Source organism: Lysinibacillus sp. NPDC096212 (genome assembly GCF_044763105.1).
Lineage (GTDB): Bacteria > Bacillota > Bacilli > Bacillales_A > Planococcaceae > Lysinibacillus.
This window is the reverse complement of record NZ_JBIWFQ010000002.1, coordinates 141,335-256,677: the sequence shown is the minus strand read 5'-3', so window position 1 is coordinate 256,677 and position 115,343 is coordinate 141,335. Positions and strand designations below refer to the sequence as shown.

The window sequence follows — 115,343 nt, the reverse complement described above, 5'->3', positions numbered from 1 at the left end:
CTACAGTACTTTCTACTTGCTTGCGAATGATTTCTTCAATCTTTCCTTCTTCCACCATTTGATTAAAAACATTGTTCATCGTTTGTTGCATATCCATTTTCTCGTCCTCCTAAAATAATTTTTGTTCACGCTCACAAACCGCGAAACTACCACTAACTTTTATAACTCGATAGTTAGGATACCTGGTCATGTATTGCAGCACCAGGCGCTTAATTTCATCGTTATTCCCTCTTGCCTGTTGGAATATCCAAGCAGGCAGAAGGACTTTGTGTGGTACGTTATTCATTTATACCGCCTGTTGTTGCATCTTTTGTTGTGCTTCTTGTTGAGCAGCTGCAACCTGCATCATTCCGATACCTTCACGAATAGCTGGATCAGTTTTTTCTCCATTTGCGAGCCACTGGATGTAAGATATGTCATCTTGCCATATTTGTTTAAGTGTTTTACCTTTGTGCTTAGTACCGAAGTTTATAACAATAGCACCAGCTTCTTTTGCATTTGAAGGCATTGGAATATTGTTTCGGTTTGATGATTGCTGTGATGAGTTACCTTGTTGTCGATTAGAGTAATCGTACGTGTTACCACTAGCACCATTCGCATCATCATCTTTCTCTGTTGCAATACCTAGCATTGCCGATAGACTATAACGCTTCATATAAGTTATTTGTCCTCCGAAATCTTGCATCCCTGTAGCAGCTGGGAATTTTAGAGGTAATGACTTTACCCATTCACCAGAACTATGCAAAAACATAGTTTCAACACACGCTAATGGTCCGCGTTCTGTTGACTCTGTGTAACTGTTTTGAATAACTGATATTCCATTTTCTTTAAAAACCTTTCGAGCAGCTTCAAAAATACCGTTCAAATCTGTGTAATCAAATGAATAACTACCACCGGATTTCAAAGAAACTTTTACAGTAGCGTTATGTTTAGGTGTCTCTAATTCACCCCAAGACTTTGCTAACGCAGTAGCTATATTTGTGTTTTCTTGTGAGAAAATCATTAGTCATCCACCTCCACTTTGAATGTTGTAGTTTGAGGCTTCACTGTTACACCTGGCACTGCTTGTCCATAAGTATCAACTACAATTTGTTCATTACCTTGTTGAACTACTTTTAATGTTTTTTTGAGTTCGCCCCACTGTAATTTTCGAATAGTGTCCACTTCCGCATAAGGTAATTGATTCGCCATAACATAATGGAGTATAGCTTCATCATCTAATCTTTCTGGTTGCGCTTCATTTGTAATAGATCTCACTCGACCATATGGAGTAACGATACTTTTTTGTTTAGGATCATTAGCAAGAACATGTGAATGATACTCAAACACTTTTTGTTCAAAGAATGTAATGTCATTTATCAATCCAGCACTTTCTTTTTTCTCCCAAGCATTAATTCGCTCTCGTTCCGCAACCGCCAGTGATTTTATTTCATTCAACTTTGCATTGGCAGCATTGATTTTTCGTAATACCCAATTCAGTCCATCCATATCTTTAATGATGAATATCTGTTTTTCTTGTGGTTGCATTGCATTAAGTTCGTGTAATTCGGTTTCCTGCAACAAATTCATTAAAATACCTCCTTCGTTTGTATTTATTAGGCCCATGCGTTATAATTTGAGAAATGATATTTGGCATGGGCCTTACTTAATCCTCTCCGGTGCAACGGACAGGATTATTTTTTTGTATGTGCATAGCCATAATTCACTTCTACATAAGCAATTACCTCTGAATCGGTCATGTCATAAGTTGATTCATCTCTATATCCAGTAGCTAAGTAATCACTGATATTATCGATGTGTACGATCGCATCACCGATTTCGAAATACACGTCACCACTAGCTATGAAACTACCAAAATCATCGTGCATTTCGAAGCTTACAACTGGCTCGTAAGGAGGCACTGGATACTCAATGCGACCAAGTACCATTGGATTTTCTAGTAAAAGATTCATATAATCACCTTCTAAAACGGCATAGCGTATGCTTCTACATATTCAGGTGCTATTGCTGGACCATTCGCCACGAACGATATGCCATGCTTTACTATGTGGTAAGAAGTCCAACTGTAATCATTTTCACCTTGTACAACCTCGCTATGAGGAATACCGATTTTACTTAATGATTCTGGATGCAATAAACAAACTCTAACGTTCACATTCTCGATAGTTGCATCATATTGAGCTGAGATTACTTCACTTGTAGGAATACCATAGTGCATTAATAAAGTTGGTAACTGACTAAGTGCTGATACAGCATGTTGTAATTTCATTACTATCAACCCTTTCGAAATTTTTGATGGTTTAACCACCAATCTACTTACAAAACTGTCATCGCATCTGGGGCCTATTGGCTGTCGCTCGCTAAAGGTCTTGGCGTACTGTGCTAGGCTTTATAAATAGATTGCTAGTCCCATCAAGCAGCTCATAATGTGTTTGGCTAACCAGACCAATTTGAGGAGGATTATGAACTGCTTGACGAGAGCGAGATAACTCGCAAACGTCTTATTTAAGGTCATGCACCGTTGTCATGGCTTGACCGTATGCTTTACGTTCCAAAATGTTTATTGCATCGATGATGCTGTGTATCGCTTGGGCTATACCGCCATCACGATCTACTGCGTATATTTCATACAAAGCTCTCGCTTCGTTTTTAAGATTGTTTATGATTTCGTCCACTTTATTACCTCCTTGTGGTATACTGGACTTGTATATGTTGTCCGCTGTTTAATCACGCCATTGATTAAGCAGCTTTTTTATTGCCAACATGTGATGATCACTGGTACTCCGATAACTAACATCGTTAACGCGGCACCGATACAAAACTTTTTGTGTGATTCAGGTACATCATCCTCAGGTAAGTAAAAATAGTTATCTAGCCATTTCCACAACCTTCTTCACCACCTCTACGTTAATTCCCTTATCTACAAACTTGAGTGCTGTTAAGTACAATTCTTTTTGTCCTTCTAATTGTTGAATACGAGATATTGAATTTTGCATATCACGACCACGTTCAGCGGCTAAACGATAACGACCATCTTGTGTGTGCATAGCTACTTCTTTCACCATGTCGTCGATACATGCTTTCTCTTTAATAATTTGGTTGTTGATTTGTTTTAAAGCATCCAACTTATAAACCCTCCTACTATTGATGGAACTGTTTGTGATAAGTGTGTAAGAGCATTCGCAACTTCCATTCCGAACATCATTGCTGTTCCGGCAAATTCCGATTCGGTAATTTTCAACCATGAAGCGAATGTGAAAATATCTATTGTCTTTCTGCCACTTTCTAATTTACTGATAGCTGATTGTGTACTATCTAATCGCTCCGCCATTTCTTCCTGAGTAATATTTGCATCGATGCGGAATTTCTTTAGCATCTTTCCGACTTTTGCAAAATCTGCAACCATATCTTTTTGCCCCTTTATTCCAATTTCGAATATATTCCTTAATCGAATACCAATTTCGACCAAGTTAACTTAATATAAAGATAAGAGGTTGTTGCCCCAACCTCTTACTAGATTGGTAGTTTGACTTGAGGCCATTTGCCCTGGCCTCTCCTATGCTCTTAATAATCTGAGGCTTTCCTCTTCACTCACATAAATACCTAATCGTGAGTTCATGTACATCACATTTTTGTCTCGCCATTCAAACACTTTATCCCTTGGATAACGAGCCGTTAGTGCATGACATTTAGGAAAACCGTCCATACGAATGATCTTTTCTACAGTCTTTAACTCACACTGGAATATTTTAGCTACATGTTCTTTTTTTAAGTTTGGAGGTAGAGAATTTTCGAATTTTGCTTTCTCTAACTCTCGTCCATCCTCAACGCCCTGTTTATAAGCTTTTTGAAGAAAGTCAACTAATTCCGCGTTGAGTAAGGCATCTTTTAGTTGGTCTATAGTTAGATTCATTTTTGAAGACCTCCTTACAACCGATTTTCTGATCGTTTAAGAGCGTTACTGGCTTCTTGTAAAATGAAGATGATTTCATCTAATTCTTTATAGTCAAGACTTAAAGTAATACCTGTGTTTTCTGTAAAACCATCAGTTTCATTACCTTCTACTGGATTAATAGAAATAACAGATAAAGCGTGATCAACGTTTGTATCAGTTTCAATTGCAAATTGATCTGTGAGTAAAGTGTTTTTTCTGATTAGTTCTAACACTAGGCTCCCAACCCTTCTACTTTAATTTTGTGTGTTATAGCCATTTCTTTCACGATAGCTAAGTAGATTTCAACTAGTTTAGGATCATCAGCAATTACATCAATCTTTTTAAACTTTTCAATTTTTGCTTTAGAAATGATTCCGTTTGATAGAGCTTCTTTCTTTCGATTTTCCAAGCGAATATTTAAACGACAATGGCCACGTCTTTCTAACAACTCATAGCTTTCATTTCTCACTAGGCGATATTGTTCACCGCCTCCACGAGCTAAAGCGATTTTGTTTAGAATGACATTAACCTTGTCCTTCCATTCATTAGGATTAAGAGAAACAATTTGTGTGATGTTTTCTTGTTGAGCTTCTAGTTGAGCTGTTCGTTTTTCTACTACATTCAAACGACGTTCTTGTTCAACACCTTGTTGAGCAATCATAGCGATAATTTCTGCTTGAGTTGGTTGCGGCATAGTGAAATTCACTTTCTGCTTCTCTTCCATTTCGTTAAACCGTTCGATGTATGCTATGGCAAATTGAGTACCCTTTTCACCAGTCATACGTGTGCCATAAAGTTCGCAACCTTTTTTTGTAAGTAAGTAACATGGTTGCTGTTTGTTTTGAGAATTTGTGTATTCACTTTCAATGAAATAGGACTCCACAAAAGTGTGGTCACCTAATTGCTCGATGATATTGCGAATGTCTCGTGTAACTTGGTCATGACGACGACCAACCATTTCTGCCACTTCCGTACTTTGGATATTTCTTGTTAATTGATTCATGATAAAACCTCCTGTGTTTTAATATTTTCCAATCTGCTAAACTATTGGTAGATTGGAGGTGATTGATTTGATAACTCATGCAGATGTAAAATGTTATAACTGTGACAATACCTTCCCGATTTACTGGCATAATTGGGAAAAGCAACTTCCTATTAGTTGTCCTTATTGCGTAGCTAAATTTACTGAGCGAGCAGAAGAAATGTTAAAAAACGCTTTAGGTGCTGCTGCTGATTTAAATAAAGAACTACGTAGTGACCATATGGATGGCACTAATCCTGATTTATTTCAAGTTAATTTCAAACATGTATACGTTCCACTCGAAAAATATCGCTTAGATGATTAAGTAACTGAAATGAATTGAACTCATTAAGTCCGTTGCGAACTAGAACTTCTCTTATTTCATTTACAACTGTTTCGTAGCGGTCTTTACCAAGTTGGATTTGTAACTCTCGCATCTCGAATTTATTTTTATTGAGTAATTTTTCAATTTCAGAACCTGTTTTCTGATTCACATTTGCACCCCCCTTTCGAGTTATATACAGATTAACTGGTGATGTGTGGACAATTAGATGACCGTCTTTTAATATTCACCCTACACAACAAAATGTTGTGTTGTTATTTAAAAAAATTTTTGATGGTTCCATATCAAATAATGCTGAAATAGCTAATGCAACCTCTAACGATGGTGTTCTTACACCTTGCTCAATCATTCCATAATAGCTTTCAGTAATCGATATACCATAATCATTTGACAGTTTTTCTACTACATCTTTTTGTAGCCAGCCTTTTTGTTTTCTTGCATTTACAAGACTAGTACGGCGGTTTGTGATTTTCAAAATCGCACCTCCCAACTTTTTGTTGTTTTTATCTTACCCAACAAAAAGTTGTTTGTCAACACAAAACTAGACTTTTTGTTGTTTTTGTTTTTTATTTAACTATTTACCCAACAAATAGTTGTATAATGATATTACATTTTTAAATGAGGTGTGATTATGTCTAATGTACCGCAAAGGCTAAGAGAATTAAGGAAAGAAGCTAAGTTAACACAATCAGATGTTGCAAAGTTTTTAAATATTTCCGAAAGTGCATATGGGTACTACGAACAAGGACGTAACGAAATATCTATAGGTAGCGTTCAGAAGTTAGCAGAAAAATATAACGTAAGTGTCGGTTATATTCTTTGTGAAACAGATGAAAAACAACCTTATGATAGCGAAGCTGCATTTCTAGCATTTGCTAATGATCCTGAGTTACAGGTCTTTTATAAAGAACTTCCTGAGTCGGATGAAGAAGCAGTTCGTCGATTACGTGATATTTGGGAAATTATAAAACATGAAAAGAAGTAAAAATTTACTAAAGCCCTTCTTCCCAGAAGTGGGGTTTTATTGTAAACTAAAATAGAACATATGTTCTAATAGATTTAGTTTGGGGCTGATTTGAATTTCTTATAAAACGCATACAGAAGATTTTATTGAAAATCTATACACTCGATTAGGTATCTTTTCACCATATCAATTAGATTTTAGAGAGATAGCCTATAGATTAGACATTCAATTATATTATTGGAAAAATCCTAGTCAGGCTTTATTCCTTAAAGGCAAAGTTTATATTTTTTTAAATGAGGATTTGAATGAGCAGGAAATGTGGCAAGATTTTTGTCATGAACTTTGTCATGCGCTCTGGCATAGTGGAAGTCAAAAAAAGATGCCGTATTCATGGATAGAGTATCAAGAGTGGAAGGCAGATAATTTCATGCTACATGCATGTGTTCCTACTTTTATGCTAAATAAGTTGGAGCTGCCTTTTAATGAAGAAAAAGCAATTCATCTTATATGCGAACAATTTAAAGTAGAAGAAGATGTAGCTTATAAGAGATTGCACCATTATTCTTATAATCATTTTTATAATAGAGACTTTCGTGAAGAAAGGAGTAATTTTAGTGGGATATGTTAAAAATATAGGAAAAAATAAATTCAAACTTATAGCTGATTTAGGATATCGAGGTAATCGACGCATTCGGAAAACTAAAAATGTAGAAGCTAAGAATGAAAAAGAAGCGATCCGCCTATTAGTTTTATTTGAAGAAGAGATGAAACAGAATAAAGATGTTTATTTTAGTGATATTGATTCGATAACATTAAACAATCTTTATCCTCGTTGGAAAGAAAACTATGCAAAACAACATTATAGCGCTAGATCTTTTAAAGATAACTGCACACATTTAGAAAAACGCATTCTCCCTATTTTTGGTGATATGAAATTAAAAGATATTAAAAAAGTTGATGTGGTGTTCTTTGTTGGAGATTTACAGAAGAAAAAACGTAGGTTAGATGAACAAGAAGGTGAATTGGCACCTTCGACTGTCCATAATATTTATAAAGCATTCGCGAGTATTATGAACGTAGCTGTCCAATGGAACTTGATTGAAGAAAGTCCATGTAAAAATGTAAAGCTACCGAAACTTAAATACGAAGAAGGCACAGCGTATAACGCTGAACAAGTTAAATTGTTGTTTGAACGACTAAACAATCGTGAAACTGCCGAAAAAAGATTATTGGTTGAACTTGCTGTTGTAAGTGCTGCACGCCAGGGTGAATTAGTAGCGATAGAAGGAAAACACTTAAACACTGAAAACAATACTCTTTTAATAGAACAAGCTTTAGTTAATTTAACTGGAGATGGGATCATTGTAAAAGAGACAAAAGGTAAAAGAAAACGTGTAGTAACTATTCCATCGAATATAATGAATGATTTAGTTACACTTGCTGCAGTTAAAAAATATCAATTAGAAGAGGCTGGCACCGAGCGAGAATGGAATGAACACTTTTTTCTTTTCTCAAATGAATTCGGTAAACCATATCGCCCAGATTCAATAAGTCAATGGTGGGACCGATTTATGAAAAGGAATCCTGATTTACCTAGAATACGTTTCCACGATCTACGTCACACTTCGGCTACTTTATTAATTCATGCCGGAGAACACCCAAAAGTTATTCAATCAAGATTAGGTCATTCTAATATTACAACAACAATGAATACTTATGGACATCTTTTACAAGAAACCGATCAACGAGCTAGTTCTCATTTTGATAAACTTTTTGATGAAAAAGATTGATTTGGGCACCTCTTGGGCACCAAATAATAAAATATACATTTATGCATAAATATAAAAAGCCTTACAACCGTTATGGCTGTAAGGCTTAAGTTAGCGTCCCAGGAGGGATTCGAACCCCCGACCGACGGCTTAGAAGGCCGTTGCTCTATCCTGCTGAGCTACTGAGACATGATGTTATTTTTTTATGTAGTCCATATCAAGGACAATATTTATTATATGTGCTTTATATCAAAATGTCAACATTAATTTTACTATGAAGGCAAGGTTTGCCTCATATTAATATTATATGATTTCCTGTACCCCATTATGCCCTCCTCATCTCTACTTTTGCTAAAATAATGAAAAGCAAAAAAACTGAAGGTCGGACGAATGGAACGATATGATCCAAACTAATTTGACGAGTGTCTTTTTGTGTTCGAGAGAGGCTGCAAAAGTTATGCTAGCTAATGTCCAATGGTGGCTCAATCGTTTCTATAGCCTCTACACGTGCTGAGATGTCTGAGCCCCACACCGAAGCCTATGCAGCAACAAAAGGCGGTATCGTTGCATTTACACATGCTTTAGCGCGTTCTTTAGGTCCAGATCATATTACGGTTAATTGTATTTCACCTGGTTGGATTGAAACAGGTGATTATAAACAGCTCCGTATGATTGATCACGAGCAGCATTTATCGGGGCGTGTAGGCGTACCTGAAGACATTGCACAGGCTTGCTTATATTTAACTAGCCCCACAAATAATTTCGTCACAGGCATTAATCTAACTGTTGATGGTGGGATGACAAAGAAAATGATGTATGAAGAATAAGTCAAACTACTACTAATCAACAAACAAAAGCAAACCAGATTCACTAAGCATTTTTGAATCCGGATTCTATTTTTGGTGAATAAATTCTAGCTTGCTTACTCTTCGAATAATGAGCAATCGGTTGAATGCCTTGGACAGATTCCCTCACAAATGGAGCTAGTGTGTTGCTCTCAATGTTGATATGGACTCGTTGTAGCTGCCATGGCATATGATCTATATCTATGCGAAATAGGGAATTCTTCCACTTTGACCAAGAATGATAACGTTCTACTAACCATTTATCAAAGGTAGAACTACTTGTTTCACTGGCAATCGGTTGATATGAAATTTCCAACCTTTCATCGAGTGCACCTTGATATAAACTTGTAAAAGAGAAATTGTTCCCTATTTGTTTTAAAGCTATTTTTGAATGGCGATATGATAAACTGCCCTTTGTAGCTATTTGTACAATAAAACGATTCGTAACATCTAAGTTAAAGAAATAGATACCCTTCATGCCGTTATATGTAACATATGTCCGCACATTAAGCTGCAAATGAGTACCTACTCCTGGGAATGGTGGTAGAAATCTCAGTCGTTGTCCTTTTACTTTAAAAAGGACAGCACTAAGCCAAGCGTTATTTTCATAGAGATCCAGCTGCAACTCTTGCGGAATGTACTGTTCTAAATCCTTAGGTGATACTGGCCAATGTAGAAACAACACATCTTGCCATATTTGCGTTAAAATCCACGGTTTACTCCACATAAAATAACTCCTTTCTGTAGTTAGATTCTTTCCTACAAAGGAGTTATTCAAACGAAAATGATTATTTTTGTTCTGAATCTAATGTTTCTGTTTCAACATATCGGTAATATAAGTTGCGCAGTTCGGATTCTTTATAACTGCCTAAATGACTTTTATATTGTGGATGCACCAAAATACCATGATCTCGAAGTTGCTTCACAAACCAACCTTTTGAATACTTATGCACTTTACACATTCCCTTCACTACTATTCATAACATAGCGTATGCTCAGGAATTTATGTAGTGACATTTTTTCAAAATAAAAAAACAAAATGGGTCAAGGTAATTTTGGTGAATGTTGTTGCTATTTAAATAAGGATGATTCCGTTCCAGGCCACTCGCTTTCATACATAAGATACATACTATGTGAGTTGGTTGATTGGAGTGGAGACTGGGCGACTCCTTGGGGATTAGCAAATTGAGGAACGAAGGCTAAAACCATCACGTCCTGTAATAACGCCTTCGTGACCAACATCATGTTGGCCCGAGACCCCGGAGCCAGCAAATAGAGGAACGAAGGCTAAGAGCATCACGTCCTGTGATAACGCCTTCGTGACCAACATCGTGTTGGCCCAAGCGGCTCATCGGACGCCCCCAGGAAGCTTTGCTCTGTGCGAAAGCAAAGCGACAGCAACAAATGTTTTCTGTAGCGAAAGCAAAGCGGCAGCTACAAAGCGCCCAGTCGGAACGGAAATCAACCCCTCTTTTTGCCAAGAGGCATACTTTATTTAATATGGCTCTATTCCCTCGTTTTTCAACTTATGTGCCACAAAACGTTCGATATGGTTGGTTAGATGGCGTTGGTAATGTCGCATATTCCTGCTGCTCCACACAATGTGCAAAAGGTTGAGCAAGCGCATCCAATAATCGCTCCATAACGCTATAGTCACCCTGCTCAACAGCAGCCTCTAATGCTTCTTCTACACGGTGATTTCGTGGAATAACTGCTGGATTATAATCGCGCATTAATTGTTGAGACATATCTTTAGTTTCTTGCTGTCTTTCTATCCTTGCGAGCCAATTCTTATGCCATTCTTTAAATTCATTTGTATTAAATAACGGTGAGTCATCAAATTTATCGAAGGTTAATGCGATAAATGTATTCGTATAGTCAGCTTGATGTTGCTGCATTAACTTTAGAAACTCTTCAATGAGTGCCCCGTCCTGATCTTCTTCGTTAAATATCCCAAGCTTTGCCCGCATACCTGTTAGCCAGTTTGCATAATACAGCTGAGGATATTGCTTTAAAGTCTCTTGAGCTAAGTGTATAGCCTCTTCCTGATTTTCATGGATTAACGGTATTAATGATTCTGCCAGTCGTGTTAAATTCCATCCACCGATATTAGGCTGGTTCCCGTAAGCATAACGTCCCTGTCGATCAATAGAGCTAAATACTGTCGCTGGATCATACGTATCCATGAAAGCACAAGGACCATAATCAATCGTCTCTCCACTAATGGTCATATTATCTGTGTTCATGACGCCATGAATAAAACCAACTAGCTGCCATTTTGCAATGAGAGATGCTTGTTTCTTGATAACTTCCTGTAGTAGTGTTAAATAACGATTTTTAGTTTCATCAGCATTAGGAAAGTGACGTTCCAAAGCATAATCCGCCAAAGCTTTTAGCTCATCCTCAGTTCCAAAGTTCGCTGCATATTGGAAAGTTCCTACTCGCAAATGACTGCTTGCAATACGGGTTAAAACTGCACCTGGAAGTTCTGTTTCACGGATGATCGATTCTCCAGTAGTCACGACAGCTAAACTTCGAGTAGTTGGAATACCAAGTGCATGCATGGCTTCACTAATAATATATTCACGTAGCATTGGACCAAGTGCTGCTCTACCATCTCCGCCACGGGAATAAGGAGTTCTTCCTGAGCCTTTTAATGCGATATCAAAGCGTTCATGAGCTGGTGTTAGTTGTTCCCCTAATAACAGTGCTCTTCCGTCTCCGAGCATATTAAAGTGACCAAATTGATGACCTGCATAAGCTTGTGCAATGGGCATGCCACCAGTTGGATTGTTGTTACCTACAAAAACCGCTACTGCTTCCTCGCTTTGCAAAGCATCGACGTTTAATCCAAGTGAATTGGCAACTGATTCATTTACCATTATTAACTTTGGTGAACGAACTGGATTTAAATTAATTAATGAATAAAAAATGCTTGGTAGGCGAGTATAGCTATTATCAAAATTCCATCCTATTGTATTTTCCATGTTTTCTCCTTCGTTACGTTTATCTTTATTTTTTCTACTTCGTCATAAACAATTCATAGCCATTTTTACCATTTTGTCTTACCAATCGGGCCGAGATAAAACAAAAAACGCTTAGAGTTTCTAAAACTTAAGCGTTTTTGTTACATCATTTTCGCATAAACTTGTGGCTGGAAATACAGCTATTATCATCCGTAAAGAACTTTACTTCAAAATACGTAGCTTCAACCTCTACAAGAGCAAAGCTTTTTTCTTTACGACCACGTGGTTTTAATAAGCTCCCAGGATTTAAAAATAACACATCATCAATCATTTCCGCCCCAAGAATATGAGAGTGACCAAAGCACGCAATTTGTGCATCTACCTCTTTGGCACGATATGATAACGATAAGATTGAAGTTTTAACATTGAATAAATGTCCATGTGCTACAAAGACTGTGACGTCCTCTAAACCGAATACTTCCTCATTAGGGAAGGCTTGATCGATGTCACAATTTCCGCGTACTTTCTTCATGCCATCCAATGCTTTATGAGAGAAAGGAAGCTCACTATCTCCACAATGAATGAAAGCATCAGCATTTGGGTAAAAGCTACGCACTTTTTCAATCACATTACTATCACCATGTGTATCACTCATGACCAGTATTTGCATGGATATCACCTCTTATTTTATAAGATTAGGTAATTGTTCCTTCAACTTTCGAATAGCATTCCCACGGTGGGAAATTGCTCCTTTTTCATCGGCTGTTAGCTCTGCCATCATACGGTTTAAGCTTGGGACAAAGAAGACTGGATCGTAACCAAATCCGTTTGTACCACGTTTTTCGTGTGCAATGATACCTTCACAAGTACCAAAAACTGTTGTCGTTTCAAAATCAGGTCCTGCAATAGCGATGCAACAGCAGAAGCGTGCTGTACGCTTTTCATCTTCGACATTTTTTAGGTTTTCTAACAACTTAACCATGTTTGCTTCATCATCATGATCACCCGCATAGCGTGCAGAATAAACACCAGGTTCACCATTTAATGCATCCACAGCTAAGCCACTATCATCAGCAATAACAATTGTGTTTAGCTCTTTTGCCAATGCTTCTGCCTTTAAGATTGCATTTTCCTCAAAAGTAGTGCCTGTTTCTTCTATTTCCATCTCTGGGGCAACATCAAACATCGTTACTACTTCATAGCCAAGTGGACCAAATAACGCTTCGAAATCTTTTGCTTTTCCTTTATTTTTAGTTGCAATGACTACTTGTTTCATGTTATTCATTTCCTCCCACTTTGTTAGCCAATTCACCTAGTGTCTCTTTTTGAAGTGCAATCAATTGTTGAATGCCTGCTTCACCTAACGCCAGCAGTTCATTTAACTCTTCACGTGAAAAGGTTGCTTCTTCACCTGTCCCTTGAAGCTCAACAAAGCGTCCTGCACCTGTCATGACGATATTCATATCTACAGCAGCAGCAACATCTTCAACGTAGTTTAAGTCTAAAATTGCTCCGTGATCCTCTACAATACCAACACTTGTTGCAGCTAAATAGTCTGTGATTGGGAATTTTGCTAATTGTTTTTCTTCTACAAACTTAGCAATTGCTTGTGTCATCGCTACAAATGCTCCTGTAATTGAAGCTGTACGCGTCCCTCCATCTGCTTGAATCACGTCACAGTCAATCCACACCGTACGCTCACCAAGTGCTTCTAAATCAACGACCGCACGTAATGAACGACCGATTAATCGTTGAATCTCCATTGTGCGGCCATTGACTTTGCCGCGAGATGATTCACGTGCTGTACGCTGTGCTGTTGCACGAGGTAGCATCGAGTATTCTGCAGTAATCCACCCTTTGCCTTGTCCACGTAAAAATCCAGGAACCTTATCCTCAATCGTTGCTGTGCAAATTACTTTTGTATTGCCTACTTGAATTAACACTGAGCCTTCTGGGTGCAATAAATACTCACTATCTATTTTCACAGGACGCAGCGCATCTACATTTCTTCCATCAAATCTTGTCATAATTTTCGTTCCTCCTAAAATCTTTCGCGCACTCATCTTAACATAATTTTCACCTTCAAAAAAGTGCTCGGTCCCCTTATGTACAATGCTAAAAACGGCAAAAATCAGCCTAGCCCCTAGCTAAGCTGATTTTTTATTTTAATGTCATACGTTTTATACGGAGAGTACCTTGCTCAAGCCAGCTTTCAGCAATTGAACGGAAAATCGGTACTGAACCAGTTGCATAAAATTTATGGGCAGGCACAGCGTCTGGATCAGCCAAAGTGCCATTATATTCAAGCATTTCTTGAACATCCTTTGCTGTTTCCTCAGCAGAAGAAAGCACAAAAACTTCTTCTCCTACAACAGCTTCAATTTGTTTTTGCAGAATTGGATAGTGCGTGCATCCTAGTATGACCGTATCAAATTGTTCATTTTTCAACGGCTTTAAGCCTTCCGCAATTAAATTATTTGCAAATTCGCCTTTATATTCGCCACTTTCTACAAGTGGTACGAATGTTGGACAAGCAAGCGGAATAATATGAGTCGACGTATTCAGTGATAATAAGGCTTCCTCATACGCCCCGCTTTTAATTGTTCCTTCTGTTGCAAGCACAACGACTTCATGTCGCTTCGTTTTCTTTACAGCTGCACGTGCGCCAGCATTAATAACGCCTAGTACCGGAAAAGGCATATTTCTTTGTAAACTTTCGAGTGCTACTGCAGTCGCTGTATTACAAGCAATGACGAGCATTTTGATATTCATTTTTTCTAGTGCTTTTGCCATTTGCCAAGTGAAGTTTCGTACTTCCTGACGACTTCTTGGACCATACGGACATCTTGCTGTATCACCAATATAATAGATCGTTTCGTTTGGTAACAGCTTCATTATTTCTTTTGCTACGGTTAAACCGCCTACTCCTGAGTCAATAACGCCTATCGGGGCATTCATACTTTCCGCCTCAATCCTGTTTCATGTGTACATGTAGTTTTTCTAAATAGCTTGATAATTGCGCGACTTCTTGTTCATTAAAACCAACAAGTTTCTCTTGCAAATATTGCTGTCTTTTTTCAATAACCTCTTGAATAATACGTTCGCCCTTCTCGAGAAGATGAACAACAACGACACGACGATCATTTTCGTCACGCATTCGCTTGACTAATTCATTTTTCTCCATTCGGTCCACTAGATCTGTTGTTGTACTAAAAGCTAAGTATAATCGATTTGACAGGTCGCCAATTGTTATATCTCCAAGCTCTTCTAACCACTGTAATGCAACAAATTGTGGCGGCGTAATCGCATATTGTGAAACAATCTCTCTTCCTTTTTGCTTCACAATCGCCGCTATATAGCGTAATTCCTTTTCAACCGTTGCAACGGTTTCAGGTGAGTGCTTTGTTACTTCATCCGACATATAACTATTTCACTCCTAAAAATACGTTGAATAGTTCTATTTTGTCGTTTTTTTTCTGAAATAGCAAGTGTCCAATTAGTCTAATTTAAATTCTTCTAAGCGTAACAGCTCAATTAACGCCTGAGATCGATTCGTTACACCTAACTTTTGAATTGTATTGGAAATGTGATTTCGCACTGTTTTTTCACTAATACCAAGTTGCTCTGCAATATCCCTCGTTGTTTTTTCAGCTAATAAAAGCGCAAATATTTCACGTTCTCGGTTCGTTAAAAGAGAACGATGATGAGAGCCATTCATTTTCAGTTACACCCTCCTCCCCCGCACGTATTGTAACTTATGTTAAGGAATGAGGAGCGGTGACGGCTATTTTCATTAATATCTCGTGTTTCCTAAAAAAAATCGGAAATTACTTCCACCGATTAATGAATTTATTTAAAAATGGATCATCACCATAACAAGTGGTTGTTTTCCGTTCCGACTGGGCGCTTTCACGGGGCGTATAATGAGCCGCTGATTCTCAAGGAGTCGCCCAGTCTTTACTTCAATCAACTTATATATATGGTGTCATCCACAACTTTTTGTAATGAGTCGTAAAAGTGCAATTTCAATCGTCGAAATCATTATTTATACTTATTTCCTCGAGAAAACTTTTTGCAATGTTGAAAAATATAACTCTCACTATTTTTGTCTATGGACAATTAACTTTCGTAATCCGTTTCCAATACTATAGGAACACCAAGCTTGCTAAGTGAGTTTTTTCTTCCTCAGATAGTGGTACACTCTTACCAGTTCGAGGGTTCATTTGCACTACCGTACCACGACCCGTAAAGCAAACTTCATCATGCTGGTTTTTCGCTAAGTAATGAATATCCAATGATGAGTTCCCTACTGTCGCTACCTTCGTATAAATTCTTAGCACATCATCAAAGAAAACTTGCTTCACGTAATCACACTGTAAGTCGGCTACAATCGGAATACCCTCTACATGTTCATCAATTGCTGATGGCATTAGAACACCTAAATGACGGAAATAATCGATTCGTGCTTGTTCAAAATATGTAAAGCTAACTGTATTGTTCATATGACCGTACATATCCGTTTCTGAAAAACGTACACGAACCTCAATAAAAAATGCAAAATCCTTTGTCCATTCCTGAAAATCTCCGATATAATTTGCTTTCATCTTAGCCATCCCCCTAATTTTTATTCGCTTCTTCCAAAACAACAAATGGAATTCGCAAGTCATAAATGAATATACATTCATTATAAAGGAAAACACTATATTATCATAGAAAATTCACATTTTTACTCGGTAAAACTCATTTTCTGTACACCCCAATGATACCTATCCTATTTTTGCGTAATTCGATCTTTTTATGCTGTAATGAAGACATCATATTTAGTTTATTACTCTTTCTTGAAAATGCCCCTATCTGAACTCCCTATAGTACGAAACTTTAATGGTGAGTAGGATCAATCAAGCATTTACGAGTTTTATTCTACAAAATTATTTAATATTTTTCATAGAAAAAAACTCCCTTACACATTTAGTGTAAGGGAGTTTGGGAGTAAAGCTTGTACTATTAGTCAACGTAGTGGTCAGAACCGAAGAAGTTACGGAACATTTGCACTGTAGTTGCACGGTTTAATGATGCGATAGATGTTGTTAAAGGAATACCTTTTGGACAAGCAGCTACACAGTTTTGTGAGTTACCGCAGTTTGCAAGGCCTCCATCACCCATGATTGCATTTAAACGTTCGTCTTTAATCATTGCACCAGTTGGGTGAGTGTTGAATAGACGTACTTGTGATAATGGTGCTGGTCCGATGAATGAAGCTTTTTCAGACACGTTTGGACACGCTTCCATACATACACCACAAGTCATACATTTAGATAATTCATAAGCCCATTGACGTTTACCTTCTGGCATACGTGGACCTTCACCTAAATCATAAGTACCATCAATTGGAACCCATGCTTTAACTTTTTTAAGTGCATTGAACATGCGTTCACGGTCAACTTGTAAGTCACGAATAACTGGAAAAGTTTTCATAGGCTCAAGTTTAATTGGCTCAGTCAATTGGTCAACAAGAGTTGAACAAGATTGACGTGGGCGGCCATTGATAACCATTGAACATGCACCACAAACTTCTTCAAGACAGTTCATATCCCATGCAACTGGTGTAGTTTTTTCACCATTTGACAAAACTGGATTCTTTTGAATTTCCATTAATACAGAAATGACGTTCATACCATGGCGATAAGGAACTTCGAATTTCTGCCAGTAGCCATTGCCACCTTTTGTATCTTGACGTAAAATTTCAACTTTTACCATTCTTCCAGTATTAGCTGCGATATTCATAATTCTTAGTCTCCTTTCGCAGAGTAATCACGTTTACGTGGTGGAATTAATGAAACGTCGACTTCTTGGTAAGTAATGATTGGGTTACCAGTAGTTGGATCAAACTTCGCCATTGTTGTTTTTAAGAAGTTCTCATCATCACGGTTCGGGAAGTCTGGCTTATAATGTGCACCACGAGATTCATTACGTAATAATGCACCTTTTGTCATTACTTTCGCAAGGTAAATCATATTTTTTAACTGACGCGTAAAGTGAGCACCTTGGTTACTCCACTTTTGTGTATCGTTGATGTTAATGTTTTCCCAACGTTTTTGGAATTCATCAAGTTTATTCAATGTATCTTGAAGTTGGTCATTGTAACGTACTACTGTCATAGTAGCTGTCATCATTTCACCAAGCTCTTTATGAAGCAAGTAAGCGTTTTCTGTGCCGTCCATTTTCATGACAGCATCCCACTTAGCTTGTTCTTCTTTAACGCGAGCATCGAATACTTCTTGTGGAATATCTTCAGCATGCTTTTTAAGATGTTTAACATAATCTACTGCGTTTGGTCCAGCAACCATACCGCCATAGATAGCAGATAATAATGAGTTCGCACCAAGACGGTTTGCACCATGTTGAGAATAATCACATTCACCTGCTGCAAATAGACCAGGAATTTCAGTCATTTGGTTGTAGTCAACCCATAATCCACCCATTGAGTAGTGAACTGCTGGGAAAATTTTCATTGGTAATTTACGTGGATCATCACCTACGAATTTTTCGTAGATTTCAATAATACCACCTAGTTTTACATCTAATTCATGTGGATCTTTATGAGAAAGATCTAGGTATACCATGTTTTCGCCGTTGATACCAAGTTTTTGGTTTACACAAACGTCGAAAATTTCACGTGTTGCAATATCACGTGGTACTAAGTTACCATATGCAGGATATTTTTCTTCCAGGAAGTACCAAGGTTTACCGTCTTTATAAGTCCAAATACGGCCACCTTCTCCACGAGCTGACTCTGACATTAGACGGTTTTTGTCATCTCCAGGAATCGCTGTTGGGTGAATTTGGATGAACTCACCATTCGCGTATGAAGCACCTTGTTGGTAAACGATAGAAGCAGCAGAACCTGTATTAATAACAGAGTTTGTTGTTTTACCGAAGATAATACCAGGGCCACCAGTCGCCATAATAACAGCGTCTGCACGGAATGATTTGATTTCTTCTGTACGCATATCTTGCGCTACGATACCACGACAAACGCCGTCAGGATCGACTACTGCACCAAGGAATTCCCAATGCTCATATTTGTTCACTAAACCAGCTACTTCGTGAGAGCGAACTTGCTCGTCTAGTGCGTATAGTAATTGCTGACCAGTTGTTGCACCAGAGAAGGCTGTACGGTGCATTAAAGTACCACCGAAACGACGGAAGTCAAGAAGACCTTCTGGTGTACGGTTGAACATTACACCCATACGGTCCATTAAGTGAATAATACCAGGGGCTGCATCACACATACCCTTAACAGGTGGTTGGTTCGCTAAGAAGTCCCCACCATAAACTGTATCATCAAAGTGGATCCAAGGAGAATCCCCTTCACCTTTTGTATTTACCGCACCATTAATTCCGCCCTGCGCACATACAGAGTGTGAGCGTTTTACAGGAACTAATGAGAATAAATCAACTTCAGTACCAACTTCAGCTGCTTTAATCGTTGCCATCAGACCAGCTAGACCGCCGCCGACAACAATTATTTTGCTTTTCGCCATGATTATTTCTCACTCCTCTTAAAAAATTGCAATGATTGCATGTACTCTATAGTAGCTTCTATTAAATTAAACAAAAGCTAAAATAGCAGCCACACCAACTACACTTAGAATTACGAAAATAATGTTTGTTACATAAGTAGCAATCTTTTGAGACTGAGGAGATTGTACAATACCCCAGCTAACTAGGAATGCCCATAAACCGTTAGATAAGTGGAAAGTTGCTGATATAATACCAACGATGTAGAATCCAAGCATGAATGGATTAGAAACGATATCCGCCATCATGTCGTAATCAACTTCTGTACCAAGTGCTTTTTGAATACGAGTTTGGAAAATATGCCATGCAATGAAGATCACTAAGAATACACCAGTGAAACGTTGTAATGAGTACATCCAGTTACGGTATGTGCTGAAACGTCCTGTATTTGGTGTAGCAGTGAATGCAATGTAGACACCATAGAATGCGTGGAACATTAATGGAATATAAATGACAATCCATTCAACTAGGATAAGGAATGGAATCTTTTCCATTACTGCGGTAGCATCGTTGTAACTTTCTGCTCCGCCTGTTGCTGTAAAGTTAATGAACAGGTGCATCGTTAAAAACAGACCTACTGGAATGATACCAAGTAGAGAATGTAAGCGACGCCATAAAAACTCTCGATCTTTCGACAAGACTGTTACCCCCCTTAGTACTTAAAATAGCACAACTAAAGAAGTCATCATTTTGTAACTGATACTTCATTGACTGTGTATTTCATCATGGTACAATATTATGACATGTTTATTGTACTCTCAAGAGCTACGAGCGTCAAGGCAACTTAAAGTTTTTCATATTCCTTATTAAATAAGTAATCTAGTACATGATGCATCGTTTTTTCTCGAAAAATCTATCTTTACTTTATCAGTGTCGAATTTTAAGAAAATTCTAAGAAAGAAGGCTTTCAATGTTAAACACTTCATCTCCTACAATCTCAGCATTTGGCTATGAGATAATTCGCGATTATATTTTATCTTCCATTCTTGGTAAACACGAAGATGATGTCCTTTACTGGGCAGGAAAAGATCTAGCTCGGAAGTTCCCATGTACAAGTCAAGATGAACTTATCGCATTTTTCGCAGATGCCTGTTGGGGTAATTTAGAGCTTGTCAAAGAATCGAAAGATGGACGTATATTCCAGTTGACAAATGATCCAGAACTGTTACAAATCGGTCTTCGAAGCTTTAGACTTGAAGCAGGATTTATAGCTGAGCAAATCCAGCAAGTAAAAGGTTATTTAACAGAATGCTATGATGAAAAACGTGAAAAGCAACAAAATGTAACGTTCACAGTAAAATGGGACGTTAAAGAAAGAATCATGAATACCGTTCCTACAGAATAAAACGAAAAGGATTGCCATCCCACATTTATGGATGACAATCCTTTTTATGTATACAATAGAAGTTAATTGTAGCGAAGATTGGGCAACTCCTTGGAGTAGCGTCATAAATGGACAAGCGAAGTAGCTCCATTGGACGCCCCCAGTAAAGCGTCGTGATGGAACAGAAATCACCCCCTCGTTATGATGATGAGTTTAGGGATGACATGTTGCTAAAGCGTATGTCATGTGAATTGGCTGATTGGAGTGGAGGCTGGGCGACTCCTTGGGGATCAGCAATAGAGGAACGAAGGCTAAGAACATCACGTCCTGTGATAACGCCTTCGTAACCAACATCGTGTTGGCCCGAGACCCTGGAGCGAGCATAGCAAGTGAAGCGGCTCATCGGACGCCCCCAGGAAGCTCTGCTCTGCGCGAAAGCGAAGCGTCAGCAACAAATGTTTTATCTGTGCGAAAGCGAAGCGTCAGCAACAAATGTTTTCTGTAGCGAAAAGCAAAGCGACAGCTACAAAGCGCCTAGCCAGAACGGAAATCACCCCCTCGTTTATGTTTACGAATCATTTTTCTAATTTATAGTTGTGCACGTCTTTCTTTTAAAAGTACATCTATTAACCCAATAAATGCCTCCAAAATATTAAGTGAGTGTTGAATCATTTCTTCTATGTTATTAATTGACAGTTCATTCACTAATTTTTGTGCGGCCATATGTACTAATTCATGTGGTTGTTCAATATGACGATATTCTGGTAAGTTCTGATATTCCTCAAAATGTCCGTAATACCATTTTCCAAACATACATTGATGATACGTTTTTATCGTTTCTTTCTGACCAGCCTTTTGAATAGCATTTCGTAAAAAGCTAGCATGATCCATTAACCTTGCTGCCAATTGGCTAACTACCGTTTGCTCTGATGGTTTTCTGATTGTCGGTGCAATAGCTTTTAACATTTCAGATACTTGATTTTGTATTATATCCGAGAAGTCACTAGAATGTGATAATTCCGTCGTCGTTTCCGCTAAACGACCTACAGCTATTACATTTTCTTCTGATGCAACTGTTATTTGATGAATACCATGTGCTGCTTCTTCAATATTTCTACTTGTTACAGTCAGATTAGCAATTTTGTCCTTCATGACACTTATAAAGTCAGTTAAATAATGTTCGACTTCTTTAATATTTGTTATTGTATTATGTAATTTCTTATCAATGACTGAGCGAATCTTTGTCATTTCTTGCAATGAACCTTTCGAGCTGTTGGCTAAATTCCCTACCTCCATCGCGACAACATTAAAGCCTTTTCCATGCTCACCAGCACGTGCGGCTTCAATAGAGGCATTTAAAGATAGTAGTTGCGTTTAATCGGCAATCCCGGTTACACCTTTACTGATATCATCCATTTTAGTCATTTCATCATTCAGTTGCTCTGTTGAATTTGCTCCTTTGGTCAACAGCTCCTGAACCATTTCACCTTTTGAAATGGATGATTCCATTTCTTCTACAAGTAGTAATGAATGCTGTTTTATTTCTTGAATGTTTGCATTAACATTTTGCTCAACCGCAAGCACCTCCTCTGTATTTGACGACATTTCTTCACTCATTGCTGAAATATCCCCTACACTCGTAGAGACATTTTGAACCTTTAAAGCCGTTTGAAAATTAATTAACTCCATATGCGCTAGTACAAAGTCTAAAATCGCATTTTTCACATCAATACTTTCCTGCTCAAGTTCCAATTCCAAAATTCGCTTTTTTAATATTTGTATTTCTAAATCGTTGTGCTTCTCAACGCTTTCATCCATTGACTTTTGAAATAAACCAAATAACCCCATACAAACTTCCACCTTCCCTTTGGTAAAAAATGTCATATTTTATTATATAACAATAGAATTAGATAAAGTATTAAATTGATGTGAACAAAAAAGGATGTGCCTTTTACTGACACATCCTCTTCAACATTATATGAAAAGCGCTTGTTCTAAAATCAATTATGCCCTTCTTTCCGTCGCTTTGGCTGTTCTATCCACGATTTTGGTGGCTCTATCCACGAATTTGACTTTGGGTGCTCTATCCATCTTTGACTCTTTTAAATTGCGTCCGAAGGCATTAGGCCAACAAATGTTTTTTGCGCGAAAGCGTAGCGTCAGCGGCACGAAGTTGATCACTCAGTTGTCGCTACGCTTTCTGTACAAAAGACATTTCCTGAAATAAATTAAATTCATCATGTAATGCATTTGCTGCACGAATCATTTCGTCCTGAGGTACAACGACAGACACTTTTATTTCAGAAGTACTTACCATTTTTACAGGGATATCTTCACGGCGTAGACGATCAAACATTCGGGCAGCCACCCCTGGATTAGATGCCATACCAGATCCAATAATGGAAACTTTCGCTAAACCAATTTCAAAATCAGCAAAACTAAATCCTAGTGATACTTTACTATCTTCTAGTACACGTAATGCTTCAGCGAACTCCTCTTTTAAAATGGTAAATGATACAGTCGGCTTTAAGCCATCAATTATTGCTTGTACGATTATATCGACGTTTATACGATTTTCCGCAAGTATTGTGAACATATCTGCTAACGAAGCATTAGAATAAGCATCATAACCAATCGTTAAGCGAATAACGTCTGACTCATAGGCAACACCTCGTACAATTAAATTTTTTTCCATTTCAACTTCCTCCTTCAATAAAGTACCTACTGTATCTATTTCGCTCGACCTAATGATAACCGGGATTTGAAACTTCTTTGCTAACTCTACAGCTCGCGGGTGTAAAATTTGTGACCCTAAGTTTGATAGCTCTAGCATCTCATCATAGGAAATTTCTTTTAGCTTTTGTGCCCCAGCAACATGACTTGGATCAGCTGTATAGACTCCATCCACATTCGTGTAAATATCTACCCGCTTCGCCTTCAATTTTGCTGCAATGGCTATAGCCGTCGTTTCCGCCCCACCTTTACCTAACGTCGTAATATTCCGTAAATTATCGATACCCTGTTCCCCAGCAACGACTACGATTTTCCCCTGTACAAAATGCTCTTCTATTCGTCTAGCATCCATCCCATCAATACGGGCATTGCTATACATAGCATCAGTTTCAATGCCTGCCTGCCAGCCCGTTAATGACACAGCATCATATCCTTCCTCCTGTAAAGCAATTGCCACTAATGTACTAGTAAGTTGTGAGCTTGTTGAAAGTAATGCGTCTAGTTCACGCTTAGATGCATTGTCTGATAAATCACGAACCATCTTTGTTAATTCTTTAGATATACTCCTCATAGCTGTAGTGACAACGACAACATCAAAACCTCTTTCCTTTTCTGCAATCGCCTTTTGCGCAACATTTTGAATGTGCTCTGTTGATGCTAATGCAGCACCACCAAATTTCATCACAACTCTCGCCATCTTTATCATTCTCCTTCGTATTCAATCATTTTACTGATTATAAAGTAGCTATGCTTTTGCAGCTTTTCACAAAATAACACCACAAAAGCAAATAGCACCCCTTCACCTCTTAGGTAAAAGTAACAGACTTGAAAAAATGTTGTTTCGGAAAACTAAAAAGGCAGCTCCTCACATAACGTGAAAGCTGCCTATAACATGTACAATAAAGTAACTTGCGCATGTGTGATAGCTCTCCGAAACGTTTAGAATCGACAGTCTTACATCTCTTAAATGTAAAACCAGCACAGCATCGGAAACAACGATGCTCCACTTCGGCAAGTTCCCCTTTCATACATTTTCACTGGACTTGTTCGTCCTCGCATGTACTACTCTTGAACCTTGCACCTCTATCATCACTAAATAGTGATCGTATTTAATTGAACCTTAGTGAAGAAATTTCCAATTCAATAAGTAGAAACTACTAAAAAAACTAAGGCGCCGTATATAACATCGCTTTATTGAAGAGCAATGTTATATACAACCTTAGCATACGTCTAATCCTTTGACAATGTGTCTTGTCGAAAATCAATTTCGCCTTGGCGTAATTGCCGCTGACGCTTCGCTTTCGCGCAGAAGACATTTGCCGCTGACGCTTCGCTTTCGCACAGATAAACAATGCGTCCGAAGGCTTTATTTTCATTCAGTAGGTGTTTGTACACCCACTGAAAAGGAATTCCATCTGCATTCATCTCACTACCTTTAGAGGTGAGAGTCTTCTGCTGAATGAAAATAAGCATGAATATTGCTAGCAAGATTAGCAGGCATCCCTGCTTCTTGTAATGCCTGCATACTTGCCTCACGAATTTTTTTGACAGAACCAAAATGCTTGAGTAATTGTTGTTTTCGCTTTGGACCAATTCCCTCTATATTATCGAGGACAGATTGTATAGCGTGTTTCTCATGCTGCTGTCGTAAGAAGGTTATAGCAAAGCGGTGTACTTCATCCTGAATTCGTTGTAATAAGTAGAATCCATCACTTGTACGTTTTAACGCAATAACTTCTGGTGGATCACCAAATAGAAGCTGTGAAGTATTATGCTTTTCATCTTTTGCTAATCCGGCAATTGGAATGACAAGGCCGAGCTCATCCTCTAATACTTCACGCGCGACTTCCATTTGTCCCTTCCCACCATCTATTAGTACTAAATCCGGTAAAGGTAGACCATCTTTTAATACACGTGTGTATCGACGACGTATTACTTCCTGCATTGCCCCGTAATCATCGTGCTTGGCGGCGGTACGTGTTTTGTATTTTCGATACTCCTTCTTCGCAGGTTTTCCATCGATAAATACAACCATTGCAGATACAGCATCTGTCCCATGCATATGACTATTATCGAAGGCTTCAATCCGTAACGGCGTAGAAATGCCCATCGCTTCACCGAGCGCCTCACATGCTCCTATTGTGCGCTCTTCCTGACGTTCAATAAGCTGGAACTTCGCTGCTACAGCAATTTCAGCATTTTTCGTCGCTAATTCAACTAGCTCTTTTTTTTGCCCACGTTTTGGTGTCAGTACCTTAACTTCTAGTAATTCCGTTAAAATATCTGCATCAATAGATTGTGGGATAAAAATCTCCTTAGGTTTAATGTGCTCTAGCTTCTCGTAAAATCGTCCAACAAACGTTAAAAATTCCTCTTCTGCCTCTTGATAAACCGGGAAAATCGAGACATCTCGCTCTATAAGCTTTCCTTGACGAACAAAGAAAACTTGAACACACATCCAACCCTTCTCGACGGCATAGCCAAATACATCACGATTCGTTGTATCACTTGATACGATTTTTTGCTTTTGCATGACTGTATCGATATGTGCAATTTGATCGCGAAATTCCTTTGCACGCTCAAACTCTAAATTTTCTGCGGCCGCTAGCATTTTTACTTCTAGCTCCTTTTTGACTTCCTCAACCCCACCATTTAAAAATTTTGTCATATCCTCAATCATATCGTGGTAAGTTTCAGCTTCAATATCCTTCACGCAAGGGGCTAGACATTGCCCCATGTGATAATACAAGCAAACCTTGGTAGGGAGTTGTACACATTTTCGCAGAGGATACAAACGATCTAGCAGCTTTTTTGTCTCACTTGCTGCATACGCATTCGGATATGGCCCAAAATATTTCGCCTTATCCTTTTTCACTTTTCGTGTTGTAATAAGACGTGGATGTTTCTCATTTGTAATTTTTAAATACGGATACGTTTTATCATCCGTTAGCATAATATTGTACTTCGGATCATGTAGTTTTATAAGATTAAGCTCTAAAATTAAAGCTTCAATATTGGAGGATGTCACAATGTACTCGAAGTCTTCTATTTCGCTTACAAGTCTCTGTGTTTTCCCTTCATGCGTACCAGTAAAATACGAGCGTACTCGATTTTTCAGCACTTTTGCTTTCCCGACATAAATAATAGTTCCTTGTCGATCTTTCATCAAATAGCAGCCAGGCTGATCTGGTAAAATTTCAAGCTTTCGTTTAATTAAATCATTCATCGCCTACCTGCCCCCTTTTTCTAAAAAAGCAAATAAAGATTTGTCTATTCTCAAATATAACGTTCGCTTTTCCTCTATATTATATAACGAAAAAAAGCCAAGCACATCATATTGATGGCTTGACTCTTTTTTTCTTACAAATTAAGCATGTTTTGCGATAAATGCTTCTAACGCTTCTTTTGGTTGGAAACCAACAGTTTTATCTACTAATTCACCGTCTTTGAATAAAAGTAATGATGGGATAGACATAATTTGGTATTGCGCTGCAGTACCTTGGTTGTTATCTACATCTACTTTTACAATTTTAGCCGCACTACCTGCAGCATCCATTTCTTCAAGAACTGGTCCAATCATTTTACATGGTCCGCACCAAGCAGCCCAAAAGTCTACTAGTACTAAACCTTCTTTAATATCGTCTTGGAAAGTTGCATCTGTTGCATGTACAATTGCCATTTGAAATCCTCCTTAAACTTACTATGTTTGTAGTATAGCATGGATAAATTCTCTTGAGCGAACAATCTGCCTAGTATGCAAAATTTATGAAAAATAAGATCGAAAAAGGCATTAGTTGATTTTGTTATTAAGCCTCATTCTCTTGAAAACGACCTTTAAAGACATACGTTAGCGTAATAAAGAGATAAATAGCTAATGTAATACCTGTTACGATAATAGATGTTGTGAAAATAATACCAATCAGAATTGCACTTAACGCAATAATAGCGATCCAAGTTGTATAAGGGAACAATTTTACTGCATAGGTACTTGTTTTTTCCGGCTGTTTTTTACGCGATTTCAGATGTGCAATCGCAATAATTAACCAAATAAATAACACGGTATATCCAAGCGAACCCATTAGGAAATCAAAAGTTTTGCTTCCCGCAAATAAAGAAAATATTACAGCCATATATAAAGCTAACGTACACGCTAATATGGCATATACCGGAACTTTTCTTTTTGATAAATGGGCAAAGATTTTAGGTACACGCCCGTCCACAGCTTGTGTATACAGAACACGTGATGAACCATAAAGTCCCGAGTTCATTGATGAAATAATAGCAAGTAGAACAACAGCGTTCATAATATGGTCAGCACCAGGAATCCCAATCATTTTAAAAACCATTACAAACGGACTTTCTGGCACCCCGTTTACTTCATTCCAAGGAATCAAACTAACGATAATAAAGAAAGGAATTAAATAAAAAGTCACGATACGTACTAATGTACTGCGAACAGCTTTTGGCACTACTTTCTCTGGATTTTTCGTTTCCGCTAATGTAATACCAATAATTTCAGTACCACCATAAGAGTAAATAACTACAAGCATTGCAGCAATCAACCCCATTGATCCGTTCGGGAAGAAACCACCATGCTCCGTTAAATTTGAAAAACCAACAGCTGTATGATTACCAAAAGTAACAAGCAATAAAATTAGTCCCGCTATGATGAACACCACAATAACGGTAATTTTTATTAACGCCAGCCAATATTCAGTTTCAGCAAAAACTTTCACCGATAACAAGTTAATGGCTGTAACTAACACCGAAACAGATAATGCAAGTATCCAAATTGGATAATCTGGCAACCAATACTGAATAAAAATGGCCGCCACTATAGATTCCGCCGCAATATTTAACACCCACATTTTCCAATAAATCCAATCTAGGAAATAAGCTGGATACTTTCCTAAAACGACTTGCACTAAATCTCTAAATGTTCTCGCTTCGCTATTGCGGACTGCCATTTCTGCTAAACCTTGCATAACAAATAGCAGAATAATCCCACCAATTAAGTACGCAATAAGTACTGATGGTCCTGCCATATCAATGGCTGTACTACTTCCCTTAAACAACCCTGCACCAATGGCACCACCTAAAGCCATCATCGTAATATGCCGTGAGGTCATCGTTCTCTGTAATTTCTGATTATCATTTTCCATTTCCTTACCTCCTAAAATCAACAAATGCGCTAAAGTGCTCGTTTACATCCGACAAGCGCTGGAGAGCCCGAAGCAAAAGTAAGTGCTCCTCCACTTTTGCCCGGGGATCGAAGCGACCTCGAGGATGTAGCACTTTAGCCTAGACGCAAAAAAGGCATATCGTCTGATCCTTCATTATCAAATGAAAGAAGAGACGATATGCCATAAGCAAACCGCGGTACCACTCTAATTGGTTCTATTAGAACCCAGCTTTAAAACCTAATAACGAAGGTTAACCGTCCAGCAAATAGAATATTCTGCGAATTCCATTTATCTTACCGCTCCTAGGCAAGTTCAAAGTCTTATTGGACTGCGTCGCACCAACCCGCAGCTCTCTTCACCAAATAATGAGCTTTTACTACTCCTAATCTTTGCGTTTCTTTATAAAAATCAATTATGCCTCGGCATAATTGCGTCTGGAATCGGCTTTGCGCTTGCACAAAGAACTCCTTCCCGATTCCATGACATCCGCCGGAGGCTTTAATTTCTTTCAGCGGATGTTTTTTGTACCGAAAGCGTAGCGACAGGTACAGATGTTTGATCCGCTGAAAGAAGTTAAATTAATATTCATCACTATACGTTCTAAAATTAATTATGTCAACATTTTATTTTGCAATAACTTTAAAAAATCAAAAAATTCGAACGCAAAAAAGCGGGGAAGACACATCCTCCCCGCTACAAAACAAATATTAATTTCGCCTTGGCGTAATTGTGTCCGGATTTCGAATTGTGCCTGCACAATTCAAAATCCGTGACATCCGCCGGAGGCTTTATCTTCATTCAGTAAATTTGCTGAATGAAGATAATTTAATTAGGCATTCACTTTTAACGCTTTAAATTCTTCGATTAAAAGAGGCACTACCTCAAATAAATCACCTACGATACCGTAGTCCGCAACTTTGAAAATATTTGCTTCTGGATCTTTATTAATCGCAACGATTACTTTTGAGTTTGACATACCAGCTAAGTGTTGAATCGCTCCAGAAATACCCGCTGCAATGTAAAGGTCTGGTGTTACTACCTTACCTGTTTGACCGATTTGAAGTGAGTAGTCACAATATTCAGCATCACATGCACCACGTGAAGCACCAACTGCACCACCAAGTAAATCTGCTAGCGCTTTTAATGGTTCAAAGCCTTCCTCAGATTTTACGCCACGACCACCTGCTACAACTACTTTTGCCTCAGAAAGATCAACACCCTCTGAAGATTTACGTACTACCTCTTTAATGATTGTACGAAGGTTTGTAATATCTACAGTAATAGAAGTGATGTCACCTGATTTACCGCTTACTTTTTCTAATGGTGCAATATTATTTGGACGAACTGAAGCTAAAACCAAACCGTCTTTTACTTTAACTTTTTCAAAAGCCTTACCAGAGTAAATTGGACGGATGAATGCAACATCATCGCCAGCACCCTCAATTGACGTTACATCAGATACAAGACCTGCTTGTAATTTACTTGCAATTTTCGGTGATAAATCTTTACCGTTTGCAGTATGACCAAATACGATACCAGTTGGCTTTTCTTCCTCAATTACTGCTAATAAAGCTTGACCATAGCCATCAGATGTATATTGTTTTAAATGTGGATGCTCCACTGTTACAACACGGTCTGCACCATATTCAAATAATGGACCAGTTAAGTTTGCTACGGCATCCCCTAAAAGAACACCAACAACCTCACCACCGTCTGCGATTTGCTTTGCAGCTGCGATTGCTTCGAAAGAAACATTACGTAAGCTTCCTTCACGAACTTCACCTAATACTAATACTTTTTTTGTCATAGTATATTCCCTCCGTTACCCTTTAAGATTCGATTTGTGTCATCAGATGACTTAAACTACTTTCGCCTCTGTATGAAGTAGGTTTACTAGCTCTTTTACTTGTGCAGAAAGTTCGCCTTCTAGAATACGGCCTGCTGCCTTTTGAGCCGGTAAGAAAATATCAACTGTTTCTACCTTAACCTCTACATCATCTTCATCAATATCTAAATCATCTAACTCAAGTTCTGCAAGCGGTTTCTTCTTCGCTTTCATGATCCCTGGTAAAGATGGGTAACGTGGCTCGTTTAAACCTTGTTGAGCTGTTATTAAAAGTGGTAAAGATGTCTCGATAACTTCTGAGTCACCTTCAATATCGCGTACAATTTTCGCAGATGTTCCGTCAATCTCAAGCTTTGTAATTGTTGTTACATAGTTAATACCTAGTAAATCTGCAACACGAGGTCCTACTTGGCCAGAGCCTCCGTCAATTGCAACGTTTCCTGTTAAAATTAAATCAGCATCTTTATCTTTTAAATATTCAGCTAAAATATATGCTGCTGCATTTTGATCCAGTTCATCTAGATCGTCTTCTGTATTAATAAGAACTGCTTCATCTGCTCCCATCGCAAGAGCTGTACGCAATTGCTTCTCTGTATCTTCGCCACCAATTGATACAACTGTTACTTTACCGCCAGCAGCGTCACGTACTTGGATTGCCTCTTCAATGGCATATTCATCGTAAGGATTGATGATGAACTCTGCGCCATCCTCTTGGATTTTACCACCCGACACAACAATTTTTTCTTCTGTATCAAACGTACGTTTAATTAATGCAAAAATATTCATATATCCATACCTCCTGCAACGTTTTTTATTTCTAAGTAAACTTATAAATATTATATATTTTCAGTGTCGATAACGTCGATATCACTCTTTCAAGTCGCTATCGACACTGATGGAATATTATTTACCAGTAAACACAGGCTCGCGTTTTTCAATAAATGCTTGAATTCCCTCTTTTGCATCTTCCGAAACGAATACTGTGCCAAAGGATTTTGCTTCTGCCTCAATACCTTCATAAAACGAAGCATGCTTAGCATATTGCAATGTTTGAATAGCTGCTTTTAAAGCAACTGGGCTCTTCTTCGCAATTTTCTTCGCTACCTTTAGCGTTTCTTCCAATAATGCTTCATCTGTAAATGCACGATTCGCTAAACCCCATTGTACAGCTTCTGTACCAGAAATCGGCTCACTTGTAAACATCATTTCTGCAGCTTTTGCAACCCCTACATATCGAGGTAGTCGTTGTGTACCCCCAAAACCTGGAATAAGACCTAATTGTAATTCAGGTAGTCCTAATTTCGCAGATTCTGTCACAAAGCGCAGATGACAGCTCATCGCTAGTTCAAGGCCCCCACCTAGTGCAGCACCATGAATTGCAGCAATAATAGGTTTAGAGAACGATTCAACTCGCTCAAAAACTTGTTGCCCATTGTTCGCTAGTTTTGAAAATTCATCACCAGATCCAACCTCTGTAAATTCTTTAATGTCTGCACCAGCTGAGAAGAAACGACCTTCGCCATGAAGTACAAGGACACGTACAGTGTCATCATTTTCTACTTCATCTAGCACAGCATTTACTTCGGTAATGATCCCACGAGATAATGCATTTGCTGGTGGGCGTGCAATTGTAATAATCGCTACTCCATCCTCTGCTTTCCAACTTAGAAATTCCATTTCTCCACATCCTTTTAAGCTTTAATGCCGTTCAAGATTAATGCCTGAACTTTTGGAACCTGTTCTATCAAATCATATCGATATTCATTCATAACCCACGATGTAATGGTTTCGTCAATTGTTCCAAATACCATTTGACGTGCCAAGCGTACATCCATCGTTTGATTGAACTCACCTGACAGCATACCTTCGATTAAAATTTGATCAAGTAATTGTAAATACTCTCTTAACACCGAATTGATCTTCAGTCGTAAATCTTTATTCGATTGTCGTAGTTCCAATTGTGTGACGGTTGCTAGGTATCGATCTGTCGCTAGAACATTAAAATGATTTTCAATCATTCGTGAAAGTTTGTCCTTAGACGTACTTCCATTTTCTATTATATCTTGTAATGACTCTACAAAAACAGCCATTTTTTCATTAAAGACAGAAATTAATATATCTTCTTTATTTTTAAAATATAAATAGATTGTTCCGTCGGCCACCCCTGCCTGTTTAGCAATCTTCGATACCTGTGCTTGGTGATACCCATTTTCTGCAATAACGATGACAGCTGCATCAATAATTTGCTTATATTTTGGCTTATCACGTTTCACTTTTATATCACCACCTAAAAAAACTTGCACACGTCTAAATTCATGCTCAATACATGATGTCATCCTTCAATGACCAGCCATCTCAAACTGATAGATTGTTAAGGATATGACGTGGCAACCTAAAAAAATATGAAAATATGAATGGTCATTCATTCATATTTTCATATTATAATTTACATCTTTGCTTGTCAATACTTTATCACGTATTTATTTTGCTTCTTTATTCACCAATTTCGTTTTTTCTTCATCAACTAATGCGCGCCGCAAAATTTTTCCAACTGCTGTTTTCGGTAGCTCATCTCTAAACTCATAATAGCGAGGAACTTTGAAAGCAGCTAAGTTTTGACGGCAATATTTATTTAATTCGTCTTCCGTAATCGAATATCCTTCTTTTAAAACAATATAAGCTTTTACGGTTTCTCCACGATACGGGTCAGGTATACCAGCAACAACACATTCTTGGATTTCTTCGCGCTCATATAGTACTTCCTCTACCTCACGAGGGTAAATATTAAAACCACCTGCAATAATTATATCTTTTTTACGATCAACTACATAGAAATAGCCTTCCTCGTCCATATAGCCAAGATCGCCTGTTAAAAACCAGCCATCTACGAACGCCGCTGCAGTATCCTCAGGGCGATTCCAATAGCCTTTCATAACCTGAGGGCCCTTTACAGCTATTTCACCAACCTCACCGACTGGAAGCACCTCAGCATCCCCTGCACGTAAAATTATTGAATCCGTATTTGGCCAAGGTAAACCAATCGAGCCCATGACACGCTTACCCCAAATAGGTGTTGAATGTGTGACAGGAGAAGTTTCTGTTAATCCATATCCTTCGACAAGTTTTCCCCCTGTTGCCGCTTCAAATTTCTCCTGCACCTCTACAGGCAATGAAGCGGATCCACTTATGCATGCTTTGATAGACGACAAGTCGTACTTTGCAATATCCGGATGATTTAATAAACCAATATATAAAGTCGGTGCACCTGGGAATAGTGTTGGTTTTTGCTTATCAATTGTTTTTAACGCTGTCTCTGCATCAAACTTTGGTAATAACACCATCTTATTTTGCGTGAATACGGATAATAAAATAACAGCCGTCATACCATAAACATGAAAGAATGGCAGTATGCCCATAATGGTTTCCTCGCCATGTACACATTTATACATCCACGCATCACACATTGTTGTATTAGCAATTAAGTTTTTATGGGTCAACATTACACCTTTAGGGAAGCCAGTCGTTCCACCTGTATATTGAAGCAGTGCTACGTCCTCTTCAAAATCAAATGGAATATCAATCATTTTGATGGGCGCTGAGCGCATAATTTCTGTAAATAAATGATTTTGACCACTATGTTCAACCTTTACACTAAAACCGTACTGCTTTTTTTGAATATAGGGATAAACCAAATTTTTTGGAAATGGTAAATAATCTTTAATAGCCGTGACAATTACATTTTCAAGTGCAGTTTCTTTTATGATTTTCATAACACGTGGATACAAAATATCCATCAATAAAATAACTTTCGCACCTGAATCAGCCATTTGATATTGAAGTTCACGCTCAGTATAAAGTGGATTTGTTTGTACGACAATCGCTCCAGCATACATTGCCCCGTAGTAAGCGATTACACTTTGCGGTGAGTTTGGTAGCATAATAGCTACTCGATCTCCCTTCTCTACTCCAAGGGCTTGTAAATAGTTTGCGAACCTTAGCGCTGAATCATATAGCTCAGTGTACGTCAAATCCTTTCCCATAAAATGAATCGCAACTTTGGATGGATTCTTTTTATAGGCACGTGTCAAAAACTCTTGCACAGGAATTTCCTCAAACGTTAAAGACGATGGTACTTCTTCAGGATAATTTTTTAGCCATGGTTTTGTTGTCATACGTCCTCTCCCCTTTGCCCCAAATTTGTAAACTCTTATTTTAATTATAATGAAAAAGAAATACTCTTTCAAACACAAAATAGAAAATAAGTGCATTTTCGATTAATTATTATGCATTTAACAACATTTATATAACTGTATTTCTTAGGATTTTTGATCGACAGAGCGTATGAATACTCATTCATTCTTTCTTTTTTCATGCACAAAACTGAGTTAATATTTCTATATTCCAAAAATATTTTTTTAATGATAACTTTTTAGATAGATGAAGGAATATTAATAGGTTCTAGTATTATTTTTAGATAGGGTTGATATGAGGATGATGTAACTTATGATTTTTTTTGAGGGTATAGTAGTTTTTTATTTATTGGGGCGGTTACACACTCAACCTGAGGGGGGCTCTCTTCGGGCCAGAGTAGTTCTTTACACTTTTCCGTCACTTCGGCTATTCTTTCCGTCGCTTTGACCTTTCGTTCCGTCGCTCTGGCTATTCTTTCCGTCGCTTTGACTCTTCTTTCCGTCGCCCTGCCTTCTTTCCGTCGCTTTGACCTTTCGTTCCGTCGCTCTGGCTATTCTTTCCGTCGCTTTGACTCTTCTTTCCGTCGCTCTGGCTCTTCTTTCCGTCGCCCTGCCTTCTTTCCGTCGCTTTGACCTTTCGTTCCGTCGCCCTGACTCTTCTTTCCGTCGCTCTGGCTCTTCTTTCCGTCGCCCTGGCTATTCTTTCCGTCGCCCTGACTCTTCTTTCCGTCGCCCTGACTCTTCTTTCCGTCGCTCTGGCTCTTCTTTCCGTCGCTTTGACTCTTCTTTCCGCCACCCTGCCTTCTTTCCGTCGCTTTGACCTTTCGTTCCGTCGCCCTGGCTATTCTTTCCGTCGCCCTGACTCTTCTTTCCGTCGCTCTGGCTATTCTTTCCGTCGCCCTGACTCTTCTTTCCGTCGCTTTGACCTTTCGTTCCGTCGCTCTGGCTATTCTTTCCGTCGCTCTGGCTATTCTTTCCGTCGCCCTGCCTTCTTTCCGTCGCTTTGACCTTTCGTTCCGTCGCTCTGGCTCTTCTTTCCGTCGCCCTGACTCTTCTTTCCGTCGCCCTGGCTCTTCTTTCCGTCGCCCTGACTCTTCTTTCCGTCGCTTTGACTTCTTTCCGTCGCTAGACACTCGAGCAATTCTTCTCTTTACCCATAAAAAAACGCATCCTCATAAAAGGATGCGTTTTTTTGCTTAAAGGGTCATCATATAATAGACACCGACTGCCAAAAATGCGATGCAGACAACGATTAGTACTTTTGCTAATTTTTCCATGTCATTACACTCCTATGCAATACTTGCCCCAATAACAAACGATAGACCGAGTGAAATGGTAAAGGAAATGAAACCGACTGAGCGATTATCGTTTGCGATTTCTTGATCAACATTAAAACGTGGGGTCATAAATTCAAATAAGAAATACGCCACAATCAGTAATGTAAAACCAAAGAGGCCCCAGCCAATCATTTCACTTAAAGTACTATGGCGCGCAATGGAAAAGCGAAAAATATTACAGATCCCCAGTATTTTCCCGCCGGTTGCAAGTGCCACAGCGATATTACCATTTTTAATTTCTTCCCAGTTTTTATATTTCGTAACGACTTCGAACAATGCCATCGAGACGACTAAACATAATACAACAACACTAAAATATCCCGCCGTTTCGATAATTGGATATCGCCAAAAGCTAGAATTCAGCATTTTTCTCCGTCCCCTTTACTGCTTATTTCAATTCCACAACCGTGACACCTAATCCTCCCTCGCCCGCTTCACCAAAACGGAAGGATTTTACACGCTTATGCTTTTTCAAATAGCTTTGAATTCCCTGACGTAATGCACCTGTACCGACACCATGAATAATTGATACACGCCCATAGTTAGCAAGCAAGGCATCATCAATATATTTTTCCGTACGTATGATGGCATCTTCATACCGTTCGCCGCGTAAATCTAATTCTAATTTCACTTGGCTATTGCGATTTTTCACACCAGCCATACGTTGAACAGGTTCTTTTTCGGGTTTAATGTACTCTAGATCACTATCCGAGATTTTCATTTTCAAAATACCCATTTGGACAACCCATTCGATATCTGATACTTTTTCGAGCAATGTACCCCGTTGTCCATAGCTTAACACCTTTACCTCGTCTCCGACAACTAAGTTTTGTGAACGAGCCTTTACTTGTGCCGCTTTTTTTAGCACTTTATTGTTTTCAAGTGGTGTAGCTTCTTCCAATCGTTTACGTGCTTCGATGAGTTCATGCTCTTTGACAACTTGGTCTGCATTTTTGCGCATTTCTCGAAGCTCAGTAATAATTGATTCTGCTTCTCTTTTTGCTTCATCAACAATTTTACGAGCCTTCTCTTTCGCTTTTTTATCGAGTGCTTCTTTGCGGTCATCGTAAGCTTGTAGTTTTTCTTGTAGCTCTTTTCGTAGGGCTTCAGACTCTATCATTAATTCATGAGAGCGTTCTGCATCATCTTCGGATTGGCGACGAGTCTCTTCAAGTGAAGCAATCATTGACTCTACTTCATGGCGATCTGTACCTGTAAAGCTTTTCGCACGGTCAATAATCGATTCTGGTAAGCCCAGGCGACTTGAAATTTCAAATGCATTAGAGCGGCCTGGTACACCAATAAGTAGACGGTATGTTGGACTCAATGTCTCAATATCAAACTCTACACTTGCATTGGCAACTCCTGGACGATTATAGCCATATGCTTTTAGCTCAGGATAGTGCGTTGTTGCCATAACGCGGGCGCCACGACCATGTACTTCATCTAAAATGGAGATGGCCAGAGCTGCCCCTTCCTGAGGGTCTGTCCCGGCACCTAATTCATCAAATAGAACGAGTGATTCGTCATCAAACTTTTGTAAGATATCTACTATGTTGACCATATGAGAGGAGAATGTTGACAATGATTGCTCAATTGACTGTTCATCTCCAATATCTGCAAAAAGCTGCTTGAAAACAGCAAGCTCTGAACCATCAAGTGCAGGAACTGGTAACCCAGCCTGTGCCATTAATGTACATAGTCCAACTGTTTTTAAAGTGACGGTTTTACCACCCGTGTTTGGTCCTGTAATCACAATTGCCGTGATGTCTTTCCCAAATTCAATATCGTTAGCAACCGCCGTTTCAATTGGTAAAAGTGGATGACGTGCACGAACAAGTCGAATATAGCCGTCGTTATTCATTTTAGGCATTGTACATTTGTTCGCTTGACCGTACTTGCCTTTCGCTAAAATAACGTCAATCTCACCTAGTACTTTTACTAAGTTAAATAAATCTGGAGCTACTTCCTCTACCATTGCACTTAAGGCAAGTAAGATACGTTCAATTTCAGCTTGCTCTTTCATTTTTAAGCGATGAATTTCATTATTCGCTTGTACAATCGAATCTGGCTCGATAAATAATGTTTGGCCAGAAGATGATTGGTCATGCACAATTCCACCATAATGATGACGATACTCTTGCTTAACGGGAATAACAAAGCGATCATTACGAATCGTTACAAGTGTATCTGAGAGCATTTTTGAAGCATTACTCCCACGTATAAGGCTTTCTAGCTTAGAACGTACTTTAGCCTCCTCTGCGCGCAAAGACTGGCGAATTGAACGCAAAGTTTGGCTTGCAGAGTCAAGCACTGAGCCATTGTCATCAATACAGTTATTAATTTCATGTTGCAAGCCTGTCAAAACAGGCATTGCTTCCTTTTTGGCGATGAAATGAGGAATCTCAATCACTTCTTCTGATTCTATATCTTCGATAAAATTACGAAGAATTCTACTAGCTCGAATTGTACTTGAAACTTCCATTAGTTCCATCGCTGACAGCATGCCACCGATTTGTGCACGCCTTGCAGCTGGTCGCACATCAAAAATTCCACCCATCGGCACATTGCCTTTAACACGTAAAATGGATAGTCCTTCATCCATTTCTTCTAATAATTGTACAACTTTTTCATAGTCTGTCTGTGGTACAAGTTCATCAACCGCTGATTTACCGATTGAAGAAGTACAGTATGTAGCCACTTGCTGACGTACTTTATCATATTCTAGTGTTTTCAATGCGCGTTCTGCGATCACCGAGAACACCTCCTCAACCTATTTATTTCGTCGAATAAACGCTTCAAACTGTTCTCGCGTCCATGTATTCACAATCATATCCTTTTTCAACCATGCTCTGTTTGCGTAGCGCACCCCAATATCCATAAAGCGTAAATGAGCAATATCATGGGCATCCGTATTGATTGCTACGGGCACACCAGCTGCCAAAGCCATTTCTAAATGATCAACACATAAATCAAGACGATATGGATTCGCATTTAACTCTAAAATTTTACCATATTCCTTTGCCCACGAAATTAATTGCTCCATATCAGGATTATAGCCATTACGATCCTCAATAATGCGACCAGTTGGATGTGCAATCATATGAACGTACGGATTTTGCATCGCCGTCAGTAAACGTGCCATAATTTTGTCCTGCGATTGTGTAAAGCTAGAGTGAATAGAGGCAATTACGAAATCTAATTCTCTTAGCACCTCATCTTCAAAATCTAGGGAACCATCCGGCAAAATATCCATTTCTGTCCCCGCATATAAATGGAAATCTGGATGTGCTTCATTAAATGTCTCAATTTCAGCACGTTGCTTTGTTAAGCGCTCCGGCGTTAGACCATTCGCTACTTTTAAAAATTGTGAATGGTCAGTAATAACACTATATTGATAGCCACGCGCTATTAATGCCTTGCCCATTTCAGCTACAGAGTATGCACCATCAGACCAAGTCGTATGCATATGCAAATCTGCTTTCATATCTTCTATTTTCACTAGACTTTTAATGTCATCTGTTTTGTCAAATTCCGTTGTTCCTGTACGCAAACTCGGCGGGATAAATGGTAAATCAAAATGCGCAAAAAATTCTTCTTCATCCTTAAACGTTAATACGGTGCCATCAGCCTGCTCTACACCATATTCACTAATTTTTTCACCACGGGCTTTAGCAATTTGACGCATGCGTACATTGTGATCTTTTGAGCCTGTGAAATGATGCAAGGCCGTTGCATATTCAACATCTCTTACTAATCGGAAATCTACACTTACAGGCTCATCTAGATCTAAAATAACTGAAATTTTTGTATCACCAGCTGCTACGACTTCTTGTACAGAAAGCTCATTCAGTAGCTTTTCACGTACAGTTTCAACTGCTTCGGTTACAACAATAAAATCAATATCTTTACTTGTTTCAGCTGCACGACGGAAGCTTCCCGCAACAGAAAAACGTTCCACTTCTTCCATACTACCTAGAAGAGCTTCAATTTGTAAAACAACTGGATCCAGCTGCCAAATCGGTAAACGTTCTGATCGATTTGCTAAATTTGCAAGTTCCTTTAAAATTTTTTCTTCGGTCTTAGCCGCAAAGCCTGCCAGCTCACGAACTTTACCTTCCTCACAAGCAGTCTTTAAACTTTCCGCACAATCGACCCCTAACTCTTGATGAAGCTTAGCAATTTTTTTACCACCTAAGCCTGGAAGTTTTAATAGCGGGAGCAATCCTTTTGGTACAATTTCTTCTAATTCCTTTAATAAGCTTGATTCACCATTTGTCATTAAATCCTCAATAACAGCCGCTGTACCTTTACCTATACCTTTAAGCTTTGTTACATCCTCCATCTCACTTAATGAGCGCTCGTCCCCCTCAAGTGCGGCAGCAGCTTTTCGAAAGGCAGACACTTTGAATGGATTTTCCCCTTGTAATTCCATATACAATGCAATTTTTTCAAATGTGCGAATAATTGTTTTTTTGTTCATTGGGAATTCCTCCTATCGTAAAAACACTTCCCTCAAAACCGAGAGAAGTGCACAGTTTGCTATTGCATATAAATATACCACCAATTTTGGAACATACTTGTAATAATTGGGGTGTGTTCCAAAATGAGACCACTTAACAACGACTTCGACATTAAACTTTGAATAGAAGCAACTGGCAATAAAGCAAGAATGTACAGCAAAATAAACATAATTAAATAGTTTTCAATCATGCCAAACAATGCTCCAAGCCAGCGATTTACTGTACCTAACACAGGTAAATACGCTATAAAATCAAAAATCGATGCCACAATTTGCATTGTAATTTTCACCGCAAAGAAAATAACTGCAAATGCAATGACACGGTAAAAAGTGCGGTCTAAATCCAGGCTATCAATAACTACTCCAAGACTACCTGAATCCGTTACACCTGGATACGGAACCCAAAACACAAATTTTTGTGCTAATGGTTTATAATAGATATACGCAACTATTAGGGCAACTATAAAGCTAACGATATGCATCATCTGAACAATGAAACCACGTTTTGCACCAACGATGAGCCCGGCTAATAGCACCGCTAATATGATTAAATCTAACATTCACTTCAACCCTTTAATTTTTTCAATTCTTCTTCTAATTGTTCCATTTGTTCTTTTAATAGTAAATAATCGTGAACGGTATTTACTGCTGTAAGAACGGCAAGCTTTGTGCTATCAAGAGAGGGATTATGTACATTCATTTCGCGCATACGGTCATCAACAATCGAAGCGACAAGTCGCATATGTCCCATGGATTCAGAGCCGACCATTTTATATGTATGACCGTAGATTTCCACAGAAATTTTATTCTTTTCTTGATTTTCCATAGTCGCACCCTCCTTTAAAATTTTTGTGCTCACGAATTTTTTTATTGTGAGCAGCTTACACAAAAAAGCTATTTATTATCATAACATGAAAGGTATAAAATTGTGAACAACGAGGACAGAAAGGAACGAGTAAATGTCAAATATTGTACTTTCCATATCAACAAATATACAAAAAGAGGTGATGTCTTACTATGCAAACCATTTTGTAGAGCGTAAAGCTCCAGGTGTAATCTTTGCCGCAAAGCTCCCAGATACAGCAATTACGATGTACAAATCAGGTAAATTAATGTTCCAAGGGGGAGGAGCTGAACGAGAAGCTGCACGCTGGGGAAACATAGAAGTAAAAAACACACAAAAATCATCGTCGATAGGAGCAAAGGGCGATGTTCTTCCAGAAGGTTTTGCTACGATGTCGGTGCTAGGCTCAGACGAAACTGGTACTGGTGATTATTTCGGCCCAATAACAGTTGCAGCCGTATATGTCCCATCATCAAAAATTGCGCTTATAAACGAACTTGGTGTCAAAGACTCAAAAATGCTAACGGATGATTACATGCGTAAAATAGCACCTGATCTACGTGCAGCTTGCGTCCATAGTGTACTTGTACTACGCAATGAAAAATATAACGAATTACAAGCACGAGGTTACTCTCAAGGTAAGATGAAAGCTATGATGCACAATCGGGCACTTAAAAATGCACTGGCAAAAATGGCGCCAGAAAAACCAGAGCATATTTTGATAGATCAGTTTGCGGAACGCGGCGTTTATTACAATTACTTAAAAAATGAACGCGATATTGTTCGAGAGGATGTGCTATTTTCTACCAAGGCCGAGCAATTACATCTTTCCGTAGCAACCGCGTCGATATTAGCTCGTGCTTCATTTTTAAAAGAAATGGACCGACTGAGCGAGATTGCTGGAATAGAGTTGTTGAAGGGAGCTTCAGCGAAAGTAGATGCGTTAGCAGCACGCATTTGGCGGAAACAAGGTGAGGAATTTTTACGCTCCATTACGAAATGGCATTTTGCGAATACTGAGAAAGCTAAAAAGATGAAATAAAATTGGTCTATTAGACAAAAAAATTTCGCTATACTCCAGCAGATTACAAGTTATACACAACTTGTTCTCTATTGAAGTTAGCGAAATTCTTTATATCAAAAACTTATTATGACCAGATTTTTGTTTAGCTTAATATTTAAACTGTCTAATTGTTTGTTGTAGATTTTCAGACATTTTAGCAAGGGCTTCAGCCGATGCAGCGATTTCTTCCATAGAAGCAAGCTGTTCCTCTGTTGCGGCGGAAATATTTTGTGCACTTGCTGTATTTTCATTTGTTCGCTGAAGTACACTTTCAATACCCATTGCCACTTGATTGGAGTGTTCAGAAATAACTTTTGCTGTCTCTGAAATTTGTCCTATTTCATAGGTTACGCTTTGTACATTATCACTAATTTCTTTGAATGACTTTCCTGCCATATTTGTTACATCAATTCCCTTTAATACCTCAGCTGAACCAGCAGACATTGATTCAACCGCTAGTTTTGTATCGGCTTGAATATAATCAATGATATCTTTTATTTGCATTGTTGATTGTGCGGATTGCTCAGCAAGCTTTCGCACCTCATCAGCAACAACTGCAAAACCTTTTCCATGCTCACCTGCACGAGCAGCTTCAATTGCAGCATTTAAAGCTAAAAGATTTGTTTGATCAGCAATTTGCGTAATGGCCTCTACAATACGTCCGATTTCATTAGAACGTTCACTTAGTGTTTGTACTGTGTTTTCAAGTGCTTGGACAGTACTTTGAATCATTTTCATTTGGCCAATTGCTGTTTGAATAGTTTTGTCTCCTATCACAACAGCCTCCATTGCTTTATTCGACATCTCATTAACGGTATCGGACTTTACTGCAATTTGCTGAATGGATGAAGACATTTCAAGTACAGCGTTAGTGCTATCATTAATTGTTTCGGCTTGCAAATCAACCGTTTCAGCAAATGTTTGAATGGAATCAACAATTTGCGATGTAGCTCGTTTATTTTCTGATGTACTGGCTGTAAGTTCCTCCGATGATGCAGCTAACTGATTTGATTCCTCACCAATGTTACCAACTACACCACGTAAAGATAGAATCATTTTATTGAATATATCCGCCAATTTACCTATCTCATCATGTCTTTTAATTTCAATTAAATTACGTAAATCACCGTCTCCTACCTGCTCAGCTACTGTTGACAACTTTTGTAATGGGTGAATGATTGATCTTATAATGAAGGCACCAATGATTCCAAATATGATAAGAGCAATAACAATGACTGTCATAGTGTTTGTTAAAATTGGTTTTGTGACAGTTGCTACATCTGCTAAATCCATAGTACCAACAATTTTCCAACCTGTTAGTTTATTGGTAGTAAAAAACACTTGATACTCTTTTCCATCTTCCTTAATGGTAAAACTACCATCTTCTTTTCCTTGCATCTTTTCTATATATGACTTTTTAAGCTCCGATCCTGCCTCTAACTCCGGATCAGCAATAATAAGATTATTGGCATTTACTAATGTAGCATAGCCATTATCACCTATTTCCACTGAATTCACTAGCTCGGAAATTCCGTCTAAATTTAGACCAATAGAAATAACTCCTGAACGATCCTGTAAACCAGCTGATACTGCTAATATTAATTCACCTGTAATCGTTGATTTATATGGATCAATCATAACGTTTTTGCCAGGTGATTCAATAGCCGTTAAGTACCATGGTCGCGTAAATGGATCATAATCAGTTGAGGATTCAGCTTGTGGTTCACGCATAAATTTGTGCCCCTCAATTGCCAAATTGACAACAGAGACATTGCTATGTAAAGCATTATATTTTTCTAATTCCTTTAAAGCATCTGCATCTTGCACATTCTTATTAAAAGAAGCAGCTAAATACTCCACATCACTTTGAATAGGTGATATCTCATTTGAAATTAGTGTATTTAATAAATCGACATTTTCGCGTGAGCTTTTACTTAATTCCTTATAATATTGATCAGAAGCCTTCAAATATGAAAACGTACCAATAGCAATGCTGGGGATTAAAAGTGTCAAAGTAAACGCCCATATTAATCGGGCTCGTACGGAAAAGCCTCTTCTTTTTCGATGATTTTTCATAATAACTACCACCCCATAGTAAATTTTTCTATCCAAAACTTACTATACACATAATATAGATAAAAATTTTATTTTTTGTTATTTCTAAATATTGATGAAAAACTTAAATTGAGAATTAGCTTAGAGTATCTTCTCTCCCGTGCCTTACTTTTCTCACACTTTCTGCAAAAACTACTTGTAGCAGTTGTATGAGGTTAACAAAACAAAAAGCTGCCTCACTACGAGACAGCTTACAAAATTATTATTAAATTAGCGTACTTCTGTACCTTCAATTGTTGCAATAGCTTTTAACACTTTGTTATGTGCTGCAACAACTTCTTCATCTGTTAAAGTACGTTCTGGATCGAAGTATGTTAGAGAGAATGCAACTGATTTTTTACCAGCCTCCATTTTTTCACCTTCATATACGTCGAATACACGAACGTCTTTCAATAATTTCACGTTTGCTGAGCGAATCGCAGCAATAACTTCTCCAGCTGTTGTTGTACGGTCCATGATAAGTGCAATATCACGAGACATTGCTGGGAAGCGAGGCACAGGTGTATAACCAAGAGGTGCTTCTTTTGCATTAGCATTTAATAATGTTACTAGATTCATTTCCATTACATATGTGTCTTTTACACCCCATGTTTTTTGCTCTGCTGGATGTAATCCACCGATAATGCCCACTTGTTCACCGTCTAAAAGAATGCTAGCAGTACGTCCTGGGTGTAATCCATCTACTTCAGCTTTCACAAATGAAATACGATCCTCTAAACCAAGCTTACCGATAACACCTTCTACAATACCTTTTAAGACGAAGAAATCTACTGCTTTTTTCTCCCCTTGCCAAGCATGGTCAAGCCATTTTCCTGTTACTACTGCCGCCACATGCTCTTCCTCATATGGTAGCCCCTCTTCTGATTGCCCAAGGAAAACTGAACCGATTTCATACAATGCCACATTGTCAGCTTTACGCGCAACATTATACGCAGCAGCTTCAATTAAATGTGGGATAAGACTTTGACGTAGTGTTGAACGGTCCTCGCTCATCGGCATTAGTAAACGTGTTACTGGCTCAGCTTTCAATGCAAAGCGTTGTGACAATGCATCTGAAGTTAATGAGTAAGTGACAGCTTGGTAAAGGCCTGCTCCTTCCATGTAGTTACGAACTACACGACGATTTGCTTGATATGGAGTTAGACGCCCTACTTGGTTTGCTCCCTCTGGTAAAGTCATTGGGATTTCATCATAGCCGTATAAACGAGCAATTTCTTCTACAATATCTTCTTCAATTTTAATATCTTGACGACGTGTTGGTGCATCAACGATTAGCAAACCATTTGCTGCTTCTACGCCAAATTTAAGTCGCTCCAAAATAGTCAACATTTCTTCTAATGAAATTTTCATGCCTAAACGTTCATTAATAAAATCTGGAGAAACGACAACACGTGCTGGTGATTTATCTAGTTCATCCACGATGCATGTTCCCTCTAACACTTCACCGCCAGCTAATTCAGCTAGTAGTGCTGCAGCACGTTCTGCAGCAGATAACACACGGTTAGGGTCAACACCCTTTTCAAAACGAGCAGAAGCATCTGAACGAAGTCCAAGATGACGTGATGTTTGACGTACAGTTAAACCGTCGAAGTAAGCAGATTCGATGACAACCGTTGTTGTAGAATCATTTACCTCAGAGTTTGCACCACCCATTACACCTGCGATAGCTACTGGCTCTTTGCCATTTGTAATGACTAAATCTGTTGCTTTTAATGTACGCTCTTGGTCATCTAAAGTAGTAATTTTTTCGCCTTCTGTTGCTTTACGCACTACGATTTCACCTGTTGCAAGACTATCGTAGTCAAAGGCATGAAGCGGTTGACCGTATTCCATTAAAATGTAGTTCGTTACATCGACAACATTATTGTGTGGGCGTACGCCTGCTGCCATCAAACGATTTTGTAGCCACATTGGTGATTCCGCTATTTTTACGTTTTTCACAACTTTTGCTACATACATTGGGTTTGCTTGTAAATCTTCTACGCGAAGCTTAAACAAATCTTCAGCTTTTTCAGAAGATGTGCTGTAGGCGATTTCTGGATACTTCACTTCTTCTGAAAGAATTGCGCCAACTTCATACGCCACACCTAGCATTGACAGTGCGTCTGAGCGGTTTGGTGTTAAACCAAGCTCTAACACTGTGTCACGTAAACCTAAAATAGCAAGGGCATCCGAACCTACCTCAGCACCCTCTGGAAGCACATAAATACCTTCAGAATATGCTTTAGGAACAAGTTTCCCTTCGATTCCTAATTCTTGTAATGAACAAATCATACCGTTTGATTCATGTCCACGAAGTTTTGCTTTTTTTATTTTAATGCCGCCTGGTAAATGTGCACCTGGACGAGCGACAATAACTTTTTGACCAGCATCAACGTTTGGAGCACCACAAATAATTTGTTGTGGTTCAGCTTCACCAACATCCACTTGGCAAATATTTAATTTATCTGCTTCAGGATGTTTCTCTTTTGATACGATATAGCCGACAACAACTTTATCCATGCCGTTAGCACGGTCAATTACTGCATCTACTTCAATTCCAGAACGCGTAATTTTTTCAGCTAACTCTTCAGTCGCTAAATCTTGTGTATTTACATAATCTTTTAACCATTCTAATGATACTAACATCTTTTATCCCCCTTACGCCTCTGTTCGCTCGAATTGTGATAAGAAACGTGAGTCATTTGTATAGAAATGACGAATATCGTCGACACCATATTTCAACATTGCGATACGCTCAGCACCAATACCGAATGCAAAGCCTGACACTTTCTTCGGATCATAGCCAGACATTTCTAGTACTCTTGGATGTACCATACCAGCGCCTAAAATTTCAATCCAGCCTGTTCCTTTACAAATGTTACAGCCTGAACCACCACATTTGAAGCATGAAATATCCATTTCAACAGATGGCTCTGTGAATGGGAAGAAGCTTGGACGAAGTCGAATTTCGCGGTCTGCACCGAACATTTTTTTCGCTAATGTATCAAGCGTACCTTTAAGGTCACTCATGCGAATATTTTCACCAATTACTAACCCTTCAATTTGCATGAATTGGTGCGAGTGTGTAGCATCATCGTTGTCTCGACGGAATACTTTCCCTGGGCAAATAATGCGAATTGATTCACCTTTTTTTGCCTCCATCGTGCGAGCTTGAACAGGTGATGTTTGTGTACGTAGTAATATTTCCTCGGAAATATAGAACGAATCTTGCATATCACGAGCAGGATGTCCCTTCGGTAAGTTCAGTGCCTCGAAGTTATAATAATCCTTTTCCACTTCTGGACCTTCTGCAATTTCATAGCCCATACCGATAAATAAATCTTCAATTTCTTCAATAACGCGTGTTAATGGATGACGATTGCCAACTTTAATTTCACGACCAGGTAAAGTGACATCAATCGACTCACTTGCTAATTTTTCAGCAATTGCTGCTTCCTCTAGCACAGTTACCTTTTCCTCTAATACAGCCGTTACATTTTCACGAACCGTATTGACTAAGGCACCCATTTTTGGGCGTTCCTCAGCTGATAATTTCCCCATCCCTTTTAATAAATCCGTGATAGGTCCTTTTTTCCCTAGATATGCTACTCGCACATCATTTAATTCCTTTAAATTTGCTGCCGCTTCAATTTTAGCAAGTGCTTCTTGCTCTAATTGCTTTAATTGCTCTTCCATGTAATAAACCCTCCTTGTTCAAATCCATGCCAGTTTTGTTGATGGCATAAAAAAACTCGCCCCTAAAAAAGGGACGAGGACATATTCGCGGTACCACCCTAGTTATTGCAAGGCAAATTCCTAGCAATCACTTCATTGACATAACGACTAGATTAAAGCCGGCGTACCTTTACAGCATTTCGCTGGTCCCGGTAGCTGCTCGCGGGATGAATTCAAAACTGCATTGGTACGGCGCTAGCTCTCAATCTCCGGCCTGCGCTCCCTGTCGTCCATTCACAATCTTTACTACTTCCCGGTCAATGCATTTAAGTTTACATTTTAACTGTGATTATACAATACTATACCAATTCAAATCAAGAGCTAAGTGCCTATTACCTTCGATATTGATGGTTCTATTGGCAATTTTAGGCTCATCACCATAACGTGTGGTTGATTTCCGTTCCGGCTGGGCGCTTTCCCGGGGGAGTCCGATGAGCCGCTTCGCTTCGCTGCAGGGTCTCGGGCCAACATGATATTGGTCACGAAGGCGTTATCACAGGATGTGATGGTTTTAGCCTTTGTTCCTCTATCGCTGATCCCCAAGGAGTCGCCCAGCCTCCACTCCAATCAACTAATATACAGTGCAAATATTTAAATATATTATCTATAACTTTTTAGTGATGAGCTCAATTTTAATATATCCTTATTATTCCATATTTAATTACTTTTATTCCCTACTTAACAAATCCATATAAAACGATTCCTGTTGCTACTGCTACGTTTAGAGACTCCGCTTGTCCCAAAATTGGAATGATAATATTTTGATCTGTCATCGAAAGTAGTTGTGGATGAATACCACTACCTTCATTCCCCATCATTATCGCGAATGCACCAGTATGCTCAATATCACTATAGACAACTGCATCCTCATCTAAAGCTGTTCCAAATACTGGTACATCATTATCCTGTAGCTGCTCAATCCATTCCTCTAAATCGCCACGCTGGACGGGAATATGGAAATGAGAGCCTTGTGCAGAGCGAAGCGTTTTAGGATTATATAAATCCGCACAGCCCTTACCGAGTATGACTGCATCCAAACCAGCTGCATCCGCAGTACGAATCATCGTTCCAATATTTCCTGGATCTTGCACAGCATCAATTAGTAGCACCTTGCGCCATGAAGCCATTCCATCTTCTTCTAACAAAGGTTGCTTACAAACTGCAAATACACCTTGAGATGTTTCCGTTTCAGCAAACTCTTTGGCAACAGCTGCTGTTACTTCAACTACGGCTACATTATCAATCGGCCAAAGCATTGGTAAATCTACACCTTCACGTACAATTAGCTGTAGCACCTGCTCGTTATTTTTTAATGCTTCCTCTACCAAGTGGAATCCCTCTACTAGGAATTCTCCAGATCTTTCACGCTCTTTACGTGTTGTCGCAAGCTTCTTCCAATATTTCACTAACGCATTTTGCGTAGATTCAATTCTTTTCATCGTACCTCGTACCGCCTTTTTCCTATATATTGTTCATTATTATACAGTAGAAAACGATAAATTACATAGTCATGCAAAAAACAGTTTAATTGTTATTTCTCCATTTACCAATCATTGGAAAATAATGCCCTCTGACGGAACGGAAATCAACTCCACGCTATTACGATGAGCCATACACGCTAAGATATTTTGCCATCATCTGTATTTTGGGATGACATTTTGTTAAAACGTATACCATGTGAAAAAGTTGATTGGAGTGGAGGCTGGGCGACTCCTTGGGGATTAGCGTCACAGATGAGACCCTGGAGCGCAGCGAAGCGGCTCATCGGACGCCCCCAGGAAAGCGCCCAGCCGGAACGGAAATCAACCCCACGCTATGGAAATGAGCAAAATTATTCCCTACTAGATAATAGGGGAATTCAGTGATATATGTTATAATTTTCAATATTTTAAGAATGCACAACGGGGATGAAAATAAATGAAAAAAAATGTACATGTAGTAGGTGCAATTATCGAAAATGATAAGCACGAAATTTTTTGTGCGTTAAGAAATCCTAATATGGTACTAGCAAATTATTGGGAATTCCCTGGTGGTAAAATCGAAGAGGGCGAATCGCCGGAACAAGCTTTAACTCGTGAAATATTAGAGGAGTTTAATTGCTCTATACAAGTTGAGGAAAAGGTTGAGGATACCATTTATGAATATGAAAAATTTATCGTACGCTTAGAAACATTTAAAGCGTCGATTATAAAGGGAGAGCCGGTCATGTTAGAACATGCTGAAATTAGATGGGTTTCTCGAAATGAACTTCTCAATCTTAATTTTGCTCCTGCTGATATTCCAGCGATCAATAAAATACTTGCAGAAAAATAGTCTATGGGCAGTTAATGTAGAAAAAAAGAGCAGATTCCCATCTTCAGTCTGCTCTTTCATTTTTCATTGACTCTCACTTAAAGCCATTTTCTATTTGGCGGAATACTTTGAGGAAAATGAAATACATTAAACGGATCGTATTTTCCCTTTACCGCTCTAAGCATTCTAAGGTTACGACCATAATAGGCAGTTGGCCAATCTTTTATAAAACGATCTGGGAAATTCACATAATCACCAGCAGTGTAAGGTGACAAAGTTCTTCTTAAATTCTCCACCCACTGAATATTTTTTTCTTCTTCTTTAGCTTTTTTCCATGAAGTATTATACTCCTGAGCAAGCAAAGCATTCCTATAATAATAAGCTGTTCGGTTTGACGCAATTTGGCTTACCGCACCTCTAAGAGATTGCTGCCAAATGGTCGTATCTCTATTTGGAGCGTTCGATAAAAATTCTTTCATTTGTACAATGGCAGCATGAGGGAATGGCCTTTCAATAAAGGATCCTGACCTTTTACGAAGGGCTGGTTTGTTGCCGCTCGGTAAGTCGAAAAATTCTACAGCTTTAATATACGGTACTTCCTTTATCCATATATTCGTTGGTGAACCTGTTTTCCTTAAAGGACGGAGTAGTTTCTTTAACTCAGAAGCCGTACCTATAAACTCACCTTGAGCAACAATTTCGCCCACTTCCTTAGATTTCAGCTCAATCTGTGAGGTCAAGCGTTCATCTGTATACGGTGCCCATTTTTGCCATGCGTCAAAGGCTCGTTCAAAATCTTCCCATTCCCATGTAATGGAGAAAATCGATACGTTAGAAATAGGATGCAGTTTAAATGTAAGAGCTGTAACGATGCCAAAATTCCCACCGCCCCCGCCACAACTTGCCCAAAATAAATCACTATTTCTCTGCTTATCAGCTTCGATTACTTCAGCCCCTTCATGACCACTTGCAACAACTATTTCCAGTTCTAGTAGATTGTCACATGTTAGCCCAAATGGACGCGATAGCATGCCAATTCCGCCACCAAGTGTTAAACCAACAACCCCTACACTACCTTCAGTTCCTGCCGGGATTGTAAAACCATTTTCCCATAATACCCGATACACTTTTCCTATATTAGCGCCCGCTTCAATTGTCGCTGTCATATCTTGCCGATTAATTGTTATGTCATTCATATCACTAACATCTATAACAAGACCTTCATTTAATAATGAATAATTTTCATAGTTATGTCTTCCACTTCTGATTCGAAACGATTCATTATTTTCTCTCGCCCATCTTAATGCGTTGATAACATCTTTCGTACGTCGACAAAATACAATGATACCGGGAAATTTGGGATCATTTAAGTTATTATTTGTTCTTGCTTGCTCATAGTCCGGATCTTTAGGGGTAACAATTCTTCCTGTGAGCTTTACTTTCTTCAAAATACAGCCCCTCTCTCAAATGATGCAATACATATGTTTTATCCTATGCTTATCACTTGGAAAGAATATGAAAATCGGAATTTTTATCGCTTAAAAATGAAAGATAAATGCTCATTCTCTTTATTCATACATATGATGCTATATTGAAACCACTAAGGAGGTGTCCTAATGATTATTCATGTTGTGAGCGCTGGTGAAACACTTTGGCAAATTGCAAACAGCTATTCTGTACCTATAAATTCCATTATCCAATTAAACGCTTTATCTAATCCAGATCAATTAGTAATCGGGCAAGCACTTGTTATCCCTTCTCCCTACACAACTCATATAGTAAAAAGGGGTGACACCTTATGGTCGATTTCCCAACATTATGGGGTGGCTATGCAATCGATTATCACAGAAAATCATTTAACAAATCCAGATGTTTTAACACCTGGAACTAGACTAATTATTCCACCCACTACACATATTGTGCTGCCAGGGGAAACTCTATCGCAAATTGCTACACAATACGGAACGACTGTTCAAGCAATTGTTTTAGAAAATGGAATTTCAGATCCAAACATGATTTATGCTGGTGCGCATTTGATTATTCCGAGAGCAAAGCCTTCCATTGAAGTAAATGCTTATACGTATGAAGAGCCTAAAGAAGCCGTACAGTCGATTAACGCAATCGGTCATTTACTAACTTATTTTAGTCCCTTTGCTTATATGGTGAAGGAGGATGGAACATTACAGCCTATAAAGGATAAAGAAATGATCGATGCAGCTATTGCCAAAAACATTACACCTATGTTGACCCTTACGAATTTCTCTTCCACAGAGGCCGGTTCCAACTTATCACATGTTATTTTATCTAATGCAGATTTACGGGAAAAGGTTATTAACAATACTTTGCAAGTGATGCAGGAAAAGGGCTATAAAGTTCTAAACGTTGATTTTGAAAACGTTCTTCCAGCAGATCGAGAGAATTACAACACTTTCCTTCAATTAGCTGTTGATCGTCTTCACCCAAAAGGATTCCTAGTATCAACGGCACTTGCGCCAAAAACAAGCGCAACGCAGGCAGGAACATTATATGAAGCACATGATTATGAAGCACATGGAAGAATTGCAGACTTTGTCATTTTGATGACATATGAGTGGGGATACCGACTTGGTCCACCACAAGCCATTTCACCCATTAACGAAATGAGAAAAGTTGTGGAATATGCTTTATCAGTTATGCCTGCTAACAAAATATTTTTAGGCTTTGAAATTTATGCTCGTGATTGGCTTCTACCTCATGTTAAAGGTCAGGAGGCAGAAACATTCAGCTCTCAAGAAGCACTTAACAGAGCAATAAAACATGGCGCAACCATTCAATACGATAGGACCGCACAGTCGCCGTTTTTCCGTTATGTTGATGAACAAGGTAAAAATCATGAGGTATGGTTTGAAGATGCTAGAAGCGCACAAGCTAAGTTTGACATGACGAAGGAATATAATCTTCGAGGTATTAGCTATTGGGCATTAGGTTTCCCTTTCCCACAAAACTGGGCGTTATTAAATAATGATTTTTCTATCAAAAAGGTTTCCTTATAAATTAAGACTCATCGTGAGGGTGATTTCGGTTCCAAAGGATGTCCAATGAGCCACTTTGGCCAAAAGGATGTTGATCATGAGGGCGTTAAAAAACCTTGGAATTCAGGCCTTTTTAAGCTTATTATGCTCATTTAAGGCTGATCTATTAACACAAAAAGTACTACAATAAATTCTTACCTTTCCCTAGTTTTTCCCATGATAAAATAATCAATTCAAAGCCATATTAAGAAATATCAAATCGAAAGGAGAAACTGAACATGGGAAGAGACAATAAGCAAGGTAAAAGCGCCAACAAAGGGTCATTGCCTCAAACGCCAAAAAACCAAAAAATAGCGCCAGACAAAGTGAGTGAAAAAGCTAGTGAAGAGTTTTCTCAAGAGTTTATGAACATGATTAATTCAGTCACTAAAGAAGGCAAAACAAAAAAATAAGGGGGCCTTCAAGTGGATTATACACGTGCACAAGAAATTGTCGCCTCACCAAAAGAATATGAAGTAAGCTATAATGGTGTATCTATTTGGATTGACAAACTTCATGATGATGGTAAAACTGCAACTGTCCATTTACGTCGTTCTTTAGAGGAACGATCTGAAGTGGACATAGGAGAATTAAAAGAAGAGTACCTCGTACATTAAACTTTATCCTCAAATAAAAAACTGCTTACTTCCTGTGGCGAAGTAGGCAGTTTTCATGTTGTTGAAAACTATTACGGCAATGACATTAATGGGGTCATATTAAATAAAGTTTAGCTCTCGGCAAATCGAGGGGGTGGTTTCCATTCTAGGCTACTCGCTTTGTCGCTGACGCTTCGCTTTCGCGCAGAGCAGAGCTTCCTGTGGGCGAGCGCCGAGCCGCTTCCTCCGCTTACGTTGCTGTCGCTTCGCTTTCCCATGGGAGTCGAGTAGCCTCCCACTCCAATCAACAACAACATAGAACTTTTATAAAATTAATGCATCCCAAAAGTGAAAAGTACTTTAATAACCCCAGAATATTGCCAATGCGAAGATCCATGAAATAACAGTAGACCATAAAAACAATTGTTTAGAATCACTAGCAAATTTTCTTAATAATAAACCTAACATCACTGAAATGGCTATTATTAACAGTAAACTTAGAAAAAATGGAGCATTCGGAAAAGACTCACTCATCGTAGAAAAAATCAATGTTTTTAATGATAAAAATAAAAAGGTTGTTAAAAATATACTATACCCTACTACCATTATTATTTTTTTCAATTTTTTTCACCTCTGATATTTAAATGACGTAATCCTCTTCATATTTAAACTCTGTTAAAATATCCCTTGCTCGATTGTTTAACTCTGTGAAGGTGTTGGAAATCTGTTCAGCAGAAATCGGTTTACTAAATAAATAGCCCTGAATATAATCACAACCACCGTTAATAAGGAAAGCAAGCTGCTCCACTTCTTCAATTCCTTCAGCAACAACCTTTAATCTCAAATGCTTCGCCATTGATAAAATCATGGAAACGAGCGCCTCATCATTTGGGTTATGCTGAATATTTCGAACGAACGCCCGATCAATTTTTAAACAATCGATTGGAAAATCTTTTAAATATGAAAGTGACGAATACCCTGTCCCAAAGTCATCAACAGCAATTTGGATACCAATTGCCTTTAACTCATGAAGTAGCTGAGTTATTTGATCAATGTTCATCGTCATACTTTCTGTAATTTCTAATTGTAAATATTTCGGTTCTAAATTTGTACGTTGTAAGATTTCTTGTACCATTTGCACTAAATCTTGCTGGAATAACTGTCCAATGGATAAATTCACAGCAACCTTCACCGGAGGCAAACCTTGCTCCTTCCATGTCTTCGCTTGACTGCACGCCATTTCTAAAATCCATTTTCCTAAAGGAATAATTAGACCAGATTCTTCTGCAATTGGGATAAACAACTCAGGTGAAACAAATCCACGGGTTGGATGACGCCAACGTACTAGTGCTTCTACCGATTCAATTTTACCCGTTTTTAAATTTACTTGAGGCTGAAAATCCAAGTAGAATTCTTCATTAGCTAATGCTTTATGGAGCTCTTGCTCAATCAATATACGATCAGCAATGCCATTTGACATATATGGCTTATAAAAAAGAACTCTTTGAGGTATTTGACCAGCTTCCCTCATCGCTAACTGGGCGTGCATTAAAAGCTCTTCCCCTGAGCAATCTTCTTCATGCAAGGCAATGCCAATATTAAGATTTCCGTTGAGCGGAAATAGTTGTACTTGTAATGGTTTTTTCATAGCACTCTTCAAGTTCAAGCAAAATTGTAGCAACTCTTCTCTTGTCTTCACCTGATTAATATAAATAATAAACTGTCCCTCACGAAGCTTTGTAGCAAAATAATGAGGCGGTAATATAGCTTGAATTCTCTCACCTACGAGCTTCATCATTGTATTAGAATAGCTTATACCTATAGATGAGCGAATAGCAGCAAGGCGGTCAATCTCAATAGCAATGATTGCTTTTTGATGACTATTATCGTGTAAATCCTCTTTTAATGTTTTCAATAATAAATGTTCATTTGGAAGCTTAGTAATATCATCATGATAAGCTTGAAAATGAAGCTCCTGTTGCGAATGCTCAAGATCTCGCTTTATTTTTAAAAGTTGCGTATATGGTTTTTCAACAGTTGTATAATAAATGGCTTTTAGGAAAAAGTAGAATGCGAAAAATTGATAAATTAATGCTGAAAAGCCCCAAATTGATTTCAAATCTTTGATGAACGCAAAGAAAATATCACTAATAATCAAATAAATTGCTGCGGTAATAAGCCACATAACTCGTTTAGGCAACTTTTTTTTATACTTACTTAAAATCACTATCGTTACACCTTGTAAGACAGCAGACATTAAATGAACAATAGCGCTTGCTTTCAGCAACAATTGTTCTTCAAGTAAAAAATATTTTGAAGAGAGATACACTAGAAAAAGGCTCAGTAGTACAAATAATAAGGAACTGCTATATGTATAATTACGATCATTCATCGTTAAGCGTTTTTTTGGCTTTAAAATAATAAAAAGAAAACCGATTGATAAGCATAAACGCATTATTAAATCCAACCATATTTCCAAATATAGTGTATCAGCCATTGGATATTGAGCGGTAACCAAGCTCACTAATTCAAACAAGGCGATGATAAAAAATAAATTACCTATGTATAATGTTTGGCTCGATAATAAGTGTGAAAAAACGAGCCAAGATTGAATAGCGATTGCCATTGTAAAAACAATAATTAGTATTTGTATAATCAAATTCAAACAAATGTAACTTTCTTCCTTAAAAGAACCAAATACCTGATTACTTAAACCTAATAGTGGCAACACTAGCAATAGTGGCAATACTACATACCAAATCTCTTTCTTTTCTATCTCTAATTGTTTCAACCAATTCTCCAACAGAAACCCTCCATACCAATATATATAAAATTAGATAGGTAATATGATCTACCTAAAGGAAATATAAAATTAAAAATTGTATTTTTCTTTGACTTCTTACAAATCATAGCATTTTTATTGGAATTTGTATGCAACTAAAAGTATGCCAATATTCAGTTTTGATATTAGCATACCTTTGATACTTATCGCACTATTCGTCTTTTGAATATAATAACTCGCGAAGCTTAATCATTATTCTTGTGCGTCTTTTTTTTACTGCGTCCACAGATAAACCTAGTTCTTTAGCTATTTCCAAGTAACTAAAACCTTCTACATAAAAAAGTAGTAGTATTTTTCTTTCTTCAAATTTTAAATGAGACATAATGCATTCTATAAGAACTGGACTGCTTTCACTCATTTTATGATCTCGAATATAATTTATCGTGTCATTATCCATAGGTGTATGAATATTTCCAAAACTCTTTTCCTTTGAAAGCTCTTTTAAAATTTCTCCTTTAACGGTTGTATAAATATAAGCAGAAAACAACCCTTTTGATTGATCCGCTTTACGCCAAGCCTCCCACACGGCTATGGATGCTATATGACGATAATACTCAAAATCTTTATAAATGCGGCACCTTAACAAAATCGACGTTATCATCGGTTGGACTAATTCTAATACTTCCTCAAACGGTTGCTCAGGCGATAACTGTTTATTATGCTGTGTTGTCATCCTATTGTCCTGTCGACTGTGCACAGTCCATTATTCCTAGGTGCCTTCATCTTAATTACTATATAAGGAGGTGTCGAACCGCTCTTTTGTCAATATGATCAGAAAGTTTTTATAAGTCCTTTTTAATATTTATACATAAAAACAGTATGATTTTTAAAAAATCATATCTTTTAACTGTCATACTATACATATTTCTTAAAAGGTTGGACAAAATTACTACTAAGGAGGCGAAATAGATGAATTTTCAAATAAGAGATGCGATTACGACAAACGTACATGGTCAATCAGCGGCTGAATTTAAGGATATTGTCGAAGATGCAATTAACCGTGGTGAAGAGCATTTACTTCCAGGGCTTGGTGTGTTTTTTGAAAAATGGTGGCAGCAATCTAGTCCTACTGAGCAGGATGCATTTGTTCAAAAACTTGAAAAAGCCTTTGCTCACTAATTTTTTATAGACAGTTCATTCCATTTCCAATAAATGCATGATAAAGTTTAACTTATCAGAAAATTAGGAGGGATTGGAATGACTGTTGCTGTAGAATTAATAGTAAATCAACTAAAAAAAGTTTTATCTGAAGAACAGGTGTCAACAAACGAAACGGTGCGACAGCTACATGGAAGGGACGAATCTCATCATACAATGAGCTTACCAGATATCGTTGTCTTTCCTCGTTCCACGGCCGATGTCAGTGCCATCTTAAAAATTGCGCATGCGGAACGTGTACCAGTCGTACCTTTTGGTGTTGGCTCAAGCTTGGAAGGAAATGCAATTCCCATTGCAAATGGCATTTCTATCGATTTCTCTGAAATGAATGCTATTTTAGAAATTCGACCAGATGACCTGCTTGTGAAAGTACAACCGGGTGTAACACGTGCTCAATTGAATAAAGAATTAAAAAAACATGGACTTCAATTCACAGTTGACCCTGGTGCTGATGCTACACTTGGTGGAATGGCAGCAACTAATGCCAGCGGGACAACAGCAGTGCGGTATGGTGTTATGCGCGATCAAGTACGAAATTTAGAGGTTGTACTCGCAGACGGTTCAGTCATTCATACCGGGAGCTTAGCAGCAAAATCCTCTTCTGGGTATCACTTGAATGGCCTTTTCATTGGCTCTGAAGGTACGCTAGGTTGCTTTACAGAATTAACTTTACAAGTCTATGGTATACCCGAATTTGTAACGGCGGGACGTGTAGTTTTTACGACAGTTGGCGATGCTGTCAGTGCAGTAACCGCATTGTTGCAAGCGGGTATTTCAATTGGCCGTGTTGAACTGGTCGATGAAGCCTCTATCAAACAAGCAAATATTTATAATGAAACATCCTATGATGAAAAACCAACACTGTTTTTAGAATTTCACGGAAATGAAGCAGGTATGCATGCCGATATAGAATTTGCTAAAGAAATTTTCGAGGACTTCGGCTGTCTTTCTGTTGAATTTGAACAAGACAATGCGGCACGTAATAAGCTCTGGGAGGCGCGCCATTCATTGGCCTATGCATATATCCATGCCTATCCAGGGAAAAAGCTTATGTCGACTGATGTTTGTGTGCCAATATCTATGCTTGCTGAATCCGTTTTATATGCTCGTGAACAGCTTGAGGATGTTGGTCTTGCAGGAGGAATTGTAGGTCATGTTGGAGACGGTAACTTCCATGCCTTGTTAATGTTAGATCCAAATGATGCTGAGGAGCAGGCAAAAGCAGACCGCTTCAATGAACATATTGTGCACTTTGCTTTACTGCGTGGTGGCACTTGTACCGGTGAACATGGTGTTGGTATTGGAAAAATGAAATATCAATCTACAGAGCACGGTACATCTCTATTAGTGATGAAGAGCATAAAGGCAGCGCTTGATCCACATAACATTATGAATCCAGGGAAAATTTTCAACATGTCATGAAAATACTTAAAAATAACACGATCTCGCCACCTACGGAGAGACCGTGTTTATTATTGTAGATTATCATAACGACTGTTACGCTCCGTACCAAGAGCACTTGGTATCATCGTTTCAACCAGATAATCGCCTTCTTCAAAGATAATTTTTTTCAATTCAATATTAAAAAATTCCTTCATCTTTGCTTCTGTCATCACTTCCTGTACGTTACCGTAAATGACCCCTTTTTCTTTTGCTGTCATTAAGACTCGATCTGCTAGATAAAATGCATGATTGGGATAATGGGTATTTATGATGCACGATATACCCCGTTCCTTTGATAAACGCTTAATAGTTTGTAAAATAACTATTTGTTTTTGAATATCCAAATGCGACTCTGGTTCATCTAAAATCAAAACTTCTGGCTCAGAAACAAGAGTTCTTGCAATTAAAGCTAACTGCAACTCACCACCGCTAATTTCATTGCATGATTTTTTAGCAAGATGTAAAATATCAATCGTCTTCAGTGCTTGATGAGCGGCTTCCAAATCCTTCGCAGATGGCTGAGCTAGCGTGCTAATATACGGAGCCCTTCCCATTACGACAAGCTCTTCTACTGAAAATCCAAATACCATTTTATGCGCTTGTGGTACATAACCAACACGTTTCCATAGTTCTTTACGATTTAATGTTGCAAGAGGTTTGTCGTCGATTAAAGTCTTTCCTTTTTTCCATTCAAGCAACCCTGTTATACATTTTAACATCGTCGTTTTCCCTGCTCCGTTCGGACCTAGAATCGCCATTATTTCACCAGGCTCCAATGAGAAATTGATGTCTTGTGCATATAAATCAGGTAATTTTTTTCTTCTTCTTTCATAATGATAATTACCGTTTACAACTTCAATTTTCATGCCCAGCCACCTCCTGAACGGCGTAATAAATAAGCAAAGAAAGGCGCTCCAATAATTGCTGTTAAAATAGATAAAGGTATTTCCGTTGCTGTTAATGAACGAGCTAAATCATCAATTATTAATAGATAAACACTACCAATAGCCACAGATACCGGTAATACTAATTGATTATTATTTCCGACAAGCATACGTGCAACATGTGGAATAATTAAACCAACCCAGCCAACAATACCAGCAACAGCTACGGATGCAGCTGTAATTAAAGTTGCACCGAAAATGACTAACCATTTTAAACGTGCAACTGGAATTCCCATTGACTTTGCTTCATCCTCAGGCAATGTTAAAATATTTAATCTCCAACGTAGTAAATACAGTAATATGATTCCAATTAAAATTAGCGGACCACCAATAAATAAATCCTTGTAGGTTGCCGTGCTAAGACTCCCCATTAACCAGTAAGTAATTGCCGGTAATTTTTCCTCCGGATCGGCCACAAATTTTGTTAACGAAATTAATGCATTAAAAAGTGCGGATGTCACAACACCAGCTAACACAAACATAAAAATAGGGGCATTCTTTTTTGCACCAGCAATTAAATACGTAAAACCAATCGCTCCTAATCCAAAGATAAGTGCCAATATTTGCGCATACATATTTTGACCAAATAATAATATCCCTAGTGAAGCTCCGAATCCCGCACCTGCAGAAACCCCTAAAATATCAGGGGATACTAATGGGTTTCCAAACATCCCTTGGAATCCCGCACCTGCAATAGATAAACCACCACCAATTAGTAAAGCTAGTAAAATTCTTGGCAAACGAATATTCAGAACTACAGTTTCTTCCATCTGCGTCCATGTCTGCTCGACAGTAATTACTTTAGAAGCCAGTATTTTAATGATCTGCTCTAAACCTACTTCAAATCGACCAATCCCAAGAGAAACGATTGCTACCAAAATCGGTAGCAACCATAAAAGCGCAATTTTCCATTTCTTCATAATTACAATCACCCTTAATATTTTGCTGCATCTGAAGAAGGATTTAAGATAGAATGGATTTCATCATCCGAAATATCAAATTCGTAGAAGTCCTTGTAATACGCTTTAATCTCATCTTCTATTTTATAATCAAATAATGTTGGATGATTTTTTTGTGCCATCCATTTTAGCATTAATGGCGCATCGCCACTTGGTGGGAACCAGCGATAAATACCTAATGGAATTTTATAAACTTTACCCTCTTGAACAGCCTTCACCTGACTCCAATCCTGCCCACTCACCTTATTTTCAAGTAAGTCCTCTGGCTGCGTTTCAGTAAAATTGGTGATATAAATGATATCTGGATTCCAAGCATAGATTTGCTCCATATTTACTTCTTTTCTTCCGTCCACATCATTTTCAGCTACATCTATAGCTCCAGTTGCATTAAGCCATTGGTTACCAAAGAAATTTCTACCACCGACAGTAATTGATTTATCATTATGCATATGTAAAATCATTGCTCGTGGCTTGTCCTGTGTGGCAACATCTTTCAATTTAGCATTTAGTTCTGACTGTACTTTTTCCCCTTCATCTAAGAAGCGGTCAGCACGATCAGTTGTTCCTGTTATTTGACTCGTTAAAGTCAACCAACTATTGAAAGTTGCTAGAGGTTCAGCAGCTGCTGCATCAATAGCTTTTACAGCAACAACAGGAATTCCTGCTTCAGAGATTTTGTTAATTGAATTCTCATCTGTTGCAATTTCTACGTAGAGCTGAGGATTTATTTTCATTAATTCTTCTACATTTACTTCTCCGTTTTGTACAAAGGATGTTTCTGCTTTTAAAACATCTGGTGAGATTTTTGCTAAAATTGAATTTTTCGCGGCATTATACGAATTCGGGTGCATGCCAACAATTTCTTTCGTTGAGTTTGTAGCGACATACCATGTAGAGAAATAAGGTAAAATCCCCCCTGTCACGACACGCTCAATTGTGCTTGGTACTGTTACTTCACGCCCAAGCTGATCCGTCACAATTTTTCCCTCTGCTGTAGTCTGAACCTCCGATTTTGAAGTTTCAGCAGATTGATTAGATGCTGATCCTCCATCTTGATTGCCACAAGCTGCAAGCATTGCGGTTAATGCTAGCGTTGCTAAATAACCATATTTTTTCATTTATTTTCTTCCTCTCTTAACCATTTCGCTATTCCATGTAAAAAGGGCTTCGACTGATCGATAAAACCAAGCCCAATATGAAACATTGGATCAAACGTTATGACAACTAATTCTCCGTTCCTTTCTATTCTTGTTCAATTGATAATGATTATCATTTTCATCTAAATACATATTACAGTATAGTGATAATGATTATCATTGTCAAACTAGTTTTATGTACTCCCTTTTGTTTCCAAGATATTAGTGGAATAATATCGCCGTTGAACATTACTCAAAGAGCATAAAATATTTTTTCAATATAATTTAGTACTTTACTTTTATTTTTGGAGGAATCAATATGAGTGTCCCAATTTCGATACTAAAACTAGACCCTGGACATGCTTTCGGTGTGAATGGTCGTATGCAAAAAGATACAGGTAATGAAGCAAAATTAATTGATCAATATGATTTTGCATACGCAAATCTAGAAGAAGTGGATGTTATTCTAATACCAAATTTTATTGATCAAGAATTTTTGTACAGTCAACGTGAGAAGATTGCTGCCTTTTTGGAAGAAAAGAAAATCGTAGTGTATTGTGGCCATCTATTTGGCGAATGGCTACCAGGTTGCGGTCCATTCATGCCACAGCTTATTCGTAATTATAAAGACTATGAGGTTTTTCCAACTGCAAATTCAGCTATTTTTCAGGATGTAACTACTGAAGATATGACATTTAAAAAAGGTGTTGCTGGCTTTTTTGCACGTGGTTTTCATCACGCACCAGACGATGCAGAATTATTACTTACTTTTTCAAACGGTAGAGCCGTTACATATGTAGACCGCACTACAACAAAAGGTACTATTTTAGTCCATGCAGGACGGGATTTACTAGGCTATGCTAATGAAAATAAATCAACTGACCGTATTCGCCCACAATTTTTAACATGGCTCGAAGCAGAGGTACAATCATTAAAGGAGGGCACAGAACAATGAGAAGAATCGGTGTTATATATAGTGGTAATGAGTCACATTATCGTACATTTCATGAACCAAAATTCAATCAATATATTAAAAAATTAATTTATCACCCTGATTTCCTAGAAACGGACATCGACGACTTAGATGTGCTTATTGTTCCCTCTCAATTAAACAACAAACTTTTACTCGCTAGCGTTTCAAAAATACATTCGTTTGCTGAAAAAGGTGGAATTGTAGTTGCATTTGGACCACAGCCATGGAATTGGCTACCTGCACAACAGTGGGAAGAGCGACTAACAAATTTTTGGTGGTGGCTTGAAAAAGATGCTTCAAGTGGTCTAGTATTACAAAAATCAGAACACCCTCTGTTTAACGGATATTTAACACTTGCTGACTGCACATGGCATCAACATGGAGTTTTTTGGCCTCCTGAGAATGCAGATATTTTAGTAACAACGGAAGATGGTGGTGCAGTTTTGTATATTGATACTGACTCTACCGCCGGAACTTGGATCATTACGACATTAGATCCTGATTTCCATTTCGGCTCTTACTTTATGCCAGCAACTGAGCGATTCCTTGAAGGTTTTTTCCCATACTTAGCCTTCGGAAAAATTTCATAAGCTCTGATTTAAAGACAAATGCCATAGAAAGGGCGGAAAAACCCTTTTCCTATGGCATTAAAAATTTAACGGGAAATTATGCTTAATAGACCCCATACTATTCTTTATTTAAAAATCATAGCGGAAGCTTTTTACTAGCTTATCTCCTTTATAAAATTCCTTTGATTCATCTCTTACAAAGCCTAGAGATAAGTAAAGATTAATAGCAGCCTGCATAATATCACCTGAGTGCAAATATAATGCTTGATCCTGACGATTGCGTGCAAAGGCGAAGCTTTCGTGCAATAATTTTTTAGCAACACCTAGCCCTCTTCCTTTAGGATGCACGCCAAGCAAGCGCACAATGGTAGACTGTATGTTAAGCTCTGGCAAACCGTATGCTTTTTCAGCATCAGTAAATAATTGCAGTCCTCCTAAAATTTCATCGCCACGCTTTGCCACTAAAATTGTTTCTGCATTAGGATTACCAACAGATGCCCGAATATCACTTAAGTATGAAGCCCAGTTCTCTGGGTTTTCATATTCTTTTTCATATTGTGCATAACTTTCTACTAGGACTTCTAAATACCTTGCATAGTCTTCCTCTTTCAAATGTTCAATCACTATTTCAGCTACTGTCATCGTTCTATCCCCTTTCTATATAAACAACTCTATTTAAATGCCGCCCCTACTATAGGCAGTTACTCTTTTTTCGATACGATGTGCCAGCCATTCAACGATAGCTGAAACACCCCAATAAATTAGCCCGACAGCGATAAATGCCTCCAAAAACTTTAAATTAATAGAAGCAACGATATTCGCAACTCCTGTTAACTCTTTAACGGATAGGAAAAAAGCTAGTGACGTAGCATGTAAGAAACCGATAAAGACATTTGTGAAGTTAGGAATGGATTTACTAAATGCTTGCGGTAAAATATAGCGTCGCATCGCCTGTGAAAATGTTAAACCGACTGCATAAGCTGCCTCTAGCTGTCCCTTAGGCACACTTAAAATACCGGACCGAATTATTTCGGAGGCATATGCTCCTGCACTTAGCGTCAAAGCCAAAATAACAAAAAATAAAATAGGGATAGAGCTTGATTGATACTCTATCTTGAAAGCTTTTGCAATGACATCAACAACAATTGGTATTCCAAAATAAATAAGCATAATATGCATAATGATTGGTGTTCCTCTAAAAAAAGATACGTAAAAATTCAGCAATGGTGCGAGAATTTTTGTTTGTTGTATCCGCACAAAAGCAACAATTATGCCGATTAATATGCCCAATAAGACAGGCGTAACTGCCATGAACAAAGTTAACGGCAATACTTTACTAATTTCTATTAAAGCTTCAAAAATAAAAGCAAAATCTATCGTCATAGCATATCCCCCTAGCTAGATGTAGCTTCCTTTGGCATATATCGATTAAGATATCGTTCATTGCGTTTTAAACCCTTTTCTACCAGCATAACAATGACATAATAAACGATGGACAACGCCAAATAAATCTCCAGCGCCCTTGTCGTTGAAGCGATAAGAGTTTCTCCACGTCCCACCATATCCATGACACCAATTGAAAATGCTAAAGAGGTATCCTTTAATGAACTAATCATCGTATTTGTCATATTTGGAAAGGCGACACGAATCGCCTGAGGGAGAACAATACGTAGAAAGGACTGTATTCCATTTAATCCAACTGAATAAGCTGCCTCCATTTGTCCACGATCAACCGTTAAAATAGCTGCTCTAAAAATCTCAGCAAACGATGCAGCATTGCTCAACGTATAAGTAATAATTACAAAATACATAGCATCCATTCTTGTTACATCAATATGCACAAGCTTTAATAACGCTGGTATACCATAAAACACTAAAAACAATTGCACTAAAATCGGCGTACCTCGAATAAACGAAATATAAATCGTTATGATTTGCTTCAAAACTGGTATGTGTAGCAGCTTTGGTATAGCAATCACTATACCAAGCAGCATACCAAAAAAGATTGCGAACACTAAAATTTCGAGTGTTACTGGTAAATACTGAAGCAATATTGGAAGTACTTTTGCGATTAGCGTGAAGTCAAAGTCATTAGCCATACTTCCTTCTCCCTCTCCTATTTCGTTTAGAAATCTACCGTATAATCGCCACCAAGCCATTTCTTACTTAGCTTACTAATGACGCCTTCTGCCCTTAATTCTCGAATAGCATCATCAAGTCGCTCCTGTAAGACAACCTCGTCTTTATTTAATAAGAAGTAAACTTTTGAATTTAATAAAGCATCTCCTACAACCTTCTCCTGTGCTTTATTGCTTTCGTTATAGTACTTCACTGCAAATGGTGTTGTAATGATTGCCTCGATTCGCCCTGTCGCAAGTTGATTGTGAACATCAACTGAGCCGGACGAATAGATAATATTAGCGCCTAATTTGTGTTCCTTATTGTATTTCTCTATATAGACAGCAGAGTTACTAGTTGGTGAAACACTAACGTTTTTCCCCTTCAAATCATCAATGGATTGAATAGAATCGTTTTTTGCATTGACTGTTACTTTTAATGGGAATACATTATAAGGCTCCTTATTAAAGAGGAATTTCTCCTCTCGTTCACTATTGACTTCCATTTGATGGGCAACAAAATCAATCTTCCTTGTCTCTAAACTTAGTAATAAATTTGAAAATTCCATTGTTTTAAATTCAAACTCATATTCTGGTAGCTTCTCATCGATAGCGCGAACAAGCTCCACATCATAACCGGTTAAATTCCCCTTGTCATCAATGAAGCAGATATTTGGAAATTGAGTACCGGTACCGACAACAATTTTTTGAACTCCCTTTCCACCTAGTGCTGCATTATTCTCACTAGCATCCCCTTCGGACTTTTCAGAACTACAAGCTGTTAAAAGTAAAGCTAACAGCAATAGTAAATAACATGATAATTTTTTCATAGAAATTCCCTCTCTTCTTATGCGTGCGACGGTATATCAACGGCAAGTGCTGTTTTTAAATGCTCCAGTCCAATTTCTGTTACTGCTTTAAAGATGCCATTTGATCCAATTTCGACAACCGGAACATAGCGGACACCATATTTTGTTTCAAGGATGTCACGGAACGCGTCATTATGTGTTACATCCACTGTTTTGTAAGAAAAACCTTGTTGTTGTAAATATGTTTTCACTTCATCACAATAACTACAGCCTTGCTTTGACCAAACAATTACATCTATATTTTTTGCCATGTTTATTTCCTCCTTAGCTAACCGCTTCTTTTTGTTGTAAATGTAAATTCAATGGACTTAATAGCTCAAATGATCGTTCCCGTTCAAATTCCTTCAACACAGGCGTATGCAAAATAAACTCATCAATTTGATAACGTATATGGTAATCATCTAATATCGTTTTAATATCATCCGGAGTCCCATATAAAATATCTGCATCATATTGCTTCACCACATATGACTCTCCAGATTCCTGACCAAATTTCTCTGCTAGCTCTACCGATTGTAATGTTAGGCTTCTGCCACTCGCTAAATGCACCTTCGTAATTTTTTGATCACCAATAAGCTCTTTTGCCTCCTCTTTTGTAGGGGCTGCAAGGGCTGCGATGGAGACGGCAAAATGACCGTTTGGATGATGCTTGCGATAAGCTGTAGCTGCTTGTGCTAATACATCATTATCACTATTAATAAATCGCGCAAAGACGAACGCAATGCCTAGTGTGCCTGCAAGAGCGGCACTTTGTGGACTTGCCCCAAGTAAAAATAACGCTGGCTTTATCTTTGGAATCGGCGTTGCCTGTACTCCATATAACTCGTGCTCTGCTGGTATTGTTTGCTTAATTAATTGCTGTAAAAATGTTAATCTTTCCTCAAAATCTTCGCCTTGATTGAGCGTGCCATATTGCAACGCCTTCGTAGAAAGAGGTAAACCGCCCGGTGCTTTTCCTATGCCTAAATCAACTCGTCCTGGTTCCAACGATGCGAGAACGTGGAAATTTTCTGCTACCTTGTAAGGGCTGTAATGTTGTAGCATCACTCCACCCGATCCAATATTGATAGATTTAGTTTTAGCAAGTAGATAAGATACTAATACTTCTGGAGATGACCCCGCTAATGTATCTGTATTATGGTGCTCTGACACCCAAAAACGTGAGTAGCCCAATTGCTCTGCTTTTTGTGCTAGAGCCACTGTTTTTTGTAAGGTCTTCTCATTCGTTGCGTCCTCAATAATAGGACTTTGATCTAATATACCTAATGAATAGCTCATACATTGCCTCCTTAAATACATTTATTCATATACATTTACTAGGTTTTCAGACAGACTGTTTGACATAACGGCTTTCTTTAAATGGTAAACCTAAGTTACCACGTAATGTGTCAGCCTCATATTCTTCACGGTATAACCCTCTTGCTTGTAAAATCGGCACAACCTTGTCTACAAAATCATCCAGTGCTCCAGGTACAGTAACGCCTATAATAAAGCCATCAGCCGCCTCTTGCTCAAACCATTCCTGCACGAGGTCAGCAACATGCTCTGCTGTACCAAAGAATGCTGTTTTTGGGGTTGCCTCACGTAACGCTACTTGTCGCAATGTTAGCCCTTCTTGTTTGGCATATTTTTTAATATAATCAGTCGTACTTCTAAAGCTGTTTGCTCCAATATCACCAAGCTCTGGGAACGGAGCATCTACATCATATTGTGAAAAATCATGATGATCGAAATATCGACCTAGATAAGCAAGTGCGCGCTCTATCGAAACAAGCTCAACGATTTCCTGATACTTCGCTTCCGCTTCCTCGAGCGTATCGCCAATAATCGGAGAGATTCCTGGAAAAATTTTAACTTCATCTGGATTGCGTCCAAATGTCGCAACCTCAGTCTTCACCCTTTTATAAAATTTCTGTGACTCTTCTAACGATGCACCATGTGTAAAAATTGCATCTGCATCCTTTGCCGCTAATCGAATACCTGGATCTGAAGAACCTGCTTGGAAAATAACAGGCTGCCCCTGCTTAGAACGTGCAATATTTAGCGGACCTTGTACTGAAAAATAATTGCCCTTATGATTTAGTGTGTGCAGCTTATCAGGATCGAAAAATACATCATTTTCTACATCGGCAATGAAAGCATCATCTTCCCATGAATCCCACAAGCCCTTTGCCACTTCTAAATATTCTTCAGCAATTTGATAGCGCTCTGCGTGGCTAGGATGCTGTTCAATTGTTTTATTATAGTTCAAGGCAGTGCTTTCTAATGGTGTCGTGACGACATTCCATCCTGCACGGCCCCCGCTAATATGATCTAAAGAGGCAAATTGGCGTGCAACTGTAAATGGTTCGCTATAAGAGGTTGATACAGTACCTACTAACCCGATGTTTTTAGTTGCTACTGCTAGCGCCGAAAGAATTGTAATTGGCTCAAAACGATTTAAAAAATGAGGAATAGATTTTTCATTGATGAATAAACCATCTGCAATAAAAGCAACATCAAATTTCCCCTGCTCAGCCTTTTGTGCTTGCTGAATATAAAAAGGCAAACTTACACTTTGATTGCTAGCCACCTTAGGATGACGCCAACCTGAAATATTGCCACCTACACCATGAATAATAGCCCCGAATCGAATTTTGTCCTGTCTCACCATATTTGTTCCTCCTCAAATCTTATTTTTACTAAACATAGTGGTTAAGTATGTTTTATGATTAAAAAAATATTTTATTTATGGTTGCGCATAGATAAAATAGGATTGAGGAAGATAATACAGTTCATTTATACAATTTGCAATAGGCTACATAATAGAAAAAAATTTACTGTCTTATAAAATATTTTATCAATTCGAATTTTCTTGAATACTTTCATATTGTATAGCAGTTTCTTGTAATGTTTTCCAAAAGGCTGGCGCCAGCGTCGCTTTATTTTTATACGTTAAAAAAATGTGTTGATTCATATCAAGTAAATACTTCACATCAATCTCAACAAATTCCCCACTTTCAAGCTCCTTTTTTACACAGAGATGTGGTAAGAAGCTCATATATTCTCTCGTACGAATAAATTCTTTCGCTACCTCTAAATGATCCGTTCGCACTTCAATATTTGCAGATACGCCCTCTACCTCAAACATTTTATGCACATAATTCCAATCAAAAGCCCCACATTCAAAAAACACCATTTTCTGCTGTGCCAGATCCTTTGCTTTCATTAGATTTTGTTGTATAAATGGGTGCTCACGATGCATCACAAGCTTAACAGCATTACTTAATAATAGCTCATTGCAAATTCCTTCCTTATGCACGTATTGAACAAGACCAAGATGGATTTGATGACTTTGCAATTTCTCTAAAATCACTGCTGTTGAACCTGTGATAATCTGAAAGCGCAAATGAGGAAACTTCTTCTTCCATTTAGGCAATGCGTAAGCTAAAAAATATTGTGCTGTGACTCCATTTGTACCAATGCACACCTCATCAGACTCCTTCGTTTCCTCTAATTGTTTCTTTCCTTGTTCGAAGGTTTGCACAATCTGTGTCGCAAACGGTACAAAATCCTTGCCTTTATCCGATAATATTACACTTCGTCCATCACGATGAAATAACTCTACATTCAACTCTCGCTCCAATGATTTAATACGTGCCGTCACAGTTGGTTGAGATAAAAACAATGCATTTGCTGCCTTATGAATACTTTTATAATGCACTACATATAAAAACGCTTCGATATGGTCAATGTTCATCTGAAGCCCTCCACAAATTACTTATTTATCCTATTATATAGATAATTGTTTTAATTCTCTATATAAGATTGGAAAACTAGGTATTATATTTTCAAAAAAAAGCAACCTAGCGCCTCCCAGGTTACTTTATTATGTAGCGATGTGGTCATCCATCTTGATAACATACATCACGTCGTGGCTTACATCCCTCTGTCTGCAACCACTGTTATATTATTCATATTGGCACCCTCTGTTGCCAATTTGAACTCTCTCTATATAGTATTTCTCAACTGAGAAGCACAATACTTCAAAACATTTGTAGCTGACGCTTTGCTTTCGCTACAGAAAACACTTTTGCTGAAAGAAGTTAAGCTAGAATTGAGGCTAGCACCGCTTTTTGTGCATGAAGTCTATTTTCTGCTTGCTCAAAGATGTAGGAATTTGGACCATCAATAACAGATGATGCTACTTCTTCTTCACGATGAGCTGGTAAACAATGCAGGAACATATAATTCGGTTTTGCATATGCGACAAGTTCATCATTAATTTGATAACCTGCAAAATCTTCTAGGCGTTTTGCAGTTTCTTCTTCTTGCCCCATCGACGTCCATACATCTGCATACACTACATCCGCGTTTATAACCGCATCTATAGGATCGTTTGTAATAATAATTGTACTACCATTTGCTGCTGCGATAGCCTGTGCTTTTGCGATCACCTCTGCATCACATTCATAGCCAACTGGTGTTGCCACCGCCACATTCATTCCTACATGAGCAGAAGCGACTACTAATGAGTTCGCCACGTTGTTGCCATCTCCAACATATGCAATTTTTAATCCTTTTAGATGACCTTTATTTTCAGCGATTGTTTCTAAATCCGCTAAAGCTTGACATGGGTGATAAATATCCGTTAAGCCATTGATTACCGGTATAGATGCATGCTCTGCAAGCTCCTTTACCATTGCATGTGAGTTCGCGCGAATCATAATACCATCTAAATAACCTGATAACACATGTGCTGTATCATAAATCGATTCACCACGACCAATCTGCAAATCACGTGCATGCATAAACATACCTTTTCCACCTAATTGGTTCATACCTACTTCAAACGAAATACGAGTACGAGTTGAATGTTTCTCAAAAATCATGCCGAGTGTCTTACCTTCTAGTAGCTTCGGACATTTCCCTTCTTTAGTAATCATTTTCAACTGTATCGCTAATTCAACTAACTGTTGAACCTCTTCACTTGTGTAGTCTAGTAAGGTTAATAGGTCCTTACCTTTTAAACTAGACACTAACTTTAACTGTACTTCCTCGAGTAATTTCATAGCCTTCTCTCCTTGTTTAGTTGCTGTTGGGCTTAGTATAACAAATGCATAAATATAAAATCAACTGAATTTTTATGTTTATTTTAAAAAGTTAGAATTTTATCTTTAAATATGACAAAAATACGAATTATCTAATATTTATGCATATTTTCAATAATTCAACTCCAATCGCACATTTAAGAGAATTGCATTATTGGTAATAATTAATATATATTAGTTATTTAGATGGCCAAATACACAAATAAGGACTTGTTGCATCTTGTTAAAGAAATGAAACAAGTTGGATCGAAACGAATTTAACTTCTAAACAAGCAATATTTTTAAATCTTCTCAGACGAACAGCCGAATTAGCAAAGTTAATTGGGACATCCACGGGCGCTGTTGGCCAATTAGTAAATTAGAACAATGCATAAAAAGGATCGTAAAGAGGTTATTATAGAGCTAGATGAACGAGGACATCTTATTTAAGCAGGAGGAAATTGAGCTTGTCATTATACAAAGCTCAATAGAGAGGACTTGTTACAATTAAAATACATACTTTTGAAATTACATTCTATTATTTCAGAGGAGCAGGAAAAAAATAAGCGTTCTTAATGGAGGTATTATTGTGGATTTACACGATTTAAAAAAGGACATATTTAAAATTGCTTTTCCCTATATAAAAACCCGTCCAAATGTTGCTTTATCCATTGGTATCATTTCTCAAGACCAAGAAGCTACTTTTACTTTCGGTGGATCGAATTTTATGCTGGAAGAAAAGCCTTATATATATGAAGTTGGGTCAATTTCTAAAGTTTTTACTACATCCATATTAGGGGAAATGATTCAGGAGGGAAAAGTACATGTAGAAGATTCTATTGGCAAATACTTTTCTGAAATTCCCGACAATCACCCTGTCACACTCAAACGTTTAGCAAACCATACTTCTGGACTACCGGGATTAGGTGTGCTGAAGAACATTTCCAATCTTTTTGACGCACAAACACCCCGCGATCCTTTTTGTCAATATTCACTGGACGAGACTATTCATTATTTTAAAACGCACACATACGAGCCAAAAGTTAAATTCAGATATTCTAATGTAGGAATGGGGCTTTTAGGATACATTTTAGCCGATACACTGCACACTGATTTTGAAACAGCTATTAAACAAAGATTAACAGATCCTTTAGATATGCCAAATACATTTATCTCTATCCCTTCTGATCAGGCAGAGGCAGTATTGCAAGGCTACACGATTCTTGGACATAAGAAGCCTCCGCTCCAAATGAATGACTTTATGGCGGCAGGGGCAGTCCGTTCAACTGTCAATGATCTTTTGAAATTTATGAAAGTACATTTAAGTGATGAAAATTTAGGTTATTCATTATCACATCAAGCTACTGAAACCTTTTCGGAACATATGGGTATTGGTCTAGGATGGCTTCTTGAGGACAATATCATTTGGCATAACGGTTCGACGAAAGCTTTCTCTTGTTATCTAGGATTTGATAAAACACAACAAACAGGCGTCGTTGTTTTATCTAATTACCGCTCTCCTATATTGGCGACAAACCCTGGGCAAATCGGTAAAGAGATATTACAGCTTTTACAAAATAAATAGATTTTATTTTTATCGAGGGATAATGTGAATTTACCGCTAAAAGTTTTGGACTTATCACCTAACTTTTTAAATTTATCGACATAAAGCCCCCAAACATTTAGTTTGAGGGCTATTTTTATAATCATTGTATAGAAATTTTTCTGCATAGAGCTGTGTTTTTTTGTTGGATAGACTTCTAAGGCATTTTAGGGGTTTCTCTGTAACAATCATTCTTTCTAGTTATCCATACACATTTCAATATTTGCAAATATGTTACACTTTATCAAACACTGATATTCAGTTATTTAACTAACAAAACAAGTTATTTTTTAAAATTATTTTATTATTGAGGAGGGGGATGAAGCTTGTTTTTTGTTCAAATGTCAGGTTTTCCTGGTTCCGGCAAGTCTACTCTTTCACGTGAAATTGCTAAAAGAACAGGGAGTATTATCATTGATCACGATATAGTAAAATCAGCACTATTAAATTCTATTGATGAAGGTTCAATCGATGGAAAGCTCGCAGGTAAGATTTCATATAATATTGATTGGAGCTTAGTTGACTTTCATTTATCACAAGGACAAAATGTAATACTTGATAGTCCATGTCTATATGAGGAATTGGTTGATAAAGGAACAAAACTGTCAGCTAAATATAATATTAAGTATAAGTATATTGAGTGTTATCTTGATGACTTCGAGAAGATAAATTATAGATTGAAAAATCGTGAAAGAATGGTTAGTCAAATAGGAGAAATAAAATCAGAAGCCGTTTTTATACATACGCTTCAAAGTAGCAAAAAGCCCTCAAACTATAAGTGTATTACTGTGAATACAGGGCAACCATTGGAAAACTATTTACAAGAAGTAATGGATTATATAAATAACTGATTCCTCTTATGCACATCTTTGAGACTCCCACCCCTAAAGGGACAAGCTGACTAATGTCAGTGGGATTCCTGAGTAACTATGCGTTCGCAGTCCATTTCTGTTTTGAACAGTTCTCAAGATTGGGGTATCCCATTACCCCTCCCTATCCAGTGCATATAGCAGATAGGGCTACACCCTGCATAGGCTTTCTCGTTCGGAAAATCTGTAATTTATACGGCCTATGTATTGAATCTAATGATTATCCTTACTTCCTTCGCCAATTCATGATTTTCTATGTTACAATTTACCATAAATAGAATTTTCAATTAGTTGAAGGAAGGCGGATGAAAAGGCATTGAAAAAATTATTATTTTTAATGTTTTTGACAGTATTTATTTTAACAGCATGTAACTCATCAACGCTAAGTATTAGTGAAATTGAGAGTGTTCCAGAAAAAGTGCAAAAGGTAATCGAAGAAAAAAATACACTTCAATTAATCAACGATGTAGATAAGAATATTTCTTATCTCGTTTTTCAGTCAAAAGGAACAGTTACAACAGGCCTTGAAACACAAGGTGATACATTAATAATAAAATTAGATGTTAAGAATCAACAAGATAATGCAATAAAACAACATGTCTATAAATTAACGTTAGACTCTAACCAGGATACGATTGATATTCACATCAATGGAAAATCTACAACTATTGATAATGTAACAGGTATATGAGGAGCAATTATCCTCTTTTCTACAATCGAAATATTGACCTACCACACATCAATTTAGGGACTTATGCGTAAAACAAGTCCCTTTTGTTATGCTTTCTCAATCGCTCCTATTTGAATCGCTAATTGATATATTTCTTTAGTCTAACCAACGCAAAAAGCCTCCTAACATTTTTGTTAGAAGGCAAAACTATTCAGCAATATTAGTCAAAAATAATTTTATTGACTGCATCACGGTCTAATTTTTTAATTACTTCCACCATTAATTTTACAGCATGATCATAATCATCACGATGTAAAATACCTGCATGTGAGTGGATGTAGCGTGTAGCAATACCGATAGATAGGGCAGGTATACCATTTGCAGTTACGTGGATAGAACCAGCGTCTGTACCGCCGCCAGCCATCGCCTCGAATTGATATGGAATATTGTGCTCATCAGCTACATCTAATACGAATTCACGTAAACCGCGGTGTGATACCATTGATGCATCGTAAACAACAATTTGTGGACCAGCGCCCATTTTACTAGTTGATTCTTTTGCAGTTACCCCTGGTGTGTCTCCTGCTACACCTACATCGACAGCAAAGCCGATATCTGGTTGGATTTTATGCGTAGCAGTTTTCGCACCACGAAGCCCTACTTCCTCTTGGACATTCCCTACAGAATAAAGGATGTTTGGATGCTTTTCATTTTGCAATGCTTTCATCACATCAATTGCAATTGCACAACCAATGCGGTTATCCCATGCTTTTGCTAATAAGTATTTTTCATTTTTCATCACATTAAATTCGAAATATGGTGTTACCATATCGCCAGGACGTACGCCCCATTCAAGTACTTCATCTTTTGAAGCCGCACCAACATCGATAAACATATCTTTAATGTCTACCACTTTGTTACGTACATCTGCTGGTAAAATATGAGGTGGCTTTGAACCAATAACCCCAATAATTTCATCGCCTTTACGTGTTGTAATTGTTACACGCTGTGCAAGCATAACCTGACTCCACCAGCCACCTACTGTTTGGAATTTGATGAACCCTTTGTCATCGATTTGAGTAACCATGAAGCCTACTTCATCTAAGTGACCTGCAACCATAATTTTCGGGCCATTTTCATCCCCAACTTTTTTAGCAATAACGCTACCTAAATTATCTGTTTCAACTAAGTCTGCATATGGTCCAATGTATTTTTTCATGACCTCGCGTGGTGCACGTTCATTACCTGCAATACCATTCGCATCTGTTAAATCTTTAAACATTTGTAATGTTGAATCTAGCTGTGTCATCCTTTTGCCTCCTGACTCTTATATCTTCTCTATTATACTTCGTTTACCGAAATATTCCTAGCTTAATCGTCAGAAAATTGGTGTATTTCTTACACTTTAATATCCTGTGCGCTGACGATTATAATTTTCTTCATTTTTCTCAATATATGCCACAACAACATCCTCAAATGAAAAGCCCAGATTAAATGCAAGCAATCCATAGCATTGCCAGATCGCTAAGTATCTATCCTCTGTTGGTTGACTAATAAAACTTAAAATATAGTCTTGTGTCATTAAAAATGTCTCTGTTAAATCTCTCTTCTCTTCAATCACCGGCCATTTTTCAATCGCTGTATAACCTTTTAATAAGCCAAGTGATAATATAAAATGAATCGAATCCACATATTCCTCTAAAATCACATCACGTTCTGAAGCTCCCTTTGTGCTCCAAAACTTAAAGCAACGTGTCTCATTTGCTAGTTCAGCTAGCTCTACCATTAAGGCTAAACCTTTTTCTTTAAATACATCACGTTCTATATTTTGTGTTTTCTCGATGAAATCATCAAGCCCTTTTTGCATTTTAAACAATTGTTGTAAATTCATTTTTTTCTCCTAAATTTCTTAAAAATATTTATAAAAAGTGAAACTAATTGTCCTTCACAATCGTATAGGAAGGAATAACCTTTCTTCAAGGGGGAAATTAAAAATGTTGCCGTTACTTATTCGTCTTGCTGTTATTGCGCTTATTATCTATGTATTTTATAAAGCGATTCGTTATATAACCGATCCTAAGCGAAAACTTGATGAAGCCTATGAAAAAGGCCAATATTATTTTTATGATGACGTCAAAAATGTCCGAAAAAATTTCTTTATCTCTTATAAGGGTGCTCTTTTCGAAGGTGAAAAATACCTCGGCACGACTGAAAATGCCTTCGAGGTTGTGACGATTTTTGTTGGCGCCCGTGATGCCGCTACACTGCAAGGTTTTACAAAAAGAGACTTTGAATACCTACAGCAAGAAATTCTCTTGAACTATCCGAGCGCAAAAATAAATTGGAAGCAGCCCATTGAAAAGCTTATGCGTAACACATCCTCATAATGAGGATGTGTTTTATTTATCGGAATATTTTCATGATTTATCGGAACATTACCGTGTTTTATCGGAATGTTTTCGAGATTTATCACCATATTTGTACTATGATAAAAATTTGAATAGCTGCTAGCAGCGGGAAGCCAAATGCAAAGCTGTTATGGCGTGTTTTATGACGGAATAAATACATTCCTAGCACCCCACCTACTGCACCACCAGCGATTGCTAATGTAAATAATGTGCGTTCTGCAATACGCCATTCATGCTTTTTTGCTTTCGATTTATCCATGCCGATACGAAAAACATATACATTTCTTAAAAAATGTAGACATCTCCACTGTGACACAACTTATATCTTCCGACTTCCGTATTTGTCTTCCTTATTCTCCGAGTCTGGTTTCGCCAAAGCTACTACCATTTAGTATGACTCTCCAAAGGCTTAAATTCCGCAGTATCGTTGCGTACACATCTAAGGTTTAGTGTCAGTTAAATTCCTTAGATTGAGTAATTTGCTAAGTTAATGCTTGCGTTCAAATCTCTATCCAGCTTTAATCCGCAAGAGCAGATAAATAATCTGTCTTTCAGTTTCATATCGGTTTTGATTTGTCCACAATTAGAACAAGTTTTTGATGATGGAAACCATCTGTCAGCTTCAACAAATTCAATTCCGTATTTTTGACATTTGTCTTGAATTTGCCGTTTGAATTCATATATCTTTTCCTCGGCTACCGCCTTCGCCAGATGTTTATTTTTCATCAACCCTTTTACATTTAAATGTTCCATTACAATACGAGATGGCTTGGTTTTCACAATCTCATTAGAACATTGATGTAAATGATTTGTTCGAATCGCCTTTCGCTTCCATTCTTCTTAGCGTTTCACATTTACACCAACACGTTTAGCAAATTTCCCAATGGACATTCATTCCATGCGTACCACCTCTCTTTCAATATGATAAAATCACTTTACCCTATTTAGAGAGGTTGCTAACATTTTTATAGTTGTATATATTTTTCTTGTTCACACGAAGGCGCAACCCTTCATGCAGTCTTTCTCCCACGAGTAGACCTCTTATGCTTTCACATAAGTGCAGACTATATCTTCATCTTATCTTCTAATAAGAGCCACATTTTTCTTCCGCCATTCGCTTGCGGTTTTACTCTCCCTCAAGGAGATAGTCGTTGAACGTCTTCCTTATCTCATTAGAGATTTAGGAGTTTCGCTGCTAAACATCCATTGCCAAAGCACTTAGCGCTACCGTTTTCCGTTGTCACGATGATCCTTTACGGACACTGAGTAATTTTTTTCAGCTTATGCCATCCTTGTTGTTTTTTCTGCTTTCGCACCGTTACGTCTGCCGTTTCCAGCTCCGCTTTGGTCACAAGGCTTTAGGAGTTAAAAGCAATTAACGTGGAGTTCGCACCAATCGCTTGATACGAAGGGTATTCTGTTATAAATCTATGTTTCTATACAGGTTTGTATAGTTTGGTTTAAATTTGTTGTAACAGTTTAGTTACCCATCATCACGAGCAGAACTATAGAAACAACTGCCATATAGGCCAATAATACTTGCCCCATTGTTAAGTACTCCTTTATTTTTACTATTTACTACTACTCTAACACAAAAAAGACTGACGAATAAATCCATCAGTCTTGTGAAAGCATTATATCACTAATTATTTAGCAACAGCTTTTTTAGCAGATTCAGCTAATAGAGTGAATGCTGCTGCATCAGTTACAGCTAGGTCAGCTAACATTTTACGGTTAACTTCGATACCAGCAACTTTTAAACCGTGCATTAAGCGGCTGTATGAAAGACCGTTCATGCGAGCAGCTGCGTTAATACGAGTGATCCATAATTTACGGAAATCACGTTTTTTCTGACGACGGTCACGGTATGCATATTGACCTGACTTCATCACTGCTTGGTTAGCAACTTTGTATAATGTATGTTTTGAACCATAGTAACCTTTAGCTAATTTCAATACTTTTTTACGACGTTTGCGCGTCACTGTTCCGCCTTTTACGCGTGGCATATGAATTACCTCCTGCTTTTCATTTAAAAATGAATGTTAGTATTTTGTTTGTGTAGTCAAATTATTTCATGTAAACAAGTAATGATTTGATGCGTTTGAAGTCACCAGATGAAACGATGTTTGCTTTACGTAGGTGACGTTTTTGTTTTGTAGATTTGTTTGCGAATAAGTGGCTTCCATAAGCACGGTCATATTTTAATTTACCTGAACCCGTTTTTTTGAAACGCTTCGCAGCTCCACGGTGAGTTTTCATTTTTGGCATGTCGAATTCCTCCTAAACTGTTCGTCTAATATTATTTCTCGTTCTTTGGTTGAAGAACTAAGAACATGCTTCGGCCTTCCATCTTCGGTTTTTGTTCAACCGTCGATACTTCAGCACAAGCTTCAGCAAAACGATCTAATACACGTTGACCAATGTCTTTGTGTGTAATCGCACGACCTTTGAAACGTAGGCTACATTTTACTTTATCGCCTTTTTCAAGGAATTTAATCGCATTACGTAGCTTCGTTTGGAAATCATGCTCATCGATTGATGGGCTCAGACGAACCTCTTTCATTACGATGACCTTTTGATTTTTACGAATTTCACGGTCTTTCTTTTGCTGTTCAAACTTAAATTTACCATAGTCCATGATACGAGCGACTGGCGGCTTGGCTTGAGGGGCCACAAGGACAAGATCCAAGTTTACACGAGTGGCGATTTCTAGCGCTTCATTACGTGTCTTTACACCAAGCTGGTCACCATTGTGATCGATTAATCGAAGTTCACGTGCGCGAATGCCTTCGTTTACATACATGTCTTTGCTAATAGTAATCCACCTCCAAGTAGTTGTCGCGAATACATGGTTTGGGCAAAGCCTTGCCCGGTTGAACGGTACATCCTCTTGTCATGTCCATAAAAAAAGGACGGACACTAAGATGTCCGCCCGCTATATGTGCATGCGCAAGTCTGCGCAAAACAATTCAACGTGTAATACCTGTTCACAGCCTAAGAGCGTTGTATCAGGTGAGAAGCGGGCAGCCTCTACTTCAACCACAAACTTTGTATTCATTAACCTTAACTATAATAGCATGTACTTTATAAGCTGTCAAATATTTTTTAGCTTATTATTAATAAAGTAACCTAAAAATTTATAATCTAAACTATTATAATGATTCATCTTCATAACGTGAGGTTGATTTCCGTTCCGGCTGGGCGCTTTGTTGCTGCCGCTTCGCTTTCGCACAGATAAAACATTTGCCGCTGACGCTTCGCTTTCGCGCAGAGCAGAGCTTCCTGGGGGCGTCCGATGAGCCGCTTCACTCGCTTTGCTCGCTCCAGAGTCTCGGGCCAACACGATGTTGGTCACGAAGGCGTTATCACAGGACGTGATGGTTTTAGCCTTCGTTCCTCTTAATCGCTGATCCCCGAGGAGTCGCCAGCCTCCACTCCAATCAACTTATATAAATGGCATTTGTTTTAACAAGTGTCACCCCAACATTTGGTAATAAAATCAATAATATTGTTTTGATAAAATTAAGATTACCCTTCAAAAATTGCCGGCGAATTCTAATTAATCGCATCAACGGCAAAATCATTAAAATTATTTTGTAATTTCTGCTTTAATGTTAGCTAAGAAGTCTTGGAAGCTAATTGTTTCTGAGTCTTTTGAGCCGTAACGACGTACATTTACGCCACCAGCCTCTACTTCTTTGTCTCCGATAACAAGCATATACGGGATTTTTTTCATTTGTGCTTCACGGATTTTGTAGCCTAGTTTTTCTTCACGGTCATCCATTTCAACACGTAAGCCCGCTGCAGTTAATTGCTCTTCAATTTGTTTTGCATAATCAAAGTGTGCTTCGTTTGAAACTGGAATAACTTCAACTTGTACTGGTGCTAACCATGTTGGGAATGCACCTTTATATTCTTCGATTAAGAAGGCAACGAAGCGTTCCATTGTTGATACAACACCACGGTGAATAACAACTGGACGATGTGGTTTACCATCTTCCCCAACGTAAGTTAAGTCAAAGCGCTCTGGTAATAAGAAGTCAAGCTGAACTGTTGATAAAGTTTCTTCTTTACCAATGGCAGTTTTCACTTGTACGTCAAGTTTAGGACCGTAGAATGCAGCTTCACCTTCAGCTTCGAAGTAATCTAAGCCAAGCTCATCCATTGCCTCTTTTAACATACTTTGTGCTTTTTCCCACATTGCATCGTCATCGAAGTATTTCTCAGTATCTGCTGGATCACGATAAGATAAACGGAATGAGTAATCTTTTAAATCGAAGTCTTTGTATACTTCTAAAATTAACTGTACTACTTTTTGGAACTCCGCTTTAATTTGGTCTGGACGAACGAAGATATGCGCATCGTTTAAAGTCATCCCACGTACACGTTGTAAGCCTGAAACAGCGCCTGACATTTCGTAACGGTGCATTGTACCAAGCTCCGCAATACGTAATGGTAGGTTACGATAAGAATGCATGCTGTTTTTGTACACCATCATATGGTGAGGACAGTTCATCGGACGCATAATTAATGTTTCATTGTCCATTTCCATTGGTGGGAAAATAGAATCTTGGTAGTGATCCCAGTGACCAGAAGTTTGGTACAGCTCTTTAGAACCAAGTACTGGCGTATAAACATGTTTATAACCAAGAGATAATTCTTTATCCACGATATAGCGCTCAATAACACGACGGATTGTTGCACCGTTTGGTAGCCATAGCGGTAAGCCTTGACCAACTTTTTGAGAAGTTGTAAATAACTCTAATTCTTTACCGATTTTACGGTGATCACGCTCTTTGGCTTCTTCAAGCATTTGCAGGTGATGTTTTAATTCTTCTTTTTTAAAGAATGCTGTACCATAAATACGTTGTAGCATTTTGTTATCTGAGTTACCTCTCCAGTAAGCACCTGCTAATGAAAGAAGTTTGAACTCACGAAGTTTGCCAGTCGATGGTGCGTGAATACCACGGCAAAGGTCGAAAAATTCACCTTGATAATAAATAGAAACTTGTTCATCTTCTGGAATTGCTTCAAGTAATTCTAATTTGTACTCATCGCCAATTTCTTCATAAATCGCTTGTGCATCTGCACGGCTAACATTTTTACGCTCGATTTCTAGGTTTTCAGCGATAATTTTTTTCATTTCTTTTTCGATTGCTGGTAGGTCTTCAGCAGTGATTGGCGTTGGTGCATCGATATCGTAGTAGAAGCCACCTTCAATAACCGGACCAATACCAAGTTTAACTTCTGGGAATAAACGTTTAATCGCTTGTGCTGTTAAGTGTGCAGTAGAATGACGTAGGATTTCCAGTGCTTCCTCATCATCCTGTGTAATAATTGAGATTGTTGCATCCTCTTCAATTGGTGTTTTTAAATCGACTAAGACACCATTTACTTTACCAGCATATGCTTTTTTACGAAGTCCTGGACTAATTGATAATGCTACGTCATCAGTAGATGTACCTTTTGCAAATTCCTTTACAGCGCCATCTGGGAAAGTTAATTTAATTATATCTGACATTTTTTTGCACTCCTTCTAGTTTTGTTGTGATGCATGATTGAAGTCCAAGAATCCCCGGAATTTATCCTTATTCTGCAGGTGTTTGGACACCCACTGAAAAGGAACTACATCCGCATTCATCTCACCACTATTTTCCATTGAACGGAAATAAAAAAAGCTCCGTCCCTACGAAAGGGACGAAGCGTATGCTCGTGGTTCCACCCTTCTTCCTTCCGACTTTTTATAGTCAGACGAAGCTCAAGGCTAGCTAACGGGCTAGGGACCGGCGAAAGATTATCCCTTTCGCTGCTCAGTTGGTAGTAAATAGTGTGCTCGAACTAGGAAGCTTACAGCCAATGACTTCCCTCTCTAAAAGCCGCTACACAAAATTCATGTCCTCATCAATGCATTTTGTAATTTATTATATGTGACAGTATACGCTCGATTGTCGCAAAATGCAACAGTCAATGTTACATACGGCGATTTTTGCCACGCATTTCAATTGGCTCTGTCAAGGCTTTAACACGTTCCATAATACGTCCAGCCTTCACGACTTCAATGTCACCCTTTTGCGACTGTGCTAAATGATGCTCCAACTCATCATAATTAAAATTAGATGTAATGAATGTTGGCAGTTGCTCCGCCATGCGGTAATGGAAAATAGTCCCTAGAATTTCGTCTCGCGTCCAAGCAGTCAGTGTCTCGGCTCCTAAATCATCGAGCATTAGCACTGGTGCCTTTTTTACATAATCTATTTTTTCATTCAACGTATTATCGCCAATTGCATTTTTCATTTCTCGTAAAAATTCAGGCACGAAAACGACTACAGAACGAATTTTGATAGAGGCTAATTCATTCGCAAGTGCGCCCAGTACAAAGGACTTCCCTACACCAAATTTACCGTATAAATAATAACCCTTTGCAGGAAGCTTTCCTGTTTCCAATGTTGCCTTTACAAATTGTGCCGCTTTTTGAGCAATCATGACACGAGATTCATCGTCAATGAGTAAATCTTGAATGGTTGCTTGTAGCACATCCTTCGGCATATGCATACTCGCAATCATATTGGCTACATCACGACGTTCCTCCTCACGCATCTTTTGTTCACATCGTACATAATCAATTTCAACGGTACCCCGGACTACTCGTAAAGATGGTAAAAAACCTTTTAAGTAGTTTGTACAACTTTCCGTATTATCGCAGCCACAGCATACTGTAGATTGACTAATAAACTCGTGGAGCTTCGGTAAATTACGTTCAATTGATTCATAGCTTAACTCATCTGCATGCTCTGCTAAAAATTCTTGCACACGAGGGTTTTCTAAAATTTCTCGACGCATCGCTTCGTAACGTTCTTGAAATGATGGTACATTAATTGCTCTTTTTAATGGTCCATTAATTGGTTCGATTGTCGTTCACCCTCCTTACTTATCACTTTTCCCAAGCATCTCTAATATCTTTTGACGCTCTCGCTCAAAATCTATCGTGCTTGAAGTGTTTTCTTCTTGTTGCTCGTTACGTTTGTAAAACCATTCAGGTACCTTCTCTTCACGTTGATTTCCTGAACGCCCTCTAGCACTTTGATTACTTTTCCTCGGTGTCTGCGGCTTATTTTTCCACGTAGTGTATTTATCATGCTCTTGGCGTGCTAGTTCCATTGCTTCTTTTGCTGTTTGGATATTTTTACGTACCCAATGATCCGCAATCGTTTCCACATATTTTTTAGGTAACTTCATATCAGTTGTTAGCATGACATATTCCAAAAGAGCATTAACAACACCTACTGGCATTCCATGCTGGACAATTAAACTCTCAGCAAGCTGCACGGAGGTCTGCAAAGGTTCTTTGCCATTATTGATATCTCGCAGTACTTGCACTGGAGGAGTCGTTTCTAAATATTGCTGAAGCTCCTGATCCTTTGTTTTTTGGCTTGATTCCTCTATGGATGACGGCTGTTTACTCACTCTAGCAAGTTTTGGTGGTTCTTTTGATACCGTTAGCTTATAAAAATCCGCAGCGGCCTTACGTAAACGTTCCAATGAAATCCCTAAATCATCATCTAATGCAAGAATCACTACTTTTTGCATATCAAGTGCCGTTAAGTGATATAAAAACGCTAATTTTGCGATTGATTCACGTACCTCAAATGTTAGTAGGCTTGCCGGCACTAGTTGCTCCGATAAGCCCGTTTGCAGTAGTTCAAAGTCAAACTGATCAAAATAAAACGGATATACCTTTTGCTGTTTATCCTTATGACTAGTATCAACTTGTAAATCATCTGGAATCTTTGTACTTACAGGCTTAAAAACATCTATGAAGGCACGCGATACATCTTTAAATTCTGCATCTCTTGTAGATGGAATAAAACGCTGACGTAACTTCCGATAAGCTTGCTCCCCTATTTTACTAAATAAAAACATCGAGAGCAGTGGGTCTTTCATAAAGCTATCTGCATCAAGTGGACGTATCAACTCATATAAAAAGCTTCGCTGGCCAGCATCTTCTTTTTTCCATGTGCGTAACAGACCAATTGCTTCGAGCGCAATACGTGCCTCAAATACTTTACCAATAGGAAGCCCTAGCACATTCATTAAATAATAATGTGTCATTTGCTGCTTAGACATTTGTTCAGCTTCTGCCCATAGTGTTAAATAAAGGCTGATTGGCTCCGCTCCAATTAAAGGCTGATAAAAAAGCGTTACTAATTGACGTTCCTGCGTAGAAAGTGCATGAGGTAGACGAATGTCAAAAGAATCAGCTGGCTGCAATTCCTTATACAAATGGTTCAACGTCATTCACCCTCTCTGTTTACCTTATAATTTCTGTTCTGTCTGACGTTGGATAATTTCTTTAATTTCTTCAATAAAGACATTGATATCCTTAAATTGACGATAAACCGATGCAAAGCGCACATATGCAACCTCATCGATTTTCGCTAAGCGATCCATTACCATTTCTCCAACATCCTCAGATTGGACTTCGGAATTCCCAATGCGGCGAAGATCTTTTTCAATGGACATTACTAGGCCCTCAAGTACTTCAAGAGAAACAGGACGTTTTTCGCAAGCACGAATAAGTCCACGAAGTACCTTTTCACGGCTAAATTCTTCTCGCGAACCTTCTTTTTTCACGACAACTAAAGGTGTCTCTTCAATTTTTTCAAACGTTGTAAAGCGGAAGCCACATGACTCACATTCACGACGTCTACGAATTTCTTTATTATCATCAACTGGCCTCGAATCTACAACACGCGTTCCGTTAAATTGGCAAGATGGACATCTCATATAATTACTCTCCTGATTTCACAACAATTTAATATCTTTATTATAACAAATTTCCTATGTATAAGAAAAGCGCATTGACGCTAGTGTGCTCATGATAAACCTTGAAAGGAGAAAGTACAAGCATAGATTCTGTTGTCTAACAAAAAAAGCACATTGAAATCACTTGGATTTCAATGTGCTTCAGCCTAACTTCTTTCAGCTGGTGTCCAAACATCCGCTGAAAGAAGTTAGAGCCTCTGATGAATGTCACTGAATCGGAAAAAGGAGTTCTTTGTGCAAGCACAAAGCCGATTTCGAACGCAATTATGCCGAGGCATAATTGATTTATTATGCATTAACTGTTTCTAAAGCTTTTGCCACTTTTTTAACAAGATCAACTACACGTGCAGAATAGCCCCACTCATTGTCGTACCAAGCAAGCACTTTCACTTTGCGGTTACCCATTACCATTGTAGAAAGTCCATCTACTGTAGAAGAGTAAGTTGTTGTATTGTAATCAGAAGATACTAGAGGCTCAACTGAGAAGTTTAAGATACCTTTCATTGGACCTTCAGTAGCAGCCTTCACAAATGCAGCATTGATAGAATCTACTGTTACGTCAGTATTTAAATCAACTACTAGGTCAACTAATGATACGTTTGGTGTTGGAACACGAAGTGCCATACCATGAATTTTGCCTTCTAATTCTGGTAACACTAATTTTAATGCTTTTGCAGCACCTGTAGATGTTGGAATGATTGATTGTGCGCAACCACGTGCACGACGTAAATCTTTATGTGGATTATCTAAATTCTTTTGGTCATTTGTATAAGCGTGAACTGTTGTCATTAATCCGCTTTCAATTCCAAATGTGTCATTTAATACTTTGGCAACTGGTGCTAAGCAGTTTGTTGTACAAGAAGCATTTGAAATAACATCATGTTTTGCGATATCAAGTTTCTCATCATTTACACCTAAAACAATTGTTACGTCCTCGTTTTTACCAGGTGCTGTTAAGATAACTTTCTTTGCTCCTGCTTCTAAGTGCATTGCTGCTTTTTCACGATCATTAAATTTACCAGTTGCTTCAATAACGATATCCACACCCATTGTTGCCCATGGTAATTTTAATGGGTCACGTTCGCTAATAATTTGAACACGTTTACCATTTACAATTAAAGCATCGCCTGCTGGCTCAATTGTACCCTCGAATGTTCCGTGATTTGTGTCATACTTAATCAAATGTGCTAAAGTTTCAGCTGGATAGCTAGCGTTAATCGCAACGATATTTAAACTTTCTTGCACGATCGCTTGGCGGAAAACCATACGTCCGATACGTCCGAAACCATTAATAGCAACTGATACTGTCATTTATAAAATCCTCCTGTGAGTCATACTCAAATTAATTATATACTTTATGCGAATAGTATAACACAATTTCAAAAAAGATGAACATTATATATTCATAATATTAAAGTTCTTATTTTCTGAAAAATAAAATCGCTTAAATTAATCCTTATTATGGTATAAATCCACAAAAAAATGCATAGCAAAGTGTTCTTGCTACGCATTCGTGTTGTTAAAAAAACAAAATTGGCAAGGAAATCTCGGTGAATGGCATGCCTCTTTAATGTGATTTCCGTTCCAGGCTACTCGCTTTGTCGCTGACGCTTCGCTTTCGCGCAGAGCAGAGCTTCCTGTAGGCGAGCGTCGAGCCGCTTCCTCCGCTAGCGTTGCTACTGCCGCTTCATTAACACTCCGCTTTCACACAGACAAAACCTTTTTGCTATAAAACGACGTGTCAGAGGATACATGCTATGTGAATTAGGTGATTTCCGTTCCGACTGCCGACATAATAAAGTAAAAGGATTCACACACAGTTTTGTGTATGAATCCTTTTTTTGCTCTTTGGCGGGTGGATGTCGATAAAATTCAGAAGTTTGGTGATAAAACGTGAAAGTTAGTCGATAAAGTTTAAAAGTTGGGCGATAAAACGTAAATGTTAGTCGATAAAACTCAAAAGTTTGGTGATAAAACTCAAAAGTTTGGTGATAAAACGTAAAAGTGTTCCGATAAAACTCAAAAGTTGGATGACATTTTGTTAAAACGTATGTCATGTGGAATGGAAATCAACTACTCGTTTTGCCGAAGAGCCATACTATTTTTAATGTGACACCTTAATTTCATTAACACAATAGTTTTTCAAAAAATATGAAATGCGTAGCAATACGTCATTGCTACGCATCAAATGATTTTACAAATTTTTAATTAATTACGTTCCAATATGTCAGGATTTTTGTTAATTGGTGCTCTGTTTGTTCTAGATTTTCATTATTATATATAACCGCATGGGCACCTTTTTCTTTGACTGACATAGGTAACTGAGAACGCATTCGAGCTAGTGCATCTTCTTTCGATAAGTTGTTACGCTCCATTAATCGACGAAGCTGTACCTCTTCACTGACCGATACCACGATAATACGCTCGACAAAATGCTGTAACTGACTTTCAAATAAAAGCGGAATATCCATCACAACATGCTTTTCGCCAGCCTCTAAATAAGCATCGCGTTGGCGTAGCATTTCCTGACGAATAGCAGGATGCATAATATCATTTAACATTTTACGCTTGGCAGGTTCGTGAAAAATGATATCGCCAAGCTTGGCACGATTTAAACTACCGTCTTCTAGCAATATATCTTGTCCAAAATTTTCAGCTATTAACTTTAAAGTCTCCGTTCCTGGTTCTACAACATCACGTGCAACAATATCTGCATCGACAATCGGTAAACCAAGTGCTGTCATCATTTTTACTACTGTACTTTTTCCGCTTGCAATACTTCCTGTTAATCCGATAATCATAGTTAAATCCCCTTTAATGTTGACAATTTGGGCAAAAGACTGATGTGCGCCCACCTATCGTCATTTGGCTTGTTGCAGTACCACACGTAGAACATATCTTCTTTCCGTACATTTGCAGTCGATTCTGCATACTTCCAGCCTCACCATTAATATTACGATAATCTGAAATTGTTGAACCCCCAGCTTCAATGCTTTGACGTAAAATCGCGACAATTGCCTCGAATAATGCACGCTTACCCTTTTCACTGATGCGGTTCATCGTGCGTGCCGGATGAATTTTTTGAGCAAATAATGCTTCGGTAGCATAAATATTGCCACAGCCCGAAATAACCTGCCCATCCATAATGACATCCTTAACGGCCTTTTTCTCATATTTCGGTAACTTTGATTTCGCAATAAAATAATCACACGCTATTTCATCGAATGGCTCTGGCGCCATTTTGGTTAATGGTACATGATCTTCAATTTTTGTTAAAAAACGTAGTTCACCAAAGCGGCGTATATCCGAATAAATTAAATAGCCACCATCTGCCATTTGAAATGTAGCATGAATATGCTTTTTAAATTTTGCCTCAAGGATTTCCTCAGGCGAGTTCACCACAAACCATGCACCTGTCATCCCTAAATGACTAACAAGCACATAAGGGACATCCGCTTTTAGCAAATGAAAAAAGATGTATTTCGCACGTCGTTCGACTTTTGTAATCGTCATTTGAGACAAGGATATTTCAAATGCATCAGGCTCAGCTTGCTTCACGATACATTGCTTTCCCTCTCCAAAGGAAAAACGAATAATTTCAGATAGTTGAACCTGTTGAATTGTACGCCCTTCAATTTTAGGTTTTAATGCCTGGACGACACCTTCAACCTCTGGTAATTCAGGCATTTTAACCCCTCCTTATTTTGCTTCGTACCAAGTCGCACCGTAGTTAAAATCTACTTTTAATGGTACTGAAAGCTCGATTGCGTTCTCCATAACCTCTGGTACTATTTTTTCAAGCAATGCAATCTCCTCTTTAGGTGCTTCAAAAATTAATTCATCATGCACTTGTAAGAGGATTTTTGCCTGCATATTTTCTTTTTTCAAACGAGCATCCATATCAATCATTGCTTTTTTAATAATATCTGCTGCACTTCCCTGAATTGGCGTATTCATCGCAGTACGCTCTGCAAAGCTTCGCAGATTGAAATTCGAGCTCGTAATGTCAGGTAAATATCGACGTCTATTTAAAATCGTTGTCACATAACCATTAAACTTCGCATCTTGGACGATATCATCCATATATTGTTTTACACCCGGGAAACTCGCAAAATATTTCTCGATAAATGTAGAAGCTTCCTTACGGGTAATATCCAAGTTTTGCGATAAGCCGTAATCACTAATACCATAGACAATACCAAAGTTTACTGCTTTTGCAGCACGGCGCATATTACTGTCGACCTCATCTTCTGAGACATGGAATACATCCATAGCAGTACGTGTATGAACATCCATACCTTCACGGAAAGCGTCGACTAAGTTTTCATCCTTTGACATATGGGCCAATACACGCAATTCGATTTGCGAATAATCGGCAGAAAATAATATCCAATCTTCGTTCGATGGCACAAATGCTTGACGAATTTTTCGACCTTCTTCTAAACGAATCGGGATGTTTTGCAAATTCGGATCCGTCGAGCTTAAACGTCCTGTAGCAGTTAGTGCTTGTTGGAAACGAGTATGCACCTTTCCATCCTCTTCATGGATTTCCTTTAACAGGCCTTCGATGTAAGTTGACTGTAATTTCCCAAGCTGACGATATAAAAGAATATGCTCAATAATGGCATGCTCTGGTTTTAATTTTTCCAATACATCTGCTGCAGTGGAATAACCAGTCTTTGTCTTTTTAATAACAGGAAGACCAAGTTTATCAAAGAGGATGACACCTAATTGCTTTGGTGAATTAATATTGAAGGCTTCTCCTGCTTCAGCATAAATTGCTTGTTCGATAACAATTAGCTTGTCATTTAATTCCTGACCCATCTTCTCTAATGTGGCACGATTGACCGTGATTCCCTCACTTTCCATTTCCCCTAAAATAGAAGCAAGCGGAAGCTCTAAATTTTTATAGAGTTCAAACTGTTCGTTTTCCTTTAACAATGCCTCAAGCTTCGGCTGTAAAGACCACACAGCAAAGGCTTTGCGGCTGGCATGCTCAGAAAGTGCGTCAATGGCAGGTATAGCTCGTTTCGCGCCTTTACCATAAACAGTCTCATTTGCCTGCACGTTACGATAACCTAGTTCTTTCGCAAGTGTTGCCACATCATCTCCACTTAGCGCAGGATTATTAATATAAGAAGCAAGTAATAAGTCAAATTCCACACCAGCCAAACGAATTCCCGCACGTTTTAACGCAGCCTGAGATGCTTTTGAATCAGACATATACTTTATTTTAGTAGCATCTTCTAACCAAAGACGAAGGACATCTGATTTAGCCGCAATATCAAACGGCACATACATTGTTTTCGCTCCATCTGTTAGTGCAATGCCTAGTTGCTGACATGTATGATAATGCTCATCCTCTAGCTCCAAATGCACTGCCATTACATCTTTTAAATGCTCTTGTTTTACTTCTTGTACAATTTTATAGTCAAAAGGTGCTTGTTCCTCTTCTTGGACAGTAAAATCACTTTTCTCTAGCAATGATTTAAAGCCAAGCTCTTGCCACACGCTAATTAATTCTTCTTCATTCGGACCATTATAAATAAGATCCGAAAGCGTTATTTCAATCGGTGCCTCTGTAAAAATGGTAGCTAGCTTTTTACTCATTAGTGCCTGTTCTTCATTGGCAACTAATTTTTCTTTCATTTTAGAAGCCTTCACTGTATCCATTGCCGCATAAAGGGACTCCACTGAACCATGCTCTTTAAGTAATTTAACAGCCGTTTTTTCACCGACACCTGGTACACCAGGGATATTATCTGAAGAATCCCCCATTAAACCTTTCATATCAATAATTTGTTGGGGAGTTAATCCGTATTTTTCTGCAATAAATTCTGGTGTATTTCTTTCAATTTCAGTAATGCCTTTTTTAGTAATATATACTGTTACTTGCTCAGTCGCGAGCTGTGTTAAGTCACGATCTCCTGATACGACGATGACGTCCATATCATGTGATGAAGCTTCTTTGGCAAGTGTCCCTATAATATCGTCCGCTTCGTACAGTTCAAGCTCATATCGCTTAATACCATAAGCATCGATAAGCTTACGTATATAAGGGAACTGCTCAGATAATTCTGGTGGAGTCTTTTGTCGACCACCCTTATATTCCGTAAATGTTTCATGTCGGAAGGTTGTCTTACCCGCATCAAAGGCAACCAAAATTTTCGTTGGCTGCTCTTCCTCTAATATTCTTTGTAGCATTGTTGTAAAGCCGTACACTGCATTCGTATGAATTCCACTATCATTCGTCAATAATGGCAACGCAAAAAACGCGCGATATGCTAAACTATTGCCGTCCAATAATAGCAATTTTTCCTTTGTCATGATTTTATCCTCCTGCGTTTTCGTCTTCTTAATTGTAAAACGAAAACGTATGTTTGAAAATGCCTCTTCCTTTTACTTTATCGAGAAAACGGGTATTTTACCAATCATAACGTTGAAAAACGCCAAATTTTCTACATCAATAGCTTAGGATTGACTGCACAAAAAAAGCCAATCACGCGTTGTAATTGACTTCATCTATGTTATTCACTGGCTTTATTAGTTTTTTCTTTACGATAAAAAATCTCTTCATATAGGACTGTCAAAATAAAGGCATTCATAAAGGCAAATACTAAAAATAATGGCATACCACCAAGCTGTGGATGTGTAAGCTCTGTATTAAACACCATGACAGTGCCGATTTGCGCTAAGAAGAAAATAAAGCCAATCCCTACTTGCCATATAGGACGTTTAACCTTGCGTTTCTCGTACAAAAATATTCTTTTAAATATCTTGCGTACATCCTCAGCAATAACTAAACCTAATAAAAACAAAATGACAAAAAATACTGGTATATGATAAACACTTTTTGTGATCCATGCAAAATCTGATAGACGGAAGAAAAGTGTAAATAACGATGCAATACTACAGGCTATTCCCAAATTTTGGAGCCACTTGCTAATTTGCAACTTCACAACTATTACCCCCATTTTTTATTTCTCGAACAATATCATTCTATCAGATAATAGTCATAAACGAAACACAAAATTATATATTTCTATCATTTTCATAACATAACATCTATAATTGAAAGATATTTATAAAAACATGATTAAAAATCCCTAAAACCAGACTAGAAAAATTAAATAGTATATAAGATTGCAATTATAACTAGATCACTCTTAAAAAGCAGCTTCACTTTTCTTATTTTGAAGAATTTTTTATCAACGAAAGTACCGATACCTTCTAAATATCATGAAAACTGAGATATATTATCGGATTCATTAAACATTTCTTCTATAAACTGCTCATTAGAGATTATATTTATTGTAAACGTATGCCATGCATAAGTTGATTGAAGTGGAGACTGGGCGACTCCTTGGGGATCAGCAATAGAGGAACGAAGGCTAAAACCATCACATCCTGTGATAACGCCTTCGTGACCAACATCGGTGCTGTTGCTGTCACTTTGTTGCACTACGTTTTCGCACAGAATGAAACCCTTTTGCTGCCGCTACGTTAGCACTACGCTTTCGCGCAAAAAACATCTGTTGGCCCGAGACCCTGGAGCGAGCAAAGCGAGTGAAGCGGCTCATCAGACGCCCCCCAGGAAGCTCTGCTCTGCGCGAAAGCGAAGCGTCAGCGGCAAATGTTTTATCTGTGCGAAAGCGAAGCGTCAGCAACAAAGCGCCCAGTCGGAACGGAAATCAACCCCACGTTATGGTTAATGAGTCTTAAACCAGTAACTAATATGTAGAAATATATCGCCAGTTTCATAAATGTAAAAAAGCCGTCTCAAAAAGTTTGAGACGACTTCATATGCTTATCCCTGCAAGAATAATAGTGTTATTTTATATAGCCTGATAATATTTTTGCATATGGTGAAGTGGATGGTAAAATAATGACCGTATCTTCCCCTACAGTTTTCTTATATGATTCTAATGTACGGTACAATGAGTAGAATTCAGGGTCTTGAGAGAATGATTTATTGTAAATCTTAGCCGCTTCTGCTTCACCTTCCGCTTGAATCAATGCTGCATCCTTTTTCGCTGTTGCGAGCATTTCTTGAACTTCCTTATCTGTTTGAGCTTCGATACGGCGTTTCTCCGCATCACCTTCTGATAGGTATTTTTGCGACATTGATTCACGATCCGAAATCATATTTGTAAAAACGGATTGCTCATTTACAGTTGGCAAGTCGATACGACGAATACGAACATCTATTACTTCGATTCCATACTTATCATTCGAAAGCAACTCATTGACACGTGCAGTTACCTGATCGTTGATACTCCCACGTGAAGAATCTTCATCATTAATAATCGCCTTATATTCTATTCGACCAAGCTCTGAACGAATAACTGAATAAATAAACTCTTCCATACGTGATTCAACTTTTTCTATTGTTCCTGCGTTTGAAATTAGTTGCTTTGGATCTGTTATATGCCAAACTGCATAATTATCAATAATAATTCGTTTTTTATCCTTTGTATTAATTTCTTCTTCAGAAACTTCATACGTCATTTGATTTTTTGGTAGCTTCGTTACGCTTTGAATAAATGGAACCTTTATCTTCAAGCCAGGCTCACTCTGAAATTTCACTACTTCTCCAAACTGTCTAACAACTGCGTATTCGGATTCTTTAACTATATAAACATTAGTAAATAATATTAAAGCAATAGCAAAAACCGCTGTAAATGTTACGGCAAGAGAAATATATTTTTTCGGATTCAACGGGCCTTTTTTCGACATTTTGACCACATTATCCACTGTACCCTCTTCTTTTGGAGCAGTATTTTTGGATTTACCTGATAAAAAATTGAGGAATTTTTCAAGATCCTTATTTTTTTGGTCCATTAGTTACCGCCCCCTTCTTTTTTCTCCTCTTTTGGTGTTTCCTGTGCAGCAGGTGTCTCCTGTTTCCCAGGTTGCAAAGCTTGAAGAGGCAAGTATTTCATTGTACTGCCATCATCATTCATAATATAAATTTGTGCTTTCGGTAAAACATTTTCAAGCGTTTCTAAAATTAAACGCTCGCGTGTAATTTGTTTATTTCCCTTATATTGCTCATACATTTTATTAAAGACAGCTACATCCCCTTGAGCCTGCTCAATACGGGCTGTTTTTTCACCTTGAGCCTTCGAGATAATAGCATCCTTTTCACCTTCAGCCTCATTAGTACGCTGATTATTATATTTTTTTGCTTGATTAATTTTTGTATTTTTCATTTCACGTGCGTCTGTAACAGCTGTAAAGGCTGCTCGCACATCTGCGTTCGGTAACTCAACATCCTGTAGTTTTACCCCTAAAACACTAATACCAATATCGTATTTTTCAATAAGAGAAACGAGTAAATCTCGTGATTTTGCTTCTATGTCCGCTTTTCCCTCTGTTAACGCAGCGTCGATTTTTGAACTCCCAATAATTGATCGAATTGCACTCGACGTAGCGCTATGTAATATTTTTTCTGGATCTTGTGAGCTGAATAAATACTTTTTCGGTTCTGTAATCTTCCATTGAACGACAAGGTCTGTTAAAACAATATGCTCATCCCCTGTAATCATTTTCGTTTCAGCATCATAAGCTTCCAATTCTCCATTTTTATCTTGCTTATAGCCAAACTTTAAACTAAATGTTTCCTTCGATAATACCTCAACCGATTGTACAGGCCAAGGTAATTTAAAATGTAAACCTGGTTCTGTTACTGTATTATCGGCACGACCGAACGTAATGACAACTGCTTGTTCTGATTCATCTACCGTGTACCATGATGTAAATACCGAAATAAGTGCAACAATCCCGAAAATGCCAAGTCCCACCATCATTAGTGACCTTTTCACACTCATGTCTTATCCTCCCTTAAGCTTAGTACTAATGTATACGGGGCACCTCTTAAAAAGTTTCAAAATATTTTAATAAACCAATTTTTTATTTTAGGCAGTTTGACATAAGGAGCAAGTTCACCAAACGTTCCTGCACTGACCATCCAAATAAAATAGAACTGAAAAAAATCCTGCTACCATTTAAGGCAACAGGATATTGACAACTAGATGTTCAAATGCTGGGAAAAATGTTGTTGATAAAACAATGCTAATTAATGCAGCTACAATCATAGCAAGACTTGCAAAAGTACCTTCTAGCTCACCAAATTCAAATGCTTTAGAGGTACCCGTACCATGTGCTCCCATTCCTAACAGTAGACCTCTAGAGGATGGTCGATGGAAACGACATACTTTAATAACTAATGGTGCTATTAGACTCCCTAAAATACCAGTTACCATAACGAAAACTGCAGTAAGAGTAGGAGAGCCACCAATCATATTGGAAATGTCCATCGCTATTGGTGTAGTAACTGAGCGTGGAACTATGCTATGCACAAGCTCATTATTTAATCCAACTAATACAGCAAAGATAAATGATGATGTAATAGCAACAGCTGAGCCAACTGCAATACTTAGAACAATTTCAAAAGCATGTTTCTTTAATAGGTCAAAATTTTTATAAATTGGTACCGCAAATGCAACTGTTGCTGGCCCTAGTAAATTTGATAAAATACCGGCCCCAGCAGTATAGGATTTATAGGATGTACCCGTTAGTAGCAAGATGATAATTGCCACTAATGGTGTGATTAGTATAGGTGTTAACCATTCCTTCTGATACTTTTTATAAAACATTTTACTAGTATAAAAAACTGCGATAGTACCTAGTAAACTTACTATAGCTATTAACAAGCTCATGCAGTATCACCTTTCTTTCGTTGCCCTAGCAATTGTGCTGTGAAACCTGTTGCAAACATTACAACTATGGCACTCAATACAATAACAAGCACAGCTTTCACACCTTGCACACCGAATAATGCAGTATAATCGATTACTCCGATAGCAGATGGAATGAAAAATAGTAATAATTCACTAAGTAATAAACCTGCACCTAGCTCAATCCATTCAAGCTTAATAATATGAAACTGCAAAAGTAAAAACAATAAGACTAGTCCAATTATGCTCCCTGGAATCGGCAAGTGAAGTAGACGTGCAATACTATTCCCAATAAATAAAATTACATAAAGATAGCCGATTTGCACGATACTATTGACGATTTTCATGGTCATCCTTCTTTCAATTTTTTATCCCGCTTAACGGTCAGAATATAGATCACTTCTGATAAGTGCAGACCGTAAAAGCCCGATTGGTTCAACTAACAAGTACATTGTTTATTAGTTGAATATTATGCTACTATACTTTACACCTATTTACGTTACGTGTAAAACAGAAAAAGAATCTACCACCAAAAAGTTTGGTAATAGATTCTTCCTATTGGCGATAACTAAGCAACACAAATAAGTTATGCATCGGCATAATTGCGTCTGGAAGATTTGACTTCTTTCAGCGGATGTTTCGACAGCCACTGAAAGAAGTTAAAAATTCCTCATATATAAAGATTTTTTTGGCTATTTTAAAGTCTTAACAATTATATAGGGGTTTCTACTGACAAGTATAAGGCCCCATTGTGAATCTAAAATTGTGCTATTGTAAAGAATTCGTTAATTTTTCGGAATCATGACAATCATTTTTGTCCCGACGCCAACTTCACTTTCTACCTGAATGCGACCGTGATGCGCCTCTACTAAGTGCTTCACAATAGCAAGCCCTAAACCTGTACCCCCAGAATTCCTGCTTCGTGCACGATCCACACGGTAAAACCGTTCAAAGACACGGGCAATTTCATTCTTTTCAATTCCTATACCTTGGTCTTCAATTTCAAGAATACCGTACGTTTCATTTTCCTTTAATCGAATCGTAACGATTGTATTTTCCGGAGAGTACGTAATAGCATTAGTAATTAAATTAGTGACAATTTGAATGATACGATTCGCATCACCCATTACCTGAACATCACGTTCTATATCAACATGAAAGCTCATATTTTTCTCATCCAGACGAGGTCCAGTCAGCTCTGCTCCACGTATAAGTACATCTTGCAAGCCCATCGGCATAATATTAACGGTAAAACCATGCTGTTCAATTTTCGATAATTCTAGTAAATCCTGGATAAGCATCTGCAGACGGTTACTTTCCTTATAAATGATCTCTAAAAAAGATAGCAGCATTTTTTCATCCTTATATGCACCATCCAGTAAAGTTTCAGAAAAGCCTTTAATAGATGTAATAGGTGTACGCAATTCATGGGATACATTTGCTACAAAATCCTTACGAATCTGCTCTAAACGAACAAGCTCTGTAATATCGTGCATAACGATAACAACACCAAGCCATCGACCATGATCCCCTATAACAGGTGCTCCATACACTTCCTTATTGTACAGCTCCTGTTGGACCTCCATTTTAATTTGTTGTCGATAAGGCATTTCAGTTAGAAACACATGGTCGATAAATTGCTCCAGGGATTTAGGTAAGCCAATTGTACGAAAAACTTTCCCTTGTACATCGTCAATTTGCATACCGAAACGCTCTAAAAATACACGGTTCACGATAGATATATTCCCCTCACGTCCAATCATCATGAGGGAGCTTCCCATGTTTTCAATTAACGTTTTAAGCCTTTCCTCTTCTACCTCGCGAATCGCCGTAATATCCTGTAAGTTACGCGCTAAAATATTGATGGAGTGACTAAGTGGCATCATGCGTTCATGCTCATTTTCATGGGCACGAGCACGGTAATTTCCCTTCGCCAGTTCAAGTGCTGTATCTGTCACGTTATCAATAGGAGCAGTGAAATTTCGAATCATATAGCGACTTACAATAGCCATTAAAATAAGCGCTATTAAAAAAAGAATCGCTAGCACAACATAAAGTCGCGCATGAACAGTCGATATTAGAGAATCTGTTGCCTCAATGTTTTGAGCAGTATACAGTGCCTCTCTATCTTCTTTTGATAGTTCAATCTTTCGTTCATCTAATACTTGGTTAACGGATTCTTGCACCTGTGAACTAGCTTGCTCATTGTACTGTTCTATATAAACAGGAAAAAGCTGACCTATAACAATCATTAGGACAGCTAATATCGATCCAAGCAATAGCATGAATGTCAAGAATAAGCGGTTGCTCATTGATTTCATGTCGTCTTCGGCTCCTCGAATTTATAGCCAAGGCCACGAATTGTCTTGATGAACATCGGCTTACGGCTATTTTCTTCGATTTTATCGCGAAGGTGGCTAATGTGTACATCTACAATTCGAGTATCACCAGCAAAGTCATACTTCCATACAGCACTTAATAGCTGATCACGTGTTAAAACCCGGTTTTTATTTTCAAGTAAATAAATGAGTAGCTCAAATTCCTTTGGTGTAAATTCCAGTGCCTCATCCTGTAAAAATACTTCAAAACGCTCTGGAAAAACACGCAATTGTCCAAATTCAAACATTTTCTCTTGTGGCCCATTCTTCTCTTCTGGCACTACATTTTGTGTAAAACGTCTTAAAACCGCCTTTACCCGTGCTAACACTTCGCGCGGACTAAAGGGCTTTGTCATATAATCATCTGCTCCTAGCTCTAGACCAAGTACTTTATCGAACTCATCATCCTTTGCTGTTAGCATAATAATAGGTGTATTCATACGTTGTTGACGGATCTGTTTACAAACCTCCATACCATCAAGCCTTGGAAGCATCAAATCTAATAAAATTAAATCTGGTTGTAAGTCGATTGCCTTATCTAGACCCTCTTGACCGTCTGCGGCTGTTTCTACAAGATATCCAGCCTGTTCTAAATTATATTTCAATAATGTCGCAATCGAAAATTCATCTTCTACAACTAAAATCGTTTTTGTCATGTTTAAAGCCTCCGTTAGTGATTTGAAACCCCCATTTCAAATCTCAAGACGTCTATAAAGTAAGCGGTGGTGTCACCAGCAAAGTACCCTCAATCATAAGCTGCTTCTGCTCATTATAAGAGTGTACCGATACAGTAATTGTATTTTGCAATTTATTTACTTCTGTTACCTCTAAAAGAGTATCAAATAATTCGTAATGATAGAGCGGTTCTAAATATTTTATATGTTGCTCAATAATTCGTGCACCTGGTCCAGGGATATACTTTGACACAGCTGAAGTAATAATGCCATTTAACATGATTGTTGGTACGATTGGCTTTTGAAAAGGTGTCATCGCTGCATAATCATGTTGAATATAAAGCGGATTATTATCATTCGTAAGTCCTAAATAAAGCAGTAAATCCTTATCTTCTATCTTTTCGGTAATATGAATCTTCTCGCCAACTGTAATTTCATCAATAGTGAGACCAAGCTTACTGTTTTTTTGAAGCAAAAATACGCCAACCCCTTTTCTATCATATACCTTCATAGTATCAATTTTATTCCAAAAGTACAACGAAAAGCAGAAGAACCATTTTATCTTCATTTAGCATTTTTTATTTGTAACAAATAGAACGCGACAGCTACCATTACACCAAAGCGAAATTGATAAAAGTTTACTACCAAAACGTGGGGTTGATTTCCGTTCCAGGCTACTCGCTTTCCTGCGGGCGAGCGCCGAGCCGCTTCCTACGCTTCGCTCCGTGCAGGGTCTCGCCTGTCTCGCTTTCCCACGGGAGTCGAGTAGCCTTCCACTACAATCAGCGATAGCGTAGAATTTCTTATAAATTTATATATTTCAACGCTATAAATGTTCGCATCGAAATGTACATTTTTGTTTGTCTTAGTATGTACACTTTCTCTCAAATATTCATGTGTATGAATATTTACAACTTGACATTGAAACCTCTACTCTCATAAATATCAGCCAAAACCAGCGACTACATAGCCGAACAAGGCTATCATGCTAGCCAATCCAAGTAAAGTTGTAATATACATTGGTGAGCAAAAATGTACATTGTTATACGAGCATACTTACAAGCGCATTTATTATCGCCATGGCTACTCACCAAAATCGAACAGACATATAACAGTGACGCAATTGTAAATCTATTGCTATAGCTTCGTTAGCACTTTACTTTTACACAGACAGAACATTGCAAAGGTTTCGTTTTATCGCTTAATAGATATGTCAGAAAATACATGCTATATGAAGTGGTTGATTGGAGTGGAGGCTGGGCGACTCCTCGGGGATCAGCAATAGAGGAATGAAGGCTAAAACCATCACGTCCTGTGATAACGCCTTCGTGACCAACATCGTGTTGGCCCGAGACCCTGGAGCGAGCAACGCGAGTGAAGCGGCTCATCGGACGCCCCCAGGAAGCTTTGCTCTGTGCGAAAGCGAAGCGGCAGCAATTGTTTTATCTGTGCGTAAGCGTAGCGACAGCAACAACAAAGCGCCCAGTCGGAACGGAAATCAACCACTCGCTTTGCAAAAGAGTCATACTTTAATTAATATGACTTTAATTTCATTGACATAATAGTTTTTCAACAACATGAAATCGAGTAGGAATGAATCCTACTCGATTTCATAAACTCTTATTAAGCTAAAACTTTCATAACGTCGCGGACAGCCTCTGCCGATTTATCTAAAGCTGCTTTTTCATTGTCTGTTAAATCAAGCTCAAAGATTTTTTCTATACCATTTGCACCTAATAATGTCGGAACACCTAGATATAAATCATTGTAGCCATATTCGCCTTCTAAGTATGCAATAGATGGAAGTATACGTTTTTGGTCTTTAATGATAGCTTCCGCCATTTCAATAAGCGCCGCTGAAGGAGCATAATATGCAGAACCATTACCAAGGAGGTTAACGATTTCAGCGCCACCTTTACGTGTACGGTCTACAATCTCTTCAAGACGATCTGCTGGAATTAATGATTCTAATGGAATACCACCAGCGAATGAGTAGCGAGTAAGTGGCACCATTGTATCACCATGACCGCCTAACACAAAACCTGTGATGTCTTTTACTGAGATATTCAGTTCTTCAGCTACAAACGCACAGAAACGAGCTGTATCAAGTACACCTGATTGACCTATTACACGATTTTTAGGGAAACCAGTTTCTTTGAATACTGTGTAAGTCATTGCATCAACTGGGTTTGTAAGAACGAGGATTGTTGCATTTGGTGAGTACTTAGCAATTTCCTTAGAAACAGCTTTCATTACATCTTGGTTAATTTGAACAAGATCGTCACGGCTCATACCTGGTTTACGAGCAACGCCAGCAGTGATAATTACTACATCAGAATCTGCAGTATCTGCATAATTAGAAGTACCTTTAACATAAGAATCATAGCCTTGCACTGGTGCAGCTTCCCACATATCTAGAGCTTTACCTTTAGTTGGATTTTCAGCTTGAGGAATATCCACTAACACTACATCACCAAGTTCTTTTTGAGCCGCTAAAAATGCTGCAGTAGCGCCAGTAAAACCGCTACCGATTACTGAGATTTTTTTTCGTTTCAGAGACATTCGAATACGCTCCTTTAAAATTAGGTTATATACTTTAAAAAAGGGAGGAGAATAAATTCTCCTCCCTCGATTAAACAAGTTCATCGTAAATATTTTATTAAGCTAAGGTCAATAGAAATTTACATTTCACCCTAATTATATCGGCAGAATATACTTCCGCTTTAACTATAATTTCTATTTTAGAATAAAAAATTATAGGTTTTTGATTAATTCAGTAGCGAATTCTGAACATTTTACTTCTTTAGCGCCGTCCATTAAACGAGCGAAGTCGTAAGTTACAACTTTAGAAGAGATTGTTTTCTCTACAGATTTAGTAACCATGTCAGCTGCTTCTTGCCATCCTAAGTGTTCAAGCATTAATACACCTGAAAGTAATACTGAAGATGGGTTTACTTTATCTTGACCAGCATATTTTGGAGCTGTACCGTGAGTAGCTTCGAAGATCGCGTGTCCAGTTACATAGTTAATATTTGCGCCTGGAGCGATACCGATACCACCAACTTGTGCAGCTAATGCGTCAGAGATATAGTCACCGTTTAAGTTCATTGTAGCAACTACGTCGAACTCAGTTGGACGAGTTAAGATTTGTTGTAAGAAGATATCAGCGATAGAATCTTTAACTAAGATTTTACCAGCTGCTAAAGCGTCAGTTTGTGCTTTGTTTGCTGCTTCTTCACCTTGTTCAGCTTTAATAGCATCATATTGGTTCCAAGTGAATGTTTGATCAGCAAATTCTTTTTCAGCTAATTCATAACCCCATTTTTTGAATCCACCTTCAGTGAATTTCATGATGTTACCTTTGTGTACTAAAGTAACAGATGGGCGTTTATGTTTAATAGCGTATTCGATAGCAGAACGTACTAAACGCTCAGTACCTTCTTTAGATACAGGTTTTACACCGATACCAGAAGTTTCTGGGAAGCGGATTTGGTTAACACCAAATTCAGTTTGTAGGAAGTTGATGATTTTTTGTGCTTGTTCAGAGCCAGATTCGAATTCAATACCAGCATAGATGTCTTCTGTGTTTTCGCGGAAGATAACCATTTCAACGTCTTCTGGGCGTTTAACTGGAGAAGGTACTCCATCAAAGTGACGTACTGGACGTAAGCATACATATAGGTCAAGCTGTTGACGTAATGCTACGTTTAGAGAGCGGATACCACCACCGATTGGAGTAGTAAGAGGACCTTTGATTGCGATTAGGTATTCGTTAATTTTGTCTAAAGTTTCTTGTGGTAACCATTCACCAGTTTGGTTGAATGCTTTTTCACCAGCTAGAACTTCTAACCATTCAATTTTCTTTTCACCATTGTAAGCTTTTTCTACTGCTGCGTCGATTACGCGTGATGCTGCAGCCCAAATATCTGGACCAATTCCGTCACCTTCGATGAAAGGAATTACTGGATTGTTTGGTACATTAAGTACGCCATTTTCAACTACAATTTTGTTTGACATTGATGTTGCCTCCTAAATTCATAATCATAGGACTGTGTTTTCAGTAACACAGTCCCAAATATTCTAGCATATTTTCCGAATTAGCGCTCGCTGACTGGAACATATTTTTGCATGCCTGGTCCAACATACTCTGCACGTGGACGGATTAGGCGGTTGTTAGCATATTGCTCTAAAATATGAGCTACCCAACCAGAAGTACGTGATACTGCGAAAATTGGTGTGAATAGGTCATGATCAATACCTAAAGAATCATACACTGACGCAGAGAAGAAGTCTACGTTTGCAGGTAATTTCTTTTGTTCTACGATCATGTCATGGATTTTAACTGACATTTCATAAAGCTCTGGTTTACCAGTTAGCTCAGTTAATTTTTGTGACATTACACGTAAGTGTGGTGCACGTGGGTCGCCTTTGCGGTATACGCGGTGACCGAAGCCCATGATTTTTTCTTTGTTATCTAATTTATTTTGAATATAAGATTCAACGTTTTCAAGTGAGCCGATTTCAGTTAACATTTTCATAACTTGCTCATTTGCACCACCATGAAGTGGTCCTTTTAATGCACCGATAGCTGCAGTTACACCAGAATAAACATCTGATAATGTAGCTACACATACACGTGCTGTGAATGTAGATGCATTTAATTCGTGGTCAGCATGTAATACTAATGCTTTGTCGAATGCTTCAACTTCGATTGCTGCTGGTTCTTCACCTTTAAGCATGTATAAGAAGTTTGCTGCATATCCTAATTCTGGTTTTGGTGCAACTGGCTCTAAACCTTTACGAACACGCGCAAATGCAGTAACTACTGTTGCAATTTTAGCTTGTAAACGGATTGCTTTACGGTAGTTAGCTTCTGTATCCATAACATCCGCTTCTTCATCGAATACACCAAGTAAAGATACTGCAGTACGTAGTGCAGCCATTGGATGTACAGTTGAAAGTGGGTATGTTTTGAATTGATCTACGATTGCTTGTGGAATAGACATGTTGTCTGCCAATTGTTGTTTTAATTCAGCTAGCTCGTCCGCTTTTGGTAAACGAGTATGCCATAATAAATAAATTACCTCTTCGAATGACGCATTCTCTGCTAAATCATCAATGTTGTAACCAACATATGTAAGTGTGTCATCGATAATTGAACTGATTTTAGATTCCGCTGCTACGATACCTTCTAAACCTTTAGTTGCTGACATAAATTATCGCTCCCTCATAATATATTTTTTTGTGGTAAATGCAATTATTAGCTCGCATTTACGTTTTTTGCTCATATGAACCATTAAGTTAATCGCTTACATTGCTATTATAATCATTTTTGACAGCTTTGTGAATGAAAAACCTCCGAATAAAGAAAAAGGTGCACGAGCGATTATAAATGGGCTTCAAAGAGATTCTTTTGCATATTTCAATATTGATTTATCAATTGAAACGGGGTGAATTTGTAAAAATGAGGAATATTAAATATTTTTCATACGAAAGAACTACAAGTGCTTTGTTTTTTATATTCTATTTAGTGATATTGTGGTTCGTATTACCTGTATCACTTGCGATATTTTTGTCTTTTTCTACTTATCCTATCATAAAATTCCTTCACTCTTATTGTAAAATCACCTATTGGCTTGCAGCAATTATTGTGGAAGCACTTATACTAGCTTGCGTTTTTCTTCTCGTTATCATATCGATAAACAGTATTATTCTTGTCTTCCCTGAAATCAGAGATACATTGCAAAATTTCCCACTTTTCAATGAATATGAATCAATGTTCATTCAAGTTTTAAAGGAAAAATCGCTTTCCATTTTCGATTCAATCTTTTTATATACAGCTAATATTTTCCAACTATTCATGAAGCATGTAATTGAAGTATTTATATTCCTTGTTGCTTACTATTTCGCCCTATTGGAAACTCGCAAATCCCGATATTGGTTTTTTCAATATGTGCCAAAAAAATTCCGCAATGAATGGCAGAAGCATTTCTCTAAAATAATGCAGCTATTTCATTACTTTTTGTACGTGGAGTTTCAGCTATTCACGATTACACTGCTCATCCTTTGTGCGGGATTTATGATTCTCCAATTTGAACAAGCCATCATTAAAGCTTTTATAGTTGCATTTGCAGATGTACTTCCGTTCTTTGGGATTGGGGTATTTCTTGTACCTATGAGCATTTATTTTTACTTAAAAGGCAATACCTTTTTATGTGTAGCTATTTTACTTTTGTATCTCTTCGTTCAATTAACAAGGCAGCTAGCTGAATCCATGCTTTGGTCAAATACATTACAATTACGTACATTCCATACTTTTTTCATCAGTGCTGCCTCTATTTTATTATTTGGTTTTTACGGCATCTTACTGAGCCCTATATTTTTATTTTTGGCGGTTAAACTAAAGGATAATGCTATTTTTGAACGATGATAAATTGACCTTTTTTCATTTTTTTCCGCATCCAATAATAAAAGATTGGCTGGAACATTTTGCGAGAAAAAGGCATGAGCAGTAATAAACCAACAAGATCTGTTATAAAACCTGGTAATGCTAGAAGTACACCACCACTGAAATTTAATACTGTGTCAACTAATACTGGTCCCGGAGCTTCTCCGCGTGCTATCGTATTTTTTACCTTTTGTACAGAATTCATACCTTTATTTTTCACTATATAAATACCTATAATACTCGTAGCGACTATAAGCAATAATGTATTTAGAACACCAATATTTTGACCAATTACTATTAATAACGCCAACTCGGCTAATGCATAGACAATGAAACCAAGAAAAACTTTTCTCATATTTTTCTCCTTTCTAGCTAAAAAAAGCTATACCTTATATACGTTATTATAGCCCAATAAGTTTCATTAAAAAAACAATGGGTCCTATTTAAGAGATGACGACGCTATTCTTTTTATAGTAAATCTCGTTCCATGAGAGAAAGGGAATAATTTTTATTTAGTAAAGTAAGTTTAAACTAGGCAAAATTAGCTCATCACCATAACGCGGGGTTGATTTCCGTTCCGGCTGGGCGCTTTCCTGAGGGCGTCCAGCCTCCACTCAAATCAACTTATACACACGACATACTTTTTAACAAAATGTCATCCCTAGATTTCGTTGAAAGACCGCAATTACTTCTTTACTATAAGAAAAGCTCTAGTGCAAATAAGTTGCACTAGAGCTTTTTATTATAGATTAAAGAACACTTGCATGCCCTTTGTAAATAACTCCTGTTTCAGCATCCATTGTAATTTCTTGACCGTGGCGAATCAATGTAGTGGCTTCTTTTACCCCGACGATAACAGGGATACCAAGGCTTAGTCCTACAACCGCTGCATGACTTGTTAGCCCGCCCTCTTCTGTAATCAAACCAATACAATTTTCAAGTGCTGGCATCATATCACGATCGGAACCAACCGTTACTATAATGCATCCGTCTGTGTCATAAGCTAGTGCCTCTGCTGCATTTTTAGCAACAACTGTTTTACCTACTACAGAAGCTTTACCGATTCCTTGACCACGAGCTAATAAATCGCCGATGATGTGTACCTTCATTAAGTTAGTAGTACCTGCTTCACCTACTGGTACACCTGCTGTAATGACAACTGCATCACCATGCGTTACAAATCCATGTTTCAAGCTTTCATCAACAGCTAGCTCTAAAATTTCATCTGTTGTCGTAACTCGTTGACAAACAACTGGGTTCACACCCCAAACTAGTGTTAATGCGTGAGCTGTATTAGCTGAACCTGTTACAGCGACAATCGGTACACCAGGACGATATTTTGCAATCATTCTAGCTGTGTTACCACTTTCTGTTGGTGCAAGTACTGCCTTTACGCCTAAGTTAATCGAAGTGTATGCTACTGCCTGAGAAATCGCCTCAGTCATATTTGCCTCTTTTTCACGACTACGTGTAGAGACGATTGCCTTATAGTCTAATGAATTTTCTGTACGCAGTGCGATTTTATTCATTGTTTGTACGGACTCTACTGGATAAAGCCCTGCTGCAGTTTCACCAGAAAGCATAATTGCATCTGTACCATCAATAATTGCGTTTGCTACGTCACTAGCCTCTGCTCGTGTCGGACGTGGATTACGCTGCATCGAATCTAGCATTTGTGTAGCTGTAATAACTGGTTTACCTACTTGATTACATTTTAAAATTAATTTCTTTTGTACAAGTGGTACTTCTTCTGCTGGGATTTCTACACCGAGGTCACCACGTGCTACCATTAATCCATCTGAAACTAAGATGATTTCATCGATATTATCGACACCCTCTTGGTTTTCGATTTTCGGGATAATTTGAATGTGGCTACCGCCATTTTGTTCAAGTAATTCTCGAATTTCTAGTACATCCTTTGCTCGACGAACGAACGAGGCTGCAATAAAGTCAACACCTTGCTTACTACCGAATAGAATGTCCTGTGCATCTTTTTCTGTAATTCCAGGAAGTTGTACAGAAACACCTGGAACGTTAACACCCTTTTTATTTTTTAAGACACCTGAATTTTCTACAATCGTATGAATAAGACCTTTTTCCATATCTTTTGCTAATACGCGTAGTTGAATTAGTCCATCATCTAATAAAATAATGGAGTTTTGTTCAACGTCTTCGATTAAACGATCATACGTTACAGAGAAGCTTGACTCCGTTCCTTCCACTTCAGTCATTGAAATATCAATGACTTGCCCTGCTGCTAAATGCAATTCTCCGTTTTTCATATTGTGTGTACGAATTTCAGGGCCTTTTGTGTCGAGTAAAATCCCAACTGGTTTCCCTAATTTTTGTGCTACTTCGCGAATTAAATTAATACGTACTTCATGCTCCTCATGGGAACCATGCGAAAAGTTTAAGCGGGCAACATTCATACCTGCTTCAATTAGTTTCTCTAAAATTTCTGGTGACTCACTTGCTGGACCAATTGTACATACGATTTTTGTTTTTCTCATTTTCTGCCCACTCCGTTTTTATAACAAATTATATTGATAGTTCTTTCATTAAAGTATATAAGCTTACATCTGCCTCATGATTTTTTTCGAAAGCCTCAGGCATATCATAGTCAATCACTTGATGATTACGGATACCTACCGCCCTGCCAGACTTTCCTTCCATTAGCAATTCAACTGCATGTGCACCAAATTGACTCGCTAGAACACGATCACGCGCAGTAGGTGAACCACCACGTTGGATATGTCCAAGAACAGAAACACGCGTTTCTTTTCCTGTTTTTTCATATAATAGCTTTGCCAATTCGTTACCAGACATGACACCCTCAGCGACGATAATAATGCTATGCTTTTTCCCGCGAGCTGCACCACGGTCTAAGCGTGCCACAATATCATCCAAATTATAATCTTCTTCTGGAATTAAAACTGTTTCAGCTCCAGCTGCAAGACCTGCCCATAAAGCAATGTCCCCTGCATCTCGCCCCATCACCTCAACGATAAAGGAATTTTCATGGGAAGTTGCTGTATCGCGGATTTTATCAATAGATTCCACAACCGTATTTAGTGCAGTATCGAATCCTATCGTATACTCGGTTCCTGGTACGTCGTTATCAATTGTTCCTGGTACGCCAACAACAGGAAAGCCTTTTTTCACTAAATCCATAGCTCCACGGTAAGAACCATCACCGCCAATAACGACTAGTCCTTCAATGCCAGCTTCACGCATATTGTCAATGCCTCGCTGCTGAACAGCGTCTTCTTTAAATTCGGGACATCTTGCAGAATTTAAATGTGTACCACCACGTTGAATAATGCCACCTACCGAACCTAAATCAAGATTTTCCATACTTCCTTTTATTAAGCCATCATAGCCGTGCTTAATTCCGACAACATCAATTCCATGATATGCTGCCTTACGAACGACTGCACGAATAGCTGCATTCATTCCTGGCGCATCTCCACCACTTGTTAATACCGCAATTTTTTTCATTGTCGAACCTCCTGCAGATACTATTATTATTCACATTAACATGAAAAAACAAACTATGTAAGGGTTCTGAGGCTAGAAAAACATAACTTTTACATAAAAAATAAAAAGAATGCGCTTTCACACACTCTTTCTAGTCAAAAACATCCTAAATTTAACATTTATTCCTTATTTCTCGTGCTATTCACTCTATTTTTTTTTATTAATACGAATCACAATTTTTAACTATTTTCGAGCAAATTTACATATCCAAAAACCTAAAACTGTAATTTAAGCTTCTGTATATTGTCCAATCTTTCTGAATTTCTCATAACGGTCCTCAATTAATTGTTCGCCATTTAAAGAGCTCAATACTTTTAGTGTGTCACTTATACATTCTTTTATATAAAGTGCTTGCTTCGCTACATTGCGATGAGCTCCACCTGTTATCTCAGGGATAATTCCATCGATAACGCCAAGCTCTTTTAAGTCAGGTGCTGTTATACGCATTGCTTCTGCTGCTTGCTTTCCTAGGCTACCATCACGCCATAAAATCGATGCAGCCCCTTCCGGCGAGATAACCGAATACGTTGAGTTTTCTAACATAAAGACACGATTCGCTACACCTAATGCAATCGCACCTCCACTACCGCCTTCTCCAATAACAATACTAATAACTGGCACTGTTAAGCCCGCCATTTCAACTAGATTTCTGGCAATCGCTTCACTTTGACCTCGTTCCTCAGCAGCCTTACCGGGATAAGCACCTTTCGTATCAATAAAACAAATAATTGGGCGCTTAAATTTTTCGGCCTGTTTCATTAAACGCAATGCCTTACGATATCCTTCTGGATGTGGCATACCAAAATTCCGACGAATGTTTTCTTTCGTTGATTTTCCGCGTTGATGTCCAACAATTGTTACTGGCTGACCTTCAAAAAGAGCAATTCCTCCAAGAATAGCCGCATCATCACCAAACGTGCGATCACCATGTAACTCAATAAAGTTTTCACACATAGCCTCTATATATTGTAATGTCGTTGGTCGTTCTGGATGTCTAGCAACCTGTACACGATCCCACGGCTTCATATTGGCATAAATGGATTGTTCTAACTGTGTTAGACGTGTTTCTAAAGTTTCGATTTCGCCTGTCATATCTACATCTGCATCGGCAGCAATCGTTTTTAACTCATCAATTTTTTCACGTAATTGTACTACTGGTTCTTCAAAAGCTAAATTTTTAGACATGTTGCACGCCGCCTTTCGTATGCATTTTCACAAGCACTGCTACTTGGTTTCGTAAATCTTTTCGATGGAAGATGGCATCAAGCTGACCATGAGCTAATAAAAATTCTGCCGTTTGGAAATCACTTGGCAGTTTTTCTCTTACTGTTTCTTCAATGACACGGCGACCAGCAAAGCCAATCAATGCTTGTGGTTCAGCAATATTAATATCTCCAACAGAGGCAAAGCTTGCAGAAACGCCACCTGTTGTAGGATGCGTTAAGATAGAAATAAACAATAGTCCTTCATCGCTATGGCGTTTTAATGCCACACTCGTTTTTGCCATTTGCATTAATGATAGAATACCTTCTTGCATGCGCGCTCCACCACTAGCAGTAAAGATAATAAATGGTAGACGTAATTCAGTAGCTTTTTCAACTGCGAGTGTGATTTTTTCTCCGACAACTGAGCCCATTGAACCCATACGGAAATGAGAATCCATAATTGCTACAACAATTTCTTCTCCGTCCAGGGTACCTAAACCAGTCATCACAGCTTCGCTTAATCCCGTTTTTTGTTGATCCGCTGAAATTTTTTCTACATAAGCAGGGAAATTAAGAGGGTTACTTGTTTGTAAATGATCGTCCATTGAAACAAATGAACCTTCATCTAAAAAATCCGCTACGCGCTCCTGCGCTGTCATTTTGAAGTGATGGTCACATTTTGAACATACTTTATGATTTTTTTCTAATTCCTTCGTTAATTGAATATGACGGCATCCTGGACATTTTGTCATAAGTCCTTCTGGAAATCCCTTTTCTTGTCCATCCTCTTTCTTTTTAGTAAATAGGCTGCGAATTGCCATGTTTGACTCCCCCTTTGTTGTCTAATTACTTCGTACAGTCTTCATCCACTGCTCGTAAGCTTGTAATGCTTCTTTTTCATAGCCAAGCTGCATCGATTTCAACATAGTTTGAATGATTAATTTTTCTTCTTCTGTTGAGTTTCGATTTAAACGGTCACCGTCATAAACTGCTAACTGAAACCATACTTTTAGTGAAAGACGATTTCCTGACGTGATTATTATTTCCCGTAAAACGTCTCGACAATTAATCGCGCTTTCTATCTCAAGCTTTACAAAAAAACTTTCCCACACAGGCAGTGTTCTCAGAGTCTCTGTACAACTTATTACGCGAATGGCTTCCTTTTCATGAATTTCTCGCGTTAATTCGACATCCTTTTTTGATTTTTCATCTTCTAATATAAACATCGACAATATTTCTACGAGCTGATGCTTTTGTGTGGAAGCTAGGAAGGTACCTCCCCCATGTCTCGTTTCAATAAGACCTAACAACTCTAAGCTTCGCAATGCCTCTCTCACGGAGGATCGCCCGACACCTAGACGTTCTGAAAGGACTCGTTCGGAAGGTAGCTTTTCACCAGCCTGTATTTTTTCCATTTTAATAAGTTGTCGTAATTGTTGGACGATATCTAAAAAAACTTTCTTTTGTTCGGTTTTTTTATCCATACGATCAACTCCTCGTTCTATCAATTTCGCCTTGGCCTAATTGTTGCTGCCGCTTCGCTTTCGCACAGAAACCATTTGTTGCTGTCGCTTATCCTTCGCTCAGATAATCAATGCGTCCAAAGGCTTGGGCCAACATGATGTTGGTCACTCAGTCGTTGCCACAGGACGTGGCGTTCTTAGACTAAGTTCCTCTATTTCAGTAAGTGTTTGGATACCTAACTAAATCCACCACCTTCAGAAGATGGCATCTCCTACCGAATGAAGGCAAAAGTGGTCTGACCACTTTTTAACATTGACTCTAGCTTACAAAATAATTATTAAAAAGTAAAGAAAAAACTGCATAAAAATTTATGCAGTTTCTATAATTTTCTTCAATTTCATATTCTTTTCGTCGTCTGTGCATGATTTACTTTCACTTGAGGTTTACCAAAGCGTCTTTCAAGCGTTCCTTCAATGTAAAGCAATTCATCTTCGAGTAACAGCTCTTGAACAAGATGAAAGACTTGCGGGAATAAGGTTACAGATACCGTTCCAAACTCATCCTGAAGCTGAACAAAAGCCATTTGCTCGCCTTTTTTTGTGCGTATTTTTTTTATTTCTTCTATTATGCCAATCATTTTTACATACGTTCCCTCACGAGCATGCTTCAACTCTCGGCATGTACTATTTACTTCATTCCAAAAAGCTCTTTCCTCTGAGACCGGATGTGCAGAAATATAAAAACCAAGACTTTCCTTTTCATGAAGTAATTTTTCCTTTTGTGGCATCGCTTCCGCTTCCATATACTTCGGCTTACCGAAGCTAAAGGCAGTAGCCGATTCTATATCAATATCCTCAGTTGGTCTTAGCAGCTCAGCTTGCTTTAAGGCTGCCTCCAATGTTGCTATTAGTACAGCACGATCTTTCCCTATATAATCGAGAGCTCCGGCGAAAATTAAAGCTTCCATTACTTTTGGTTTAAATTGCTGTGCACTTAAGGCAACTGCCATGTCAAATAAATTATCAAATGCTTCTACATTCGTTTGGCGTAAGGCATTCACTGTCTCTATAAATGTATGAGGTACACCCTTTATTCCGGATAAACTATAGCGAATTCCATCCTTTTCAACAGTAAAAAATTTTGTACTCTGTTTCAATGACGGTGGATAAAATGGAATCCCCTTCTCTTTCGCCTCACTCACAACCTGTAGGATTTTCTCCACATTTCCTGTTGCGTTTGATAAAAGTGCTGTATAAAAGCTTTGTGGGAAATGTACTTTTAAATAAGCCATTTGGTAGGAAATAACGCTATATGCGACAGCATGGCTTTTAGGGAAACCATAGTCTGCAAAGCGCACAATTAATGCATACACTTCTTCTGCCACATGAACGTCAAAGCCTTGCTTCATTGCTCCCTTTACAAATGCGGCACGTTGCTCCTCTAATACTTGACGATTTTTCTTACTTACCGCCCGACGCAGTAAGTCCGCTTGTCCCATCGTAAAACCAGCCATCACCGAAGCAATTTGCATGATTTGTTCTTGATAAACTATGACACCAAACGTCTCTCGTAAAATGGGCTCTAAAGCTGGATGTGGCATAGTAACCGATTCCCTTCCTGCTTTTCGTCTTGCATATACAGGAATAAAATCCATCGGACCAGGGCGATATAACGCGTTGACTGCCACTATATCTAAAAAATGATTTGGATGAATATCACGTAAAGCTTGCTTCATACCTTCCGATTCTAATTGAAAAATCCCTAGTGTATCTCCCTTTTGAAGAAGTTCAAATGTCTTTTCATCTTGCATTGGAATAAGCTCAAACTCTATCCAAGGACCACCAGCTTTATAAATCGACCAACGTATCTGCTCTAAAATTGTCAGGTTGCGCAATCCTAAAAAATCCATTTTGACAAGTCCACTAGCTTCTACATCTCCCATCGGCCATTGCGTACAATATATTCCATCATGTCCTTCTTCAATCGGTATCGTATTGACTAATGGTGCAGGTGACAGCACAATCCCAGCCGCATGAGTAGAAGAATTTCTTGGCAACCCTTCTAGTTTTAACGCCACTTCAAACCAGCGACGATGTTTTTCATCCTCGGCTAGCCAGCCTTGTAAACTTTGTGATTCAGCCAGTGCTTTTTGCAATGTTATCCCAGGTTTATTCGGAATCATTTTTGAGATTTTCTCCAATGTTTCAGCGT

Annotated in this window: 119 protein-coding genes, 1 tRNA gene, 3 pseudogenes, 1 riboswitch and 1 other annotated feature (2 of these 125 running past the window's edge); of the genes and pseudogenes, 20 read left to right on the top strand and 103 right to left on the bottom strand. The window is 38.2% G+C overall.

Annotation, left to right across the window (positions count from 1 at the left end):
- The 12 genes from ACIQ7T_RS02980 to ACIQ7T_RS02925 form a co-directional block, all read right to left on the bottom strand.
- A protein-coding gene (locus ACIQ7T_RS02980) for a hypothetical protein (RefSeq protein ID WP_402868503.1) crosses the window boundary here: on the bottom strand, window positions 1–97 show its start. Its footprint begins 584 nt before the window's first position; only the first 97 of its 681 coding nucleotides appear in the window; the start codon lies at window positions 95–97; the stop codon falls past the left edge of the window.
- 189 nt (window positions 98–286) lie between these two features.
- Entirely contained in the window at window positions 287–1,003 is a 717-nt protein-coding gene (locus ACIQ7T_RS02975; RefSeq protein ID WP_402868501.1) for an ERF family protein, read from the bottom strand.
- A complete protein-coding gene (locus ACIQ7T_RS02970; protein ID WP_402868499.1) occupies window positions 1,003–1,569 on the bottom strand; it encodes a host-nuclease inhibitor Gam family protein in 567 nt (188 codons plus the stop codon). Before ACIQ7T_RS02970 ends, ACIQ7T_RS02975 begins: the two co-directional genes overlap by 1 nt.
- A 104-nt stretch (window positions 1,570–1,673) precedes the next feature.
- Window positions 1,674–1,952: a hypothetical protein gene (locus ACIQ7T_RS02965; RefSeq protein WP_402868497.1), complete on the bottom strand. Its 279-nt coding sequence runs from the start codon at window positions 1,950–1,952 to the stop codon at window positions 1,674–1,676.
- An 11-nt stretch (window positions 1,953–1,963) separates the two neighbouring features.
- Window positions 1,964–2,269: a hypothetical protein gene (locus tag ACIQ7T_RS02960; RefSeq protein ID WP_402868495.1), complete on the bottom strand. Its 306-nt coding sequence runs from the start codon at window positions 2,267–2,269 to the stop codon at window positions 1,964–1,966.
- 232 nt (window positions 2,270–2,501) lie between these two features.
- Window positions 2,502–2,675: a hypothetical protein gene (locus tag ACIQ7T_RS02955; RefSeq protein WP_402868493.1), complete on the bottom strand. Its 174-nt coding sequence runs from the start codon at window positions 2,673–2,675 to the stop codon at window positions 2,502–2,504.
- 77 nt (window positions 2,676–2,752) lie between these two features.
- Window positions 2,753–2,887, bottom strand: coding sequence for a hypothetical protein (locus ACIQ7T_RS02950; RefSeq protein WP_402868491.1), 135 nt, complete (start codon window positions 2,885–2,887; stop codon window positions 2,753–2,755).
- Window positions 2,868–3,125, bottom strand: a complete 258-nt coding sequence (locus ACIQ7T_RS02945; RefSeq protein ID WP_402868489.1) for a hypothetical protein — start codon at window positions 3,123–3,125, stop codon at window positions 2,868–2,870. Before ACIQ7T_RS02945 ends, ACIQ7T_RS02950 begins: the two co-directional genes overlap by 20 nt.
- Window positions 3,113–3,406 carry a helix-turn-helix domain-containing protein gene (locus ACIQ7T_RS02940; RefSeq protein ID WP_402868487.1) on the bottom strand — a complete coding sequence of 98 codons (294 nt, stop codon included), beginning with the start codon at window positions 3,404–3,406 and terminating at the stop codon, window positions 3,113–3,115. The genes ACIQ7T_RS02945 and ACIQ7T_RS02940 overlap by 13 nt, the downstream gene beginning before the upstream one ends.
- A 150-nt stretch (window positions 3,407–3,556) precedes the next feature.
- Window positions 3,557–3,913 (bottom strand): hypothetical protein, encoded by a 357-nt coding sequence (locus ACIQ7T_RS02935; protein WP_402868485.1) that lies wholly within the window; start codon window positions 3,911–3,913, stop codon window positions 3,557–3,559.
- A 14-nt stretch (window positions 3,914–3,927) separates the two neighbouring features.
- Window positions 3,928–4,167: a hypothetical protein gene (locus tag ACIQ7T_RS02930; RefSeq protein WP_402868483.1), complete on the bottom strand. Its 240-nt coding sequence runs from the start codon at window positions 4,165–4,167 to the stop codon at window positions 3,928–3,930.
- On the bottom strand, window positions 4,167–4,937 hold the full coding sequence (locus ACIQ7T_RS02925) for a Rha family transcriptional regulator (RefSeq protein ID WP_402868481.1): 771 nt from the start codon (window positions 4,935–4,937) through the stop codon (window positions 4,167–4,169). Before ACIQ7T_RS02925 ends, ACIQ7T_RS02930 begins: the two co-directional genes overlap by 1 nt.
- A 67-nt stretch (window positions 4,938–5,004) precedes the next feature.
- Here ACIQ7T_RS02925 and ACIQ7T_RS02920 point away from each other — a divergent pair, with 67 nt between their 5' ends.
- Window positions 5,005–5,280, top strand: coding sequence for a hypothetical protein (locus ACIQ7T_RS02920; protein WP_402868479.1), 276 nt, complete (start codon window positions 5,005–5,007; stop codon window positions 5,278–5,280).
- Window positions 5,281–5,524: 244 nt separating this feature from the next.
- Here ACIQ7T_RS02920 and ACIQ7T_RS02915 read toward each other — a convergent pair whose 3' ends face one another.
- Complete coding sequence (locus ACIQ7T_RS02915; RefSeq protein ID WP_402868477.1) at window positions 5,525–5,773, bottom strand: helix-turn-helix transcriptional regulator; 249 nt, start codon at window positions 5,771–5,773, stop codon at window positions 5,525–5,527.
- A 156-nt stretch (window positions 5,774–5,929) separates the two neighbouring features.
- On the opposite strand from ACIQ7T_RS02915, the gene ACIQ7T_RS02910 reads away from it, so the two are divergent.
- The 3 genes from ACIQ7T_RS02910 (at window position 5,930) to ACIQ7T_RS02900 (ending at window position 8,052) form a co-directional block, all read left to right on the top strand.
- The gene (locus ACIQ7T_RS02910; RefSeq protein ID WP_402868475.1) at window positions 5,930–6,283 is read left to right on the top strand and encodes a helix-turn-helix domain-containing protein; all 354 of its coding nucleotides are present in this window, start codon (window positions 5,930–5,932) and stop codon (window positions 6,281–6,283) included.
- Window positions 6,284–6,377: 94 nt separating this feature from the next.
- Window positions 6,378–6,890: an ImmA/IrrE family metallo-endopeptidase gene (locus ACIQ7T_RS02905; protein ID WP_402868642.1), complete on the top strand. Its 513-nt coding sequence runs from the start codon at window positions 6,378–6,380 to the stop codon at window positions 6,888–6,890.
- Window positions 6,877–8,052, top strand: coding sequence for a tyrosine-type recombinase/integrase (locus ACIQ7T_RS02900; RefSeq protein ID WP_402868473.1), 1,176 nt, complete (start codon window positions 6,877–6,879; stop codon window positions 8,050–8,052). The genes ACIQ7T_RS02905 and ACIQ7T_RS02900 overlap by 14 nt, the downstream gene beginning before the upstream one ends.
- A 94-nt stretch (window positions 8,053–8,146) precedes the next feature.
- Here the strand turns inward: ACIQ7T_RS02900 and ACIQ7T_RS02895 are convergent.
- Window positions 8,147–8,220, bottom strand: a tRNA-Arg gene (locus ACIQ7T_RS02895).
- Between the two features lie 196 nt (window positions 8,221–8,416).
- Here ACIQ7T_RS02895 and ACIQ7T_RS02890 point away from each other — a divergent pair.
- Window positions 8,417–8,858 (top strand): annotated as a pseudogene (locus ACIQ7T_RS02890) (SDR family oxidoreductase); the annotation flags it as partial.
- A gap of 43 nt (window positions 8,859–8,901) precedes the next feature.
- Here the strand turns inward: ACIQ7T_RS02890 and ACIQ7T_RS02885 are convergent.
- From ACIQ7T_RS02885 to ACIQ7T_RS02825, 13 genes are all read right to left on the bottom strand, one after another.
- On the bottom strand, window positions 8,902–9,603 hold the full coding sequence (locus ACIQ7T_RS02885) for a YqjF family protein (RefSeq protein WP_402868471.1): 702 nt from the start codon (window positions 9,601–9,603) through the stop codon (window positions 8,902–8,904).
- A 61-nt stretch (window positions 9,604–9,664) separates the two neighbouring features.
- On the bottom strand, window positions 9,665–9,838 hold the full coding sequence (locus ACIQ7T_RS02880) for a DUF2639 domain-containing protein (RefSeq protein ID WP_370075542.1): 174 nt from the start codon (window positions 9,836–9,838) through the stop codon (window positions 9,665–9,667).
- A 564-nt stretch (window positions 9,839–10,402) separates the two neighbouring features.
- On the bottom strand, window positions 10,403–11,863 hold the full coding sequence (locus ACIQ7T_RS02875; RefSeq protein ID WP_402868469.1) for a protein adenylyltransferase SelO: 1,461 nt from the start codon (window positions 11,861–11,863) through the stop codon (window positions 10,403–10,405).
- Between the two features lie 145 nt (window positions 11,864–12,008).
- Window positions 12,009–12,512, bottom strand: coding sequence for a metallophosphoesterase (locus tag ACIQ7T_RS02870; RefSeq protein ID WP_370075546.1), 504 nt, complete (start codon window positions 12,510–12,512; stop codon window positions 12,009–12,011).
- Between the two features lie 12 nt (window positions 12,513–12,524).
- Window positions 12,525–13,118, bottom strand: coding sequence for an XTP/dITP diphosphatase (locus ACIQ7T_RS02865; RefSeq protein ID WP_402868467.1), 594 nt, complete (start codon window positions 13,116–13,118; stop codon window positions 12,525–12,527).
- A gap of 1 nt (window position 13,119) precedes the next feature.
- Window positions 13,120–13,869: a ribonuclease PH gene (gene rph, locus ACIQ7T_RS02860; RefSeq protein WP_370075550.1), complete on the bottom strand. Its 750-nt coding sequence runs from the start codon at window positions 13,867–13,869 to the stop codon at window positions 13,120–13,122.
- Between the two features lie 133 nt (window positions 13,870–14,002).
- On the bottom strand, window positions 14,003–14,800 hold the full coding sequence (gene racE / locus ACIQ7T_RS02855) for a glutamate racemase (protein ID WP_370075552.1): 798 nt from the start codon (window positions 14,798–14,800) through the stop codon (window positions 14,003–14,005).
- 10 nt (window positions 14,801–14,810) lie between these two features.
- Window positions 14,811–15,263, bottom strand: a complete 453-nt coding sequence (locus ACIQ7T_RS02850) for a MarR family winged helix-turn-helix transcriptional regulator (RefSeq protein WP_323653188.1) — start codon at window positions 15,261–15,263, stop codon at window positions 14,811–14,813.
- Between the two features lie 75 nt (window positions 15,264–15,338).
- Entirely contained in the window at window positions 15,339–15,560 is a 222-nt protein-coding gene (locus tag ACIQ7T_RS02845) for a helix-turn-helix domain-containing protein (RefSeq protein WP_004226437.1), read from the bottom strand.
- 427 nt (window positions 15,561–15,987) lie between these two features.
- The gene (locus tag ACIQ7T_RS02840) at window positions 15,988–16,446 is read right to left on the bottom strand and encodes an acyl-CoA thioesterase (protein WP_370075554.1); all 459 of its coding nucleotides are present in this window, start codon (window positions 16,444–16,446) and stop codon (window positions 15,988–15,990) included.
- A gap of 400 nt (window positions 16,447–16,846) precedes the next feature.
- On the bottom strand, window positions 16,847–17,626 hold the full coding sequence (gene sdhB / locus ACIQ7T_RS02835; protein ID WP_370075556.1) for a succinate dehydrogenase iron-sulfur subunit: 780 nt from the start codon (window positions 17,624–17,626) through the stop codon (window positions 16,847–16,849).
- A 5-nt stretch (window positions 17,627–17,631) separates the two neighbouring features.
- Entirely contained in the window at window positions 17,632–19,386 is a 1,755-nt protein-coding gene (gene sdhA / locus ACIQ7T_RS02830) for a succinate dehydrogenase flavoprotein subunit (protein ID WP_370075558.1), read from the bottom strand.
- A gap of 66 nt (window positions 19,387–19,452) precedes the next feature.
- Window positions 19,453–20,061 (bottom strand): succinate dehydrogenase cytochrome b558 subunit, encoded by a 609-nt coding sequence (locus ACIQ7T_RS02825; RefSeq protein WP_370075560.1) that lies wholly within the window; start codon window positions 20,059–20,061, stop codon window positions 19,453–19,455.
- A 272-nt stretch (window positions 20,062–20,333) separates the two neighbouring features.
- On the opposite strand from ACIQ7T_RS02825, the gene ACIQ7T_RS02820 reads away from it, so the two are divergent.
- Window positions 20,334–20,768, top strand: a complete 435-nt coding sequence (locus tag ACIQ7T_RS02820; RefSeq protein ID WP_370075562.1) for a YslB family protein — start codon at window positions 20,334–20,336, stop codon at window positions 20,766–20,768.
- A 178-nt stretch (window positions 20,769–20,946) separates the two neighbouring features.
- On the opposite strand, the gene ACIQ7T_RS02815 is transcribed toward ACIQ7T_RS02820, so the two are convergent.
- From ACIQ7T_RS02815 to zapA, 20 genes and pseudogenes are all read right to left on the bottom strand, one after another.
- Entirely contained in the window at window positions 20,947–21,150 is a 204-nt protein-coding gene (locus ACIQ7T_RS02815; RefSeq protein WP_402868464.1) for a hypothetical protein, read from the bottom strand.
- A 185-nt stretch (window positions 21,151–21,335) separates the two neighbouring features.
- Window positions 21,336–21,638 (bottom strand): CZB domain-containing protein, encoded by a 303-nt coding sequence (locus ACIQ7T_RS02810; protein WP_402868640.1) that lies wholly within the window; start codon window positions 21,636–21,638, stop codon window positions 21,336–21,338.
- Between the two features lie 135 nt (window positions 21,639–21,773).
- Window positions 21,774–22,109 (bottom strand): annotated as a pseudogene (locus ACIQ7T_RS02805) (methyl-accepting chemotaxis protein); the annotation flags it as partial.
- A 12-nt stretch (window positions 22,110–22,121) separates the two neighbouring features.
- Entirely contained in the window at window positions 22,122–22,595 is a 474-nt protein-coding gene (locus ACIQ7T_RS02800; RefSeq protein ID WP_402868462.1) for a hypothetical protein, read from the bottom strand.
- A gap of 343 nt (window positions 22,596–22,938) precedes the next feature.
- Complete coding sequence (locus ACIQ7T_RS02795) at window positions 22,939–24,177, bottom strand: aspartate kinase (protein ID WP_402868460.1); 1,239 nt, start codon at window positions 24,175–24,177, stop codon at window positions 22,939–22,941.
- A 218-nt stretch (window positions 24,178–24,395) separates the two neighbouring features.
- A riboswitch (Lysine riboswitch) is annotated at window positions 24,396–24,574 on the bottom strand.
- Between the two features lie 136 nt (window positions 24,575–24,710).
- Complete coding sequence (locus ACIQ7T_RS02790; protein WP_370075568.1) at window positions 24,711–24,905, bottom strand: hypothetical protein; 195 nt, start codon at window positions 24,903–24,905, stop codon at window positions 24,711–24,713.
- 10 nt (window positions 24,906–24,915) lie between these two features.
- The gene (uvrC, locus tag ACIQ7T_RS02785) at window positions 24,916–26,706 is read right to left on the bottom strand and encodes an excinuclease ABC subunit UvrC (protein ID WP_402868458.1); all 1,791 of its coding nucleotides are present in this window, start codon (window positions 26,704–26,706) and stop codon (window positions 24,916–24,918) included.
- A 141-nt stretch (window positions 26,707–26,847) separates the two neighbouring features.
- Window positions 26,848–27,159: a thioredoxin gene (trxA, locus tag ACIQ7T_RS02780; protein ID WP_004226420.1), complete on the bottom strand. Its 312-nt coding sequence runs from the start codon at window positions 27,157–27,159 to the stop codon at window positions 26,848–26,850.
- Window positions 27,160–27,286: 127 nt separating this feature from the next.
- Entirely contained in the window at window positions 27,287–28,642 is a 1,356-nt protein-coding gene (locus tag ACIQ7T_RS02775; protein ID WP_402868456.1) for an amino acid permease, read from the bottom strand.
- Window positions 28,643–28,828: 186 nt separating this feature from the next.
- Window positions 28,829–29,062 (bottom strand) — a binding site (T-box leader).
- Between the two features lie 430 nt (window positions 29,063–29,492).
- Window positions 29,493–30,470: an electron transfer flavoprotein subunit alpha/FixB family protein gene (locus ACIQ7T_RS02770; protein ID WP_370075571.1), complete on the bottom strand. Its 978-nt coding sequence runs from the start codon at window positions 30,468–30,470 to the stop codon at window positions 29,493–29,495.
- Window positions 30,471–30,521: 51 nt separating this feature from the next.
- The gene (locus tag ACIQ7T_RS02765) at window positions 30,522–31,295 is read right to left on the bottom strand and encodes an electron transfer flavoprotein subunit beta/FixA family protein (protein WP_049667561.1); all 774 of its coding nucleotides are present in this window, start codon (window positions 31,293–31,295) and stop codon (window positions 30,522–30,524) included.
- A gap of 117 nt (window positions 31,296–31,412) precedes the next feature.
- Window positions 31,413–32,186 carry an enoyl-CoA hydratase gene (locus ACIQ7T_RS02760; RefSeq protein WP_370075572.1) on the bottom strand — a complete coding sequence of 258 codons (774 nt, stop codon included), beginning with the start codon at window positions 32,184–32,186 and terminating at the stop codon, window positions 31,413–31,415.
- Window positions 32,187–32,200: 14 nt separating this feature from the next.
- Entirely contained in the window at window positions 32,201–32,782 is a 582-nt protein-coding gene (locus ACIQ7T_RS02755; RefSeq protein ID WP_049667778.1) for a fatty acid metabolism transcriptional regulator FadR, read from the bottom strand.
- 207 nt (window positions 32,783–32,989) lie between these two features.
- On the bottom strand, window positions 32,990–34,681 hold the full coding sequence (locus ACIQ7T_RS02750; RefSeq protein WP_402868454.1) for an AMP-binding protein: 1,692 nt from the start codon (window positions 34,679–34,681) through the stop codon (window positions 32,990–32,992).
- Between the two features lie 569 nt (window positions 34,682–35,250).
- Complete coding sequence (locus tag ACIQ7T_RS02745) at window positions 35,251–35,832, bottom strand: hypothetical protein (protein WP_402868452.1); 582 nt, start codon at window positions 35,830–35,832, stop codon at window positions 35,251–35,253.
- A gap of 156 nt (window positions 35,833–35,988) precedes the next feature.
- Window positions 35,989–36,402: a DUF350 domain-containing protein gene (locus ACIQ7T_RS02740; RefSeq protein ID WP_132357141.1), complete on the bottom strand. Its 414-nt coding sequence runs from the start codon at window positions 36,400–36,402 to the stop codon at window positions 35,989–35,991.
- A gap of 22 nt (window positions 36,403–36,424) precedes the next feature.
- A complete protein-coding gene (locus tag ACIQ7T_RS02735; RefSeq protein WP_402868450.1) occupies window positions 36,425–38,791 on the bottom strand; it encodes an endonuclease MutS2 in 2,367 nt (788 codons plus the stop codon).
- 18 nt (window positions 38,792–38,809) lie between these two features.
- A complete protein-coding gene (gene polX, locus ACIQ7T_RS02730; RefSeq protein WP_402868448.1) occupies window positions 38,810–40,519 on the bottom strand; it encodes a DNA polymerase/3'-5' exonuclease PolX in 1,710 nt (569 codons plus the stop codon).
- A gap of 59 nt (window positions 40,520–40,578) precedes the next feature.
- On the bottom strand, window positions 40,579–41,118 hold the full coding sequence (locus ACIQ7T_RS02725) for a CvpA family protein (RefSeq protein ID WP_370075579.1): 540 nt from the start codon (window positions 41,116–41,118) through the stop codon (window positions 40,579–40,581).
- A gap of 5 nt (window positions 41,119–41,123) precedes the next feature.
- Entirely contained in the window at window positions 41,124–41,384 is a 261-nt protein-coding gene (gene zapA / locus ACIQ7T_RS02720; protein WP_370075581.1) for a cell division protein ZapA, read from the bottom strand.
- 133 nt (window positions 41,385–41,517) lie between these two features.
- Between zapA and rnhC the strand changes: the two genes are divergently transcribed.
- Window positions 41,518–42,444 (top strand): ribonuclease HIII, encoded by a 927-nt coding sequence (gene rnhC / locus ACIQ7T_RS02715; RefSeq protein WP_402868446.1) that lies wholly within the window; start codon window positions 41,518–41,520, stop codon window positions 42,442–42,444.
- Between the two features lie 129 nt (window positions 42,445–42,573).
- Here rnhC and ACIQ7T_RS02710 read toward each other — a convergent pair whose 3' ends face one another.
- The 4 genes from ACIQ7T_RS02710 to ACIQ7T_RS02695 form a co-directional block, all read right to left on the bottom strand.
- On the bottom strand, window positions 42,574–44,541 hold the full coding sequence (locus ACIQ7T_RS02710; RefSeq protein ID WP_402868444.1) for a methyl-accepting chemotaxis protein: 1,968 nt from the start codon (window positions 44,539–44,541) through the stop codon (window positions 42,574–42,576).
- A 249-nt stretch (window positions 44,542–44,790) separates the two neighbouring features.
- Window positions 44,791–47,208 (bottom strand): phenylalanine--tRNA ligase subunit beta, encoded by a 2,418-nt coding sequence (gene pheT / locus ACIQ7T_RS02705; protein ID WP_402868442.1) that lies wholly within the window; start codon window positions 47,206–47,208, stop codon window positions 44,791–44,793.
- 12 nt (window positions 47,209–47,220) lie between these two features.
- A complete protein-coding gene (pheS, locus tag ACIQ7T_RS02700; RefSeq protein ID WP_402868440.1) occupies window positions 47,221–48,258 on the bottom strand; it encodes a phenylalanine--tRNA ligase subunit alpha in 1,038 nt (345 codons plus the stop codon).
- Between the two features lie 713 nt (window positions 48,259–48,971).
- Window positions 48,972–49,736: a TrmH family RNA methyltransferase gene (locus tag ACIQ7T_RS02695; RefSeq protein ID WP_402868438.1), complete on the bottom strand. Its 765-nt coding sequence runs from the start codon at window positions 49,734–49,736 to the stop codon at window positions 48,972–48,974.
- Window positions 49,737–50,214: 478 nt separating this feature from the next.
- Here ACIQ7T_RS02695 and ACIQ7T_RS02690 point away from each other — a divergent pair, with 478 nt between their 5' ends.
- Window positions 50,215–50,610, top strand: coding sequence for a (deoxy)nucleoside triphosphate pyrophosphohydrolase (locus tag ACIQ7T_RS02690; protein ID WP_370075593.1), 396 nt, complete (start codon window positions 50,215–50,217; stop codon window positions 50,608–50,610).
- A 77-nt stretch (window positions 50,611–50,687) separates the two neighbouring features.
- Here ACIQ7T_RS02690 and ACIQ7T_RS02685 read toward each other — a convergent pair whose 3' ends face one another.
- Window positions 50,688–52,037 carry an FAD-binding oxidoreductase gene (locus ACIQ7T_RS02685; RefSeq protein WP_402868436.1) on the bottom strand — a complete coding sequence of 450 codons (1,350 nt, stop codon included), beginning with the start codon at window positions 52,035–52,037 and terminating at the stop codon, window positions 50,688–50,690.
- A 168-nt stretch (window positions 52,038–52,205) separates the two neighbouring features.
- Here ACIQ7T_RS02685 and ACIQ7T_RS02680 point away from each other — a divergent pair, with 168 nt between their 5' ends.
- From ACIQ7T_RS02680 to ACIQ7T_RS02670, 3 genes are all read left to right on the top strand, one after another.
- Complete coding sequence (locus tag ACIQ7T_RS02680; protein WP_370075597.1) at window positions 52,206–53,621, top strand: LysM peptidoglycan-binding domain-containing protein; 1,416 nt, start codon at window positions 52,206–52,208, stop codon at window positions 53,619–53,621.
- Between the two features lie 257 nt (window positions 53,622–53,878).
- Window positions 53,879–54,052, top strand: coding sequence for a hypothetical protein (locus tag ACIQ7T_RS02675; RefSeq protein ID WP_370075599.1), 174 nt, complete (start codon window positions 53,879–53,881; stop codon window positions 54,050–54,052).
- A gap of 12 nt (window positions 54,053–54,064) precedes the next feature.
- Window positions 54,065–54,256, top strand: a complete 192-nt coding sequence (locus ACIQ7T_RS02670) for an H-type small acid-soluble spore protein (RefSeq protein WP_100544861.1) — start codon at window positions 54,065–54,067, stop codon at window positions 54,254–54,256.
- A gap of 339 nt (window positions 54,257–54,595) precedes the next feature.
- Here ACIQ7T_RS02670 and ACIQ7T_RS02665 read toward each other — a convergent pair whose 3' ends face one another.
- The 3 genes from ACIQ7T_RS02665 to ACIQ7T_RS02655 all read right to left on the bottom strand — a co-directional run bounded on the left by ACIQ7T_RS02665 (window position 54,596) and on the right by ACIQ7T_RS02655 (window position 57,750).
- Complete coding sequence (locus ACIQ7T_RS02665) at window positions 54,596–54,856, bottom strand: hypothetical protein (protein WP_402868434.1); 261 nt, start codon at window positions 54,854–54,856, stop codon at window positions 54,596–54,598.
- 19 nt (window positions 54,857–54,875) lie between these two features.
- Entirely contained in the window at window positions 54,876–57,038 is a 2,163-nt protein-coding gene (locus ACIQ7T_RS02660; protein WP_402868432.1) for a bifunctional diguanylate cyclase/phosphodiesterase, read from the bottom strand.
- Window positions 57,039–57,228: 190 nt separating this feature from the next.
- Window positions 57,229–57,750, bottom strand: coding sequence for a sigma-70 family RNA polymerase sigma factor (locus tag ACIQ7T_RS02655; RefSeq protein ID WP_370075605.1), 522 nt, complete (start codon window positions 57,748–57,750; stop codon window positions 57,229–57,231).
- Window positions 57,751–57,986: 236 nt separating this feature from the next.
- Here ACIQ7T_RS02655 and sspI point away from each other — a divergent pair, with 236 nt between their 5' ends.
- On the top strand, window positions 57,987–58,196 hold the full coding sequence (gene sspI, locus ACIQ7T_RS02650) for a small acid-soluble spore protein SspI (RefSeq protein WP_370075607.1): 210 nt from the start codon (window positions 57,987–57,989) through the stop codon (window positions 58,194–58,196).
- Between the two features lie 78 nt (window positions 58,197–58,274).
- Window positions 58,275–59,657, top strand: a complete 1,383-nt coding sequence (locus ACIQ7T_RS02645) for an FAD-binding oxidoreductase (RefSeq protein WP_402868429.1) — start codon at window positions 58,275–58,277, stop codon at window positions 59,655–59,657.
- A 50-nt stretch (window positions 59,658–59,707) separates the two neighbouring features.
- On the opposite strand, the gene ACIQ7T_RS02640 is transcribed toward ACIQ7T_RS02645, so the two are convergent.
- Genes ACIQ7T_RS02640 through ACIQ7T_RS02630 form a run of 3 tightly spaced genes read right to left on the bottom strand, consistent with a single transcriptional unit; the run spans window position 59,708 to window position 62,699 of the window.
- Entirely contained in the window at window positions 59,708–60,544 is an 837-nt protein-coding gene (locus ACIQ7T_RS02640; protein ID WP_402868427.1) for an ABC transporter ATP-binding protein, read from the bottom strand.
- The gene (locus ACIQ7T_RS02635) at window positions 60,541–61,542 is read right to left on the bottom strand and encodes a FecCD family ABC transporter permease (RefSeq protein WP_402868425.1); all 1,002 of its coding nucleotides are present in this window, start codon (window positions 61,540–61,542) and stop codon (window positions 60,541–60,543) included. Before ACIQ7T_RS02635 ends, ACIQ7T_RS02640 begins: the two co-directional genes overlap by 4 nt.
- A 14-nt stretch (window positions 61,543–61,556) precedes the next feature.
- The gene (locus ACIQ7T_RS02630; protein WP_370075615.1) at window positions 61,557–62,699 is read right to left on the bottom strand and encodes an ABC transporter substrate-binding protein; all 1,143 of its coding nucleotides are present in this window, start codon (window positions 62,697–62,699) and stop codon (window positions 61,557–61,559) included.
- A gap of 337 nt (window positions 62,700–63,036) precedes the next feature.
- Here ACIQ7T_RS02630 and ACIQ7T_RS02625 point away from each other — a divergent pair, with 337 nt between their 5' ends.
- The gene (locus ACIQ7T_RS02625) at window positions 63,037–63,672 is read left to right on the top strand and encodes a hypothetical protein (protein WP_402868423.1); all 636 of its coding nucleotides are present in this window, start codon (window positions 63,037–63,039) and stop codon (window positions 63,670–63,672) included.
- Window positions 63,669–64,280: a hypothetical protein gene (locus tag ACIQ7T_RS02620; protein ID WP_370075619.1), complete on the top strand. Its 612-nt coding sequence runs from the start codon at window positions 63,669–63,671 to the stop codon at window positions 64,278–64,280. The genes ACIQ7T_RS02625 and ACIQ7T_RS02620 overlap by 4 nt, the downstream gene beginning before the upstream one ends.
- 108 nt (window positions 64,281–64,388) lie before the next feature.
- On the opposite strand, the gene ACIQ7T_RS02615 is transcribed toward ACIQ7T_RS02620, so the two are convergent.
- The 9 genes from ACIQ7T_RS02615 to argF all read right to left on the bottom strand — a co-directional run bounded on the left by ACIQ7T_RS02615 (window position 64,389) and on the right by argF (window position 72,296).
- Entirely contained in the window at window positions 64,389–64,901 is a 513-nt protein-coding gene (locus tag ACIQ7T_RS02615; protein WP_370075621.1) for a GNAT family N-acetyltransferase, read from the bottom strand.
- A gap of 33 nt (window positions 64,902–64,934) precedes the next feature.
- The gene (locus ACIQ7T_RS02610) at window positions 64,935–65,642 is read right to left on the bottom strand and encodes an amino acid ABC transporter permease (RefSeq protein ID WP_370075622.1); all 708 of its coding nucleotides are present in this window, start codon (window positions 65,640–65,642) and stop codon (window positions 64,935–64,937) included.
- 11 nt (window positions 65,643–65,653) lie between these two features.
- Window positions 65,654–66,358 carry an amino acid ABC transporter permease gene (locus ACIQ7T_RS02605; RefSeq protein ID WP_370075623.1) on the bottom strand — a complete coding sequence of 235 codons (705 nt, stop codon included), beginning with the start codon at window positions 66,356–66,358 and terminating at the stop codon, window positions 65,654–65,656.
- Window positions 66,359–66,384: 26 nt separating this feature from the next.
- Window positions 66,385–67,206 carry a transporter substrate-binding domain-containing protein gene (locus ACIQ7T_RS02600; RefSeq protein WP_402868420.1) on the bottom strand — a complete coding sequence of 274 codons (822 nt, stop codon included), beginning with the start codon at window positions 67,204–67,206 and terminating at the stop codon, window positions 66,385–66,387.
- 17 nt (window positions 67,207–67,223) lie between these two features.
- The gene (locus tag ACIQ7T_RS02595; protein ID WP_402868418.1) at window positions 67,224–67,496 is read right to left on the bottom strand and encodes a glutaredoxin family protein; all 273 of its coding nucleotides are present in this window, start codon (window positions 67,494–67,496) and stop codon (window positions 67,224–67,226) included.
- Between the two features lie 13 nt (window positions 67,497–67,509).
- Window positions 67,510–68,523 carry an LLM class flavin-dependent oxidoreductase gene (locus tag ACIQ7T_RS02590; RefSeq protein WP_402868416.1) on the bottom strand — a complete coding sequence of 338 codons (1,014 nt, stop codon included), beginning with the start codon at window positions 68,521–68,523 and terminating at the stop codon, window positions 67,510–67,512.
- A gap of 46 nt (window positions 68,524–68,569) precedes the next feature.
- Window positions 68,570–69,898, bottom strand: a complete 1,329-nt coding sequence (locus ACIQ7T_RS02585) for an LLM class flavin-dependent oxidoreductase (protein ID WP_370075627.1) — start codon at window positions 69,896–69,898, stop codon at window positions 68,570–68,572.
- Window positions 69,899–70,084: 186 nt separating this feature from the next.
- Window positions 70,085–70,984, bottom strand: coding sequence for a LysR family transcriptional regulator (locus ACIQ7T_RS02580; protein WP_402868414.1), 900 nt, complete (start codon window positions 70,982–70,984; stop codon window positions 70,085–70,087).
- A gap of 346 nt (window positions 70,985–71,330) precedes the next feature.
- Window positions 71,331–72,296: an ornithine carbamoyltransferase gene (gene argF / locus ACIQ7T_RS02575; protein ID WP_402868412.1), complete on the bottom strand. Its 966-nt coding sequence runs from the start codon at window positions 72,294–72,296 to the stop codon at window positions 71,331–71,333.
- 607 nt (window positions 72,297–72,903) lie between these two features.
- Here argF and ACIQ7T_RS02570 point away from each other — a divergent pair.
- From ACIQ7T_RS02570 to ACIQ7T_RS02560, 3 genes are all read left to right on the top strand, one after another.
- Window positions 72,904–73,899, top strand: coding sequence for a serine hydrolase domain-containing protein (locus ACIQ7T_RS02570; protein WP_402868410.1), 996 nt, complete (start codon window positions 72,904–72,906; stop codon window positions 73,897–73,899).
- A 344-nt stretch (window positions 73,900–74,243) separates the two neighbouring features.
- On the top strand, window positions 74,244–74,768 hold the full coding sequence (locus tag ACIQ7T_RS02565; RefSeq protein ID WP_402868409.1) for a P-loop nucleotide/nucleoside kinase family protein: 525 nt from the start codon (window positions 74,244–74,246) through the stop codon (window positions 74,766–74,768).
- Window positions 74,769–75,102: 334 nt separating this feature from the next.
- A complete protein-coding gene (locus tag ACIQ7T_RS02560) occupies window positions 75,103–75,477 on the top strand; it encodes a peptidylprolyl isomerase (RefSeq protein ID WP_402868408.1) in 375 nt (124 codons plus the stop codon).
- A 199-nt stretch (window positions 75,478–75,676) separates the two neighbouring features.
- On the opposite strand, the gene ACIQ7T_RS02555 is transcribed toward ACIQ7T_RS02560, so the two are convergent.
- Both ACIQ7T_RS02555 and ACIQ7T_RS02550 read right to left on the bottom strand, forming a co-directional pair.
- The gene (locus ACIQ7T_RS02555; protein ID WP_402868406.1) at window positions 75,677–76,765 is read right to left on the bottom strand and encodes a M42 family metallopeptidase; all 1,089 of its coding nucleotides are present in this window, start codon (window positions 76,763–76,765) and stop codon (window positions 75,677–75,679) included.
- Between the two features lie 96 nt (window positions 76,766–76,861).
- Entirely contained in the window at window positions 76,862–77,347 is a 486-nt protein-coding gene (locus tag ACIQ7T_RS02550) for a dUTP diphosphatase (RefSeq protein WP_370075637.1), read from the bottom strand.
- A gap of 103 nt (window positions 77,348–77,450) precedes the next feature.
- Between ACIQ7T_RS02550 and ACIQ7T_RS02545 the strand changes: the two genes are divergently transcribed.
- Window positions 77,451–77,843 (top strand): sigma-w pathway protein ysdB, encoded by a 393-nt coding sequence (locus tag ACIQ7T_RS02545; RefSeq protein ID WP_370075639.1) that lies wholly within the window; start codon window positions 77,451–77,453, stop codon window positions 77,841–77,843.
- A gap of 82 nt (window positions 77,844–77,925) precedes the next feature.
- On the opposite strand, the gene ACIQ7T_RS02540 is transcribed toward ACIQ7T_RS02545, so the two are convergent.
- From ACIQ7T_RS02540 to citZ, 27 genes and pseudogenes are all read right to left on the bottom strand, one after another.
- Window positions 77,926–78,180, bottom strand: coding sequence for a DUF1294 domain-containing protein (locus ACIQ7T_RS02540; protein WP_370075641.1), 255 nt, complete (start codon window positions 78,178–78,180; stop codon window positions 77,926–77,928).
- A 149-nt stretch (window positions 78,181–78,329) separates the two neighbouring features.
- Window positions 78,330–78,683, bottom strand: a pseudogene (locus ACIQ7T_RS02535) (RNA-guided endonuclease InsQ/TnpB family protein); the annotation flags it as partial.
- An 827-nt stretch (window positions 78,684–79,510) separates the two neighbouring features.
- Window positions 79,511–79,870 (bottom strand): 50S ribosomal protein L20, encoded by a 360-nt coding sequence (gene rplT / locus ACIQ7T_RS02530; RefSeq protein ID WP_370041477.1) that lies wholly within the window; start codon window positions 79,868–79,870, stop codon window positions 79,511–79,513.
- Window positions 79,871–79,931: 61 nt separating this feature from the next.
- Window positions 79,932–80,132 (bottom strand): 50S ribosomal protein L35, encoded by a 201-nt coding sequence (rpmI, locus tag ACIQ7T_RS02525; RefSeq protein WP_004226312.1) that lies wholly within the window; start codon window positions 80,130–80,132, stop codon window positions 79,932–79,934.
- A 31-nt stretch (window positions 80,133–80,163) separates the two neighbouring features.
- Entirely contained in the window at window positions 80,164–80,667 is a 504-nt protein-coding gene (gene infC, locus ACIQ7T_RS02520) for a translation initiation factor IF-3 (protein ID WP_025114499.1), read from the bottom strand.
- Between the two features lie 786 nt (window positions 80,668–81,453).
- Entirely contained in the window at window positions 81,454–83,385 is a 1,932-nt protein-coding gene (gene thrS / locus ACIQ7T_RS02515) for a threonine--tRNA ligase (protein WP_402868402.1), read from the bottom strand.
- A gap of 449 nt (window positions 83,386–83,834) precedes the next feature.
- A complete protein-coding gene (gene dnaI, locus ACIQ7T_RS02510) occupies window positions 83,835–84,764 on the bottom strand; it encodes a primosomal protein DnaI (protein ID WP_370075829.1) in 930 nt (309 codons plus the stop codon).
- Window positions 84,765–84,788: 24 nt separating this feature from the next.
- Window positions 84,789–86,159, bottom strand: a complete 1,371-nt coding sequence (locus ACIQ7T_RS02505; protein ID WP_402868400.1) for a replication initiation and membrane attachment family protein — start codon at window positions 86,157–86,159, stop codon at window positions 84,789–84,791.
- 18 nt (window positions 86,160–86,177) lie between these two features.
- Window positions 86,178–86,648 carry a transcriptional regulator NrdR gene (nrdR, locus tag ACIQ7T_RS02500; protein ID WP_370075647.1) on the bottom strand — a complete coding sequence of 157 codons (471 nt, stop codon included), beginning with the start codon at window positions 86,646–86,648 and terminating at the stop codon, window positions 86,178–86,180.
- Between the two features lie 327 nt (window positions 86,649–86,975).
- Window positions 86,976–87,998, bottom strand: a complete 1,023-nt coding sequence (locus ACIQ7T_RS02495; protein WP_370075649.1) for a glyceraldehyde-3-phosphate dehydrogenase — start codon at window positions 87,996–87,998, stop codon at window positions 86,976–86,978.
- A gap of 893 nt (window positions 87,999–88,891) precedes the next feature.
- Window positions 88,892–89,488: a dephospho-CoA kinase gene (gene coaE / locus ACIQ7T_RS02490; protein WP_370075651.1), complete on the bottom strand. Its 597-nt coding sequence runs from the start codon at window positions 89,486–89,488 to the stop codon at window positions 88,892–88,894.
- 13 nt (window positions 89,489–89,501) lie between these two features.
- A complete protein-coding gene (gene mutM, locus ACIQ7T_RS02485; protein WP_370075653.1) occupies window positions 89,502–90,374 on the bottom strand; it encodes a DNA-formamidopyrimidine glycosylase in 873 nt (290 codons plus the stop codon).
- Window positions 90,375–90,386: 12 nt separating this feature from the next.
- Window positions 90,387–93,014, bottom strand: a complete 2,628-nt coding sequence (gene polA / locus ACIQ7T_RS02480; RefSeq protein ID WP_370075655.1) for a DNA polymerase I — start codon at window positions 93,012–93,014, stop codon at window positions 90,387–90,389.
- A 200-nt stretch (window positions 93,015–93,214) separates the two neighbouring features.
- Window positions 93,215–93,646 carry a DNA polymerase I gene (locus ACIQ7T_RS02475; RefSeq protein ID WP_370075657.1) on the bottom strand — a complete coding sequence of 144 codons (432 nt, stop codon included), beginning with the start codon at window positions 93,644–93,646 and terminating at the stop codon, window positions 93,215–93,217.
- A gap of 278 nt (window positions 93,647–93,924) precedes the next feature.
- Window positions 93,925–94,149 (bottom strand): hypothetical protein, encoded by a 225-nt coding sequence (locus ACIQ7T_RS02470; RefSeq protein ID WP_402868397.1) that lies wholly within the window; start codon window positions 94,147–94,149, stop codon window positions 93,925–93,927.
- Window positions 94,136–94,267, bottom strand: a complete 132-nt coding sequence (locus tag ACIQ7T_RS02465) for a hypothetical protein (protein WP_402868395.1) — start codon at window positions 94,265–94,267, stop codon at window positions 94,136–94,138. Before ACIQ7T_RS02465 ends, ACIQ7T_RS02470 begins: the two co-directional genes overlap by 14 nt.
- A gap of 250 nt (window positions 94,268–94,517) precedes the next feature.
- Window positions 94,518–95,528 carry a protease modulator HflC gene (hflC, locus tag ACIQ7T_RS02460; RefSeq protein WP_402868393.1) on the bottom strand — a complete coding sequence of 337 codons (1,011 nt, stop codon included), beginning with the start codon at window positions 95,526–95,528 and terminating at the stop codon, window positions 94,518–94,520.
- Window positions 95,528–96,517 (bottom strand): FtsH protease activity modulator HflK, encoded by a 990-nt coding sequence (gene hflK / locus ACIQ7T_RS02455; protein ID WP_402868391.1) that lies wholly within the window; start codon window positions 96,515–96,517, stop codon window positions 95,528–95,530. The genes hflC and hflK overlap by 1 nt, the downstream gene beginning before the upstream one ends.
- A 177-nt stretch (window positions 96,518–96,694) precedes the next feature.
- Window positions 96,695–97,408 carry an LrgB family protein gene (locus ACIQ7T_RS02450; RefSeq protein ID WP_370075663.1) on the bottom strand — a complete coding sequence of 238 codons (714 nt, stop codon included), beginning with the start codon at window positions 97,406–97,408 and terminating at the stop codon, window positions 96,695–96,697.
- The gene (locus tag ACIQ7T_RS02445) at window positions 97,405–97,773 is read right to left on the bottom strand and encodes a CidA/LrgA family holin-like protein (protein WP_370075665.1); all 369 of its coding nucleotides are present in this window, start codon (window positions 97,771–97,773) and stop codon (window positions 97,405–97,407) included. Before ACIQ7T_RS02445 ends, ACIQ7T_RS02450 begins: the two co-directional genes overlap by 4 nt.
- A 438-nt stretch (window positions 97,774–98,211) precedes the next feature.
- Window positions 98,212–99,747, bottom strand: coding sequence for a two-component system histidine kinase PnpS (pnpS, locus tag ACIQ7T_RS02440; protein ID WP_402868388.1), 1,536 nt, complete (start codon window positions 99,745–99,747; stop codon window positions 98,212–98,214).
- A complete protein-coding gene (locus tag ACIQ7T_RS02435) occupies window positions 99,744–100,460 on the bottom strand; it encodes a response regulator transcription factor (RefSeq protein ID WP_370075669.1) in 717 nt (238 codons plus the stop codon). Before ACIQ7T_RS02435 ends, pnpS begins: the two co-directional genes overlap by 4 nt.
- A gap of 52 nt (window positions 100,461–100,512) precedes the next feature.
- Window positions 100,513–100,953 (bottom strand): MaoC/PaaZ C-terminal domain-containing protein, encoded by a 441-nt coding sequence (locus ACIQ7T_RS02430; protein ID WP_402868386.1) that lies wholly within the window; start codon window positions 100,951–100,953, stop codon window positions 100,513–100,515.
- Between the two features lie 673 nt (window positions 100,954–101,626).
- On the bottom strand, window positions 101,627–101,866 hold the full coding sequence (locus ACIQ7T_RS02425) for a hypothetical protein (protein WP_402868384.1): 240 nt from the start codon (window positions 101,864–101,866) through the stop codon (window positions 101,627–101,629).
- A gap of 235 nt (window positions 101,867–102,101) precedes the next feature.
- Window positions 102,102–103,040: a malate dehydrogenase gene (mdh, locus tag ACIQ7T_RS02420; RefSeq protein ID WP_370075673.1), complete on the bottom strand. Its 939-nt coding sequence runs from the start codon at window positions 103,038–103,040 to the stop codon at window positions 102,102–102,104.
- A 192-nt stretch (window positions 103,041–103,232) separates the two neighbouring features.
- Window positions 103,233–104,495 (bottom strand): NADP-dependent isocitrate dehydrogenase, encoded by a 1,263-nt coding sequence (icd, locus tag ACIQ7T_RS02415; protein WP_370075675.1) that lies wholly within the window; start codon window positions 104,493–104,495, stop codon window positions 103,233–103,235.
- Window positions 104,496–104,575: 80 nt separating this feature from the next.
- Entirely contained in the window at window positions 104,576–105,691 is a 1,116-nt protein-coding gene (citZ, locus tag ACIQ7T_RS02410; RefSeq protein WP_370075677.1) for a citrate synthase, read from the bottom strand.
- Between the two features lie 251 nt (window positions 105,692–105,942).
- Here citZ and ACIQ7T_RS02405 point away from each other — a divergent pair, with 251 nt between their 5' ends.
- A complete protein-coding gene (locus tag ACIQ7T_RS02405; protein WP_402868381.1) occupies window positions 105,943–106,908 on the top strand; it encodes an AI-2E family transporter in 966 nt (321 codons plus the stop codon).
- On the opposite strand, the gene ACIQ7T_RS02400 is transcribed toward ACIQ7T_RS02405, so the two are convergent.
- The 7 genes from ACIQ7T_RS02400 to dnaE all read right to left on the bottom strand — a co-directional run.
- Window positions 106,892–107,281 carry an FxsA family protein gene (locus ACIQ7T_RS02400; RefSeq protein ID WP_402868379.1) on the bottom strand — a complete coding sequence of 130 codons (390 nt, stop codon included), beginning with the start codon at window positions 107,279–107,281 and terminating at the stop codon, window positions 106,892–106,894. The two genes, ACIQ7T_RS02405 and ACIQ7T_RS02400, sit on opposite strands and share 17 nt — an antisense overlap.
- A 394-nt stretch (window positions 107,282–107,675) precedes the next feature.
- Window positions 107,676–109,436 (bottom strand): pyruvate kinase, encoded by a 1,761-nt coding sequence (gene pyk, locus ACIQ7T_RS02395; protein ID WP_370075683.1) that lies wholly within the window; start codon window positions 109,434–109,436, stop codon window positions 107,676–107,678.
- A 28-nt stretch (window positions 109,437–109,464) separates the two neighbouring features.
- Entirely contained in the window at window positions 109,465–110,424 is a 960-nt protein-coding gene (pfkA, locus tag ACIQ7T_RS02390; protein ID WP_370075685.1) for a 6-phosphofructokinase, read from the bottom strand.
- A 267-nt stretch (window positions 110,425–110,691) separates the two neighbouring features.
- A complete protein-coding gene (locus ACIQ7T_RS02385) occupies window positions 110,692–111,648 on the bottom strand; it encodes an acetyl-CoA carboxylase carboxyltransferase subunit alpha (RefSeq protein WP_370075687.1) in 957 nt (318 codons plus the stop codon).
- Entirely contained in the window at window positions 111,641–112,489 is an 849-nt protein-coding gene (gene accD, locus ACIQ7T_RS02380; RefSeq protein ID WP_402868376.1) for an acetyl-CoA carboxylase, carboxyltransferase subunit beta, read from the bottom strand. Before accD ends, ACIQ7T_RS02385 begins: the two co-directional genes overlap by 8 nt.
- A 21-nt stretch (window positions 112,490–112,510) precedes the next feature.
- Window positions 112,511–113,152 carry a FadR/GntR family transcriptional regulator gene (locus ACIQ7T_RS02375; RefSeq protein WP_370075691.1) on the bottom strand — a complete coding sequence of 214 codons (642 nt, stop codon included), beginning with the start codon at window positions 113,150–113,152 and terminating at the stop codon, window positions 112,511–112,513.
- 377 nt (window positions 113,153–113,529) lie between these two features.
- A protein-coding gene (gene dnaE / locus ACIQ7T_RS02370; RefSeq protein WP_402868374.1) for a DNA polymerase III subunit alpha crosses the window boundary here: on the bottom strand, window positions 113,530–115,343 show its 3' portion. It continues 1,270 nt past the right edge of the window; the window shows 1,814 of its 3,084 coding nt (coding positions 1,271–3,084); its start codon lies beyond the right edge, outside the window; its stop codon occupies window positions 113,530–113,532.

Excerpts from the sequence above, each read along its gene's own strand:
- ACIQ7T_RS02635 (WP_402868425.1), bottom strand. The coding sequence starts at position 61,542 with ATGAAGAAATGGAAAATTGCGCTTTTATGGTTGCTACCGATTTTGGTA.
- mutM (WP_370075653.1), bottom strand. The coding sequence starts at position 90,374 with ATGCCTGAATTACCAGAGGTTGAAGGTGTCGTCCAGGCATTAAAACCT.
- ACIQ7T_RS02615 (WP_370075621.1), bottom strand. The coding sequence starts at position 64,901 with ATGACAGTAGCTGAAATAGTGATTGAACATTTGAAAGAGGAAGACTAT.
- ACIQ7T_RS02550 (WP_370075637.1), bottom strand. The coding sequence starts at position 77,347 with ATGAATTTACAACAATTGTTTAAAATGCAAAAAGGGCTTGATGATTTC.
- zapA (WP_370075581.1), bottom strand. The coding sequence starts at position 41,384 with ATGGAAAATCAAGAAAAGAATAAAATTTCTGTGGAAATCTACGGTCAT.
- polA (WP_370075655.1), bottom strand. The coding sequence starts at position 93,014 with ATGACAAAGGAAAAATTGCTATTATTGGACGGCAATAGTTTAGCATAT.
- ACIQ7T_RS02820 (WP_370075562.1), top strand. The coding sequence starts at position 20,334 with ATGTTAAACACTTCATCTCCTACAATCTCAGCATTTGGCTATGAGATA.
- ACIQ7T_RS02725 (WP_370075579.1), bottom strand. The coding sequence starts at position 41,118 with ATGTTAGATTTAATCATATTAGCGGTGCTATTAGCCGGGCTCATCGTT.
- icd (WP_370075675.1), bottom strand. The coding sequence starts at position 104,495 with ATGTCAAACAAAATTGTAGTTGAAAATGGCGTACTTAATGTACCAAAC.
- ACIQ7T_RS02965 (WP_402868497.1), bottom strand. The coding sequence starts at position 1,952 with ATGAATCTTTTACTAGAAAATCCAATGGTACTTGGTCGCATTGAGTAT.
- ACIQ7T_RS02465 (WP_402868395.1), bottom strand. The coding sequence starts at position 94,267 with ATGAGCCGCTTCACTCGCTTTGCTCGCTCCAGGGTCTCGGGCCAACAG.
- hflC (WP_402868393.1), bottom strand. The coding sequence starts at position 95,528 with ATGGACCAAAAAAATAAGGATCTTGAAAAATTCCTCAATTTTTTATCA.
- ACIQ7T_RS02765 (WP_049667561.1), bottom strand. The coding sequence starts at position 31,295 with ATGAATATTTTTGCATTAATTAAACGTACGTTTGATACAGAAGAAAAA.
- ACIQ7T_RS02405 (WP_402868381.1), top strand. The coding sequence starts at position 105,943 with ATGAGGAATATTAAATATTTTTCATACGAAAGAACTACAAGTGCTTTG.
- ACIQ7T_RS02640 (WP_402868427.1), bottom strand. The coding sequence starts at position 60,544 with ATGAAAATTGAAGTTGTAAACGGTAATTATCATTATGAAAGAAGAAGA.
- ACIQ7T_RS02695 (WP_402868438.1), bottom strand. The coding sequence starts at position 49,736 with ATGAAAAGAATTGAATCTACGCAAAATGCGTTAGTGAAATATTGGAAG.
- hflK (WP_402868391.1), bottom strand. The coding sequence starts at position 96,517 with ATGAGTGTGAAAAGGTCACTAATGATGGTGGGACTTGGCATTTTCGGG.
- ACIQ7T_RS02595 (WP_402868418.1), bottom strand. The coding sequence starts at position 67,496 with ATGGCAAAAAATATAGATGTAATTGTTTGGTCAAAGCAAGGCTGTAGT.
- pheS (WP_402868440.1), bottom strand. The coding sequence starts at position 48,258 with ATGGAAGAGCAATTAAAGCAATTAGAGCAAGAAGCACTTGCTAAAATT.
- sspI (WP_370075607.1), top strand. The coding sequence starts at position 57,987 with ATGAATTTTCAAATAAGAGATGCGATTACGACAAACGTACATGGTCAA.
- ACIQ7T_RS02935 (WP_402868485.1), bottom strand. The coding sequence starts at position 3,913 with ATGAATCTAACTATAGACCAACTAAAAGATGCCTTACTCAACGCGGAA.
- ACIQ7T_RS02630 (WP_370075615.1), bottom strand. The coding sequence starts at position 62,699 with ATGAAAAAATATGGTTATTTAGCAACGCTAGCATTAACCGCAATGCTT.
- ACIQ7T_RS02880 (WP_370075542.1), bottom strand. The coding sequence starts at position 9,838 with ATGTGTAAAGTGCATAAGTATTCAAAAGGTTGGTTTGTGAAGCAACTT.
- argF (WP_402868412.1), bottom strand. The coding sequence starts at position 72,296 with ATGAAATTACTCGAGGAAGTACAGTTAAAGTTAGTGTCTAGTTTAAAA.
- ACIQ7T_RS02680 (WP_370075597.1), top strand. The coding sequence starts at position 52,206 with ATGATTATTCATGTTGTGAGCGCTGGTGAAACACTTTGGCAAATTGCA.
- sdhA (WP_370075558.1), bottom strand. The coding sequence starts at position 19,386 with ATGGCGAAAAGCAAAATAATTGTTGTCGGCGGCGGTCTAGCTGGTCTG.
- ACIQ7T_RS02815 (WP_402868464.1), bottom strand. The coding sequence starts at position 21,150 with ATGAGCCGCTTCACTTGCTATGCTCGCTCCAGGGTCTCGGGCCAACAC.
- ACIQ7T_RS02870 (WP_370075546.1), bottom strand. The coding sequence starts at position 12,512 with ATGCAAATACTGGTCATGAGTGATACACATGGTGATAGTAATGTGATT.
- accD (WP_402868376.1), bottom strand. The coding sequence starts at position 112,489 with ATGGCAATTCGCAGCCTATTTACTAAAAAGAAAGAGGATGGACAAGAA.
- ACIQ7T_RS02875 (WP_402868469.1), bottom strand. The coding sequence starts at position 11,863 with ATGGAAAATACAATAGGATGGAATTTTGATAATAGCTATACTCGCCTA.
- ACIQ7T_RS02600 (WP_402868420.1), bottom strand. The coding sequence starts at position 67,206 with ATGAAAAAATTATCATGTTATTTACTATTGCTGTTAGCTTTACTTTTA.
- ACIQ7T_RS02445 (WP_370075665.1), bottom strand. The coding sequence starts at position 97,773 with ATGAAAATCGTCAATAGTATCGTGCAAATCGGCTATCTTTATGTAATT.
- mdh (WP_370075673.1), bottom strand. The coding sequence starts at position 103,040 with ATGTCTCTGAAACGAAAAAAAATCTCAGTAATCGGTAGCGGTTTTACT.
- ACIQ7T_RS02770 (WP_370075571.1), bottom strand. The coding sequence starts at position 30,470 with ATGACAAAAAAAGTATTAGTATTAGGTGAAGTTCGTGAAGGAAGCTTA.
- uvrC (WP_402868458.1), bottom strand. The coding sequence starts at position 26,706 with ATGAATGATTTAATTAAACGAAAGCTTGAAATTTTACCAGATCAGCCT.
- coaE (WP_370075651.1), bottom strand. The coding sequence starts at position 89,488 with ATGATTATCGGATTAACAGGAAGTATTGCAAGCGGAAAAAGTACAGTA.
- ACIQ7T_RS02495 (WP_370075649.1), bottom strand. The coding sequence starts at position 87,998 with ATGACAGTATCAGTTGCTATTAATGGTTTCGGACGTATCGGACGTATG.
- ACIQ7T_RS02555 (WP_402868406.1), bottom strand. The coding sequence starts at position 76,765 with ATGACACAGCTAGATTCAACATTACAAATGTTTAAAGATTTAACAGAT.
- thrS (WP_402868402.1), bottom strand. The coding sequence starts at position 83,385 with ATGTCAGATATAATTAAATTAACTTTCCCAGATGGCGCTGTAAAGGAA.
- rpmI (WP_004226312.1), bottom strand. The coding sequence starts at position 80,132 with ATGCCAAAAATGAAAACTCACCGTGGAGCTGCGAAGCGTTTCAAAAAA.
- nrdR (WP_370075647.1), bottom strand. The coding sequence starts at position 86,648 with ATGAGATGTCCATCTTGCCAATTTAACGGAACGCGTGTTGTAGATTCG.
- ACIQ7T_RS02845 (WP_004226437.1), bottom strand. The coding sequence starts at position 15,560 with ATGAATGGCTCTCATCATCGTTCTCTTTTAACGAACCGAGAACGTGAA.
- citZ (WP_370075677.1), bottom strand. The coding sequence starts at position 105,691 with ATGTCAGCAACTAAAGGTTTAGAAGGTATCGTAGCAGCGGAATCTAAA.
- ACIQ7T_RS02800 (WP_402868462.1), bottom strand. The coding sequence starts at position 22,595 with ATGGGGTTATTTGGTTTATTTCAAAAGTCAATGGATGAAAGCGTTGAG.
- polX (WP_402868448.1), bottom strand. The coding sequence starts at position 40,519 with ATGAACAAAAAAACAATTATTCGCACATTTGAAAAAATTGCATTGTAT.
- ACIQ7T_RS02750 (WP_402868454.1), bottom strand. The coding sequence starts at position 34,681 with ATGACAACAAAACCATGGCTAAAAAATTATCCTGAAGAAGTACCATCG.
- ACIQ7T_RS02865 (WP_402868467.1), bottom strand. The coding sequence starts at position 13,118 with ATGAAACAAGTAGTCATTGCAACTAAAAATAAAGGAAAAGCAAAAGAT.
- ACIQ7T_RS02795 (WP_402868460.1), bottom strand. The coding sequence starts at position 24,177 with ATGGCGAGAGTTGTGATGAAATTTGGTGGTGCTGCATTAGCATCAACA.
- ACIQ7T_RS02810 (WP_402868640.1), bottom strand. The coding sequence starts at position 21,638 with ATGGATCATGCTAGCTTTTTACGAAATGCTATTCAAAAGGCTGGTCAG.
- ACIQ7T_RS02580 (WP_402868414.1), bottom strand. The coding sequence starts at position 70,984 with ATGAACATTGACCATATCGAAGCGTTTTTATATGTAGTGCATTATAAA.
- trxA (WP_004226420.1), bottom strand. The coding sequence starts at position 27,159 with ATGGCAATTGTACATGCAACAGATGCAACTTTCCAAGACGATATTAAA.
- ACIQ7T_RS02690 (WP_370075593.1), top strand. The coding sequence starts at position 50,215 with ATGAAAAAAAATGTACATGTAGTAGGTGCAATTATCGAAAATGATAAG.
- ACIQ7T_RS02610 (WP_370075622.1), bottom strand. The coding sequence starts at position 65,642 with ATGACGATAGATTTTGCTTTTATTTTTGAAGCTTTAATAGAAATTAGT.
- ACIQ7T_RS02975 (WP_402868501.1), bottom strand. The coding sequence starts at position 1,003 with ATGATTTTCTCACAAGAAAACACAAATATAGCTACTGCGTTAGCAAAG.
- ACIQ7T_RS02645 (WP_402868429.1), top strand. The coding sequence starts at position 58,275 with ATGACTGTTGCTGTAGAATTAATAGTAAATCAACTAAAAAAAGTTTTA.
- pheT (WP_402868442.1), bottom strand. The coding sequence starts at position 47,208 with ATGTTAGTATCATTAGAATGGTTAAAAGATTATGTAAATACACAAGAT.
- ACIQ7T_RS02850 (WP_323653188.1), bottom strand. The coding sequence starts at position 15,263 with ATGTCGGATGAAGTAACAAAGCACTCACCTGAAACCGTTGCAACGGTT.
- rnhC (WP_402868446.1), top strand. The coding sequence starts at position 41,518 with ATGTCAAATATTGTACTTTCCATATCAACAAATATACAAAAAGAGGTG.
- ACIQ7T_RS02740 (WP_132357141.1), bottom strand. The coding sequence starts at position 36,402 with ATGCTGAATTCTAGCTTTTGGCGATATCCAATTATCGAAACGGCGGGA.
- ACIQ7T_RS02970 (WP_402868499.1), bottom strand. The coding sequence starts at position 1,569 with ATGAATTTGTTGCAGGAAACCGAATTACACGAACTTAATGCAATGCAA.
- ACIQ7T_RS02710 (WP_402868444.1), bottom strand. The coding sequence starts at position 44,541 with ATGAAAAATCATCGAAAAAGAAGAGGCTTTTCCGTACGAGCCCGATTA.
- ACIQ7T_RS02620 (WP_370075619.1), top strand. The coding sequence starts at position 63,669 with ATGAGAAGAATCGGTGTTATATATAGTGGTAATGAGTCACATTATCGT.
- ACIQ7T_RS02790 (WP_370075568.1), bottom strand. The coding sequence starts at position 24,905 with ATGAATGCAGATGGAATTCCTTTTCAGTGGGTGTACAAACACCTACTG.
- ACIQ7T_RS02585 (WP_370075627.1), bottom strand. The coding sequence starts at position 69,898 with ATGGTGAGACAGGACAAAATTCGATTCGGGGCTATTATTCATGGTGTA.
- ACIQ7T_RS02775 (WP_402868456.1), bottom strand. The coding sequence starts at position 28,642 with ATGGAAAATGATAATCAGAAATTACAGAGAACGATGACCTCACGGCAT.
- ACIQ7T_RS02925 (WP_402868481.1), bottom strand. The coding sequence starts at position 4,937 with ATGAATCAATTAACAAGAAATATCCAAAGTACGGAAGTGGCAGAAATG.
- ACIQ7T_RS02655 (WP_370075605.1), bottom strand. The coding sequence starts at position 57,750 with ATGACAACACAGCATAATAAACAGTTATCGCCTGAGCAACCGTTTGAG.
- ACIQ7T_RS02675 (WP_370075599.1), top strand. The coding sequence starts at position 53,879 with ATGGGAAGAGACAATAAGCAAGGTAAAAGCGCCAACAAAGGGTCATTG.
- pfkA (WP_370075685.1), bottom strand. The coding sequence starts at position 110,424 with ATGAAAAAAATTGCGGTATTAACAAGTGGTGGAGATGCGCCAGGAATG.
- ACIQ7T_RS02940 (WP_402868487.1), bottom strand. The coding sequence starts at position 3,406 with ATGGTTGCAGATTTTGCAAAAGTCGGAAAGATGCTAAAGAAATTCCGC.
- ACIQ7T_RS02590 (WP_402868416.1), bottom strand. The coding sequence starts at position 68,523 with ATGAGCTATTCATTAGGTATATTAGATCAAAGTCCTATTATTGAGGAC.
- rph (WP_370075550.1), bottom strand. The coding sequence starts at position 13,869 with ATGACAAGATTTGATGGAAGAAATGTAGATGCGCTGCGTCCTGTGAAA.
- ACIQ7T_RS02625 (WP_402868423.1), top strand. The coding sequence starts at position 63,037 with ATGAGTGTCCCAATTTCGATACTAAAACTAGACCCTGGACATGCTTTC.
- ACIQ7T_RS02385 (WP_370075687.1), bottom strand. The coding sequence starts at position 111,648 with ATGTCTAAAAATTTAGCTTTTGAAGAACCAGTAGTACAATTACGTGAA.
- ACIQ7T_RS02400 (WP_402868379.1), bottom strand. The coding sequence starts at position 107,281 with ATGAGAAAAGTTTTTCTTGGTTTCATTGTCTATGCATTAGCCGAGTTG.
- ACIQ7T_RS02840 (WP_370075554.1), bottom strand. The coding sequence starts at position 16,446 with ATGAAAGCAAATTATATCGGAGATTTTCAGGAATGGACAAAGGATTTT.
- infC (WP_025114499.1), bottom strand. The coding sequence starts at position 80,667 with ATGTATGTAAACGAAGGCATTCGCGCACGTGAACTTCGATTAATCGAT.
- ACIQ7T_RS02960 (WP_402868495.1), bottom strand. The coding sequence starts at position 2,269 with ATGAAATTACAACATGCTGTATCAGCACTTAGTCAGTTACCAACTTTA.
- ACIQ7T_RS02450 (WP_370075663.1), bottom strand. The coding sequence starts at position 97,408 with ATGAGCTTGTTAATAGCTATAGTAAGTTTACTAGGTACTATCGCAGTT.
- ACIQ7T_RS02885 (WP_402868471.1), bottom strand. The coding sequence starts at position 9,603 with ATGTGGAGTAAACCGTGGATTTTAACGCAAATATGGCAAGATGTGTTG.
- ACIQ7T_RS02605 (WP_370075623.1), bottom strand. The coding sequence starts at position 66,358 with ATGGCTAATGACTTTGACTTCACGCTAATCGCAAAAGTACTTCCAATA.
- rplT (WP_370041477.1), bottom strand. The coding sequence starts at position 79,870 with ATGCCACGCGTAAAAGGCGGAACAGTGACGCGCAAACGTCGTAAAAAA.
- ACIQ7T_RS02375 (WP_370075691.1), bottom strand. The coding sequence starts at position 113,152 with ATGGATAAAAAAACCGAACAAAAGAAAGTTTTTTTAGATATCGTCCAA.
- pnpS (WP_402868388.1), bottom strand. The coding sequence starts at position 99,747 with ATGAAATCAATGAGCAACCGCTTATTCTTGACATTCATGCTATTGCTT.
- ACIQ7T_RS02425 (WP_402868384.1), bottom strand. The coding sequence starts at position 101,866 with ATGAGCCGCTTCACTCGCGTTGCTCGCTCCAGGGTCTCGGGCCAACAC.
- ACIQ7T_RS02505 (WP_402868400.1), bottom strand. The coding sequence starts at position 86,159 with ATGACGTTGAACCATTTGTATAAGGAATTGCAGCCAGCTGATTCTTTT.
- ACIQ7T_RS02435 (WP_370075669.1), bottom strand. The coding sequence starts at position 100,460 with ATGACAAAAACGATTTTAGTTGTAGAAGATGAATTTTCGATTGCGACA.
- ACIQ7T_RS02760 (WP_370075572.1), bottom strand. The coding sequence starts at position 32,186 with ATGGAATTTCTAAGTTGGAAAGCAGAGGATGGAGTAGCGATTATTACA.
- sdhB (WP_370075556.1), bottom strand. The coding sequence starts at position 17,626 with ATGAATATCGCAGCTAATACTGGAAGAATGGTAAAAGTTGAAATTTTA.
- pyk (WP_370075683.1), bottom strand. The coding sequence starts at position 109,436 with ATGAGAAAAACAAAAATCGTATGTACAATTGGTCCAGCAAGTGAGTCA.
- ACIQ7T_RS02545 (WP_370075639.1), top strand. The coding sequence starts at position 77,451 with ATGTTGCCGTTACTTATTCGTCTTGCTGTTATTGCGCTTATTATCTAT.
- racE (WP_370075552.1), bottom strand. The coding sequence starts at position 14,800 with ATGAATGCCCCGATAGGCGTTATTGACTCAGGAGTAGGCGGTTTAACC.
- ACIQ7T_RS02910 (WP_402868475.1), top strand. The coding sequence starts at position 5,930 with ATGTCTAATGTACCGCAAAGGCTAAGAGAATTAAGGAAAGAAGCTAAG.